This window comes from Rhizobium sp. BK196 (genome assembly GCF_014193255.1).
In the GTDB taxonomy this organism is placed as follows: Bacteria; Pseudomonadota; Alphaproteobacteria; order Rhizobiales; family Rhizobiaceae; genus Rhizobium.
On the sequence record NZ_JACHZB010000010.1, the window covers coordinates 1 to 112011 of the forward strand.

119 protein-coding genes, 1 tRNA gene and 1 riboswitch (1 of these 121 only partly in view) are annotated in these 112011 nt (G+C 59.7%); of the genes, 76 read left to right on the plus strand and 44 right to left on the minus strand.

All coding sequences use genetic code 11. The features are described 5' to 3' along the window. Positions 1-86: 86 nt before the first annotated feature. Positions 87-161 (minus strand) — tRNA-Gly (locus FHT78_RS25745). Positions 162-419: 258 nt separating this feature from the next. Here FHT78_RS25745 and FHT78_RS25750 point away from each other — a divergent pair. The 4 genes from FHT78_RS25750 (at position 420) to FHT78_RS25765 (ending at position 2928) form a co-directional block, all read left to right on the plus strand. Next, on the plus strand, positions 420-929 hold the full coding sequence (locus tag FHT78_RS25750; protein ID WP_183749399.1) for a prolyl-tRNA synthetase associated domain-containing protein: 510 nt from the start codon (positions 420-422) through the stop codon (positions 927-929). Positions 930-985: 56 nt separating this feature from the next. Beyond that, positions 986-1957 (plus strand): thioredoxin, encoded by a 972-nt coding sequence (trxA, locus tag FHT78_RS25755; protein WP_183749400.1) that lies wholly within the window; start codon positions 986-988, stop codon positions 1955-1957. 102 nt (positions 1958-2059) lie between these two features. After that, positions 2060-2731 carry an LON peptidase substrate-binding domain-containing protein gene (locus FHT78_RS25760; protein WP_183749401.1) on the plus strand — a complete coding sequence of 224 codons (672 nt, stop codon included), beginning with the start codon at positions 2060-2062 and terminating at the stop codon, positions 2729-2731. Between the two features lie 8 nt (positions 2732-2739). Further along, positions 2740-2928 (plus strand): Trm112 family protein, encoded by a 189-nt coding sequence (locus tag FHT78_RS25765; RefSeq protein ID WP_112545684.1) that lies wholly within the window; start codon positions 2740-2742, stop codon positions 2926-2928. Between the two features lie 8 nt (positions 2929-2936). Here the strand turns inward: FHT78_RS25765 and FHT78_RS25770 are convergent, their stop codons facing one another. Further along, positions 2937-4151, minus strand: coding sequence for a ubiquinone biosynthesis hydroxylase (locus FHT78_RS25770; protein WP_183749402.1), 1215 nt, complete (start codon positions 4149-4151; stop codon positions 2937-2939). An 84-nt stretch (positions 4152-4235) separates the two neighbouring features. Between FHT78_RS25770 and tesB the strand changes: the two genes are divergently transcribed. The 6 genes from tesB to FHT78_RS25800 all read left to right on the plus strand — a co-directional run bounded on the left by tesB (position 4236) and on the right by FHT78_RS25800 (position 11782). Beyond that, complete coding sequence (gene tesB, locus FHT78_RS25775; RefSeq protein ID WP_183749403.1) at positions 4236-5120, plus strand: acyl-CoA thioesterase II; 885 nt, start codon at positions 4236-4238, stop codon at positions 5118-5120. A gap of 213 nt (positions 5121-5333) precedes the next feature. Continuing rightward, on the plus strand, positions 5334-5684 hold the full coding sequence (locus tag FHT78_RS25780) for a P-II family nitrogen regulator (RefSeq protein WP_007814595.1): 351 nt from the start codon (positions 5334-5336) through the stop codon (positions 5682-5684). 28 nt (positions 5685-5712) lie between these two features. Then, positions 5713-7146, plus strand: a complete 1434-nt coding sequence (locus tag FHT78_RS25785; RefSeq protein WP_183749404.1) for an ammonium transporter — start codon at positions 5713-5715, stop codon at positions 7144-7146. A gap of 238 nt (positions 7147-7384) precedes the next feature. Beyond that, on the plus strand, positions 7385-10060 hold the full coding sequence (locus FHT78_RS25790) for a DNA translocase FtsK (RefSeq protein WP_183749405.1): 2676 nt from the start codon (positions 7385-7387) through the stop codon (positions 10058-10060). A gap of 135 nt (positions 10061-10195) precedes the next feature. Further along, entirely contained in the window at positions 10196-10879 is a 684-nt protein-coding gene (locus FHT78_RS25795; protein WP_183749406.1) for an outer membrane lipoprotein carrier protein LolA, read from the plus strand. A 99-nt stretch (positions 10880-10978) separates the two neighbouring features. Continuing rightward, a complete protein-coding gene (locus FHT78_RS25800; protein ID WP_183749407.1) occupies positions 10979-11782 on the plus strand; it encodes an exodeoxyribonuclease III in 804 nt (267 codons plus the stop codon). 4 nt (positions 11783-11786) lie between these two features. Here the strand turns inward: FHT78_RS25800 and FHT78_RS25805 are convergent, their stop codons facing one another. Next, a complete protein-coding gene (locus FHT78_RS25805; protein ID WP_183749408.1) occupies positions 11787-12242 on the minus strand; it encodes a cyclic nucleotide-binding domain-containing protein in 456 nt (151 codons plus the stop codon). 1 nt (position 12243) lies between these two features. Continuing rightward, positions 12244-12927, minus strand: coding sequence for a response regulator transcription factor (locus FHT78_RS25810; protein WP_183749409.1), 684 nt, complete (start codon positions 12925-12927; stop codon positions 12244-12246). Between the two features lie 138 nt (positions 12928-13065). On the opposite strand from FHT78_RS25810, the gene FHT78_RS25815 reads away from it, so the two are divergent. Both FHT78_RS25815 and FHT78_RS25820 read left to right on the plus strand, forming a co-directional pair. Next, entirely contained in the window at positions 13066-13614 is a 549-nt protein-coding gene (locus tag FHT78_RS25815; RefSeq protein WP_183749410.1) for a L,D-transpeptidase, read from the plus strand. Between the two features lie 145 nt (positions 13615-13759). Next, entirely contained in the window at positions 13760-14590 is an 831-nt protein-coding gene (locus tag FHT78_RS25820; RefSeq protein WP_183749411.1) for an aldo/keto reductase, read from the plus strand. Between the two features lie 83 nt (positions 14591-14673). On the opposite strand, the gene leuC is transcribed toward FHT78_RS25820, so the two are convergent. The 9 genes from leuC to ffh all read right to left on the minus strand — a co-directional run bounded on the left by leuC (position 14674) and on the right by ffh (position 22583). Beyond that, entirely contained in the window at positions 14674-16083 is a 1410-nt protein-coding gene (gene leuC, locus FHT78_RS25825; RefSeq protein ID WP_183749412.1) for a 3-isopropylmalate dehydratase large subunit, read from the minus strand. Between the two features lie 242 nt (positions 16084-16325). Next, the gene (locus tag FHT78_RS25830; RefSeq protein ID WP_183749413.1) at positions 16326-17144 is read right to left on the minus strand and encodes an amino acid ABC transporter permease; all 819 of its coding nucleotides are present in this window, start codon (positions 17142-17144) and stop codon (positions 16326-16328) included. Positions 17145-17162: 18 nt separating this feature from the next. Then, a complete protein-coding gene (locus FHT78_RS25835; protein ID WP_183749414.1) occupies positions 17163-17960 on the minus strand; it encodes a basic amino acid ABC transporter substrate-binding protein in 798 nt (265 codons plus the stop codon). A 146-nt stretch (positions 17961-18106) separates the two neighbouring features. Next, the gene (gene rplS / locus FHT78_RS25840) at positions 18107-18643 is read right to left on the minus strand and encodes a 50S ribosomal protein L19 (RefSeq protein WP_183749415.1); all 537 of its coding nucleotides are present in this window, start codon (positions 18641-18643) and stop codon (positions 18107-18109) included. A gap of 199 nt (positions 18644-18842) precedes the next feature. Beyond that, on the minus strand, positions 18843-19544 hold the full coding sequence (gene trmD / locus FHT78_RS25845; protein WP_183749416.1) for a tRNA (guanosine(37)-N1)-methyltransferase TrmD: 702 nt from the start codon (positions 19542-19544) through the stop codon (positions 18843-18845). Between the two features lie 5 nt (positions 19545-19549). Further along, a complete protein-coding gene (rimM, locus tag FHT78_RS25850; protein WP_183749417.1) occupies positions 19550-20119 on the minus strand; it encodes a ribosome maturation factor RimM in 570 nt (189 codons plus the stop codon). 126 nt (positions 20120-20245) lie between these two features. Beyond that, complete coding sequence (gene rpsP / locus FHT78_RS25855) at positions 20246-20614, minus strand: 30S ribosomal protein S16 (RefSeq protein ID WP_183749418.1); 369 nt, start codon at positions 20612-20614, stop codon at positions 20246-20248. A 48-nt stretch (positions 20615-20662) separates the two neighbouring features. Continuing rightward, positions 20663-20983 carry a chorismate mutase gene (locus tag FHT78_RS25860; RefSeq protein ID WP_037101839.1) on the minus strand — a complete coding sequence of 107 codons (321 nt, stop codon included), beginning with the start codon at positions 20981-20983 and terminating at the stop codon, positions 20663-20665. Between the two features lie 16 nt (positions 20984-20999). Continuing rightward, entirely contained in the window at positions 21000-22583 is a 1584-nt protein-coding gene (gene ffh / locus FHT78_RS25865; protein ID WP_183749419.1) for a signal recognition particle protein, read from the minus strand. Positions 22584-23066: 483 nt separating this feature from the next. On the opposite strand from ffh, the gene FHT78_RS25870 reads away from it, so the two are divergent. From FHT78_RS25870 to FHT78_RS25895, 6 genes are all read left to right on the plus strand, one after another. After that, a complete protein-coding gene (locus FHT78_RS25870; protein WP_183749420.1) occupies positions 23067-23291 on the plus strand; it encodes a hypothetical protein in 225 nt (74 codons plus the stop codon). Positions 23292-23459: 168 nt separating this feature from the next. Next, a complete protein-coding gene (dapF, locus tag FHT78_RS25875) occupies positions 23460-24362 on the plus strand; it encodes a diaminopimelate epimerase (RefSeq protein ID WP_183749421.1) in 903 nt (300 codons plus the stop codon). Then, positions 24359-25633: a tRNA (N(6)-L-threonylcarbamoyladenosine(37)-C(2))-methylthiotransferase MtaB gene (mtaB, locus tag FHT78_RS25880; RefSeq protein WP_183749422.1), complete on the plus strand. Its 1275-nt coding sequence runs from the start codon at positions 24359-24361 to the stop codon at positions 25631-25633. Before dapF ends, mtaB begins: the two co-directional genes overlap by 4 nt. A gap of 15 nt (positions 25634-25648) precedes the next feature. Then, a complete protein-coding gene (gene ftsY / locus FHT78_RS25885) occupies positions 25649-27208 on the plus strand; it encodes a signal recognition particle-docking protein FtsY (RefSeq protein ID WP_183749423.1) in 1560 nt (519 codons plus the stop codon). Positions 27209-27268: 60 nt separating this feature from the next. After that, on the plus strand, positions 27269-27913 hold the full coding sequence (locus FHT78_RS25890; protein WP_183749424.1) for a septation protein A: 645 nt from the start codon (positions 27269-27271) through the stop codon (positions 27911-27913). Further along, positions 27910-28497, plus strand: coding sequence for a DUF2585 domain-containing protein (locus FHT78_RS25895; protein ID WP_183749425.1), 588 nt, complete (start codon positions 27910-27912; stop codon positions 28495-28497). The genes FHT78_RS25890 and FHT78_RS25895 overlap by 4 nt, the downstream gene beginning before the upstream one ends. Here the strand turns inward: FHT78_RS25895 and FHT78_RS25900 are convergent. The 5 genes from FHT78_RS25900 to ccmA are packed head-to-tail and all read right to left on the minus strand — an operon-like array spanning position 28494 to position 31379. Beyond that, positions 28494-29102, minus strand: a complete 609-nt coding sequence (locus FHT78_RS25900) for a DsbE family thiol:disulfide interchange protein (RefSeq protein ID WP_183749426.1) — start codon at positions 29100-29102, stop codon at positions 28494-28496. The genes FHT78_RS25895 and FHT78_RS25900 overlap by 4 nt on opposite strands. Further along, entirely contained in the window at positions 29099-29269 is a 171-nt protein-coding gene (gene ccmD, locus FHT78_RS25905) for a heme exporter protein CcmD (protein ID WP_183749427.1), read from the minus strand. Before ccmD ends, FHT78_RS25900 begins: the two co-directional genes overlap by 4 nt. A 2-nt stretch (positions 29270-29271) precedes the next feature. Next, positions 29272-30033: a heme ABC transporter permease gene (locus FHT78_RS25910; RefSeq protein ID WP_183749428.1), complete on the minus strand. Its 762-nt coding sequence runs from the start codon at positions 30031-30033 to the stop codon at positions 29272-29274. Positions 30034-30081: 48 nt separating this feature from the next. Continuing rightward, positions 30082-30741, minus strand: coding sequence for a heme exporter protein CcmB (gene ccmB, locus FHT78_RS25915; RefSeq protein WP_183749429.1), 660 nt, complete (start codon positions 30739-30741; stop codon positions 30082-30084). Beyond that, the gene (ccmA, locus tag FHT78_RS25920) at positions 30738-31379 is read right to left on the minus strand and encodes a heme ABC exporter ATP-binding protein CcmA (RefSeq protein ID WP_183749430.1); all 642 of its coding nucleotides are present in this window, start codon (positions 31377-31379) and stop codon (positions 30738-30740) included. The genes ccmB and ccmA overlap by 4 nt, the downstream gene beginning before the upstream one ends. Positions 31380-31640: 261 nt before the next feature. On the opposite strand from ccmA, the gene acnA reads away from it, so the two are divergent. From acnA to FHT78_RS25935, 3 genes are all read left to right on the plus strand, one after another. Beyond that, entirely contained in the window at positions 31641-34331 is a 2691-nt protein-coding gene (gene acnA / locus FHT78_RS25925; protein ID WP_183749431.1) for an aconitate hydratase AcnA, read from the plus strand. Between the two features lie 239 nt (positions 34332-34570). Beyond that, positions 34571-35311 (plus strand): thioredoxin family protein, encoded by a 741-nt coding sequence (locus tag FHT78_RS25930; RefSeq protein WP_183749432.1) that lies wholly within the window; start codon positions 34571-34573, stop codon positions 35309-35311. 273 nt (positions 35312-35584) lie between these two features. Beyond that, a complete protein-coding gene (locus tag FHT78_RS25935; protein WP_183749433.1) occupies positions 35585-35986 on the plus strand; it encodes a DUF2794 domain-containing protein in 402 nt (133 codons plus the stop codon). A gap of 6 nt (positions 35987-35992) precedes the next feature. Here the strand turns inward: FHT78_RS25935 and FHT78_RS25940 are convergent, their stop codons facing one another. The 4 genes from FHT78_RS25940 to FHT78_RS25955 all read right to left on the minus strand — a co-directional run bounded on the left by FHT78_RS25940 (position 35993) and on the right by FHT78_RS25955 (position 40817). Continuing rightward, a complete protein-coding gene (locus FHT78_RS25940) occupies positions 35993-36550 on the minus strand; it encodes a GNAT family N-acetyltransferase (protein ID WP_183749434.1) in 558 nt (185 codons plus the stop codon). 111 nt (positions 36551-36661) lie between these two features. Next, positions 36662-37390 (minus strand): Bax inhibitor-1/YccA family protein, encoded by a 729-nt coding sequence (locus FHT78_RS25945; RefSeq protein ID WP_183749435.1) that lies wholly within the window; start codon positions 37388-37390, stop codon positions 36662-36664. A 179-nt stretch (positions 37391-37569) separates the two neighbouring features. After that, the gene (locus FHT78_RS25950; protein ID WP_183749436.1) at positions 37570-40113 is read right to left on the minus strand and encodes an ABC transporter permease; all 2544 of its coding nucleotides are present in this window, start codon (positions 40111-40113) and stop codon (positions 37570-37572) included. After that, the gene (locus tag FHT78_RS25955; protein WP_183749437.1) at positions 40110-40817 is read right to left on the minus strand and encodes an ABC transporter ATP-binding protein; all 708 of its coding nucleotides are present in this window, start codon (positions 40815-40817) and stop codon (positions 40110-40112) included. Before FHT78_RS25955 ends, FHT78_RS25950 begins: the two co-directional genes overlap by 4 nt. Before the next feature lie 71 nt (positions 40818-40888). Between FHT78_RS25955 and FHT78_RS25960 the strand changes: the two genes are divergently transcribed. Both FHT78_RS25960 and thpR read left to right on the plus strand, forming a co-directional pair. After that, positions 40889-41533, plus strand: a complete 645-nt coding sequence (locus tag FHT78_RS25960; protein ID WP_183749438.1) for an arylesterase — start codon at positions 40889-40891, stop codon at positions 41531-41533. A 68-nt stretch (positions 41534-41601) separates the two neighbouring features. Continuing rightward, positions 41602-42195 (plus strand): RNA 2',3'-cyclic phosphodiesterase, encoded by a 594-nt coding sequence (gene thpR / locus FHT78_RS25965; protein WP_183749439.1) that lies wholly within the window; start codon positions 41602-41604, stop codon positions 42193-42195. Here the strand turns inward: thpR and FHT78_RS25970 are convergent. Then, positions 42102-42602 carry a low molecular weight protein-tyrosine-phosphatase gene (locus tag FHT78_RS25970; RefSeq protein ID WP_183749440.1) on the minus strand — a complete coding sequence of 167 codons (501 nt, stop codon included), beginning with the start codon at positions 42600-42602 and terminating at the stop codon, positions 42102-42104. The genes thpR and FHT78_RS25970 overlap by 94 nt on opposite strands. A gap of 35 nt (positions 42603-42637) precedes the next feature. Between FHT78_RS25970 and FHT78_RS25975 the strand changes: the two genes are divergently transcribed. From FHT78_RS25975 to FHT78_RS26005, 7 genes are all read left to right on the plus strand, one after another. Further along, positions 42638-42943, plus strand: coding sequence for a 4a-hydroxytetrahydrobiopterin dehydratase (locus tag FHT78_RS25975; RefSeq protein ID WP_183749441.1), 306 nt, complete (start codon positions 42638-42640; stop codon positions 42941-42943). 51 nt (positions 42944-42994) lie between these two features. Further along, positions 42995-43387, plus strand: a complete 393-nt coding sequence (locus FHT78_RS25980) for a YkvA family protein (protein ID WP_183749442.1) — start codon at positions 42995-42997, stop codon at positions 43385-43387. 559 nt (positions 43388-43946) lie between these two features. After that, the gene (locus FHT78_RS25985) at positions 43947-44456 is read left to right on the plus strand and encodes an invasion associated locus B family protein (RefSeq protein ID WP_183749443.1); all 510 of its coding nucleotides are present in this window, start codon (positions 43947-43949) and stop codon (positions 44454-44456) included. 260 nt (positions 44457-44716) lie between these two features. Beyond that, positions 44717-45934 (plus strand): 23S rRNA (adenine(2503)-C(2))-methyltransferase RlmN, encoded by a 1218-nt coding sequence (rlmN, locus tag FHT78_RS25990; protein ID WP_246715433.1) that lies wholly within the window; start codon positions 44717-44719, stop codon positions 45932-45934. Between the two features lie 94 nt (positions 45935-46028). Then, the gene (locus FHT78_RS25995; RefSeq protein WP_183749445.1) at positions 46029-46982 is read left to right on the plus strand and encodes an ABC transporter substrate-binding protein; all 954 of its coding nucleotides are present in this window, start codon (positions 46029-46031) and stop codon (positions 46980-46982) included. Between the two features lie 123 nt (positions 46983-47105). Next, entirely contained in the window at positions 47106-47984 is an 879-nt protein-coding gene (locus FHT78_RS26000; RefSeq protein WP_183749446.1) for an ABC transporter permease, read from the plus strand. After that, positions 47981-48775: an ABC transporter ATP-binding protein gene (locus tag FHT78_RS26005; RefSeq protein WP_183749447.1), complete on the plus strand. Its 795-nt coding sequence runs from the start codon at positions 47981-47983 to the stop codon at positions 48773-48775. The genes FHT78_RS26000 and FHT78_RS26005 overlap by 4 nt, the downstream gene beginning before the upstream one ends. A gap of 8 nt (positions 48776-48783) precedes the next feature. On the opposite strand, the gene FHT78_RS26010 is transcribed toward FHT78_RS26005, so the two are convergent. Next, entirely contained in the window at positions 48784-49425 is a 642-nt protein-coding gene (locus tag FHT78_RS26010) for a LysE family translocator (protein ID WP_183749448.1), read from the minus strand. Between the two features lie 84 nt (positions 49426-49509). Further along, a complete protein-coding gene (locus tag FHT78_RS26015) occupies positions 49510-50361 on the minus strand; it encodes an SDR family NAD(P)-dependent oxidoreductase (protein WP_183749449.1) in 852 nt (283 codons plus the stop codon). 188 nt (positions 50362-50549) lie between these two features. Here FHT78_RS26015 and FHT78_RS26020 point away from each other — a divergent pair, with 188 nt between their 5' ends. Further along, on the plus strand, positions 50550-51773 hold the full coding sequence (locus FHT78_RS26020) for an argininosuccinate synthase (RefSeq protein ID WP_183749450.1): 1224 nt from the start codon (positions 50550-50552) through the stop codon (positions 51771-51773). A 136-nt stretch (positions 51774-51909) separates the two neighbouring features. Continuing rightward, positions 51910-52551, plus strand: coding sequence for a LysE family translocator (locus tag FHT78_RS26025; RefSeq protein ID WP_183749451.1), 642 nt, complete (start codon positions 51910-51912; stop codon positions 52549-52551). Here FHT78_RS26025 and FHT78_RS26030 read toward each other — a convergent pair whose 3' ends face one another. Continuing rightward, positions 52552-52998 carry a hypothetical protein gene (locus tag FHT78_RS26030; protein ID WP_183749452.1) on the minus strand — a complete coding sequence of 149 codons (447 nt, stop codon included), beginning with the start codon at positions 52996-52998 and terminating at the stop codon, positions 52552-52554. 204 nt (positions 52999-53202) lie between these two features. Between FHT78_RS26030 and FHT78_RS26035 the strand changes: the two genes are divergently transcribed. The 4 genes from FHT78_RS26035 (at position 53203) to ppa (ending at position 58658) form a co-directional block, all read left to right on the plus strand. Continuing rightward, positions 53203-55290, plus strand: coding sequence for a M3 family metallopeptidase (locus FHT78_RS26035; RefSeq protein WP_183749453.1), 2088 nt, complete (start codon positions 53203-53205; stop codon positions 55288-55290). A 158-nt stretch (positions 55291-55448) separates the two neighbouring features. Beyond that, positions 55449-57269, plus strand: a complete 1821-nt coding sequence (gene typA, locus FHT78_RS26040) for a translational GTPase TypA (protein WP_183749454.1) — start codon at positions 55449-55451, stop codon at positions 57267-57269. 197 nt (positions 57270-57466) lie between these two features. After that, a complete protein-coding gene (locus tag FHT78_RS26045; protein ID WP_183749653.1) occupies positions 57467-57973 on the plus strand; it encodes a GNAT family N-acetyltransferase in 507 nt (168 codons plus the stop codon). 148 nt (positions 57974-58121) lie between these two features. Then, complete coding sequence (ppa, locus tag FHT78_RS26050) at positions 58122-58658, plus strand: inorganic diphosphatase (RefSeq protein WP_112572889.1); 537 nt, start codon at positions 58122-58124, stop codon at positions 58656-58658. 1 nt (position 58659) lies between these two features. Here the strand turns inward: ppa and FHT78_RS26055 are convergent, their stop codons facing one another. Together FHT78_RS26055 and FHT78_RS26060 are read right to left on the minus strand one after the other, a co-directional pair. Beyond that, entirely contained in the window at positions 58660-58971 is a 312-nt protein-coding gene (locus tag FHT78_RS26055) for a DUF167 domain-containing protein (RefSeq protein WP_183749455.1), read from the minus strand. Next, entirely contained in the window at positions 58968-59258 is a 291-nt protein-coding gene (locus tag FHT78_RS26060; RefSeq protein WP_223216525.1) for a YggT family protein, read from the minus strand. Before FHT78_RS26060 ends, FHT78_RS26055 begins: the two co-directional genes overlap by 4 nt. Positions 59259-59397: 139 nt before the next feature. Here FHT78_RS26060 and FHT78_RS26065 point away from each other — a divergent pair, with 139 nt between their 5' ends. Then, positions 59398-60642 (plus strand): MFS transporter, encoded by a 1245-nt coding sequence (locus FHT78_RS26065; RefSeq protein WP_183749457.1) that lies wholly within the window; start codon positions 59398-59400, stop codon positions 60640-60642. On the opposite strand, the gene FHT78_RS26070 is transcribed toward FHT78_RS26065, so the two are convergent. From FHT78_RS26070 to hemC, 6 genes are read right to left on the minus strand one after another with little or no spacing between them, the layout of a single operon-like run. Beyond that, complete coding sequence (locus tag FHT78_RS26070) at positions 60623-61372, minus strand: glutamine amidotransferase (RefSeq protein ID WP_183749458.1); 750 nt, start codon at positions 61370-61372, stop codon at positions 60623-60625. The two genes, FHT78_RS26065 and FHT78_RS26070, sit on opposite strands and share 20 nt — an antisense overlap. After that, positions 61359-61844, minus strand: coding sequence for a TerB family tellurite resistance protein (locus FHT78_RS26075; protein WP_183749459.1), 486 nt, complete (start codon positions 61842-61844; stop codon positions 61359-61361). The genes FHT78_RS26070 and FHT78_RS26075 overlap by 14 nt, the downstream gene beginning before the upstream one ends. Before the next feature lie 18 nt (positions 61845-61862). After that, positions 61863-63470 (minus strand): heme biosynthesis protein HemY, encoded by a 1608-nt coding sequence (locus FHT78_RS26080; RefSeq protein ID WP_183749460.1) that lies wholly within the window; start codon positions 63468-63470, stop codon positions 61863-61865. 2 nt (positions 63471-63472) lie between these two features. Next, a complete protein-coding gene (locus FHT78_RS26085; RefSeq protein ID WP_183749461.1) occupies positions 63473-64747 on the minus strand; it encodes a COG4223 family protein in 1275 nt (424 codons plus the stop codon). A gap of 59 nt (positions 64748-64806) precedes the next feature. Then, positions 64807-65523 carry a uroporphyrinogen-III synthase gene (locus tag FHT78_RS26090; RefSeq protein ID WP_183749462.1) on the minus strand — a complete coding sequence of 239 codons (717 nt, stop codon included), beginning with the start codon at positions 65521-65523 and terminating at the stop codon, positions 64807-64809. Positions 65524-65528: 5 nt separating this feature from the next. After that, positions 65529-66458, minus strand: coding sequence for a hydroxymethylbilane synthase (gene hemC / locus FHT78_RS26095; RefSeq protein ID WP_183749463.1), 930 nt, complete (start codon positions 66456-66458; stop codon positions 65529-65531). Between the two features lie 72 nt (positions 66459-66530). Here hemC and tsaD point away from each other — a divergent pair, with 72 nt between their 5' ends. The 5 genes from tsaD to FHT78_RS26120 are packed head-to-tail and all read left to right on the plus strand — an operon-like array spanning position 66531 to position 70002. Then, positions 66531-67628 carry a tRNA (adenosine(37)-N6)-threonylcarbamoyltransferase complex transferase subunit TsaD gene (gene tsaD / locus FHT78_RS26100; RefSeq protein ID WP_183749464.1) on the plus strand — a complete coding sequence of 366 codons (1098 nt, stop codon included), beginning with the start codon at positions 66531-66533 and terminating at the stop codon, positions 67626-67628. Further along, the gene (locus FHT78_RS26105) at positions 67625-68608 is read left to right on the plus strand and encodes an NAD(P)H-dependent glycerol-3-phosphate dehydrogenase (protein WP_183749465.1); all 984 of its coding nucleotides are present in this window, start codon (positions 67625-67627) and stop codon (positions 68606-68608) included. Before tsaD ends, FHT78_RS26105 begins: the two co-directional genes overlap by 4 nt. Positions 68609-68617: 9 nt before the next feature. Continuing rightward, positions 68618-68911: a YciI-like protein gene (locus FHT78_RS26110; protein ID WP_183749466.1), complete on the plus strand. Its 294-nt coding sequence runs from the start codon at positions 68618-68620 to the stop codon at positions 68909-68911. 5 nt (positions 68912-68916) lie between these two features. Continuing rightward, positions 68917-69348: an EVE domain-containing protein gene (locus FHT78_RS26115; protein WP_183749467.1), complete on the plus strand. Its 432-nt coding sequence runs from the start codon at positions 68917-68919 to the stop codon at positions 69346-69348. A 6-nt stretch (positions 69349-69354) separates the two neighbouring features. Then, positions 69355-70002, plus strand: a complete 648-nt coding sequence (locus FHT78_RS26120; protein WP_183749468.1) for a methyltransferase — start codon at positions 69355-69357, stop codon at positions 70000-70002. 98 nt (positions 70003-70100) lie between these two features. Here FHT78_RS26120 and FHT78_RS26125 read toward each other — a convergent pair whose 3' ends face one another. Continuing rightward, positions 70101-70595, minus strand: coding sequence for a hypothetical protein (locus FHT78_RS26125; protein WP_183749469.1), 495 nt, complete (start codon positions 70593-70595; stop codon positions 70101-70103). A gap of 301 nt (positions 70596-70896) precedes the next feature. Here FHT78_RS26125 and sdhC point away from each other — a divergent pair, with 301 nt between their 5' ends. The 18 genes from sdhC (at position 70897) to FHT78_RS26215 (ending at position 88940) form a co-directional block, all read left to right on the plus strand. Next, on the plus strand, positions 70897-71289 hold the full coding sequence (sdhC, locus tag FHT78_RS26130) for a succinate dehydrogenase, cytochrome b556 subunit (protein ID WP_183749470.1): 393 nt from the start codon (positions 70897-70899) through the stop codon (positions 71287-71289). Between the two features lie 11 nt (positions 71290-71300). After that, positions 71301-71681, plus strand: a complete 381-nt coding sequence (sdhD, locus tag FHT78_RS26135; RefSeq protein ID WP_183749471.1) for a succinate dehydrogenase, hydrophobic membrane anchor protein — start codon at positions 71301-71303, stop codon at positions 71679-71681. Between the two features lie 7 nt (positions 71682-71688). Next, positions 71689-73530 carry a succinate dehydrogenase flavoprotein subunit gene (sdhA, locus tag FHT78_RS26140; RefSeq protein ID WP_183749472.1) on the plus strand — a complete coding sequence of 614 codons (1842 nt, stop codon included), beginning with the start codon at positions 71689-71691 and terminating at the stop codon, positions 73528-73530. A 15-nt stretch (positions 73531-73545) separates the two neighbouring features. Continuing rightward, positions 73546-74325, plus strand: coding sequence for a succinate dehydrogenase iron-sulfur subunit (locus FHT78_RS26145; RefSeq protein ID WP_007822372.1), 780 nt, complete (start codon positions 73546-73548; stop codon positions 74323-74325). 278 nt (positions 74326-74603) lie between these two features. Continuing rightward, positions 74604-75110 carry a protease inhibitor Inh/omp19 family protein gene (locus FHT78_RS26150; protein WP_183749654.1) on the plus strand — a complete coding sequence of 169 codons (507 nt, stop codon included), beginning with the start codon at positions 74604-74606 and terminating at the stop codon, positions 75108-75110. 48 nt (positions 75111-75158) lie between these two features. Then, positions 75159-76322 carry a cell division protein ZapE gene (zapE, locus tag FHT78_RS26155; protein ID WP_183749473.1) on the plus strand — a complete coding sequence of 388 codons (1164 nt, stop codon included), beginning with the start codon at positions 75159-75161 and terminating at the stop codon, positions 76320-76322. A gap of 174 nt (positions 76323-76496) precedes the next feature. Next, the gene (gene mdh / locus FHT78_RS26160) at positions 76497-77459 is read left to right on the plus strand and encodes a malate dehydrogenase (RefSeq protein ID WP_007822364.1); all 963 of its coding nucleotides are present in this window, start codon (positions 76497-76499) and stop codon (positions 77457-77459) included. 36 nt (positions 77460-77495) lie between these two features. Then, the gene (sucC, locus tag FHT78_RS26165; RefSeq protein WP_183749474.1) at positions 77496-78689 is read left to right on the plus strand and encodes an ADP-forming succinate--CoA ligase subunit beta; all 1194 of its coding nucleotides are present in this window, start codon (positions 77496-77498) and stop codon (positions 78687-78689) included. Positions 78690-78697: 8 nt separating this feature from the next. After that, positions 78698-79189, plus strand: coding sequence for a DUF1579 family protein (locus FHT78_RS26170; protein ID WP_183749475.1), 492 nt, complete (start codon positions 78698-78700; stop codon positions 79187-79189). 13 nt (positions 79190-79202) lie between these two features. Continuing rightward, positions 79203-80105 carry a succinate--CoA ligase subunit alpha gene (gene sucD / locus FHT78_RS26175; protein ID WP_183749476.1) on the plus strand — a complete coding sequence of 301 codons (903 nt, stop codon included), beginning with the start codon at positions 79203-79205 and terminating at the stop codon, positions 80103-80105. Positions 80106-80275: 170 nt separating this feature from the next. Further along, on the plus strand, positions 80276-83260 hold the full coding sequence (locus FHT78_RS26180; RefSeq protein WP_183749477.1) for a 2-oxoglutarate dehydrogenase E1 component: 2985 nt from the start codon (positions 80276-80278) through the stop codon (positions 83258-83260). Between the two features lie 18 nt (positions 83261-83278). Further along, complete coding sequence (locus FHT78_RS26185; protein ID WP_183749478.1) at positions 83279-83596, plus strand: YciI family protein; 318 nt, start codon at positions 83279-83281, stop codon at positions 83594-83596. A gap of 31 nt (positions 83597-83627) precedes the next feature. Then, entirely contained in the window at positions 83628-84878 is a 1251-nt protein-coding gene (odhB, locus tag FHT78_RS26190; protein WP_183749479.1) for a 2-oxoglutarate dehydrogenase complex dihydrolipoyllysine-residue succinyltransferase, read from the plus strand. A gap of 15 nt (positions 84879-84893) precedes the next feature. Next, positions 84894-85634 (plus strand): DUF4241 domain-containing protein, encoded by a 741-nt coding sequence (locus FHT78_RS26195; RefSeq protein ID WP_183749480.1) that lies wholly within the window; start codon positions 84894-84896, stop codon positions 85632-85634. Between the two features lie 14 nt (positions 85635-85648). Then, on the plus strand, positions 85649-86161 hold the full coding sequence (locus FHT78_RS26200) for a hypothetical protein (protein WP_246715426.1): 513 nt from the start codon (positions 85649-85651) through the stop codon (positions 86159-86161). After that, positions 86158-86910, plus strand: a complete 753-nt coding sequence (locus tag FHT78_RS26205; protein ID WP_183749482.1) for an SDR family oxidoreductase — start codon at positions 86158-86160, stop codon at positions 86908-86910. Before FHT78_RS26200 ends, FHT78_RS26205 begins: the two co-directional genes overlap by 4 nt. 23 nt (positions 86911-86933) lie before the next feature. Further along, complete coding sequence (lpdA, locus tag FHT78_RS26210; RefSeq protein WP_183749483.1) at positions 86934-88337, plus strand: dihydrolipoyl dehydrogenase; 1404 nt, start codon at positions 86934-86936, stop codon at positions 88335-88337. A 102-nt stretch (positions 88338-88439) separates the two neighbouring features. After that, a complete protein-coding gene (locus FHT78_RS26215; RefSeq protein WP_183749484.1) occupies positions 88440-88940 on the plus strand; it encodes a cytochrome b/b6 domain-containing protein in 501 nt (166 codons plus the stop codon). A 12-nt stretch (positions 88941-88952) separates the two neighbouring features. Here the strand turns inward: FHT78_RS26215 and FHT78_RS26220 are convergent, their stop codons facing one another. Both FHT78_RS26220 and FHT78_RS26225 read right to left on the minus strand, forming a co-directional pair. Beyond that, positions 88953-90029, minus strand: coding sequence for a TraB/GumN family protein (locus FHT78_RS26220; RefSeq protein ID WP_183749485.1), 1077 nt, complete (start codon positions 90027-90029; stop codon positions 88953-88955). A gap of 87 nt (positions 90030-90116) precedes the next feature. Continuing rightward, positions 90117-91052 (minus strand): tyrosine recombinase XerC, encoded by a 936-nt coding sequence (locus FHT78_RS26225; RefSeq protein WP_183749486.1) that lies wholly within the window; start codon positions 91050-91052, stop codon positions 90117-90119. Positions 91053-91195: 143 nt separating this feature from the next. On the opposite strand from FHT78_RS26225, the gene FHT78_RS26230 reads away from it, so the two are divergent. The 10 genes from FHT78_RS26230 (at position 91196) to FHT78_RS26275 (ending at position 101412) form a co-directional block, all read left to right on the plus strand. Beyond that, the gene (locus FHT78_RS26230) at positions 91196-92140 is read left to right on the plus strand and encodes a GNAT family N-acetyltransferase (RefSeq protein WP_183749487.1); all 945 of its coding nucleotides are present in this window, start codon (positions 91196-91198) and stop codon (positions 92138-92140) included. 25 nt (positions 92141-92165) lie between these two features. Beyond that, entirely contained in the window at positions 92166-93314 is a 1149-nt protein-coding gene (locus tag FHT78_RS26235) for an AAA family ATPase (protein WP_183749488.1), read from the plus strand. 54 nt (positions 93315-93368) lie between these two features. Further along, entirely contained in the window at positions 93369-95585 is a 2217-nt protein-coding gene (locus tag FHT78_RS26240) for a primosomal protein N' (protein WP_183749489.1), read from the plus strand. Positions 95586-95663: 78 nt separating this feature from the next. After that, positions 95664-96053 carry a DUF4345 domain-containing protein gene (locus FHT78_RS26245; RefSeq protein WP_183749490.1) on the plus strand — a complete coding sequence of 130 codons (390 nt, stop codon included), beginning with the start codon at positions 95664-95666 and terminating at the stop codon, positions 96051-96053. A 255-nt stretch (positions 96054-96308) separates the two neighbouring features. Beyond that, positions 96309-96875, plus strand: coding sequence for a F0F1 ATP synthase subunit delta (locus tag FHT78_RS26250; RefSeq protein ID WP_183749655.1), 567 nt, complete (start codon positions 96309-96311; stop codon positions 96873-96875). Further along, entirely contained in the window at positions 96875-98404 is a 1530-nt protein-coding gene (gene atpA / locus FHT78_RS26255; RefSeq protein ID WP_183749491.1) for a F0F1 ATP synthase subunit alpha, read from the plus strand. The genes FHT78_RS26250 and atpA overlap by 1 nt, the downstream gene beginning before the upstream one ends. 27 nt (positions 98405-98431) lie before the next feature. Beyond that, positions 98432-99316 carry a F0F1 ATP synthase subunit gamma gene (locus FHT78_RS26260; protein ID WP_183749492.1) on the plus strand — a complete coding sequence of 295 codons (885 nt, stop codon included), beginning with the start codon at positions 98432-98434 and terminating at the stop codon, positions 99314-99316. A 22-nt stretch (positions 99317-99338) separates the two neighbouring features. Continuing rightward, positions 99339-100766 carry a F0F1 ATP synthase subunit beta gene (gene atpD, locus FHT78_RS26265; RefSeq protein ID WP_183749493.1) on the plus strand — a complete coding sequence of 476 codons (1428 nt, stop codon included), beginning with the start codon at positions 99339-99341 and terminating at the stop codon, positions 100764-100766. Beyond that, entirely contained in the window at positions 100766-101005 is a 240-nt protein-coding gene (locus FHT78_RS26270; RefSeq protein ID WP_183749494.1) for a hypothetical protein, read from the plus strand. Before atpD ends, FHT78_RS26270 begins: the two co-directional genes overlap by 1 nt. Beyond that, on the plus strand, positions 101005-101412 hold the full coding sequence (locus FHT78_RS26275; protein ID WP_183749495.1) for a F0F1 ATP synthase subunit epsilon: 408 nt from the start codon (positions 101005-101007) through the stop codon (positions 101410-101412). The genes FHT78_RS26270 and FHT78_RS26275 overlap by 1 nt, the downstream gene beginning before the upstream one ends. A gap of 363 nt (positions 101413-101775) precedes the next feature. On the opposite strand, the gene FHT78_RS26280 is transcribed toward FHT78_RS26275, so the two are convergent. From FHT78_RS26280 to FHT78_RS26310, 7 genes are all read right to left on the minus strand, one after another. After that, a complete protein-coding gene (locus tag FHT78_RS26280) occupies positions 101776-102453 on the minus strand; it encodes a sugar transferase (RefSeq protein WP_246715427.1) in 678 nt (225 codons plus the stop codon). 222 nt (positions 102454-102675) lie between these two features. Continuing rightward, positions 102676-103887: an acyltransferase gene (locus tag FHT78_RS26285; protein WP_183749496.1), complete on the minus strand. Its 1212-nt coding sequence runs from the start codon at positions 103885-103887 to the stop codon at positions 102676-102678. A 65-nt stretch (positions 103888-103952) separates the two neighbouring features. Continuing rightward, a complete protein-coding gene (locus tag FHT78_RS26290; protein ID WP_183749497.1) occupies positions 103953-104960 on the minus strand; it encodes an ABC transporter substrate-binding protein in 1008 nt (335 codons plus the stop codon). Positions 104961-104967: 7 nt separating this feature from the next. Continuing rightward, positions 104968-105723, minus strand: a complete 756-nt coding sequence (locus tag FHT78_RS26295) for an ABC transporter ATP-binding protein (protein ID WP_183749498.1) — start codon at positions 105721-105723, stop codon at positions 104968-104970. After that, entirely contained in the window at positions 105720-106511 is a 792-nt protein-coding gene (locus tag FHT78_RS26300; protein WP_183749499.1) for an ABC transporter permease, read from the minus strand. Before FHT78_RS26300 ends, FHT78_RS26295 begins: the two co-directional genes overlap by 4 nt. A gap of 14 nt (positions 106512-106525) precedes the next feature. Then, a complete protein-coding gene (locus tag FHT78_RS26305) occupies positions 106526-107134 on the minus strand; it encodes a YkoF family thiamine/hydroxymethylpyrimidine-binding protein (RefSeq protein ID WP_183749500.1) in 609 nt (202 codons plus the stop codon). Further along, positions 107124-107238: riboswitch (TPP riboswitch) on the minus strand. It overlaps the preceding gene by 11 nt. A gap of 173 nt (positions 107239-107411) precedes the next feature. Further along, on the minus strand, positions 107412-107987 hold the full coding sequence (locus FHT78_RS26310; RefSeq protein ID WP_183749501.1) for an NAD(P)H-dependent oxidoreductase: 576 nt from the start codon (positions 107985-107987) through the stop codon (positions 107412-107414). 81 nt (positions 107988-108068) lie between these two features. Here FHT78_RS26310 and soxR point away from each other — a divergent pair, with 81 nt between their 5' ends. From soxR to FHT78_RS26340, 6 genes are all read left to right on the plus strand, one after another. Further along, positions 108069-108533 (plus strand): redox-sensitive transcriptional activator SoxR, encoded by a 465-nt coding sequence (gene soxR / locus FHT78_RS26315; RefSeq protein WP_183749502.1) that lies wholly within the window; start codon positions 108069-108071, stop codon positions 108531-108533. An 88-nt stretch (positions 108534-108621) separates the two neighbouring features. Next, a complete protein-coding gene (locus FHT78_RS26320; RefSeq protein WP_183749503.1) occupies positions 108622-109392 on the plus strand; it encodes an SDR family oxidoreductase in 771 nt (256 codons plus the stop codon). 101 nt (positions 109393-109493) lie between these two features. Next, the gene (locus tag FHT78_RS26325; RefSeq protein WP_183749504.1) at positions 109494-109835 is read left to right on the plus strand and encodes a metalloregulator ArsR/SmtB family transcription factor; all 342 of its coding nucleotides are present in this window, start codon (positions 109494-109496) and stop codon (positions 109833-109835) included. Between the two features lie 73 nt (positions 109836-109908). After that, on the plus strand, positions 109909-110802 hold the full coding sequence (locus FHT78_RS26330; protein ID WP_183749505.1) for a LysR family transcriptional regulator: 894 nt from the start codon (positions 109909-109911) through the stop codon (positions 110800-110802). A 134-nt stretch (positions 110803-110936) separates the two neighbouring features. Beyond that, positions 110937-111416 carry a formate dehydrogenase subunit gamma gene (locus tag FHT78_RS26335; RefSeq protein ID WP_183749506.1) on the plus strand — a complete coding sequence of 160 codons (480 nt, stop codon included), beginning with the start codon at positions 110937-110939 and terminating at the stop codon, positions 111414-111416. Then, on the plus strand, positions 111413-112011 hold the start of the coding sequence (locus FHT78_RS26340) for an NADH-quinone oxidoreductase subunit NuoF (protein WP_183749507.1). The gene runs 958 nt beyond the window's last position; 599 of the gene's 1557 nt are visible here — the first part of the coding sequence; its start codon is at positions 111413-111415; its stop codon lies off the right edge, out of view. Before FHT78_RS26335 ends, FHT78_RS26340 begins: the two co-directional genes overlap by 4 nt.

Below are 112011 nucleotides of genomic sequence, written 5' to 3' on the forward strand. Positions count from 1 at the left end.
CATCGACAACCCGTTCGGCACGAGGTTGTCACCCATGTCTTAGGTACGTTCTGTTACCTATGTCTTCGGTATGGACATCGAGAAACTGGAGCGGGCGAAGGGATTCGAACCCTCGACCCCAACCTTGGCAAGGTTGTGCTCTACCCCTGAGCTACACCCGCTCAAATCCGCAACGGTCCGGGGTAGTAAGTAGCGGACCGTGGGTGCCACCTTGCGGCGACGGGCGCTATATCGCCCAAACGATTTTCAAATGCAACAGGGAAATGACGGAAAAACGAAGAAAAGTTCCGACGGTGGAAAACCGGCTTCGGAAACGCCGCGAATGCAGGGCAAGGCGTCGGTCCTGACGATTGCCAAGCGCACGAGGCGGACGTAAGCAGACAGTCCAATCTGCCTTTCTCTTGTCTGATGGAATGACGATGACCGAAAACAAGCCCAAGACTCGCCAGGATCTTCTCGCCTTTCTCGATGGCATCGGCATCGCCCACAGTACCAAGGACCATGCGCCCGTCTTCACAGTAGCCGAATCGGTAGCGTTGCGGGACGAGATTCCAGGCGGGCATACCAAGAACCTGTTCGTGAAGGACAAGAAAGATCGTTACTTCCTGCTGACAGTCGAGGAAAATGCCCTCGTCGACCTCAAGCAGGTCCATACTCTCATCGGCGCTTCCGGCCGCGTCTCTTTCGGCAGGCCCGAGAAGCTGATGGAATATCTTGGGGTCATTCCGGGAGCCGTCACCGCGCTCGGCGCGATCAACGATACCGGCAATAATGTCACCTTCGTGCTCGATGCGGATCTGATGCGCGATGACGTCATCAACTGCCATCCGCTTTCTAACGATGCGACGACTTCGATCGCCAGCGCCGATCTGATACGATTCATGGAAGCGACCGGGCATAAGCCGCTTGTCTTGAAAGTGACGTCCTGACATACGATTTTAGCGCTATCAGAGACGCCGGCAGATCGGCGCGGCGGGAGATACCTATGAGCGGCAGCGACAATCCTTACAACGGTTCCTTCGGCAATCAGATGTCGGCAACGGCAAGCTATGGCGCAGTATCCCAGCCTGCGGCGGGCGGCAGTCATATCAAGGACACCACGACGGCAAATTTCGCGAAGGACGTTCTCGAGGAGTCGCGCAATCAGCCGGTTCTGGTCGATTTCTGGGCGCCGTGGTGCGGCCCGTGCAAGCAGCTGACGCCGGTTCTGGAAAAGGTCGTCAATGAAGGTCAGGGCCGCGTCAAGCTGGTCAAGATGAACATCGACGATCATCCCTCGATCGCCGGCCAGCTCGGCATCCAGTCCATTCCAGCCGTCATCGCCTTCGTCAACGGGCGTCCGGCTGACGGTTTCATGGGTGCTGTGCCGGAAAGCCAGGTTCGCCAGTTTGTCGATCGCCTCGCAGGTCCCGCCGGCGCCGACCAGGCTGCCGAGATCGAGGCCGTTCTGGCGGAAGCGGGCGAACTTCTTGCTGCCGGCAATACCAATGAAGCGGGCCAGCTTTACGGCGCAATCATGCAGGCCGATCCGGAAAATGCCAAGGCGCTTGCCGGCATGGCTGAATGCTTGATCGCAGCCGATCAGCACGGTGAGGCCCGCCAGATGCTGAGCGAGCTGCCGGAAGAGCTTGCCAAGGATGCCGGCATCCAGGCGATCCTGAAGAAGCTCGACCAGATCGAAGAAGCCCGCAAGCTCGGCGATCCCGTCGCCCTGGAACGTGAGCTGGCATCGAACCCCGATCATCACGAAGCCCGCCTGAAGCTCGCCAAGATCCTCAATGTCGAGGGCAAGCGTGAGGAGGCAGCCGAACACCTGCTCACCATCATGCGCAAGGATCGTGCCTTCGATGATGACGGTGCGCGCCGCCAGCTCCTGCAATTCTTCGAGGTCTGGGGCTTCAAGGATCCGGCGACTGTTTCGGCTCGCCGCAAGCTTTCCTCGATCCTCTTTTCCTGAGTTTGCCGCATCCGCCCTTGCGTTTTTACGCAAGGGCACCACATTCGTCGTGAGGACGGGCGCCATAGATGCGCCCGCCGAAAGAGTGCGGGACTAGTCTTCATGCAAGTCGGCAATGCGAGATATCTGAAGCCCGGGGATCTACCGGATGAGATCGCAGTTTTTCCCCTGACAGGTGCACTTCTCCTGCCTGCCGGACAGTTGCCGCTCAATATCTTCGAGCCGCGTTATCTAGCGATGTTCGATGCTGCACTGAGCGGAAACCGTCTGATCGGCATGGTGCAGCCGGCGCACGGCGAGCATGAAGACAAGACGCATGCTCCTGAGCTTGCGGCTGTCGGTTGCCTCGGCCGGATTACCTCCTATGCCGAAACCGGTGACGGACGTTATATCGTCTCGCTTACGGGTGTGTGCCGTTTCCGGCTGCTGGAAGAAAGATCGCATGGCCAGCCGTTCCGCAGCTTTCGCATCGCGCCATTCATTTCCGATCTTTCCGCCGAGAACGAGGAAGATGCCGTCGACCGCGGCGCGTTGCTAACAGCTTTCAAGGCCTATCTTGACGCCAACAAACTCGAGGCAGACTGGGAGAGCGTGGAGCGGGCGAGCAATCTCACCCTCGTCAATTCGCTCGCGATGATGTCGCCTTTCGGTCCAGCCGAAAAACAGGCGCTGCTCGAAGCGCCCGACCTCAAGACGAGGGCGGAAACCCTGATCGCCATCACCGAAATTGTGCTTGCCCGCGTTTTCGGCGATTCCGATACCGTATTGCAGTAGAGGGCGCGATGGATGAAAAACTGAGCCGCGTCGATCCCAAGCTTCTCGAACTTCTCGTCTGCCCGCTCACTAAAGGGCGGCTTTCATATGACCGCGAGCACAACGAGTTGGTCTCGGAAAAGGCGCGTCTTGCCTATCCGATCAGGGACGGCATTCCGATCATGCTCGTTTCGGAAGCGCGCAGCCTCGAAGACTGAAGAGCAATTCAGATTGTTTCGCCTGCGAGCAGCCGCGGATTGTCCTTGGCGGTCGTTCCGGCCGCCTGGCCGATAAAGAAGGATTTTAGGCCGGGCAGGCGATCGACGATGCCGAGGCCGAAATCGCGGGCGATGCGGATCGGTGCCATGTCGTTGGAAAACAGCCGGTTCAGCACATCTGTCGTGACGCCCATGCGGAAGGTATCGAAACGACGCCAGCTCTGGTAGCGCTCCAGAATATTGATGGCGCCGATATCGAGCCCAAGGCGATCGGCCTCGACGATGGTTTCGGCAAGTGCCGCCACATCCTTGAAGCCGAGATTGAGGCCCTGGCCGGAAATCGGATGGATGCCGTGTGCGGCATCGCCGGCCAGCGCAAAGCGCGGGGCGACGAAGGAACGCGCAAGTGTGAGGCCGAGCGGGAAGGCGCGCTTGTCGCCCACCAGCTTGAGAGCGCCGAGTTTGTGGCCGAAGCGGCGTTCAAGTTCCTCCTCGAAAACCAGATCGTCAGCCGCAACCAGACGGTTGGCGTCATTCGTCCGCTCGGTCCAGACGAGCGACGAGCGGTTGTTGCGCAGCGGCAGGATGGCGAAGGGGCCGGACGGCAGGAAATGTTCTTCGGCGCAGCCGTGGTGCGGGCGCTCGTGCTCGACGGTCGTCACGATGCCGGACTGACCGTAATCCCAGGTGACAGTCTTGATGCCGGCGAAATCGCGAAGTCTGGAGCGCACGCCATCGCAGGCAACCAGCAGGCGCGATTGCAGCGTGCTGCCGTCGGACAGGCTGACTTCGATATAGGTATCATCCGTCTTCAGGCCAGCGGCGCTCAGGCCATGGCGGATATCGATACCGAGCCGCTCGCAGGCGCCGCGCAGCGCGCCGACCATAGCAACATTCGGGATCATGTGGGCAAAGGGCCGGCCATCGGCAACTTCGCCGTCGAAGGTCAGGAAGATCGGGCGAACAGGATCGGACATCTTGGAATCGGTCACGATCATCTTGGTGATCGGCTGGGCCTCCGGCTCGATCTCATCCCAGATGCCGAAGACTTCGAGCATCTTCGTCGCAGCCGCGATAATGGCGGAAGCGCGCATATCCTTTTTCCAGGCCTGCTCGGGTGCTGCCTCGACGACGGCGATATTGAGATGCGGGGCAGCCTGTTTGACCGCCACGGCCACGGACAGGCCGACATAACCTCCTCCTGCAATCAGCATGTCCAGCATCGTCCGCTCCTGTTACTTTCTATGATCAGATGCGATCTATATAGAGCATCAGATTACCACTTCCTACCGCCGGGAGCTGAACAAATGACGGAACAAACGGATAAGCCGACCGCCATGGAAACATTGATTTCGACGCTCGATATCGAGCCGATCGAGGTCGATATCTTTCGCGGCCGCAGTCCGCGGGCCGGTTGGCAGCGCGTATTCGGCGGGCAGGTGATTGCTCAGGCGTTGATGGCGGCGCAGCGCACGGTGACGGACGATCGCTTCATTCACTCCCTGCACGCCTATTTCATGCGCCCCGGCGACCCCTCGGTGCCAATCATCTATCAGGTCGAGCGCATTCGAGACGGATCGAGCTTCAACACACGCCGGGCCGTCGCGATCCAGCACGGCAAGGCGATCTTAGCGCTCTCGGCCTCGTTCCAGGTCGAGGAGCCGGGCTTCGACCATCAGGTCCCCATGCCGCCCGTGCCGATGCCGGAAACGCTGCTCGGCGAACAGCAGATCAAGGAGCAGTATCTCGCCCATGCTCCGGAGGCGGTGCGCAAATATTGGGAACGCGAACGGCCGATCGAGATCCGCCCGGTCTCGCTCAAGCACTATTTTACGAGTGAGAAGCTCGAACCTCGGCAGGATGTCTGGGTTCGTGCTGCCGGTCCTGTGCCGGACAGCAGGCTTTATCAGGCCGCCGTGCTTGCCTATCTCTCGGACATGACGCTGCTCGATGCATCGCTGCATGCCCACGGAACATCCATTTTCGACCAGAACCTGCAGGTTGCAAGCCTCGACCACTCCATGTGGTTCCATCGTTCCGACAAGCTCGACGACTGGCTGCTCTATACGCAGGACAGTCCGTCGGCTTCAGGCGCCCGGGGATTGACCCGCGGTAGCCTGTTTAGTCGATCCGGTATCCTGATCGCGTCGGTGGCGCAGGAGGGGTTGATTCGGAAAAAGGCAAATGAATAAATAATGTGCATATTTATAAATTTGCGCGTTATTTGTGCGCTTATTGACCAATCATTTGCCTGTTTATTGGCGCCTTCAATTATAGTCATTATATTTCAATAACTTATAGAGTTGGCACGAATCTGGCACGTCCTTTGAATGTCTATCGCCGGTCGCTGGTCAGGAAACCGTCAGCGGCAAGGAGAGTCGGCTCCGCGCCGAGGATAACGAAGGATGGGAAACCAGATGAAAATTGTGATGGCCATTATCAAGCCGTTCAAGCTCGATGAGGTCCGCGAAGCCCTCACGGCGATCGGCATTCAGGGCCTGACTGTGACCGAAGTAAAGGGCTACGGTCGTCAGAAGGGGCACACTGAAATCTATCGCGGCACTGAATATGCGGTCAGCTTCCTGCCGAAGCTCAAGATCGAAATCGCGGTCGCATCCGAGATCGTCGACAAGGCGGTCGAAGCCATCGCAGCATCTGCCAAGACCGGCCAGATCGGTGACGGCAAAATCTTCGTCTACTCGATCGACCATGCCGTGCGCATCCGTACGGGCGAGACTGATTCAGAAGCGCTGTAAAGAACGGCAGATCAAGGAGCCATTTCCAATGTCAATTTCGAAGTTTTCCTCTAACATCGCACGGATAGGCGCCCTTTCGGCCGCCCTCCTGGCGCCGGTCGTCGCTTTCGCGCAGGAAGCCGCCCCGGCCGCCGCCGATGCTGCAGCCGCTGCTGCTCCGGCCATGACGATGGATAAGGGCGACAATACGTGGATGCTCGTCTCCACGGTGCTCGTTCTGCTGATGACCATCCCGGGCCTTGCGCTGTTCTACGGTGGTCTCGTCCGCGCCAAGAACATGCTGTCGGTTCTGATGCAGGTCTTCATGATCACGGCTGTCGTCATGATCATCTGGGTCACATACGGCTATTCGCTCGCCTTCACCGATGGCGGCTCGTTGAACAGCTTCGTCGGTGGCTTCTCCAAGGCTTTCCTCGCCGGCGTCACACCGTCTTCGCTGGCTGAAACCTTCACGAAGGGTGTAGCCATTCCGGAACTCACCTTCATCTGCTTCCAGATGACCTTCGCCTGCATCACGCCGGCCCTGATCGTCGGCGCGTTCGCCGAGCGTATCAAGTTCTCGGCCGTCATGCTCTTCGTCGTGCTGTGGGTCACCTTCGTCTACTTCCCGATGGCGCACATGGTCTGGTTCTGGGGCGGTCCGAGCTCCTACACGTCTCCGGCAGGCCTGATCTTCTCCTATGGCGCGATCGACTTCGCTGGCGGCACGGTCGTTCACATCAATGCCGGTATCGCCGGCCTGATCGGCGCCATCATGCTCGGCAAGCGCACGGGCTATAAGAAGGAAATCATGGCTCCGCACTCCATGACGCTGACCATGGTTGGTGCCTCGCTCCTGTGGGTCGGCTGGTTCGGCTTCAACGCCGGCTCCAACCTCGAAGCCAACGGCTATGCATCGCTCGCCATGATCAACACCTTCGTTGCAACGGCTGCTGCTGCTGTTTCCTGGTGCATCGTGGAAAGCTTCGCTCGCGGCAAGGCTTCCATGCTCGGTGCTGCTTCTGGTGCCGTTGCCGGTCTCGTCGCCGTCACTCCGGCAGCCGGTTTCGCCGGCCCGATGGGTTCGATCGTTCTCGGTCTCCTCGTCTCGCCAGTCTGCTACTTCTTCGTCGACGTCGTGAAGAACAAGTTCAATTATGACGACTCGCTCGATGTCTTCGGCGTCCATTGCGTTGGCGGTATCTTCGGCGCCATCGGCACCGGTATCCTCGTCAACCCGGCCCTCGGCGGCGCCGGTATCGTCGACTACTCGACGGCCGATTTCGCTGCCTCCTATGCCGGCACAGCAACGCAGGTCCTGGCCCAGGCCAAGGGCGTGCTCACGACACTCCTGTGGTCGGGTATCGGCTCCGCAATCCTCTACAAGATCGTCGATGTCATCATCGGCCTGCGCGTTTCGGTCGAAGCCGAGCGCGAAGGTCTCGACCTCGCAACGCACGGCGAAGCGGCCTACCACGCCTAATCACAGGGTTTGCGGCGCCTTGCACAAGGGCGCCGCTGAACGGCCCGTCGCGGCCTATCTAACCATAAGCCGCTCTTGGCCCGGACCTCACAAGGTTCGGGCCCTTTTCTTTTTAGCGATCCGGCATATGCATGGTTAACATCGCTTTAACCCTACTTTGATTAGGTAGAGCGGACGCATTTGGCGCGGCGAAGCATTGGCGATTCGCGTGCCCCCAGGCATTGGACGGGTTTGACATATGGCAAGAAGCACGTCGCCGGCGATGGACGGCCGTCCTGACCGGTTCTCCTTCTCGGCATTCATGCTGCGGCAGATCCAGGCTCTTACCGGCTTTGCGGTCTTCCTGCTCTTGGCGCTCGCGGTTGCGGCGCTTGCGACATGGAACGTCACCGATCCCAGCTATTCCTACGCCACTGGTAACCTGCCGACCAACATACTCGGTTATAGCGGTGCTGCCTTTGCTGACGTCGCCATGCAGTTCCTGGGGCTCGCAAGCGTCGTTTCGATGCTGCCGATCGTCGCCTGGGCGCTGGCCTTGATTTCCGGCCGTCGCATCAGCCGTATTCCGGCGCGCGCCGGCGCCTGGCTCGTGGGCACCATACTCTCCTCCGCCGTCATCGGCTGTTTCCCGCCACCGCTCACGTGGCCGATCCCGAACGGTATCGGCGGTGTTATCGGCGACATGATCCTGCGTTTTCCCGCACTCTTTGTCGGCGCCTATCCGACTGGTGTTTTCGCGACCGCCGTCGGCTGCATCTTCGCCGTCCCGACCGCATGGATGATGCTCTTTGCAGCCGGCATTGTCGGCCGTAGCGAGCTCGATGAGGAGGAAAACGAAGAAGAGGATTATGCCGATACGCGCAGCAAGGTGCGTGTCGTCGGCGATGAGGACGATGAGGACGATGGGTCCCGCTGGATGGCCTTTAGCGGCGCCATGACACACGCCTGGTATATGAACCAGGCGCGTTTCCGGCGGCTTTTCGGCATGGGGCCGCGCAAGCGCCGTCAGAGCGATTTCGAATCGCCCTATGACTTCAACGATGACGAATTCGGTACGCTGAACGAGCCGGTGCGCGCCAAGCCCGCAGCGCGTGGCGAGCGCATGGATCCTTCCATGGAGCCGCGTGGCCCATCGAGCCGTCGGGTCGTTTCGGCGCCTTCCATCTCGCTCAACGATGATGAGGACGAGGACGACGAGCCGCCGTTTGATACGGACATGCCGCCGCGTCCGGCCGATATCCTACCCGATGACGATGATGACGACTGGATGATCCGCGCTCCAGCAAAATTGGCCGGTAAACCCGAGCCGCGCGTCGTTCCTGCTTCAGCTCGTCCGAAGCCCGGCGCCCGCGTCGAACGCGAGGCGCAAGGTTCGTTCATCCGGCCGGAAGGTTTCCAGCTTCCCTCCATGCATCTGCTTGCGGAACCGAAGAACGTGGTGCGCGATTCCACGCTTTCGGCAGATGCGCTGGAGCAGAATGCCCGCATGCTGGAAGGCGTGCTGGAGGATTTCGGCGTCAAGGGCGAGATCATCCATGTCCGCCCTGGTCCTGTCGTCACACTCTATGAACTGGAGCCGGCACCCGGCATCAAGTCATCCCGCGTCATCGGTCTTGCCGACGACATCGCCCGCTCGATGAGCGCGATTGCCGCCCGCGTCGCCGTCGTGCCGGGCCGCAATGCGATCGGCATCGAGCTACCAAACCAGACGCGCGAAACCGTCTATCTGCGCGAACTCATCGCCTCACGTGATTTCGAAAGCTCCAAGGCGAAGCTTGCCATGGCACTCGGCAAGACGATCGGCGGTGAGGCTGTGATCGCCGATCTTGCGAAGATGCCGCATCTGCTCGTCGCGGGTACCACCGGTTCGGGTAAGTCCGTTGCCATCAACACCATGATCCTGTCGCTGCTCTACCGCATGACGCCGGAGCAGTGCCGTTTGATCATGATCGATCCGAAGATGCTCGAACTCTCCGTCTATGATGGCATTCCGCATCTTCTCTCCCCTGTCGTCACCGATCCGAAGAAGGCCGTCGTCGCGCTTAAATGGACCGTCCGCGAGATGGAAGAGCGCTACAAGAAGATGTCGAAGATCGGCGTTCGCAACATCGACGGCTTCAATACGCGCGTCGAGCAGGCACTTGCCAAGGGAGATACGATCTCGCGCACGGTGCAGACCGGCTTCGATCGGCAGACGGGCGAAGCGGTCTACGAAACCGAGGAATTCGATCTTCAGCCGATGCCTTACATCGTCGTCATCATCGACGAAATGGCCGACCTGATGATGGTCGCCGGCAAGGACATCGAAGGCGCCGTGCAGCGTCTCGCACAGATGGCGCGTGCGGCCGGCATCCATGTCATCATGGCAACGCAGCGTCCATCGGTCGACGTTATCACCGGCACGATCAAGGCGAATTTCCCGACGCGCATTTCCTTCCAGGTTACGTCCAAGATCGACAGCCGCACGATCCTCGGCGAGCAGGGTGCTGAACAACTGCTCGGCATGGGCGACATGCTTTATATGGCCGGTGGCGGCCGCATTCAGCGCGTCCACGGCCCCTTCGTTTCCGACGTTGAGGTCGAAGAGATCGTCTCCTATCTCAAGACGCAGGGCTCGCCGCAATATCTCGATGCCATCACTGCCGATGACGACGAGGATGGTGATTATGGTGGCGGTCCGGCTGGCACGGCAAATCTCGCCGATTCAGAGGATCCCTATGATCAGGCAGTCGCCATCGTTCTGCGAGACGGCAAGGCATCGACCTCTTATGTCCAGCGCAGGCTCGGAATCGGCTACAACCGTGCTGCTTCGCTGATCGAGCGCATGGAGCAGGAGGGCATCATCGGCCCGGCTAACCACGCCGGCAAACGGGAAATTCTCGTGCCGACGGACGGGGATATCCTCGACCGTTAAGCAAGGAAAATTTGATGGCGCGGCCCAACCAATGGAAACCTCGGGGCATGTAATCCGTTACCTTTCACCGGGCGATAGCGGCGCCTTGAAGACGCCGCCTTTCAGCGGCATGCAGATCGCATACAGGAGGTTCACATGACCAACTCCGCATCCATCTTTTCCGGCCTGCCGGTAAGCCGTCGCACCGTCCTCGGTGTCTTTGCCGCTGCGGCCGCTGCAAGCGCCGTTCCGTTTCCCGCTCTCGCTCAGGTCGCACAGGCGGCAGCGCCCGCTGGCAACAACGCTACGGCACAGGCGATTGCCGATCATTTCTCCGGCGTCGCCACCATGCAGGGCGAGTTCGTGCAGTTTGGCCCCCGTGGCGAACAGACCGGGGGCAAGTTTTTCATCGAACGTCCTGGCAAGCTGCGCTTCAACTATGACGATCCGTCGCCGATGCGCGTCATTGCCGACGGGAGAAACGTCGCGATCGGCAATGTGAAGCTGAAGACCTGGGATCTCTATCCGCTTTCCAAGACGCCGCTCAGCCTGCTGCTTGCGCCGCGTATCGACCTTTCCGCCGGCATGGTGAAGGGCGTGAAGCAAGAGTCCGATCTGACAACGATCTCGCTCGGCAACAATACGGTGTTCGGCAATTCGACCATCACAATGATGTTCGACCCGAAGACTTATGATCTGCGCCAGTGGACGATCACCGACAATCAGGGCAAGGACACGTCGGTCATGATCTTCAACGTGAAGACCGGCGTTGCCTTCGACGAGCGCGTCTTCCGTGTGCCCTACGAGGATATCAAGGGCACGTCGGCAAACCGCGACTGATGCTTTTCGGTTGATCGCCGGCCGCTTTTGCCCGCGGCCGGTTTTCTCGCTGACGCCTTTGCTCTAAAGCCTTTTCAGAGGGATCTGAAAGGGCATGGCATGAGCTTCTCCATCACCACCTGGAATATCAATTCGGTGCGGCTGCGCATGCCGATCGTCGAGCAGCTCGTGTTGAAACACAGGCCGGATATCCTCTGCCTGCAGGAAACCAAAGTTCCGAACGACCTCTTCCCGCTGGCACCGCTGCGCGCCATGGGCTACGAGCACATCATCATCCACGGCCAGAAGGGCTATCACGGGGTTGCCATCGCATCCCGCGTGCCGCTGACTGAGGATCACCGGCAGGACTACTGCAATGTCGGCGACGCACGCCACATTTCGGCGGTCTTCGAGCGCGGCAACCGGCGCATCCGCCTGCATAATTTCTACGTTCCTGCCGGCGGTGACGAGCCGGACCGCACGATCAATCCAAAATTCGGCCACAAGCTCGATTTCATCGAGGAGATGAAGAGCCTCAAGGCGAGCGCCGAGCGTGACACCTCAGCCATCCTCGTCGGCGATCTCAATATCGCGCCGCTGGAGCATGATGTCTGGTCGCATAAGCAGCTTTTAAAGATCGTCAGCCATACGCCGGTCGAAACCGACGGACTTATCGAGGTGATGAAGCGCGGCGGCTGGCACGATCTCATGCGTCAGCATGTACCCGCCAATGAGAAGCTCTATACGTGGTGGAGCTACCGGGCGAAGGATTGGGAAGCTGCCGACAAGGGCCGGCGCCTCGACCATATCTGGTCGTCGCCCGATCTTGGTCCGCATCTGCAGCGTATCGAGGTGCTGAAGGAGGCGCGTGGCTGGGACCGGCCGTCCGACCACGTGCCCGTAACCGCACATTTCAATTTCTGAAGGTTCAGTTGAAGCGGTGAAACTGACTCGCAGCCTGCGCCGCCAGTTCGGCGATGTTGTCGCGGATGCGATTTTCGATGATACGCGCTGCCGAGGGAAATTCCTCGATCAGCCGATGGAACAGGGTTCGCGTGATGCGGAGGATGCCGGTATCCTCGCGCGCAACCGCCGTGAATTTACGCTCCACCTGTGTCACCAATGCGAGTTCCGATATCAGCGATCCGGATTCGGCAATGGCTTGAGTCTGCCCGATGCCATCTGAGCCTGTCACGCTGAGTTCGAGGCTGCCGCTGGTGATTACATAGGCGCTCTCAGCAGGCGAGCCCTGACGGAACAAGATCTGCCCGGCCGCAATCACGCGACGGTCGGCGCCAAAGGCAATCAGGCGCAATTGGTCGTCGTTCATGTCCTTGAAGAGCGGAAGCTGCGACAGCAGATGAATATCGTCGGAAAGAGACATTCTACGGAATAATCTTGTAGCCGCCGTTCTCCGTCACGAGAATCTCGGCGTTGGACGGATCCCGCTCGATCTTCTGGCGCAGGCGGTAAACGTGTGTTTCCAGCGTGTGAGTGGTCACGCCGGAATTGTAACCCCAGACCTCTTCCAGCAGTACGTCGCGAGTCACGACCTTCTGTTCGGCGCGGTAAAGATAGCGGATGATCGCCGCTTCCTTTTCGGTAAGGCGGATCTTCTGGCCGTTGTCAGTGGTCAGCAGCTTCTGGCTCGGCTTGAAGAGATAGGGGCCGACGGTAAAAGTGGCATCTTCGCTCTGCTCGTGCTGGCGAAGCTGCACGCGGATGCGAGCCAAGAGCACGGCGAAGCGGAAAGGCTTTGTCACGTAGTCGTTAGCGCCGGCCTCAAGGCCGAGGATCGTGTCCGAATCCGTGTCATGACCGGTCAGCATGATGATCGGCGCCTTGAAGCCACCCTTGCGCAACAGCTTTACCGCCTCGCGGCCATCCATATCCGGCAGGCCGACGTCCATGATCAGCAGGTCGACCGGATTGGAGCGGGCGGACTGGACGCCCTTAGCCGCAGTCGCTTCCTGCAGAACCGTGAATTCCTCATACAACGACAACTGCTCCGTCAGCGTCTGGCGAAGGTCGTCGTCGTCATCCACCAGAAGAATGGTGCGTGCGGTCATGCGGGTGCGTCCTTGCGTTTGTCAGATACTCCTACGCCAAATTCCACATTTGGCAAGGATTGGCGGTCTGCTGTTGCCGCTCGGGGTTTCATATGGTTTCAATCGAAGCCCAAGGCAATTCAAGAACATGCGAGAAAAATGGAAAAAGCAAGGCGAGAGGGGAATGGCAGGCTTCCGACGCTCGTTGTGCGTGCCGCGCCGGGCAAAAAGAGCAGGGCTATCATCCGTTTTGGCCCCCTGACCTTGCCCGCCGCCATTGGCCGCAACGGCCGGACCGTGATCAAGCGTGAAGGCGACGGGGCTACGCCGATTGCGGCCATGCGGCTGCTTTATGGTTTCCGGCGCGGCGAGCGAAACGGCCGTCTCGCTTCGGAACTGCTTATCAAGCGCATCCGCACCGATATGATGTGGTGCGATCAACCGGATGATCCAAACTATAACAGGTTGGTGAAGGCGCCGTTCAAGCCAAGCCATGAGGAGATGAAGCGTAAGGACGGGCTCTACGATATCTGCCTGGTGCTCGACTGGAACGTGACGTCCCGGGCACGCAATCGCGGCTCAGCGATCTTCTTCCATCTTGCTCGACCGGGATACGAACCGACCGCCGGCTGTGTCGCGATCAGTGCCCGCGATATGCGCCGCATCCTGCCCTTCCTCAGAAAGGGAACGATCGTTCAAGTTACCTGATTGTATTGCTGACCACGTGTCCTATATGGTTTTTCGACCTGGATGCGGGGCAAGGCGTCCCGGGGAAAACCCGCCTGGCGGCTTCAATTCATCCCCCGTTCAATTCGCGTCTTTGGCAAATCCCCTGAACTTCCGGAGATATACTGTGACCACTCAGCCCATCATCACTTTCCATGACGGACATTCCATTCCCCAGGTGGGTCTCGGCGTCTGGCAGACGCCGCAGGATATCGCAGCTCCGACCGTGCGCACCGCACTTGCCGCCGGCTATCGCCATATCGACACGGCGTCGGGCTATGACAATGAAGAGGGCGTCGGTGACGGCATACGTTCCTCTGGCATCGACCGTAAGGATATCTTCGTCACCACGAAACTACGCAACACCGACCAGGGCTATGATAATGCATTGCGGGCCTTCGAGGTCAGCCTGAAGAAGCTCGGCAGTGACTATATCGATCTTTACCTCATCCACTGGCCGTCGCCGCATCGCGGTCTCTATCGTGAAACCTGGAAAGCTTTCGTGCGTCTGCGCGAAGAAGGGCGCGCGCGCTCCATCGGCGTGTCGAATTTCTATCCGGACCATCTCGACCATATCGTCGGCGACACGGGTGTGGTTCCTGTCATCAACCAGATCGAGTTGCATCCGGATTTTCAGCAGAAGGCGGCGCAGGAAGCGCATAAGAAGCTGAACATCGTCACGGAATCCTGGAGCCCGCTCGGTCAGGGCCGTTTCATTTCCAATCCGGTCATCGGTCAGATTGCTGCCAAGCACGGCAAGACGCCAGCGCAGGTGATCATTCGCTGGCACATCGATACCGGCCTCGTCGTCATTCCGAAGTCGGTGACGCCCTCGCGCATCGAGGAGAATTTCAACGTCTTCGATTTCAAGCTTGATGGTGAAGACATGGCCGAGATCGCCAAGCTTGACAGCGCCGGCGCTCGCATGGGTCCTGATCCGTACACGGCGACGTTCTAAGCGCCGTCTTCTCAGCATTTGCCCAACTAAAAAGCCCAACGCTCGCGCGCCGGGCTTTTATCATCTCGGATGTCCGAGAAAGATCAGTTCCACTCGCGGATATCGACGAAGTGACCGGCAATCGCGGCTGCGGCCGCCATGGCCGGCGAGACGAGATGGGTGCGGCCCTTGAAGCCCTGACGTCCCTCGAAGTTGCGGTTCGAGGTCGAGGCGCAACGCTCGCCCGGCTTCAGGCGGTCGTCGTTCATGGCAAGGCACATGGAGCAACCCGGCTCGCGCCAGTCGAAGCCGGCAGCCTTGAAGATCTTGTCGAGGCCTTCAGCTTCCGCCTGTTCCTTCACGAGGCCGGAGCCTGGAACGATCATGGCGTTGACAGAGGAGGCAACGGTCTTGCCCTCGACGACCTTGGCAGCGGCGCGCAGGTCTTCGATACGGCCGTTGGTGCAGGAGCCGATGAAAACGCGATCGACAGAAATGTCGGTCATCTTCGTGCCAGGCTTCAGGCCCATATAGTCGAGCGCACGCCACTTGGAGGCACGCTTCGTCTCGTCCTGGATCTCATCCGGGTTCGGTACGATACCCTGAACGGAGACGACGTCTTCCGGCGAGGAACCCCATGAGACGATCGGCGGCAGTTCGGCCGCGTTCAGCTTGACGATACGGTCGAAATGAGCGCCCTCGTCGGATTTCAGCGTCTTCCAGTAGGCGATCGCCTGTTCCAGCGCTTCGCCCTTCGGCGCGCGCGGCTTACCCTTGATATATTCAAACGTGATCTCGTCGGGCGCAATCAGACCGGCGCGAGCACCGCCTTCGATGGACATGTTACAGATCGTCATGCGGCCTTCCATCGACAGCGAGCGAATGGCTTCACCGGCATATTCGATGACGTAGCCGGTACCGCCGGCGGTGCCGATCTCGCCGATGATGGCGAGAACGATGTCCTTGGCAGTGACGCCTGACGGCAGCTGGCCGTCGACCTGCACCAGCATGTTCTTCGCCTTCTTCTGGATCAGCGTCTGGGTCGCGAGAACGTGCTCGACCTCAGAAGTGCCGATACCGTGGGCGAGCGAGCCGAAGGCGCCGTGTGTGGAGGTGTGGCTGTCGCCGCAAACGATCGTCATGCCGGGCAGGGTGAAGCCCTGTTCCGGCCCGATGATGTGGACGATGCCCTGACGCTTGTCGTTCTCGGAATAATATTCGACGTTGAACTCAGCGGCATTCTTGGCGAGCTGCTCGACCTGGATGCGGCTTTCTTCGTTCTTGATGCCAAGATGGCGGTCAGCGGAGGTCGGAACGTTGTGGTCGACGACGGCAAGCGTTTTTTCCGGCGCGCGAACTTTGCGGCCGGACATGCGCAGGCCTTCGAAAGCCTGCGGCGAGGTGACTTCATGGACCAGGTGACGGTCGATATAGAGAAGACAGGTGCCGTCTGCCTGTTCGTCGACCAGGTGGTCGTCCCAGATCTTGTCGTAGAGGGTACGCGGTGCGCTCATGGCGGTAAGTCCGTTTTTGGAAGCTTTGGAAAATGGGAAAATAGCGGATCAGGCTCCGCCGGCCGTCATTCGGTCAACGAAGTCGGCTGTTGAGCGCACCGGAGACGCATGCGAAGAACCGCGCTGGCAGGCGATAATGATCCTGCAGCACGAAAATATGCGCGCCAGTGCATCTGAACTTGGATTCCATGGCGCTGGATATAGCGATTTTTGATCGAAACGGCAATTCGAATCATGAAGCTCTAACGCCGCGGCATCTGCTTCATCTTCTTCTCGATCCGCCGCAGCGCCAGCGACAGGCCGATCGTCAGAATCAGGTAGATATAGGTGACGATCGAATAGGTCTCGAAGAAGCGGAAGGAGCCGGACGCGTAAACCTTGCCCATTTGCGTGATGTCGGCCACGCCGAGGACGGAGACGAGGGAAGAATCCTTCACCATGGAGACGAAGTCATTCGAGAGCGGCGGGAAGATGACCCGGATCGCCTGCGGGAAGACGACGAGCCGGAAACGGCGGTAGCGCGACAGGCCGAGCGACTTGGCCGCCTCGATCTGGCCGATATCGACTGACTGGAAACCGGCGCGGAAGATTTCGGCGATGAAGGAGGAATAGCCGATCATCAGGGCGATGATGGCGCGCCACATCAGCGACAGGTCCCGCACGAGGATCGGCTCGGCAATACCGGCCTTCACGAGGGGTGTGATCAGGAAATTATAGGCTGCAACAACGCCCGGCGCGCCGACGAAGGCGATATAGAAGAGCAGCACGAGGATCGGAATGCCCCGGATGATCTCGATGTAGAAACGGGCGACCTGTCGCAGCACGATGCTGTCGGAAAGGCCGAGCAGGGCGATGCCGAGACCCAGCACTGTCGCCAGCACAAAGGCGACGAGTGTCACGAACACGGTAATGCCGGCACCATTCACGACGGTCCGGAAGACCTGCGCGTAGATGTCGTTGGTGATGATGACGACGGCGAGAACGACGCCGATCAGAACAAGGACGACCAGCCACCAGGGACGGTCGTCCTTCTCGTGTCGCGGGGATGGTGGTAATGCCATCTGCGATCGCTCGAGGGGTTACTCGCCCATCTTGTAGTCGAGGAACCATTTCTTATTCAGCGCATCAAAGGTGCCGTCCGCCTTCAGCTCGGCTATGGCGGCATTGACCGGAGCGACGAGATCGGAACCCTTCGGGAAGATGAAGCCGAAATCCTCTGTGCCAAGCGGTTCGCCGACGACCTTCAACGCGCCATTGGAGGAATCGACATAACCCTTGGCAGCGACGCTGTCGGTGAGGACAAGATCGACATCGCCGGTCTTCAGGGCCTGCACGGTTGCGCCGAAGGTCTCGAAGAGTTTGATGCGCGGGTTCTGCTCGTTGCCATCGAGTATTTCATAGACAGCGGTATAGAAAGGAGAGGTGCCGGGCTGGGCGCCGATCAGGCCATCGTTGAAGGCATTGAAACTCTTGGCGTCAGCGAAACGCTTCTCATCGCCACGAACCAGCATGAACTGCTGCGAGCGCATGTAAGGGTCGGAAAAGTCGACCTTCTGCTTCCGATCATCCTTGATGGTGATGCCGGTCATGCCGATGTTGTACTGGCCATCGGATACGGCCTGGATCATCGCGTCCCAGCTGGTGTTCTGGTACTCGACCTTGAAGTTCAGCCGCTTGGCGATCTCGTTCATAGCATCATATTCCCAGCCGATCGCCTTGCCGGATTTGGGATCGACGAACTGCAGCGGCGGATAGGCGTTTTCCGTCACCACGACGACGGTCTTGCCGCCCAGGTCCGGCAGGCCGGCGGCGAGAGCTGCGAGAGGCGAAAGCATTGCGGCGGTCAGGCCGGCAAGTACGGTGCGGCGAAAGAACATGATATGGCTCCCCAATCTTTGAACGGCAGAATTGTCATGGAAGACGCCGATATGGCAAGGCTGCAGGCATCGCCGATCGGCGCAAAAAAGAAAAGGCGGCCCAAAGACCGCCTTTCCCCTGCAATGATTTCGCTTTCGCGAGGTGCTTATTCAGCCGAGCCTTCAGCAGCGGCTGCAGCTTCTGCGGCGGCCTTTGCTTCAGCGGCTTCCGCTGCTGCCTTTTCGGCGGCGAGAGCCTGCGCTGCTGCAACCTTTTCAGCCTCGATACGTGCCTTTTCCTCGGCAACGGCCTGACGCTCGGCATCGTTGAGCTTGCGGGCGCGGACGCCGGTATCTTCGACGATACGGGCCGACTTGCCGCGACGGTCGCGCAGGTAGTAGAGCTTGGCGCGACGGACCTTACCGCGGCGAACGACTTCAACGCTTTCGATCAGCGGGGAGTAAACCGGGAATACGCGCTCGACGCCTTCGCCGTAGGAGATCTTGCGGACCGTGAAGTTCTCCTGCAAGCCGCCGCCGGAGCGGGCGATGCAGACGCCTTCGTAGGCCTGAACGCGGGTACGGTTGCCTTCCGTAACCTTCACGTTGACGCGGACGGTGTCGCCCGGGGAGAACTCGGGAAGGGTGCGCTTGGCTTCGATCTTGGCGGCCTGTTCGGCCTCAAGCTGCTGAATGATGTTCATCGTCTTAACCTTTGGTTCTTCTGAAACAGCCAGAGCGCTCACACTGTCCTTCGGTCAATGCCTCCGGAGTTTGCCCTTGCGGGCGGGAGCGGGTTCGCCATTCTTTGTTTGCTGGCAGACGGGGTTAAACCCCATTTCCGCGTGGGCCATTACACGAAAGACTTCCACCTGTCATCCCTTGGACGACAAATTTGTTAAATCAGCCCGCTTTTTCGGGCTTCTGCGCCCCAATCAAGTCTGGCCGCCTTTCCTTCGTCAGGGAGACGGCCTGATCATGGCGCCATTTCTCGATGGCGCCATGATTGCCCGAAGTGAGGATCGCCGGAATCTCCCGGCCTTCCCACTCCTGAGGGCGGGTATAATGCGGATGTTCCAGAAGTCCGCCTTCGAAGCTTTCATGCAGACCGGAGAGGTCGTTGCCCATGACGCCCGGCAGGATGCGGACGATCGCGTCGAGCAGGATCAACGCTGCCGGCTCGCCGCCTGACAGTACGTAATCGCCGATCGAGACTTCCTCGAGTTCGCGTGCCTCGATCACACGCTGGTCGACGCCTTCGAAACGGCCGCAGACGATGATCACTCCGTCACCGGCCGCAAGCTGCCGCACACGCTCCTGCGTCAGCGGCTTGCCACGCGGGCTCATCAGCAGGCGCGGGCGGTTGTCATTTTCAGAAGCGCTGTCGATGGCCCGGGCGAGCACATCGGGTTTCAGCACCATACCGGCGCCGCCGCCGGCGGGCGTATCATCTACGGTTCGGTGTTTATCCGTCGCAAAATCACGGATCTGCACGGTATCGAGCGACCATTGTCCACGCTCCGCCGCCTTGCCAGCGAGCGAAAAATCCAGATGGCCCGGAAACATTTCCGGGTAGAGTGTCAGCACGGTCGCCCGGAAAGCCATGGCGCCTACTTCTTTTTCTTAGGCTTGCCGGGGGCGAGCCCCTTCAGGTCATCGGGACTGTCGACGAGACCGGCCGCAAGCGGATCAATGAGCAGTTTGCCGGCTTCAAGGTCGATTTCCAGCACGGAGGCTTCCGAAAAGGGGATCAACACCGGACGCTTGCCGGGGCCTTTGAGTTCCAGAAGATCGCCGGCGCCGAAATCGAAGACTCCGGTCACCGTGCCGTAACTGATGCCCTGATCGTCGAAGGCTTCGAGCCCTTCCAGATCGGCATAGAAGAACTCGTCGTCCTCCAGTTCCTCATCCGACAGGTTGTCGCGTTCGATGTAGAGTTCCAGGCCGTTCAACGCCTCGGCGGCATTTCGGTCGTTGACGCCGCGGAAGCGGACGACGACCATATTCTTCATTTCGCGCAGTTCGAGAACTTCGAAAACGCGTCCATCCATGCTGTGCAGATGGCCGTAATCACCGAGCGCGGTCGGATCGGCCGTATAGGCCTTTACACGCACCTCGCCGCGAATGCCCTGCGCGCCGCCGATGGTTGCCATCAGCACCGGGTTTTCAAGCTTGGTCATGGGTTCCTTCATTCGAACGCAGGCAAGAAGCTGAGATCACGCCTCTCATAAACGAAGTGCGCGATAATGGAAACGAAAACGGGCGGCATGTCGCCATGCCGCCCGTCCGGATTGCGTCGAAACCGATTATTCGGCGGAAGCAGCAGCTTCGGCGGCGTCGGCAGCCTTCTGGGCCTTCTCGGCAGCGCGTTCCTGAGCCTTCTTGCCCGGCTTTGCCTTTTCCGGATTGTTGCGGGTTTCGCGCTTGGAAATGCCGGCTTCGTCGAGGAAGCGCAGGACGCGGTCGGTCGGCAGGGCGCCCTGGTCGAGCCAGTGCTTGATGCGCTCGCCGTTCAGCTGAACGCGCTTCTCGTCGCCCTTGGCGAGCATCGGGTTCCAGGAACCGAGATTCTCGAGGAAGCGGCCGTCACGCGGGCTGCGGGCATCGGCGAGAACGACGTGGTAATACGGGCGCTTCTTGGAACCACCGCGTGCAAGACGAATTTTCAGTGCCATGTTCTTTACTCCTTAGGCTTTTCTTGACCGCTTCGTGGGGCGGTATGGTTATCGGGCTGCGGCGCTCTGTTCAGCGTGGTCCGCAGCGATCTGCTCATGATGCCGGATGACTTCCTTGATGACGAAGTTCAGGAACTTCTCGGCGAAATCCGGGTCCAGGTGCGCATCTTCGGCAAGCTGACGAAGACGAGCGATCTGGTATTCCTCGCGCGCCGGATCGGCCGGCGGCAACTTGTACTTGGCCTTCAGCACGCCGACCTCTTTGGTGCAGCGAAAGCGTTCGGCCAGAATGTGGACGAGCGCCGCATCGATATTGTCGATCGACTGGCGGTAGCTCGAAAGCTGGGCTTTGACGTCTGGATCAATCATGGGGCAGGCGATCCTTTCACTTCTTCTTGGGCAATCCGGGCAGGCCCGGGAAACCACCACCGAGGCCCGGCAGTTTTGCGCCGCCAAGACCAGGCAATCCGCCCGGCAAGCCCCCGCCTAGACCGGGCATACCCCCACCCGGCTTTCCGAGACCTGCCGCTTCCGCCTGCTTCTGCAGGGCTTCCAGCTGCTTCGGGTCGATATTCGAAAGGTCAGGCATGCCGCCCATGCCGCCGAGGCCCCCCAACCCCATCTTGCCGGCAAGGCCGCCCATCATCTGCTTCATCATGCCGCCTTTGCCCTTGCCGCCCATCATCTTCATCATGTCGGCCATCTGCCGATGCATCTTCAGAAGCTTGTTGATGGCAGCGGCATCGGTGCCGGAGCCGGCGGCGATGCGCTTCTTGCGCGAATGCTTGAGCATATCAGGGTTGGCGCGCTCGGCCTTGGTCATCGACTGGATGATGGCGATCTGGCGGCCGAACAGCTTGTCGTCCAGGCCGGCGGCGGCCATCTTGTCCTTCATGCCGGCCATGCCGGGCATCAGGCCCATAATGCCGCCCATGCCACCCATCTTCTGCATCTGACGCAACTGGTCGGCGAGGTCGTTCAGGTCGAACTTGCCCTTGGCCATTTTGGCGGCCATTGCGGCCGCTTTTTCGGCGTCGATGTTCTCGGCAGCCCTTTCGACGAGCGAGACGATGTCACCCATGCCGAGGATGCGGTCTGCAATGCGGCGGGGGTGGAATTCTTCCAGCTCGCCCATCCGTTCGCCGACGCCGATCAGCTTGATCGGCTTGCCGGTGACGGCGCGCATGGAAAGGGCAGCACCACCGCGGCCATCGCCGTCCATACGGGTCAGCACGAGGCCGGTGATGCCGACGCGTTCGTCGAAATTGCGGGCGAGGTTGACGGCGTCCTGACCGGTCAAGCTATCGGCGACCAACAGGATTTCGTGCGGGTTCGACTTCTTCTTGATGTCGGCCATTTCGACCATCAAGGGTTCATCGATATGGGTACGGCCGGCGGTATCGAGGATGACGACATCATGGCCGCCGAGCCTGGCGGCCTGGACGGCGCGGGCGGCGATATCGGTCGGAGACTGGCCGGCGATGATCGGTAGCGTGTCGATATTTGCCTGGGCGCCGAGCTGGCGAAGCTGCTCCTGCGCGGCCGGACGGCGCGTGTCGAGCGATGCCATCAGCACCTTTTTCTTCTCGCGCGTCGTCAGCCGGTTGGCGATCTTTGCCGTGGTCGTCGTCTTACCGGAGCCTTGCAGACCGACCATCATGATGACGACCGGGGCGGCTGCATGAAGGTCGACACCGACACCTTCGCCACCGAGCATTTCGATCAGCTCGTCATGGACGATCTTGACGACCATCTGGCCGGGCTTGATCGACTTCAGGATCTCGGCGCCGATGGCCTTTTCACGGACGCGGTCGGTAAAGGAGCGGACGACTTCCAGCGAAACGTCGGCTTCCAGAAGCGCACGGCGAACCTCCCGCAGCGCCGCGGAAACATCACTTTCCGAAAGCGCGCCACGGCCTGTCAGTCCATTCAGGATGGAACCAAGACGGTCCTGGAGGTTCTCAAACATCAGCTCTTCCTTGCTACGTTTCGGGGAGTTTTTGGATGCCCTGGAACGTCGTGCTTTTCCTTGACGAAAACAAGACGCAAAGCCAAAAAGCACCCGAGGGCGCAGCGCGCTGTCGGGTGTTGACCTCCGGAATCCAGTGTTCCGGTCGGCGGCTCGGAGTCTGTTACTCGTCGCAGATTTGGCGTGATAAACAGGAAAGCTGCGGGAAAGTCAAGGCGAATGCGTTCAACGGCGTCGTCGCAGGCTTTTTCGACGTCGTGCGGCAGGACTGGTGTGGGGATATTCCGCTATGCAGCCGGTCGCGCGACGGAAGTATATATACATACTAACATAATCGCTTTAAAATTCGTCGATGTTTAGTTGAATATTTTGATCGGTAAGCCGAATTCGCGCGAAATGCCAGTTGCAAAATATTCCGCTTCTGATTCTACTTTCCACTTAAGTAAATTCTGTAAAATGATTCGTGAATATCCTTGATGCCGAATGAATCGGCGGAGATATCAAATGATAAATCCAGACATAGAAAGCTGGGCGCTGGCGCGTGCCCATAATATAGTTCTGCGCGAAGGCCTGAATTTGGCGAAGGCGGCACAGGACCTGGATCGCAAACGGTCTCGGTTGCTGGTCTATGAGCTCAGAAAGGTCATTACCGCTGCTATCGTCGAAGCCCACGCGGCGTCTCTCAATTCTGAAGGCACGGTGCGGTAGATCCGTATTTCGCCTGGTTTGCAAAGGCTGACGGTGCCGTACCCGTTCTGATTTCGCGGGCCTAGCCTTTATGCGTAAGAAAGAGGACGAGGCTCGCTTGGTGCTCACCCACTGGTAATCCCCGAGCATTTCCGCCATATACAGCCAAAACGCAGCGGAAATAGTCAGATGAGTAACACGGTCGAATTCGCGAAGATGAACGGGCTTGGCAACAAGATCCTGGTTATCGACATGCGCGGGCGGACCGACAAGGTGACGCCGCAGGCGGCGGTCGCACTCAATACGGATGCAGAAACGCAGTTCGATCAGATCATGGCCATCCATGATCCGAAGGCGCAGGGAACCGACGCCTACATCGACATCCTCAATTCCGATGGTTCGAAGGCACAGGCCTGCGGCAATGGTACGCGCTGCGTCGTGCAGGCGCTTGCCGCCGAGACCGGCAAGAAGGCCTTCACCTTCCAGACGGTCGCCGGCATCCTGAACGCAGTCGAGCATGAGGACGGCACGATCTCCGTCGATATGGGACAACCGGTTTTCGAATGGAACCGTATTCCGCTTGCGGAAGAATTTCACGATACGAGCCGCATCGAGCTGCAGATCGGGCCGATCGACAATCCGGTGCTGCATTCGCCTTCGGCCATGTCGATGGGTAATCCGCATGCGATCTTCTGGGTCGACCGCGATCCGATGAGCTTCGATCTCGAACGTTTCGGGCCGTTGCTCGAAAACCATCCGATGTTCCCGGAAAAGGCGAATATCACGCTGGCGCAGGTCATCTCGGATTCGGCGCTGCGGACGCGCACCTGGGAGCGCGGAGCAGGCCTGACGCTTGCCTGCGGTTCGGCCGCCTGCGCCTCTGCCGTCAGTGCCGCGCGCACCGGCCGCACCGGCCGCAAGGTGACGATCGATGTCGCCTCCAGCCCGATCCGCCAGCCGCTGGTCATCGACTGGCGCGAAGACGACCATGTCGTCATGACCGGCCCTGCCGAATGGGAATGGTCCGGTGCGCTCGATCCTTCGACCGGCACATGGTCCCGCGATGCCGAACGTGGGGCGGAAGCGCGGTGAGCGGCGTCGAGGTCATTACCTTCGGCTGCCGTCTCAATACCTATGAATCCGAAGTCATGAGATCGCAGGCCGAAGCGGCCGGGCTCAACAATGCCATTCTGGTCAATACCTGTGCCGTGACCGGCGAGGCCGTGCGCCAGGCCCGACAGGCGATCCGCCGCGCGCGCCGCGACAATCCGCATGCCCGCATCATCGTCACCGGCTGTGCAGCCCAGACGGAAAAGCAGACCTTCGCAGAAATGGCCGAGGTCGATGCCGTGCTCGGCAATGAAGAGAAGCTGAAGGCCGCCTCCTATCGCGCGCTTCCCGATTTCGGCGTTTCGGCGGAAGAGAAGCTGCGTGTCAACGACATCATGAGCGTTCGCCACACCGCGCCGCAGATGGTCAAGCATATCGATGGCCACGTGCGCGCCTTCATCCAGGTGCAGAACGGCTGCGACCACCGCTGCACCTTCTGCATCATCCCCTATGGCCGCGGCAATTCGCGTTCCGTGCCGATGGGGGCGGTGGTCGAACAGGCGCACAGTCTCGTGGCAGGCGGCTATCGCGAAATCGTGCTGACCGGCGTCGATGCTACGAGCTATGGCGCAGATCTTCCCGGCGAGCCGACGCTTGGGCTGCTCGCAAAGACGCTGCTCAAGCAGGTTCCCGACATACGCAGGCTGCGGCTATCTTCGATCGACAGTATCGAGGCCGACCGCCATCTCATGGACCTCATTGCGGACGAACCGCGCTTCATGCCGCATCTGCATCTTTCCCTGCAACACGGCGACGATATGATTCTCAAGCGCATGAAACGCCGTCATTTGCGTGCCAATGCTCTGCGTTTCATCGAAGACGTGCGCCGGCTGCGGCCGGAGATCAGCTTTGGTGCAGACATGATCGCCGGCTTCCCGACGGAGACCGAAGAGATGTTCGGGAACGCAATGCGCCTTGCCGAGGAAGCCGACATCGCGCATCTGCACGTCTTCCCCTACAGTCCACGGCCCGGCACGCCTGCCGCGCGCATGCCGCAGCTCGATCGCTTGCTCATCAAGGAACGTGCCGCTCGCCTCCGCGCCACTGGACAGATGCTGTACCAGCGCCATCTGGACAAGATGGTCGGAACGCGGCAATGGCTGCTGGTAGAAAATAACGGTCTTGCCCACACGGAAAACTTCACGCTTGTTGCCGTGCCCGGCCTTCGCCCGCGCGATATCGTCGAAGCGACGATATCAGGCCACAACGGCAAGCATCTCGACATGCAATTGACGGCTGCCGCGGCGGCCTGACTTCACGGACAGCTCATGGCGCTCAGTTTCATCAAAAAGGTCTTCACCTTCGGCAAGCCGGCGGAAGAGCCTGTGCCAGAGGCTGCTGAACGGGAGCTGGAGCCGCGCTCGCGCGACGAAGATCTGCCAATTGCGGCCGATCCTGTTCTTGCCGAGGAAATGGATACGGCCGGCGGGCCGGCGGCGGATATCGATGAAGCTCTCGCCGAGCAAGAACCGGTTGAAGCTCAGTCGGAATTGCTCCCGACCGTCGATGATCTGGGCGACATGGGCGTGGTTCCCCTGTCGCTGTTGGAAGCCGAGGCGGAAGCGAATGCAGATGACGCTGCGGTAGCACCCCCCTCTGTCCCTTCGGGACATCTCCCCCACAAGGGGGGAGATCGTTTGGAGGATGACGCTGCCGTGAGAGAGGAAGGCAGAGTCGAGCCTACGGAAGTATTTCCAGAGGAGATTCCGGCGGAGGAGGCGCAGAATATTCCGGTGGAGGTGGAGCAAGGTTCTCAATCCTTCCCAATCTCCCCCCTTGTGGGGGAGATGTCCGGCAGGACAGAGGGGGATGTCACCCCCGCCGAATCGCCGCCGAATCCCATCCTTCCCAGAGGCTTTGCCACCGGACCGCAAGCCGAACCTGAACCTGCGGTGGCGCCCCAGCCGAGACTTTCCTGGTTCCAGCGCCTGCGCAATGGTCTGGCGCGCACATCCTCGCAGCTCACCGGCCAGATCGCTGCGCTCTTCACCAAGCGCAAGCTCGATGATGAGACGTTGCAGGATCTCGAAGATCTGCTCATTCAGGCCGATCTCGGCGTCGAGACGGCAATGCGCGTGACTGATACGCTCGCTTCCGAACGTTACGGCAAGGATGTGACCGGTGAGGATGTCAGCCGCATCATGGCGGCTGAAATCGCCAAGGTGCTGAAGCCGGTCGCCAAGCCGCTGCAGCTCGATCTCTCGCACAAGCCGCACGTCATCCTCGTCGTCGGCGTCAACGGTACCGGCAAGACAACGACTATCGGCAAGCTTGCGGCCAAGCTGTCCGGTTCCGGCCTCAAGGTCATGCTGGCGGCCGGCGATACATTCCGCGCAGCCGCCATCGAGCAGCTGAAGATCTGGGCCGATCGCACCAAATCCGAATTCATCGGCACTAAGCTGGGTGCGGATGCGGCGGGTCTTGCCTATGACGCCTTCGAACAGGCGAAGGCCAGGAAATGCGATGTGCTGATCATCGATACGGCCGGCCGACTGCAGAACAAGGCAGAGCTGATGGCCGAACTGGAAAAGATCGTGCGCGTGCTCGGCAAGCTCGATCCCGATGCGCCGCATACCGTGCTCCAGACACTCGATGCAACAACCGGACAGAATGCGCTCAATCAGGTTGAGATCTTCCGCAATGTTGCCGGCGTCAGCGGGCTGATCATGACCAAGCTTGACGGCACGGCGCGCGGCGGCATCCTGGTGGCGATCTCCGCCAAGCATAAGCTGCCGGTCTATTTCATTGGCGTTGGGGAAGGGGTCGACGATCTCGAACCGTTCGAGGCCGAGGATTTTGCGCAGGCCATTGCCGGTATCAGCCAATGATGCCACAGATTAGCCGTTGATGGCTTGCATGCATTGCAAAAAAAGCAGGTTTGAAGAAGCATGACGACTGAAAGCGATATTACTCCCAGCGCCGCAGACCGGCATCATCCGCTTCTGAAACTGGCGCTGGAACTCGGGCCGCTTCTGGTCTTTTTCTTTGCCAATCTGCGTGGTGAATGGCTCGTCGCCCGTTTTCCGGCGTTGGCTGAGCTCGGCGGTCCCCTCTTCGTGGCGACAGGGCTGTTCATGGGCGCAACCATTCTCTCGCTGGTGGTTTCCAAGATCATGCTTGGCCATCTGCCGATCATGCCGTTCGTTTCGGGGATCGTCGTGCTGATCTTCGGCTCGCTGTCGATCTGGCTGCAGAATGAAACCTTCATCAAAATGAAGCCGACAATCGTCAACGCGCTTTTCGGCTTTACCCTGCTTGGCGGTCTCGCCTTCGGCAAGTCTTTACTCGGCTATGTCTTCAACGCCGCCTTCCAGCTCGATGCCGAAGGCTGGCGCAAGCTGACGATCCGATGGGGCATCTTCTTCCTGTTCCTCGCAGTACTGAACGAGGTGGTCTGGCGCAATTTCTCGGATAATTTCTGGATCGCCTTCAAGGTCTGGGGCACGATGCCGATCACCATTATCTTCACCATGGCGCAGATGCCGCTGGTGCTGAAGCACAGCATTTCCACCGAGGCTGAAAGCGAGAAGTGACTGCTATCGAGAGCGCCGACCGAGCGCGGCATCAGATCTTCTGGTTTTCTGCCTGTCTTGCGGTGCTGGTCGTCCAGATCGTTGCCGAATATCTGATGGGCCGGGTGCCGATCTGCACTTGCGGCTACATCAAGCTGTGGGAAGGAACGGTCAATTCCAGCGGCAATTCCCAGCATCTGTCCGACTGGTATACGCCGTCGCATATCATCCACGGCTTCCTGTTCTACGGGCTGGCGCATCTCGTGCTTCGCGGCAAGCCGTTTGCGGCGCGCCTGCTGTTGGCTGTTCTCATCGAATCCGGCTGGGAGCTTCTGGAAAATTCTCCCCTGATCATCGATCGCTACCGCACGGCGACGATCTCGCTCGACTATTACGGCGACAGCATCATCAATTCGGCGATGGACGCGATCTTCATGGCGGTCGGCTTCTTCTTCGCCTCGAGAGCGCCCGTGGCGGTTACGGTTGCCATTGCCATCTTCTTCGAGATTTTCACCGGTTACGTGATCCGGGACAATCTGACGCTGAATGTGCTGATGCTGATCTGGCCGGTCGAGGCGATCAAGGTCTGGCAGGGCGGAGTTTAGGAAGCCGGCTTGCCGAGCGCTTTTTCCATTGCTGGAAAAAGACCCTCCTTCAGGCTAGTGTCGTCGAAGGGGCCAACACGCTTGTAGATGATCGTCCCATCGGACGAGACGAGATAGCTTTCCGGAATGCCGTAGACGCCCCAGTCGATCGCCGCCTTGCCGTTCGGATCGACGCCGATGGCGTGATAGGGATTGCCGAGCTCACCGAGGAAACGCAGGGCGTTCTCGTTCTTGTCCTTATAGTTGATCGCGACGATGTTCAGCCGCCCGTCCTCGGCAAGCTGCTTGAGAAGGGGATGTTCATCGCGGCAGGGAATGCACCAGGAGGCGAAGACATTGACGAGGGTGAGCTTGCCCTTGACCGCTTCATCCGTCAGTGCCGGCAGATTGGAGCCTTCGAGTGACGGCAGGTTCAGCGATGGCGCCTTGGTGCCGATCAAGGCGGAGGGGATTTCGGCGATATTCTTGCCATGGAAATCCTGGTCGTAGAGCATTTTCGCTGCCGTCGCGGCAATGCCACCGAAGACGACAAGCGGGATCAGGGCAAAAACATAGCGGCTGAAGCCGCGGCTTTTCGGCCTGTTGTCTTGCTGAGCTTCAGTCATTCGCTATCCTTCAGTCGGGCGGAACGGCGTCTGATGCCGGCGGCTTCGAGCGCGGCCAATTCCTTTTGACGCGCGCGTCCGTCAGACCAGGTCCAGAGTGTTACCGCAATCGTTACCAGAGCGGCGAAACCGTAGGAGCCGTAGACATAGAAAGCGTAGCTGCCCATCGCTATTCTTCCCGGCTCGCCATGCGGGCGGCCATACGGCGCTGGGAGGCGATACGGCGGCGCCAGATCTCGTTTCTCATCGCCATCAGATGCAGCGTGAAGAAGAGCAGGGTGAAGGCAATTGCCATGATCAGCAGCGGGCGCAGGAATTCCGGATCGATCGCCGGTCCATCGAGGCGCAGGACGCTTGCCGATTGATGCAGCGTGTTCCACCAGTCGACTGAGAACTTGATGATTGGGATATTGACGAAGCCGACAAGGATCAGGATGGCGGTAACGCGCGCAGCCCTGGATGGATCGTCCATGGCGCGGTTCAGCGCGATCAGGCCGAGATACATCAGGAAGAGAATGAAGACGGAAGTAAGCCGCGCGTCCCAGACCCACCATGTGCCCCACATAGGCTTGCCCCAGAGCGAGCCGGTGACGAGCGCAAGCAGGGTGAAGGCGGCGCCGAGCGGAGCTGCAGCCTTGGCCGAAACATCTGCCAGCGGATGGCGCCAGACGAGCGTACCGATCGCCGAAATGCTCATGATCGTATAGCACATCATGGAGAGCCAGGCGGCGGGCACATGCACATACATGATGCGCACCGTCTCGCCCTGCTGATAATCGCCCTCGGTCGAGAAGCTCAGATAGAGGCCGATGATAAAACAGAGGGCCGTGATGCCGGCCAGCCATGGAATGACGCGCGATGCCAGTGCCAGAAACCGCGTCGGGTTGGCGAGATCGCTGAATTTGCTGATGGCAAGGCTCGTTTCGCTCATATCCGCTTCCTTACCTTGATCTGCCCGGAGCCGCAATCGAAGCACCGATCAATCCGCCGTGTTTCTCAGCGCAAGGGCTGCTGCCGCCGGACCGATGACGGCGAAGAAGAGCGTCAGGGCAATGAGGATCAGAAATGGCGGCAGGAAGGGCGACGGTCCCACGACCGCTGCATAGGTGGCGCTGACGCCGAAGATCAGCACCGGGATCGTCAGCGGCAGGATGAGTACCGAGACCAGCAGGCCGCCACGCGGCAGTGCTACGGCAACGGCTGCACCGACAGCGCCAATGAAGGTGATCGCCGGCGAGCCGACAAGGAGCGTCAGCATGGTCGCGCCGATCGCCGTTTCGTTCATATTCATGAAGAGGCCGAGCAATGGGGAGGCGATGACGAGTGGCAGGCTGGTCGCCGTCCAGTGCGCGGCACATTTGATGAGCACAGTCAGCACCAGCGGCGTTTCCTGCATCAGCATCAAATCGAGCGAACCGTCGTCACGCTCCGCCTGGAACAGGCGGTCAAGCCCGAGCAGGGCAGCGAGCAGCGCGCCGATCCAGACGATAGCCGGCCCGATGCGTGAGAGAAGCGCAAGATCGGGTCCGACACCGAAGGGAATGACTGCGACGACCGTCAGGAAGAAGAGTATGCCGATCAGCGCGCCGCCGCCGGCGCGAATGGAGAGTCTCAGGTCGCGCAGGAAAAGGGCGATCATCCCCACACCCCCTGCTCCACCCCGGTGAAACCGGTCATTCTCAGTTCCCTGGTCTCTTTCAACCCAAGAGGCTGATGCGTCGCGGCGACGACAATCCCGCCTTCCCTGAGATGCATTTCGATCAATTCCGTAAACAACCTGTCCGCACTTGCATCCAGCGCGGCAGTCGGTTCGTCCAAGATCCAGACCGGGCGATGCGCGACCAGAAGCTTGGCGAAGGCGAAGCGCCGCTGTTGGCCGGCCGAGAGGTAGCCGAAGGGCAGGTGGGTGATGCCGGGCAGGCCGACGGCTTCGGCGGCTTCCTCAGTGCTCAGGCCGGCTTTTCCAGGTCCAAGGAAGGACCTCCAGAAATCCAAATTCTCCGCAACTGTAAGTTCAGTCTTCATGGCATTACGATGGCCAAGGTAGTGGCTGGCTACGGCTGCCGGATGCCTCTCGGCATCGACCGAATCGGAGACTGTGACAGAGCCTTTTTCCGGCCGCAAAAGACCGGCGATAACGCGCAATAAAGTGGACTTTCCCGATCCGTTTTTACCCGTCAGAATCAGGGCTTCGCCGGCCTGCAAGCTAAAGGAAACGTTAACGAAAATCAGATCCTCACCGCGCCGGGCTGCCAGATTTTCAGCGGTGAGATGCATGCATCGGTTCTTTCTTCATTGGCACCATCGGCAAGCTCAAAAAATGTCCGATTTTGACCTTTGTCGCTATGGCAAGTCTTTACGAAATTATCTATAAGACCTGCAACCACGCCAGCGGTCGGCGTGAATTTCATCCTTGCGCCGAACTTGGGGTTTTCTCCTCACGTGCGGACAGCGGAAATGGCCGTACCCGCATCCTGATGTGCATTAAGTGCATAGGCGTTCGCACGACTGTGTTGGCTATCAGAAACGGGGTCTCTCGTGTCTAAATCTCTTGACAGTTTCAATTGTCGGTCCACGCTTTCCGTCGGTGGAAAGGACTACGTCTACTACAGCCTGCCGAAGGCTGAGGCAAACGGCCTGCCCGGCGTGTCGAAGCTCCCCTATTCGATGAAGGTGCTGCTGGAAAACCTGCTGCGCTTCGAAGATGGTCAGTCGGTTACCAAGGAGCACATCCTTGCTGTCGCCGAATGGCTGAACAATAAGGGCGCCGTCGAGAACGAAATCGCCTATCGCCCGGCGCGCGTGCTGATGCAGGACTTCACCGGCGTTCCCGCCGTCGTTGACCTTGCCGCAATGCGCGACGCGATGGTTTCCCTCGGTGGCGATCCGGAAAAGATCAACCCGCTGGTTCCCGTCGACCTCGTCATCGACCACTCCGTCATCGTCGATGAATTCGGCACGCCGCAGGCTTTCGCCAAGAACGTTGAGCTGGAATACCAGCGCAATGGCGAGCGCTACCGCTTCCTGAAGTGGGGCCAGCAGGCCTTCAAGAACTTCCGCGTCGTTCCTCCGGGCACCGGCATCTGTCACCAGGTCAATCTCGAATATCTCGGCCAGACCGTCTGGACGAAGGAAGAGGATGGCGAAACGATCGCCTATCCGGACACCTGCGTCGGGACGGATTCGCACACGACGATGATCAACGGTCTCGGCGTTCTCGGCTGGGGTGTCGGCGGTATCGAAGCTGAAGCCGCCATGCTCGGCCAGCCGGTTTCGATGCTTCTGCCTGAGGTCATCGGCTTCAAGTTGACCGGCAAGCTGAAGGAAGGCGTCACCGCGACCGATCTCGTTCTGACCGTCGTGCAGATGCTGCGTAAGAAGGGCGTCGTCTCCAAGTTTGTCGAATTCTTCGGTCCGGGCATGGATAACATGCCGCTCGCGGACCGCGCGACGATCGGCAACATGGGTCCGGAATACGGCGCGACCTGCGGCTTCTTCCCGGTCGACGGCGAAACCATAAACTACCTGACCATGTCCGGCCGCACACATGACCGGATCGCGCTCGTCGAAGCCTATTCGAAGGCTCAGGGCATGTGGCGCGAAGGTGACGGTTCCGACCTCGTCTTCACCGACACGCTGGAACTCGACCTCGGCGACGTCGTCCCGTCGATGGCCGGCCCGAAGCGTCCGGAAGGCCGCATCGCGCTCGAAAACATCGCCTCCGGTTTCGCCGGCTCGATGGATGCCGACTACAAGAAGCCCGGCCAGCTTTCGAACCGCTATGCGGTCGAAGGCACGGATTTCGATCTCGGCCATGGTGACGTGGCGATTGCCGCCATCACCTCCTGCACCAACACCTCTAACCCATCGGTGCTGATCGCCGCCGGCCTTCTTGCCCGCAACGCTGTTGCCAAGGGTTTGAAGACCAAGCCTTGGGTCAAGACCTCCCTTGCTCCGGGATCGCAAGTCGTCGGCGAATATCTCGCCAAGTCCGGCCTGCAGGCCGACCTCGACAAGCTCGGCTTCAACCTCGTCGGCTTCGGCTGCACGACCTGCATCGGCAATTCCGGTCCGTTGCCGGCGCCGATCTCCAAGACGATCAACGATAAGGGTCTCATCGTTTCCGGCGTGCTCTCGGGCAACCGCAACTTCGAAGGCCGTATCTCGCCGGATGTCCAGGCGAACTATCTCGCTTCGCCGCCGCTCGTCGTCGCCTACGCTCTTGCCGGTACGGTTCAGAAGGATCTGACCAAGGAGCCGATTGGCGAAGACCAGAATGGCAAGCCGGTTTATCTCAAGGATATCTGGCCGACTTCAAAGGAAGTTCAGGAATTCATCCTGAAGTACGTCACCCGCGAACTCTACGAAACAAAGTACGCTGACGTCTTCAAGGGTGACGAAAACTGGCAGGCCGTTCAGGTTCCCCCCGGCCAGACCTATGCCTGGGACGACGAGTCAACCTATGTCCAGAACCCCCCGTACTTCGTCGGCATGGGCAAGAAGGGCACCGGCGTTTCCGATATCAAAGGCGCCCGTGTTCTCGGTCTCTTCGGCGACAAGATCACCACCGACCACATTTCTCCGGCCGGTTCGATCAAGGCTGCGTCGCCGGCAGGCGCCTACCTGCTTGGCCATGATGTTGCGGTTGCCGACTTCAACCAGTACGGAACGCGCCGCGGCAACCATGAAGTCATGATGCGCGGCACCTTCGCCAATATCCGCATCCGCAACTTCATGCTTGGCGCGAACGGCAAGGAAGGTGGCTACACCATCCACTACCCGTCCAAGGAAGAGACCTCGATCTACGATGCGGCCATGCAGTACAAGGCCGAGGGCGTTCCGCTCGTCATCTTCGCGGGCGTGGAGTATGGCAACGGCTCGTCGCGTGACTGGGCTGCGAAGGGTACGAACCTGCTCGGCGTCAAGGCCGTGATCGCCCAGAGCTTCGAGCGTATTCACCGTTCGAACCTCGTCGGCATGGGTGTCATCCCCTTCGTCTTCGAAGAGGGCACGACCTGGCAGAGCCTCGACCTGAAGGGCGACGAACTCGTCACCATCGAAGGTCTTGAGAATATCAAGCCGCGCGAAAGGAAGATTGCCAAGATCACCTATGCCGACGGCACGGTGAAGGACGTTCCACTGCTGTCGCGTGTGGATACGCTCGATGAGGTGGTCTACCTGAACAATGGCGGCATCCTGCAGACGGTTCTGCGCGATCTCGCAGCCTGATTGTTAAGATATTTGCCTGATGATAATGGCCGCCGGGAAGCAGTTTCCCGGCGGTTTTTCTTTGCGGAAAACGGGGGCTGTTTCACTGCTCACGATGATGTGTCTCGGTCGCCCCTGCTCCGGCTCCGTCTCACCCCTTCGTGACTTTCCGTTTGGACCCGGAACGATTATTCGTACGTTCATATCTCGGAGCCGGCGGTTCAGGACCGCTGCCGGTCCTGGAAAAGAGGTGCTGGTGAATGCCCCCGCGTTTTATGATCCCGCTGATCGCCGGACTTGCTTTCGCAGGTCCGCTCTTGGCTGCAGACGGTACGCCGAAAGGCGTCGTTGAGCTGTTCACATCGCAAGGCTGCTCCTCCTGTCCGCCGGCCGATGCCGCATTTCGCAAGCTCGTCAGCCAGGGCAACGTCATCGCGCTCGCCTATCATGTCGATTACTGGAATTATCTCGGCTGGGCCGACACGCTGAGCTCAAAGGAAAATACCGCGCGGCAGTACGGCTATGCCCGCATGATGGGCCGCAGCAACGTCTATACGCCGCAGGCAATCGTCAATGGCCGTGACCATCTCGCAGGCGCCGACCTCGCCGGCATCAACGGCAAAATAAACGGCTATGCCGATGAGGGCAAAGGCCTGGTCGTGCCTGTCAGCGCCCGCATGCGCGGCGATGAGTTGGAGATCAAGCTGGGCGCCGGCCAGGGCAAGGCCAATGTGGTCATCGTCTATTTCGACAAGGAAAAAACGATCAATGTCGAGAGGGGCGAAAACAGCGGCCAGAAGATTTCCTACCTGCACAGTGTGACGGATGTGGAGACCGTCGGGATGTGGGATGGAAAGGCTACGACCATCACTCTGCCGGCCAGCGTGATGGAAAAACCGGATCTCGAGGGATCTGCGATTCTCTTGCAATCTGTGACCGATAACGGCGATCCGGGAGCGATCCTCGGCGCAACGGTTGTCATGGCAGGGAAAAATATTTAATGATTTCATCCGCTTACGGAAGAACGCCAGGCGGCCCGGCCAAGCGTATTCGGGGCTGGGGTTAAGGTCGATACGCTCCGCCGGGCCCTTTGGCGCGCTGGCGCCAAACTGGAGCCTATAGTTCTCTTGGAAATGAGGCGCTGTTTTGACTGAAATGCGGCACGGCGGAGAAAGGCGGTTTCGTCCTCAGAATGACAGCCCTTTCCCTTGCAATTTGCCGCGGCTCGGGCAAACTGTCACTCTCCTGTCACATGTGGAGGCCTTGGGATTCTGATGACAGATACGCCGGATTTGCGACGCGGCGAAAGCCGCTCCGTCGACAATAGCTCTTCAACCGTCGTTGATCTCAAGGAATACAAACAGAATAAAGACCCGGTACCGGTGACATTTCACCGGCGGGAACTCGACCAGATTCTATGGATTTACGGTCGCATGGTGGGTGAGGGCGAGTGGAAAGACTATGCCATCGACCACACCAAGGAGAAGGCGGTGTTCTCCGTCTTCAAGCGCTCAGGCGAAATGCCGCTCTTCCGCATCGAGAAGAATCCAAAGCTTGCCGCCAAACAGGGCGCTTATTCGGTCGTAAACGTCAATGGCATGATCCTGAAGCGCGGCCACGAACTCGGTCCGGTGCTGAAAGTTTTCGATAAGACGCTGAAGCTCGTCGACAAGTAGGCTAAATCATCCCTTGAACAGCGTGCCTGGATAGCCATCAGGATCGGGATGGGTTTCCGTTCCTTGGCCGAGTGCGCGCTGCATCAGCATCGTATCCAACCAGCGGCCGTGCTTGTAGCCGGCACCTTTCATCAGACCGATCTCTTCGAAACCCAGCGAACGGTGGAGGGCAATCGAAGCAGAGCTTGCACCGCCGATGACAGCGGTCATCTGGCGGAAGCCCGAGACGGTGCAGCGCGAAATCAGTTCTCCAAGGAGCAGCTTGCCGATGCCCTTGCCGCGCGCGCCCGTACCCAGATAAATCGAATCCTCGACCAGCCAGCGATAGGCCGGACGGGTCCGGAATGCCGATGCGTAGGCATAGCCAAGCAGTGTTCCGTCTTCGGCTGTTGCGGCGATGTAGGTATAGCCCTGCTTGCAAATAGCGGAGTAGCGAGCCGACATTTCCGTCTCGGCCGGTGGCACGATCTCGTAGCTCGAAGTGCCGTTCAGCACGGATTCGCGATAGATTTCAGTGATGGCGGGAAGATCGGAAGGAAGGGCGTCGCGCAGGAGAGGGAGCATTTCAGATCGATCGGCACGGTTGGATGAAGGTCTATGTTGAAGCACTCCGGCGAACAGCCTGCAACAAAAAAGGCGGCCGAAGCCGCCTTTTCGTGTTTCAGTACAAACTGCTTATTTGCGGTTGCCCATGAACTGCAGCAGGAACATGAAGAGGTTGATGAAGTCGAGGTAGAGCGTCAACGCGCCCATAATGGCCTTGCGGCCTGCGACGTCATAACCGTCTGCTTCATAATACATTTCCTTGATCCGCTGGGTATCGTAGGCGGTCAGGCCTGCGAAGATCAGCACACCGATCACGGAGATCGCGAACTGAAGGGCGGACGAAGCCAGGAAGATGTTGACCAGCGAAGCGATGATCAGGCCGAAGAGACCCATGATCAGGAACGAACCCATCGCCGACAGATCACGCTTGGTCGTGTAGCCGAAGAGCGACAGCGCGCCGAAGGAGGCGGCCGTCACGAAGAAGGTCTGCGTGATGCTCGATTGCGTGTAGATCAGGAAGATCGACGACAGCGAGAGACCGACCAGTGCAGCATAGATCCAGAAGGTTGTCTGAGCCGCAGCCACGCTCATGCGGTTGATGCGGAAGCTCAGGAAGAAGACCGCCGCAAGAGGCGCAAGGATCACGACCCAGCGCAGGGGCGACTGGTACAGGACCTGGCCGAACTGGGTGAGCTGGCCGTCCTGGACGGCGAAGGTGAATGCGAAATAGGCGGCCAAACCAGTGATCGCCAGACCCAGCGCCATCAGGTTGTAGACCTTGAGCATATAAGCGCGGAGGCCTTGATCAATCACTTCGCCGGTTTGTGCGCGGCTTTGGTAGTTACGAAGGTCAGCCATAGTTTCCTCTTACAAGCTCCGATGGAAATACGGTGTCGGGTTCACGACCCGGGCGCCGCTGCGGAGCTCCAGCATGCCTGCTGACAATATGAGGCTTTCGCCCTTTTCAAACAAGGCCCTTGCAATCAGCCATTCGGTTAAATCGCCGTAAGGTGAAGGGATTTGAGCCTCTCGCCCTTTTATAGCTCGCGTAAAACGGGTGCTGCCTTCTGTCCCAAAATGCGCCAAGTGCCAATGAGGCCAATGCCAACGGTCAGTACGAGGGCTGTAGCGAGGGTGAGACCGGCGACATCGGGCATGAAGCTGGAGGGCAGGTGCATGATGCGGCTGACGATGAACCAGGCGGCCACGCCGCCGGCAAAGAGCGCGAAAATGGCGGTGGCGACACCGAGGATGAGATATTCATAGCTGAAGGCACGGATCAGCATGATCCTCGTCGCGCCAAGCGTTTTCAGTACCACCGCATCATGCGTGCGCGCCCGATTTCCGGCGGCGAGTGCGCCGGCCAGCACGAGAACGGATGCGATGAGGGCAACGGAGGCTGCAGCGCGGATCGCGGTCGCAAGCTCGCCGACCAGTTGATTGACGATATCGATCGCGTCCTTGACGCGCACGCTCGTGATCGTCGGATAGGCGTTGGTCACCGATTTCAGGATCGCGGCGTCTTCAGTCTCGGTCGATGCGGGATCCGTCAGTGTCGCCAACCATGCATGCGGAGCGCCACGGAAAGTGTTCGGTGAGAAGACCATGACGAAATTGATCGACAGCGATTCCCATTCGACTCGCCGCAGATTGGCAATTTTGGCGGTGATGTTGCGGCCGAGAACATTGACGGTCACGGTATCGCCGATCTTGAGGCCGAGCTCGCGTGCCTCCTCCGCCGAGAAGGAGACAAGCGGCTCGCCGCTATAGTCTTTGCCCCACCACTGGCCTTCGGTAAGGGCAGAATTCTCCGGCAGGCTTTCCTCGTAGGTAATGCCGCGGTCGCCATTCAGCACCCAGCGGCCCGTCGCCGGGACATTCATCTTGGTTACGTCCTGGCCATTGAAGGCAATGATACGGCCGCGCAACATCGGCACTTCCATTAGTTTGCCATTCGGTGACTGAGTGTGGATCAGGTTGCGGAAGGCATCGACCTCGGCGCTCTGGATATCGACGAAGAAGAAGTTCGGCGCACCCTCGTTCATGCGCCCGGTCAATTGCTGGCGCAGGTTGCCGTCGATCAGCGTGAGGGTCACCAGCAGGGCAAGGCCGAGACCGAGCGAGAGGACGACTGAGGGCGTCAGTGCTCCGGGGCGATGGATATTGCCGATCGCCAGCCGGAGCGCCGGCGAATTGACGCGCGGGCTTCTACGCGCCAGCCAGGCGATCAAAACCGCGACGAGGCGCAGGATGACGAAGGCGAAAATGATAGCGGCGACGAAGACCACGGCAATAAAGCGATCATAGGCGGTCAGAATGGCAAGCCCTGCAAGGGCTGCGATGAAGAGCATGGCGAGCAGCACATAGGGCCAGGAGGGCAGGCGGCGTGCCTCGAAACCCTGCTCACGGAAGAGAGCGGTGGCAGGCACTTCGCGCGCATGGCCGAGCGGCAGGATGGCAAAGGCAAGCATCGTCAGCATGCCGAAGAGGGCTGCAAGCAATAGAGCGCCGGGATAGAGCGTCGGATCGGTTGAGACCGGCAGGAACTGGGCAAGGAACTGTGCGGCCAGCATCGGTGACAAGGCACCGAGCACAAGACCGATCAGGATGCCGACTGCTGCGATAATGGCGATCTGGAAGAGATAGATCCAGACCACGACGGCTGCCGGGGCGCCCAGGCATTTGAAGGTCGCAATCGTCGTGCGTTTGGCATCAAGGAAGGCGCGAACCGCGTTGGCGACGCCGACGCCGCCGACGATCAGCGCGGTCAGGCCGACCAGCGTAAGGAATTGCGAAAAGCGGGTGATGTTTTCCGTCAGCGATGGGGCGGCGCGATCGCTCGTGCGGACCGACCAACCGGCCGAAGGGAATTCCCTGGTGGCGCGGGCCTGGATGCCGCTCATCATGCTGCGGTCTTCCAGCTTGATCTTGTAGACGTGTTCCACAAGGCTGCCGGTCTGTATCAGGCCGGACGCCTGTAGCGCGTTTCGGCTGACGAGCATACGGGGAGCGAAACCGAAACCTTCCGAAAGCGCATCCGGCTCGGTCTTGACCGTGCCCGTGATGCTGAGCTTGACGTTGCCGAGCAGCAATTCGTCGCCGATCTGCAATCCCAACCGCTCCAGCAACAGCGGGGCAACGACTGCACCATAAGTGCCGCCTTCGCCTGATAGGAGGGAGGGGAGCGGATAGTTCGGCGCAGCTTCAAAAGTGCCGTAGAGCGGATATGCATCGTCGACGGCCTTGACCTCGACCAATGCCTGATCCGATCCATCCGGCTTGCGGGCCATGGAGCGCAGACCAGTGGAGACGGAGACCTCGCCTAGACCGCGCAGGAAATTCATTTCCTCCGGCGTTGCCTCGCGATTGTTAAGTTCGAAGCGGATGTCGCCGGCCAGGAGTTCCTGCCCCTGCGAAGCGATTGTATCGGTGATCGACTGCGAGACCGAGTTGACGGCAGCGATTGCGGCAGTGCCGAGCGCGATACAGGCGAGGAAGATGTAGAAGCCCTTCAGGCCGCCGCGCAGCTCGCGCAGGGCCAGGCGGAAAGCGAGCGAAATACGCGGAGTGACGATCGTCATGCAATCGCGGCCTCCGATTGGCGGATGGCGCTATCGCCCTCGATGCGCCCCGAGCGGACGCGGATCTGGCGCGAGCAGCGATTGGCGAGGCTGATATCGTGGGTCACGAGCAGCAGGGTCATGCCGCGCTCGGCCTGTTTGGAAAACAGGAGGTCGGCGATCTGGCGGCCGGTATCGGTATCGAGATTGCCGGTTGGTTCGTCGGCGATCAGCAAGGCAGGTGACGGGGCAAGCGCACGGGCGATTGCAACACGCTGCTGCTCGCCGCCGGAGAGCTGGCCGGGATAATGGTTCAGGCGCTCGGCGAGCCCGACCGATGCCAGTTCGCGTCGAGCGATCTCGAACGGATCTGGAATATTGGCGAGTTCGAGGGGGACGGCGACATTCTCCAGCGCCGTCATATTGGCGATCAGATGGAAGGATTGGAAGACAATGCCGATATTGCGGCCGCGGAAATCGGCGACCTGATCCTCGCTCAGAGTATGCAGGGGCGTGTCATTGATGTTGATCTCGCCGCTGTCGAGTTTTTCCAGACCCGCAAGCACCATCAGCAGCGTGGACTTGCCGGAACCCGAAGGGCCGACGATGCCGACGGATTCGCCGGCACTGACCTCCAGATCGATGTCCTTCAGCACATGGACGGAGGCCGCAGCAGTGCCGAGCGTCAAATCGGCGTGTTTCAGATCGATGATGGTTTTGGCCAACAGAAATCGCCCTATATAGTTCCGTAACCGATGGCCGCATAACGGCTCCTAGCCAATCTAGGGAAAGCATTATGAGATTTAAAGTTGCCGCCCTTCACTTCGCTGTCATCGTCTTCTCGCTGACTTTCTCGACAGTTGCGCAGGCACGCACCATCCATCTGGTCGGTTTCGGCGACAGCCTGATGGCAGGCTATCAGCTGCCGCAGGGCGATGGCTTTCCCGAGAAGCTGCAGGCTGCCCTGAAGGCAAAGGGGGTCGATGTTTCGATCACCAATGCCGGCGTATCAGGCGACACGACAACCGGCGGATTGGCGCGAATCGACTGGTCGGTTCCCGATGACACCGATGGGGTGATTCTCGAACTCGGCGCCAATGATGCGCTTCGCGGCATCCCGCCGGAACAGAGTGAAAAGAATCTCGATCAGATGATAAGCCGGTTAAGGGGGCGGGGCATAGCAGTGCTGCTTGTCGGCATGATGGCGCCACCGAACATGGGTTCGGACTATGCCGAACGCTTTAACCCGATCTATCAGAAACTCGCGGAAAAACATGGCGTTGACCTCTACCCATTTTTCCTCGACGGCGTGGTGCTGGATGCCGGTCTGAAGCTCGATGACGGTATGCATCCAAACGCCAAGGGAGTCGATGTGATGGTGGAAAAGATGGAACCGGCAGTCACGAAATTCGTTGGGACGATTTCTTCTGTGAAGAAATAGGGGCTTGCACAGGTCTGTAATGCGTGATTCCGTGTGAGCACCTGCAAAAGATTCGGGGAGTGCTCGTTATGCCGAGACTTTTTACCGCCCTCGAAATTCCGCGCAATGCGGCGATGAGCCTGTCATTGTTGCGCGGTGGTCTTCCCGGAGCACGATGGATCGATGTGGAGAACTACCACATCACGCTTCGCTTCATCGGCGATGTCGATGGCCGGACCGCAGATGAAATTGTCGAGCGTCTCGACCGGATCGACCGGCCGGAATTCCAGCTCCGGCTTGAAGGCATCGGCTCCTTCGGCTCCAAGAAGCCGCACTCGATCTGGGCCGGCGTTTCTCCTTCACCTGAAATGAATGCCCTGCAGGGCGAGATCGAGCGGATCTGCCAGCGCATCGGCCTGCCGCCGGACCCGCGCAAGTTCACGCCTCATGTCACGCTTGCCCGGCTGAAATATTCGCGCGTCGATGACGTCGTTCACTATCTCGCCGGCCGCGGCAACTTCCAGACTTCGACCTTCACCGTGCCGCGCTTCGTGCTTCTGTCGTCGCGCGAATCGGTCGGCGGCGGACCTTACCTTACCGAGGAAGTCTTCCCGCTCCACGAGCCACTGACGGTGCCAAGCCTTTCGACCAACGTGCTGCAGCCGCTGAAGAGTCTGGCATAAACGAACTCGAAATCTTCCCGGTCGCCATGATAGGGATCGGGAATATCTTCCCCGGTGCCGAGTGCGAAATCGCCGAAGAGATGGATGTTGTCTGCGTGCGGTGAACGTCGGCGCAGTTCCGCGATATTCGAGCGGTCCATCGTAAGGATCAGATCGAAATCGTCAAAATCTTCAGGCAATATCCTCCGGGCACGCTGCCCGGTAATGTCGATGCCATGCGTGCTTGCGGTGGTGATCGAGCGCCGGTCGGGCAGTTCTCCCTGATGCCAGCCGCCGAGACCGGCGGAATCGATATGGAAAGCCTCACCAAGGCCTGCCTCGTCAGCAACATGGCGGAATATTCCCTCGGCAAGCGGAGAGCGGCAGATATTGCCCATGCAAACAAAGAGGATGCTGATACGTTTCATCTGAGGATCCGACTGAGGGATGAAAGGAACATGGCATGAAAATGGAAAAGCTGGAAAGGCCGGCGATCAACCAGTTGCTCGGCGAACTCACGGGCTGGGCGCTCGACGATGCGGCAGGTTCGATTTCGAAGACATTCAAATTCGCGAATTTCGTGGAAGCCTTCGGTTTCATGACGGAATCGGCGCTTGCGGCCGAAAAACTCAACCATCATCCGGAATGGTTCAACGTCTATTCCCGCGTCGAGGTGAAACTCAACACGCACGACGCCGGCGGTTTGACGGAGTTGGATTTCAAGCTCGCAAGGGCCATGGAGAAGGCTGCGGCGAGGCGAGGCGATTGAAACGGCTCACGCCGTCACCATATTTTCGGGGCGACCACAAAGGATATCGGGATGGACGAGGTCAAATACGGAGAAATCCTGCTGCCGGGCGACGAGGATACCCAGGATCGCCGTGAAAAGACGGTGAGGCAGAAATTCTGGCCGACCTTTCGTCGCGCCGTACGGCAGATTCCGTTTTCTCGTGATGTGGTCGCTGGCTTCTATTGCGCACTTGATCCGCAGACACCGACCAAGGTGCGTGGTGTGTTGTTGGCGGCACTTGCCTATTTCGTGATGCCGGTCGACATAGTTCCCGATATCTTTGCCGTAATCGGCTTTTCGGATGACATAGCCGTCTTATCGGCAGCCTTTGCGATGGTACGAGGCAATATCCGGGCAAGCCATTACGAGGCGGCCGATCGCGTTCTTGCTGAGCGTACCGAAGACGGCATGAAAACGATCTAGGGTTCTTCCCCCTCCAGCGGTTTCGGAGCTTGCTGAGGCCCCATACGCGACTTGATCGTGTCGAAAAGGGCAGCTTGCCTTTTTCTGCGCATTGCGGTCGCGTATCAGCCAGGAGTTCAGGCGCGGCGCGAAGTAGCCGAACGGAAGAGAGAATGCGGATTCCTCGCGCTGATCAGCAACCTTTTTGCGAGAGCAGTGAAATGCTGTCTTTCTTCGACGTCCACATCTCTTCGCGCAGTCCGTGCGGCAAAATTTCGTCCTGAATTTCCACATCTTAACGGGGTGCGAAGGATTTGAGAAAGGTCAAACTCTTGCCTGAATCTTTGTGTCTTAAATTCACCCGAACCGATGGCTCAGCCATCCCGACAGAGCGCGGCACAGGCGCCGCTGTCAGGTTCGAAAGGTTGACAGTCGGCGAAAATGAAACAGGCAGAAACAATTCGTAGCCATTGTTGACCATTTGGTAACCTGAATTAAGTCAAAATAAAGCAGATCGTGATTATGCGCCGCCCGCAATGATCGCTTCGGGCCTTGAACCGCAAGAACCGGCAGGAATTCCATGTTCGTAAAAAGTATCGTATCCGCTCTCGCCCTCACCATCGTCATGGCTGGAGTGGCGGAAGCACAGCAGGCGGCTCCGACCCGCATCCAGCAGTTCCAGGCATGGGGAGCCTATTCTTACAAGTCCGGCAATGCGACCGTATGCTATGTGCTTTCGGTGCCGACCACAAAGCAGCCGGCCAGCGTCGACCATGGTGACAACTTCTTTATCGTCTCTCAGCGTCCGGGTCAGAACATCTCCTATGAGCCTCAGGCGATGATGGGCTATACGGTGAAGGAGAATTCGAAGATCAATGTTACGATCGACAACAAAACCTTCGTAATGTTCACCAAGGACAAGGCTGGATGGGTCGAGAATGCGGCTCAGGAGCCGGCGCTTGTCGCAGCCATGAAGACCGGTCATTCGATGACCGTCAACGCCACCTCGCGCAAGGGCACTGGCACCTCGTACAGCTATTCGCTGTCGGGCATTTCTGCTGCGCTGAAGCAGATCGAAAGCTGCAAGTAAGCTTGCACTTCGAGCAATGTTTCAAAGGCCGGCCTTTCGCCGGCCTTTGTCGTTTCCATCTACAATGACGCTTCCATGTCTAGTGACGTGGGGGGAAAATGATGCTAAAGCGGCGCGCAACTGCGGAAGGATGGCGATTTATCGCCGCTCCGCCCATTCATTTCTGCAATCATGCGTCAGCGGCCCGTAAGTCTTCCGTCTTTCCGGGATGGTTGCCATGTTGAGTTCGGGATTAGAAGATTATGTCCGTTATGGATGCGATGACCGTTGCCAACCCCGCTGTGAGGGCGCCTCTCGGCACTGAGCTTTCGCCAAAACCCTCGCTGATCGGTCTGACGCGCGAGGAAATGGGTGCGGCGCTGCGCGAAAAGGGCGTGCCGGACAAGCAGATCAAGATGCGCGTCTCGCAGCTCTGGAATTGGATCTATGTGCGCGGCGTCTCCGATTTCGATCACATGACGAATGTCGCCAAGGACATGCGCGAGATGCTGAAGCAGCATTTCACCATTGCCCGGCCAGAAATCGTCGAAGAACAGATTTCCAATGACGGCACGCGCAAGTGGCTGCTGCGTTTTCCGCCGCGCGGTGCCGGCCGGCCGGTCGAGATCGAGGCCGTCTACATCCCCGAGGAAGGGCGCGGCACGCTCTGCATTTCCAGCCAGGTCGGCTGCACGCTCACCTGTTCCTTCTGTCATACCGGAACGCAGCGTCTGGTACGCAACCTGACAGCCGAAGAAATCCTCTCCCAGCTTCTGTTGGCCCGCGACCGGCTGGGTGACTTCCCGGATCGCGACGTGCCTGTCGGCGCCGTCGTCCCTTCCGAAGGCCGCAAGGTCAGCAATATCGTGATGATGGGCATGGGCGAGCCGCTCTATAACTTCGATGCCGTCAAGCAGGCCCTGCTGATCGCCACTGACGGTGACGGCCTGTCACTGTCCAAGCGTCGCGTGACGCTTTCTACCTCCGGCGTCGTGCCCGAGATCCTGCGCACAGGCGAGGAGATCGGCGTCATGCTGGCAATCTCGCTGCACGCGGTGCGCGACGACCTGCGCGATATCCTCGTGCCGATCAACAAAAAATATCCGTTGAAGGAGCTGATCGAGGCCTGCAGGAACTATCCAGGGCTTTCGAACGCGCGGCGCATCACTTTCGAATATGTGATGCTGAAGGACGTCAACGATAGCCTGGAAGACGCCAAGGGGCTGATCCAGCTGCTGAAGGGCGTGCCGGCGAAGATCAATCTCATTCCCTTCAACCCATGGCCGGGCACCAATTATCAATGTTCCGACTGGGCGCAGATAGAGAAGTTTGCCGATTTCATCAATTCGGCAGGTTACGCGTCGCCGATCCGCACGCCGCGCGGACGCGACATTCTGGCGGCCTGCGGTCAGCTCAAGTCGGAATCCGAGCGCATGCGCAAGACTGAGCGTCTTGCCTTCGAGGCGATGATGATCGCCAACCACGGCGCAGACGACTGATCAGCAAGTTTGATCGTCGCAACAATTCTCCGAGATTGATTAACGGGGGCGCTTTTTCTAAAAGTGCCCCCAAAATCATTCTGGAGGATACCCCATGCGTTCAATTCTTCTGGCTTTTGCCGCAGCTCTGGCCCTGACGCTGCCGGCGAAGGCCGACGATGTCACCGTTGCCGTAACCGCAATTGTCGAACATCCGGCGCTCGATGCAGCCCGCAACGGCGTGCGCGACGCGCTGGCCGCTGCCGGCTACAAGGAAGGCGAGAACCTCAAGTTCGTCTTCGAATCCGCGCAGGGCAATCCGGCAACGGCAGCCCAGATCGCTCGCCAGTTCGCTGGTGACGGACCCAATGTCATCGTGCCGATCTCCACGCCGTCGGCCCAGGCCGTCGTTTCCTCAACACGCGATATCCCTGTTGTCTTCACTGCCGTGTCCGATCCGCTCGGCGCACAGCTCGTCAAGAACATGGACAAGCCGGGTGGCAACGTGACCGGCCTTTCCGACATGTCGCCGGTCGGCGAGCATATCGCGCTCATCAAGGAAATCCTGCCTGATGTGAAGACGATCGGCTACCTCTACAATTCCGGCGAGGCGAATTCGGTCTCGCTGCTGGCGGCACTGAAGGCTGAAGCTGAGAAGGCCGGCATCACCATCGTTGAATCGGCTGCAACGAAGTCAGCCGAAGTGCAGGGCGCTGCTCGTGCGCTCGTCGGCCGCGCCGATGCGATCTATATTCCGACCGACAACACGATCATCTCGGCGCTGGAAGGTGCGGTTGCCGTTGCCGAAGAAAGCAAGCTGCCGCTCTTCACCGCCGATACGGATTCCGTTTCGCGTGGTTCGATCGCAGCGCTTGGCTTCAACTACTATGATGTTGGCAAGCAGACGGGAGAGATCGTCGTGCGCGTGCTGAAGGGTGAGAATCCCGGCGATATCGCGGTGAAGACTGCGGCCGGCAGCGATCTCGTCATCAACAAGGCTGCCGCAGCCAAGATGGGCGTGACTCTGCCGGAAAGCGTCGTTTCGCGCGCCAACAAGGTCATTGAATAATCGACTGTCGTTCCAAGGCCTTAGTCATGATCAGCCGCTCCCGTTTGCACGGGGGCGGCTGATCATATTAAAAGGCTCCCGTTTCGCGACGGACGGAACGGAAACAAAAAGGGGCTGAAAGCCTTGAGCCAAATTGCATTCTGGGGGGCCGTCGAGCTCGGCCTGGTTTATTCCTTCGTCGCGCTCGGCGTCTATCTCGCCTTCCGCGTTCTCGATTTTCCGGATCTGACGGTGGACGGCTCGTTTCCGCTTGGTGCAGCCGTGACCGCAGTGCTGATCATTGCCGGCGTCAATGCCTGGCTCGCAGCGCTGATCGCGATGGCAGCAGGGGCCGGAGCCGGAATGGTGACGGCGCTCCTCAATGTGCGCTTCAAGATCCTGAACCTGCTCGCCTCGATCCTGACGATGATCGCGCTCTTCTCCGTCAATCTGCGGGTGATGGGAAAGCCGAATGTCGCGCTTATCAATGCCGATACGATGATCAGTCCCTTCTTTGGCCAGGGGCTCAGGGATTTCTACGTCCGGCCGCTGTTCGTCGGCACTCTCGTTGTTATCGCCGTCATCGTCGTCTGGCGCTTCCTTGAAAGCGATGCCGGGCTGGCGATGCGTGCGACAGGCGCCAATGCCCGCATGGCCCGCGCCCAGGGTGTCGATACCAGCCGGCAGATCTATCTGGGCATGGCGATTTCCAATGCACTTGTGGCGCTTGGCGGCGCACTCTTTGCGCAAACAAATGGGTTTGCCGACGTGACCTCGGGTGTCGGCACGATCGTCGTCGGCCTTGCCGCCGTCATCATCGGCGAGACCCTGCTCGGGCGCCGCGGGCTGCTGATTGCGCTCGTCGGATGCGTATTCGGTTCGATCATCTACCGCATCGCCATCCAGCTCGCACTGTCGAGTGATGTCATCGGCCTACAGGCTTCCGACCTGAATTTCGTGACGGCGGTTCTCGTGACCGTCGCGCTCGTTCTTCCCCGCCTTCGCGGAGGTGCAGCATCATGATCAGCGTCAAGGATATCAAGGTTGTTTTCGGGCGTGGTACGCCGTTGCAGAAACAGGCGCTGAACGGCGTCAGCCTGACTATCGAGCAAGGCTCATTCGTCACCGTCATCGGCTCCAATGGCGCCGGTAAGTCGACGTTGCTCGGCGTTCTCGCCGGCGACGTCCTGCCGAGTGAAGGTTCGGTGCTGATCGGCAAAACCGACGTGACACGCAAGTCGACGGCGGGGCGGGCTGGCATGGTCGCCCGTGTCTTCCAGGATCCGCTGACGGGAAGCTGCGGGGCGCTGTCGATTGAGGAAAATCTCGCGCTGGCCGCCCGCCGCGGTGAGAAGCGCGGGCTTGGGTCAGCGCTCGGGGGCAACAGGCGCGATTACTTCCGGGAGCGGATCGCCGAACTGAATCTCGGGCTGGAAAACCGGCTGAAGGACCGCATGGACCTTTTGTCTGGTGGGCAGCGGCAGGCGGTTTCGCTCGTGATGGCGACGCTCGCCGGCTCCGAAGTGTTGCTGCTCGACGAGCACACGGCTGCGCTCGATCCTGGTATGGCCGAGTTCGTCATGAATCTCACACAGAAGATCGTTTCTGAACGCAGGCTCACGACGATGATGGTAACGCACTCCATGCGGCAGGCGCTGGATTATGGCCACCGCACGATCATGCTGCACGGTGGCGAGATCGTGCTCGATGTCGCCGGCGACAACAGGAAGAACCTGCAGGTCGAAGACCTGATCGCCATGTTCCGCAAGATGCGTGGCCAGACGCTCGACGACGATGCCCTGCTGATCGGCTGATCGAACGGTCAGCGTGCCTGAGTGAGCAGGATCTTAGCGGCGAAGACCGAGAAGACGCCGGCGAAAGTATAATCCATGCCGCGCAGTACTTTCCTGTTATTCTGCAGCCAGCTCGACAGCCAGTCGGCTGCCATGACGACGGTTGCATTGACTGGCATGCCGATCACGATGAAGCAAAAGCCAAGGAAAAGCAGCTTGTGCGTGACAGCCGGGTCGTTGGCGCTAACGAACTGCGGCAGAAAGGTCATGAAGAAGATGATGACCTTGGGGTTTAAGAGGTTGACCCAAAAACCCGTGGAAATGTTCGAAAAGATCGTCCCCTTAGGACCTTCGACCTTGGCGACCGTCAGTTTCGAGCCGAAGCGGATTGCCTGAATGGCCAGCCAGAACAGATAGGCGGCGCCGCCGGTCTTCAGGATTAGGAAGGCGGTCGGCGAGGCGGTAATCAGCGCCGAGATGCCGAAGGCGACCAGCATTGTGTGCGCGACGATGCCAAGGCTGGTGCCGACAACCACGAAAAGCGCTGCCTTCTTGCCCTGCGCAAGCGCGCGGCTGATCGACAGCGTCATGTCAGGGCCGGGGGTTGCCGCAAGCAACAGGGTCGCGGCAGCAAAGGCAAGAAGCGTCGGAAGGCTCGGCAGGAAATCCATGGTGTACTCTGAAAGCCGGAAAGGTCCGACGATCTCTTATCCGGCTTTCAGAAAATTACCAATCAAACCTTCTGATGGCGCCGATTACTTCTGTTCAAGGAAGGCCTTGAACTTGTCGGCGTAGTCCTTGTGCCAGCGCGACAGCGGCGGACGATTTTCGATGATGTCGCCGATTGCCCAGGCCATGCGGCGCTCGTCCACCGGGCGGGCGACGTCGTTGTCCGGGCAGAGGATGTAGAAATCGCCGCGCTCCAAGCTTTCAACCATAAAATCGACCGTCTGTTCCGGCGTCCAGGCGCCAGCAGGCTTTTCCTGGTGATCGCCCTTGGTTAGGCCGGTAAAGACGAAGCCGGGTATCAGCAGATGCGCGGAAATGCCTGCGCGTGCAGTGTTGCGCAGTTCATGCTCAAGCGCTTCGGTGAAAACCTTCACGCCGGCTTTCGAGATGTTGTAGGCGGGATTGCCGGGCGGCGTGGTGATGCCCTGCTTGGAGCCGGTATTGATGATGAGGCCGGGTTCGCTATGGGCGATCATGCCTGGGCCGAAGGTTCTGACGCCATTGATGACGCCGAGAAGATTGACGGCGAGGATATTGTCCCAATTGGCCTGAGCGCTGAAAATAGAGGTTTCCGGGCCGATGCCGGCATTGTTCATCAATACGTGCACGCGGCCGAAACGCTGGATGACAGCGCGCTCGAGAGCCTCGATCTGCTCCTTCTGCGAGACGTCGGTCTCGACAGCCATCACATGTTCCTGGCCGACGATCCTCTCCAGCTCGGCGCGCGCTTCCGCGAGCTTTTCGCCACCGAGATCGGCGATGACGACGCTCAAGCCAGCCTTGGCAAAACGCTTTGCAGCGGCGAGGCCGATGCCGGAAGCACCGCCGGTGATGACGGCAACATTGGATTGCTTGAAAATGTCTTGAATATTTGTCACGGGACTGGCCTCTCCTCGGAGCATTGTTCGGACGCTGCCGAATATGGGCTCACGGTTTGCGCTGTCAAACCCTCAGGCGCCGTTTGCTGCCCTCCTTGCCCTTGCGTCACGCGCCAATCTCGCTAAAAGTGCCGAGATACCGGGCTTTGCGGGTGTGCCGCGGCCTTCATGCAACGGACCTCATCATCATGGCATCATACAAAGACGTGAAGAAAGTCGTGCTCGCCTATTCGGGCGGTCTCGATACCTCGATCATCCTGAAGTGGCTGCAGACCGAACTCGGCGCTGAAGTCGTCACCTTCACAGCCGATCTCGGCCAGGGCGAAGAGCTGGAGCCGGCGCGCAAGAAGGCCGAGCTGCTCGGCATCAAGGAGATCTATATCGAGGACGTGCGCGAGGAATTCGTGCGCGATTTCGTCTTCCCGATGTTCCGTGCCAATGCCGTCTACGAAGGCGTCTACCTGCTCGGCACGTCGATTGCCCGTCCGTTGATTTCCAAGCACCTCATCGATATCGCCCGGAAGACGGGTGCCGACGCGATTGCCCACGGCGCCACCGGCAAGGGCAATGACCAGGTTCGTTTCGAGCTTTCGGCCTATGCGCTGAACCCCGATATCAAGATCATCGCGCCGTGGCGCGACTGGGCCTTCAAGAGCCGTACCGATCTGCTCGAATTCGCCGAGAAGCACCAGATCCCGGTCGCCAAGGACAAGAAGGGTGAGGCTCCCTTCTCCGTCGACGCTAACCTGCTGCACTCCTCTTCCGAGGGCAAGGTCCTGGAAGATCCGGCGCAGGAGGCTCCTGAATACGTGCATATGCGCACCATCTCGCCGGAAGCTGCCCCCGACAAGGCGACCATCATCAAGGTGGGATTCCGCAGGGGCGACGCCGTCTCGATCAACGGCGTCGAGATGTCGCCGGCCACGCTGCTCGCGACCCTCAACAATTACGGCCGCGACAACGGCATCGGCCGCCTCGACCTTGTCGAGAACCGCTACGTCGGCATGAAATCGCGCGGCGTTTACGAGACTCCCGGCGGCACGATCCTGCTCGCGGCGCATCGCGCCATCGAGTCGATCACGCTCGACCGCGGCGCTGCTCACCTCAAGGATGAACTGATGCCGCGTTATGCCGAGCTTATCTATTACGGCTTCTGGTTCTCGCCGGAGCGCGAAATGCTGCAGGCCCTCATCGACAAGAGCCAGGAGCATGTCGAAGGCGAAGTGACGCTTAAGCTCTACAAGGGCAATGTCATGGTCATCGGCCGCGAGAGCGAAAAGTCGCTCTATTCCGACAAGCTCGTCACCTTCGAAGACGACCAGGGCGCTTACGACCAGAAGGATGCCGCCGGCTTCATCAAGCTCAACGCGTTGCGTCTTCGCACGCTCGGCAAGCGTAACCTGAAGAAATAAATCACGCCCGGACCGATATTGAAAGGCTCGCCGGTTCTGCCGCGCGGGCCTTTTTTGTTGCGCTTATTGCAGGTTGTAACGTCTTGACGCGACAAGGCTATCGCCTAAGCTGAGCCGTCATCACCGGAGCATTTCCATGCCGCAATCCCTGCTTCTCGGCGCCTTCCTGGCGGCGCTTTTTTATGTGCTCATTCCCGGTCCGGCCTTCCTGCAGCTTCTCGGCATTGGCGCTGGGCAGGGGCGCAAGGCAGGCGCTTTCTTCATGATGGGCCATCTCGTTGGCGATATTATCTGGTCGGGGCTGGCGCTGATCGCGATCGTCGGTGCCAAGACGATCGGCACCTTCGTGTTCGACCTGCTGGGGCTTGCCTGCGGTTTCTATCTCGCCTGGATCGGCTGGAGTGCCGTCAATGCCAAGCCGAAGGCCGAGGGGCAGGCGCTGATGGTAGTGGAGCGACCATTCCGCCGCGGGTTGATTTTCGGCGTCACCAATCCGAAGGGCTATCCGGTGGCGCTTGCCACGTTCACGGCGCTGGTTGCGGGATCGGCAAATGCGCTCGATTTTCAGGCCCTGCCGATGCTGCTCAGCGTTTCCTTCGTCGGCTTCGTCACCGCTGACATCATCCTGATCGGCATCATTGGCGCCGGCGTGGTGCGCCGTTTCTACCGCGCACATGAGCGGCTAATCGTCCGCTGCTCCGGAGTGCTTTTCATAGGCTTTGCCGTCCAGGCGCTATGGCATGCCACGCCCGGCCTGCTGGGTTGGAGGAAGGCCTGATCAGTTTTCGCCGGCGAGAAAGCTGACGACCGACTTCAGCGTTTGAACCTCATTCGGGTCGCCGATCGACATGGCGATCTGAAGCTGATTTTTGTAATAGTCGAGGTAGTTAAAGCTCGTGCCGTCAGTCACATTGGACAGGTCGATAACGTTTCCGAGCGGATCGATCGCGTGCATAGGCAATGGTTCGGATATTGCGGCGAAAGTAATTTGATCGATCAAGCCGCTGTCGAAGCCCTGGCGGGCATAGCTGCGCAATTCACCCGCACTGACGGCTGTAAAATCAATCGCCTCCCGGCTGTCAAAATCCTGGATCTGGAATGATCCCTGGCCTATGGTCGGCTTGGGCTCAATTACAATATCAGCGGTCTTCGGACTTTTTGCGTTATTGTTTGTATTATTTTTGAATAGCAAACTCTGAGAAGACCGCAGGGAAAAAATTTCCATGCGCATGTCCTCTTACTTGAAGATCAAAGAAAACTAGCGCCTCGGGCTGATTCGCGTCAATCGTTAACGATTGGTTAATTTTTACGTATCAATTCTTGCCCACAAGATTTAGCCGGGCGGACAAAAGCCCCAGCCGCCCACATATCAATTCCGTTGGGGCCTCTCTATATTATCGATCGACCGGCCGGCATAAAGGACTTTCATATGTCTTCTCCCACTCAATTCAATCAGGCACTTGTCAACTGGAATGGCCTTCATGGCCTGCCGCGTTTTGACGCGATCGCTGACGGTGATTTCGCTGCTGCCTTCGAGTCCGCACTCGCCTCGCACGAAAGAGAGATCGACGCGATCGCCGGCAACAAGGAGGAACCGAGTTTCGATAATACTGTCGTAGCGCTTGAGCTCGCCGGCGATGAGCTGTCGCGGGTTTCCGCACTTTTCTGGAACCGGGCAGGTGCTCATACCAACGATGTCATCCAGGCGCTGGAACGGGAAATCTCGCCAAGAATGTCACGGCACTATTCGAAGATCGGCATGAATGCGGATCTCTTCAAGCGCATTGATACACTCTGGGAAAAGCGCGAAAGCCTCGGTCTGACGCTGGAGCAGACGCGCGTGCTGGAGCGGCATTGGAAAGGCTTTGTCAAATCGGGCGCAAAGCTGCCGAAGGCAGAGCAGGAGAAGCTTGCGGCGATCAATGAAAAACTTGCGGGCCTCAGCACCGGCTTCGGGCAGAACGTGCTCGCAGACGAGAAGAGCTGGTCGCTGATCCTCTCCGGTGAAGAAAACCTCATTGGCATTCCCGATTTCCTGCGCGACGCGATGGCGGCGGCTGCCCGCGAACGCGGTGAGGATGGCAAATATGCCGTAACACTGTCGCGCTCGATCATCGAGCCGTTCCTGACTTTTTCGGAGCGCCGCGATCTGCGCGAACAGGCCTTCAAGGCCTGGGTGGCGCGTGGCGAAAATGCCGGCGCGACCGACAATCGCGGCATTATCAGAGAGACTCTTGCCCTGCGTGACGAGGTGGCGAAGCTTCTCGGCTACGGCAACTTCGCCGAATTGAAGCTCGATAACACGATGGCGAAGACACCCCAGGCCGTGAACGATCTGTTGCGCGCCGTATGGACGAGAGCGGTGAAACGCGCCCGTGAGGAAGAAGCCGATATCGCCGAATTGATTGCGGCCGAGGGCAAGAACCATGAGGTTATGCCTTGGGACTGGCGCCATTATGCGGAGAAGATCCGCGCGCAGCGATTCAATTTCTCGGAAGCGGAGCTGAAGCCCTATCTGCAGCTCGAAAAAATCATCGATGCCTGCTTCGACGTTGCCGGCCGGCTGTTCGGCATTCGCGCCGTCGAGAAGAAGGGCATTGCTGTCTATCATCCCGACGTGCGGGTCTTCGAGATCCGCGACCGGGACGACAAGCTGGTCGCACTCTTTCTCGGTGATTATTTCGCTCGCAGTTCAAAGCGCTCGGGCGCCTGGATGAGCTCTTTCCAGTCTCAGCACAAGCTGACGCTGAAGAACGGCCATCACGGCGAGCTACCGATCATCTACAACGTCTGCAACTTCGCAAAGCCCGCAGAAGGCAAGCCGGCGCTGCTTTCGCTCGATGACGCGCGCACGCTGTTCCACGAGTTCGGCCACGCGCTGCACGGCATGCTCTCCAACGTCACCTATCCCTCGGTATCGGGTACCGGCGTCTCCCGCGATTTCGTGGAGCTTCCCTCGCAGCTCTATGAGCACTGGCTGACGGTTCCTGCCATCCTCAAGGAATATGCCGTGCATTTCGAAACCGGAGAGCCGATGCCCCAGGCTCTGCTCGACAAGGTGCTCGCCGCCCGCACCTTCAATTCCGGCTTCAACACCGTGGAGTTCACTTCTTCCGCCTTGGTCGACATGGCCTTCCATACGCGCGACAAGGTGGACGATCCGATGGCCGTTCAGGCTGAGGTGCTTGCGGAGATCGGCATGCCGAAATCGATCGTCATGCGCCACGCCACGCCGCACTTCCAGCATATCTTCTCCGGCGGTTATTCGGCCGGCTATTATTCCTACATGTGGTCGGAAGTGCTGGATGCAGATGCTTTTGCCGCCTTCGAAGAGACGGGCGATGCCTTCAACGGCCAGATGGCCGCAAAGCTTCGGGACAACATCTACTCCACTGGCGGCTCCGTCGATCCGGAAAACGCCTACAAGGCTTTCCGCGGCAAGCTGCCGAGCCCGGACGCAATGCTGGTCAAGAAGGGACTTGCGACCTTCGAGGAATTGACAGGCAGCGACGCTTAAGACAGTTTGATGACATCGAGCAAAGCGGCATGGTGAGAACCATGCCGCAGCTTTCGCGTGCCACCCCCTTTCGCAATCGCGAAAAAAACGGTATGAGCGCGCCAACATAAATGGCGCGTCCACTTGGCGTAGCGCCCCAGCCTCAGAGATTATGACATATGGCACTTCGCAACATCGCGATCATCGCGCACGTTGACCATGGCAAAACGACCCTCGTCGACGAGCTTCTGAAACAGTCCGGTTCGTTCCGCGAGAACCAGCGCGTCATGGAACGCGTGATGGACTCCAACGATATCGAAAAAGAACGCGGCATCACCATTCTCGCCAAGGCGACGTCGATCGAGTGGAAAGACACGCGCATCAACATCGTCGACACGCCCGGCCACGCCGACTTCGGCGGTGAAGTCGAGCGCATCCTGTCGATGGTGGATGGCGCTATCGTTCTCGTCGATGCTGCCGAAGGCCCGATGCCGCAGACCAAGTTCGTCGTCGGCAAGGCCCTGAAAGTTGGCCTGCGCCCCATCGTTGCCATCAACAAGATCGACCGCCCGGACGCTCGCGCCGAGGAAGTCGTCAACGAAGTCTTCGACCTTTTTGCCGCGCTCGACGCGACCGACGAACAGCTCGACTTCCCGATCCTTTACGGTTCCGGCCGTGCCGGCTGGATGAACTACGATCCGGCAGGTCCGACCGATGAAGGTCTCGCGCCGCTGCTCGACCTCGTCGTCAAGCACGTTCCGGCGCCGAAGGTGGAAGAAGGTCCGTTCCGCATGATCGGCACCATCCTCGAAGCCAACAACTTCCTCGGCCGCATCATCACCGGCCGTATCGCTTCTGGCTCGATCAAGCCGAACCAGGCAGTCAAGGTTCTGGGCCAAGATGGCAAGCTTATCGAACAGGGCCGTATCTCCAAGATTCTCGCTTTCCGCGGCATCGAGCGCCAGCCGATTGAAGAAGCCCATGCCGGCGACATCGTTGCCATCGCTGGCCTCTCGAAGGGCACCGTAGCCGATACCTTCTGCGATCCGTCCGTGACGGAAGCCATGAAGGCCCAGCCGATTGATCCGCCGACCGTTACCATGTCCTTCATTGTCAACGACTCGCCGCTTGCAGGTACCGAAGGTGACAAGGTCACGAGCCGCGTCATCCGTGACCGTCTGTTGAAGGAAGCGGAAGGTAACGTTGCGCTGAAGATCGAGGAAAGCGCCGACAAGGACTCGTTCTTCGTGTCCGGCCGTGGCGAACTTCAGCTCGCCGTTCTCATCGAGAACATGCGCCGCGAAGGCTTCGAGCTTGCCGTTTCGCGTCCGCGCGTCGTCATGCACAAGGATGACGCCGGTCAGCTTCTCGAGCCGATCGAAGAAGTCCTCATCGACGTTGACGAAGAGCATTCCGGCGTCGTCGTCCAGAAGATGTCCGAGCGCAAGGCCGAAATGGTCGAGCTTCGCCCGTCGGGTGGCAACCGCGTCCGTCTCGTTTTCTACGCGCCGACCCGCGGCCTCATCGGCTACCAGTCGGAACTGCTGACGGATACGCGCGGCACCGCGATCATGAACCGCCTGTTCCACAGCTACCAGCCATACAAGGGTGAGATCGGCGGCCGCGTCAACGGCGTACTGCTCGCCAACGAGGCCGGCGAGGCCGTTGCCTATGCCCTGTTCAACCTGGAAGACCGCGGTCCGATGATCATCGACGCCGGCGAGAAGGTCTATATGGGCATGATCATCGGCATCCACACGCGCGACAACGACCTCGAAGTCAACGTGCTGAAGGGCAAGAAGCTGACCAACATCCGCGCCGCCGGCAAGGATGAAGCCGTGAAGCTCACTCCGCCGATCCGCATGACGCTGGAACGTGCACTTTCCTGGATCCAGGAGGACGAACTGGTCGAAGTGACGCCGAAATCGATCCGTCTGCGCAAGATGTATCTCGACGCCAACGACCGTAAGCGTTTCGAAAAGTCGAAGGCCGCTCTCTAAGAGCCTAAGCTGCAGCTTCAAACCCCGGCCTTCGTGCCGGGGTTTTTTATTGTGCGCTGCGCCGATTCCGGCTTGTGACAATCGTTAAAAAAGCGTTAAATTTTCTCCGTCGTCCACATATCAAGTCTGTGGGCAATCGATCACGATGCGGTTGCCGCATATGGTTAATTGCCTCCGGCAGGACCAGAGTAAGCGTTATGAAGACGTTGTCGATCGATGTCCGGCGGGCCGAACCGCATGATGCCCGAGCCATTTCGGAAGCCCACCGGCTTTCGTGGCAGCATACCTATGCCGGCATCATTCCTCATCGCGCTCTGACCCAGATGATCGAACGTCGCGGAGAAAATTGGTGGCGCAAGGCGACCCGCGGTCCGGCAACTTTGCTTGTTTTGGATGTAGCAGGCACCGTTGCAGGCTATGCGACCCTCGGCCTTAATCGCGCCCGCGCATTGCCTCAGGAAGGCGAAATCTACGAGCTTTATCTGCGCCCGGAATATCAGGGAATCGGTCTCGGAAAACTGCTTTTCGGCGAAGCCCGGCGGCTGCTGAAATCTCTCGGCTGCAACGGCCTCGTCGTCTGGTGCCTGGAGGAAAACGAGACCGCCGCCAACTTTTATCGCGACCACGGTGGTATGGACTTCTGTGAGGGCATGGAAAATTTCGACCATAAGCAGATTAAAAAGATCGGCTTTGTTTGGAACTGATTGCAGGCGCCGAAGGTGCTGCATCTTTCATTAGAGAAATTCTATATTCTGGGGCCTCGCATATTACACATCGCTTGCGAGGCATGTTGCGTTGCGAGATGAAACCGATTAACTGGCTTCGAGCAATTCAACCTCCCGGGAGTTTCCTATGCGCATCGACGCCGTTTCAATCGGTAAGAATCCACCTGAAGACGTCAACGTTATCGTCGAGGTTCCGGTCGGCGGTCATCCGATCAAGTATGAAATGGACAAGGAAGCCGGCACGCTGGTCGTCGACCGTTTCCTTTATACGCCGATGACCTACCCGGGGAACTACGGCTTCGTGCCGCATACGCTCTCGGAAGACGGTGACCCGATCGACGTGCTGATCGCCAGCACCCGTCCGCTTGTTCCGGGCTGCGTTATCAACGTCCGTCCCATCGGCGTTCTGAAGATGGAAGACAATTCCGGCAAGGATGAGAAGATCATCGCCGTTCCGTCGCCGAAGCTGACGCTACGCTACGAGAAGGTCAAGGACTACACCGACCTTCCGGAAATCACGCTGAAGCAGATCGAGCACTTCTTCGAGCACTACAAGGATCTGGAACCCGGCAAGTGGGTGAAGATCTACGGCTGGGGCGATTCCAAGGAAGCCGGTGCGCTCATCCTCGAAGCGATCGAACGCGCCAAGAAAGAAAAGGCCTGATTCAGGCTGAAAGTGCTTCGAGCATTTTTACCAAATCCTCCGGGTCTCCGTCGATCCGGAGGATTTTTTTACGCGACGTGTCGCCGGACACGATGCTGACGGAGGATTTGGCGATACTGAGAGATTTGGCGACGAGCGCTATGAGTGCTTTGTTCGCTTTTCCCTTTTCAGGGGCGGTGGAGACGCGCGCTTTCAGCAACATCTCCCCTTCGCCATCGGGTTCGATGCCGCCGATGGCATCCCGCCCGCCATTCGGCGTCAACCGCACGGCGAGGCGGACGTGATCATCAAGTTTTTTCCATGGCGGGTTCAAACGACGAGCGGATAGATCGTCGTCCAGAGGAAGGAGCGTAGGAAGAAGATGATCAGCAGCAGGATGATCGGCGAAATATCGATGCCGCCGAGATTGGGCAGCAGGCGGCGGATCGGACGCAGGGCCGGCTCGGTGACGTTGTAGAGGAATGTTCCAACCTGATTAACGAAGTGATTGCTGGAATTGATGACATTGAATGCGTAGAGCCAAGAGAAGATAGCGCTGGCGATCAGGATCCAGGTATAAAGTTGCAAAGCCAAATCAATGGTTTGAAACAGTGCAATCATCGTCGTCTCCAATTCGTTGTTGACAGACATGTAGACATTGGCGACTAAACGAGCAAGTGCCGTGTGGAAACGTACGGTGAATCATATTTAGCGGCCGCTCCTGCATGGCTTTCGGCGCTCGTTTCCTCGGAAAAGCTTCATGTCGCTTTCACCCACCGGAGACCGTTTTGCCGCCTTCCGGCATCCGTCCTACACCCGTTTTTTCTTCGCGCGGTTTCTGCTTTCCTTCTCGCAGCAGATCGTCAGCGTTGCCGTCGGCTGGCAGATGTACGACCAGACCGGCAGCGCCATTTATCTCGGCCTGATCGGGCTCGTGCAGTTCCTGCCGTCTCTCGTCCTGATCCTCGTCACCGGCTCGGTGGCCGATCGGCACAATCGTCGCGCCATCGCCTCGATCTGCTCGCTCGTCAGCGCGCTCTGCACGCTTGCGCTCCTGGGAATGACGATTACTGGCAGCTTTTCTCCGATCCCGGTCTTCGTCGTGCTCTTAATCTTTGGTATCGAGCGTGCCTTCATGACGCCGGCGGTGCAGTCGCTTGCGCCAAACCTCGTCCCGGAAGAGGATCTCTCCAATGCGATCGCATGGAATTCGTCTTCCTGGCAGCTGGCGGCCATTACCGGCCCTGTGCTTGGCGGTCTGCTTTACGGCGTCAGTGCATCGACGGCCTACACGGTCGCCGTCATCTTTTCCGTGCTCGGCGCGATCCTGCTCTATATGATCCCTAAGCCGCCGCAGAAAACGGCTGGCGAGGCCAAGAGCTGGGATATGATCCTCGGCGGCTTCCGTTATATTCGGGGAGAGAGGGTGGTGCTTGGTGCCATCTCGCTCGATCTCTTCGCCGTTCTCCTCGGTGGCGCTACCGCGCTGATGCCGATCTTTGCGCGAGATATCTTAACGCTCGGGCCGTGGGGTCTCGGCCTGCTACGCTCGGCGCCAGGTGTCGGCGCCATCATCATGGCGATCTTCCTTGCCGCCTATCCGCTGAAGCATAAGGCCGGCCTGTACATGTTTATCGGCGTGGCGATTTTCGGCCTTGGTACGATCGTATTCGGCTTCTCGACCAATACTGAGATTTCAATCGCAGCGCTCGCCCTCATGGGCGCTGCGGATATGATTTCCGTCTATGTTCGCGAGAGCCTGATTGCGCTCTGGACGCCGGATCATCTGCGTGGCCGCGTCAACGCGGTCAATACGGTGTTTGTCGGCGCATCCAACGAGCTCGGGGAATTCCGCGCGGGCACTATGGCGTCGGTTTTCGGCGCTGTTCCGGCTGTCATTATCGGCGGCATCGGCACGCTTGCAGTCGCGGCAATCTGGGCAAGCGGCTTTCCGAAGCTCAGGAAGATCGATACGCTCGACGCGCCTATACGAGAAGCCGCGTAGCAGCTGCTGCCGTCTTGCCTTCGAAGACGATATCCAGGAAGTCGTCGAGCCAGGCTTTAAGCGGCGCGTCGAACAGCATGCGGCCTTCCAGATGCTCGCGTCCCTGCTGTGCATTCGGCAGGATGAAGCGATGGGCGCCGTGCACGACCCAGCGATGCATCATCACCCGCGTCAGCTCCGCATGGAATTGCAGGCCCCAGGCGTTGCCATTGTAGCGGAAGGCCTGGTTAGGATAGGCGTCGCCGGATGCCAGCAGCTCGGCGCCATGCGGCAGTTCAAAGCCTTCCCGGTGGAAGTGGTAGACCATCTTCGGCCAGCGCATCAGCCGCCGACCCCTTTCGGTCGTATGCAGCGGATACCAGCCGATCTCTGTCGACCCATCATTATTGGCGGCGACCTTGCTGCCGAGATTGCGAGCCAACATCTGCGCGCCAAGGCAGATGCCGAGATAGGGGCGGTTTTCCTTGAGCGGTATCTCCAGCCAGTCGATCTCCGCCTTGACGAATTCGTCGGGATCGTTGGCGCTCATCGGGCCGCCGAAGATTACGGCACCGCCATGGTTTTCAAGGGTGCAAGGCAAGGGGTCGCCAAGGATGGGGCGACGGATATCGAGATCATAGCCTTTCTGAACGAGAAGCTGGCCGACACGACCGGGGCTGGAGCGCTCCTGATGGAGTATGATGAGAATAGGTCGCCTGTCGCGTCTGATGCTTCTGTCAGTCAGCGTCATCCTGCACCACCTGTGCGTCCGTCACCCTTGCGGCCGCCTCCTGCCGCTTCTGAATACGTTCACGGGAAGACACACCCAGGAGGTCGGCGATCCGCCAGATCACATGGTCTTCCATTTCGCTTCGCTCGCCATCGGCATAGACGATATCCCAGAGAATACCGATCAACTCCAGACGCTGCTCGGTATTGAGATGTCTCTTGAGATCGGAGGTGAAGCGGAAATAATCAACTGCCGTGCTTTCGGCTTCCAGCCCCGCGGCCATCAGGGCGTCCAGCTGTTTGCCATCGAGCGCGTATTGCTCCTTCAGGAGCTTGCGCAGCCGCTTCTTCTCGCTGTCCTTGATCTGGCCGTCGGCCTCCATGACCTGCATACAGAGCGCGGCGACCGCGATGCGCGGGTCATCGGGGGCAAAGCCTGATTTCGGGCGGTCGGCGGTCAGATTCTGGAAGAATGCCTGAAAGCGTTCGAACATGTGGTTTTTCGTTCCATTTCAGAAAAGGCGGAGCCGTGTCTTGGTTTCCGGTTCCATCTTGGGATCGCGGACACCAGGGTCATCCGGGAGGCCGCCAAAGAAGGGTCTTGGTTCGGACGCAGCAGGAGCCGATCGGGAAGCGGACTGTTCGTTGACTTTTGCCGACGCGGGGGCCGGAGCTCCCGGCCGCACGGCTTCCGCAATTGTTGCGGCCCGTTCCAGTTCTATAATTCGGTGGTCGTTCACCACGCTTTCCGGCCGGGTATCGCGCAGCGGGGGCAAGGTCTTCAGCGCCGTTTCGATCGAGGTGGTCGACCCTTCCTCGATTGGTCCTTCGAGCTGGCCGAAAGGCGCCTTCCATTCGAAGGCGTCGAGACGGCCGGTCACCGGCGAGACCGGCAGCCATTTGTCGGAAACGAAACCATCGGCAACCCAGGCTGGATCGCGCGGCGCCTTCAGTGCCTGTGCCAGCCAATGGCGCACGCGACCCTGATCGCCGGTCTCTGCTTCCTCGATATCCGCAAGCAGCAGGAAGGCCGCCTCGCGGGGCTCGATACGGGCGGCAGCTTCCGCCTTGGCGCGCGCCTTGGCGAATTCCTGCGCATCGAGTGCAGCCTGAGCGACGACGAGGAGAGATTCGACATTGTTCGGCCGCATGCCCTCCAGTCGCTCGGCGCGCTTCAGGCGATCGAGCGTGGAATCGCCGCTGCGGGCGCGGACGTAGACACGGCCAATCTCGGGATGTGGTCCAGCCTTCCACGCCTGTTCGAGAATGGAGGCCGCTTTGCGTATACCGTTTTCACGGAACAGCGCCTTTGCAGCAATCAGTGCGGCGGGTACAAAATCAGCCGACAGTTTCAGCGCCTGGAGGGCATCGTCGCGTGCGCCGGCAGGATCGCTCTCCAGCTTGTCATCGGCGCGGGCAGTCAGCAGCACGGCATGGAGGCGGTTTGCCTCTGCCTTTTCGACGACCTTAGCTGCCTTCTGCTGTTCCAGGAGACGGATGGCGTCGTCCCAGCGGCCGGACTGGCTGCGATATTCGAGCGTCGCCTGCGCGGCCCAGGGTAGGTAAGGGGCATTGTCGGCCGCCTTTTCCGCATATTGACGGGCGGCCTCGTTAGCGCCGAGGCGCTTGGCCTCCAGGTAAAGACCGCGCAAGCCGAGTTCACGCGTCTCGGGGTCGTTGGCCATGGTCTCGAATTTGGAACGAGCCTCGTCGTAGCGGCCTTCAATGAGAGCGGCCTGTGCTTCCAGAAGGTTGATCAGCGGTTCCTGATCGGCGCGGATAAGGCCGCGCGAGCGGGCGGCCATCTTGCGGGCGAGCAGGGCATTGCCTGCGCCGGCGGCGATGAGGCCAGTCGACAGGGCCTGGTAGCCACGATCGCGCTTGCGGGCGCGGAAGTAGCGCGTCACCGAATGCGGCGATGTCCATATCAGGCGGACGAACCACCAGGCCACCATGACGGCGGCGATCAGCGCGATGATGGCGCTTGCCGCGACAATCAGTTTTGTCTGGTAAATCTGACCTTCCCAGAGCAGCGACAGGTCGCCGGGGCGATCGGCAAGCCAGGAGAAACCATAGGCGAGAACGAGGACGAGGAGCGCGAAGATAATCAGACGGACCATGCTCATCCTTCCTTGCCGGTGCCGGAAACGGCCTTGGAGAGAGTACCGCTGACGAGATCCTCGACGCGGATACGAGCTTCGAGCGATTGCTTGAAGGCGGCAGAAGCCTGTTTTGCGACAGCAGGCAGGCTGTTCCATTCGGTAGCTGCACCGGGCAGATCGCCGTTCTTGACCTTGTCCTCGATGCGCGCGGCGATCGCTTCAACGCTTTCGCCTTCGACATTGCCGACGGGACGGACCGAGACCAAAGATTTGGCGCTCGACATCAGTCGGTCTGACCAGCTCTGATTAGGATCCGGCTGATTGACGGATTCAATGATGGCGGTGGCGACATCGGGAACCTGACGAATCAGTTCGGCACGGGAGGGAATGCCCGTTTCGGCAAAGCCGCGCAGATCGGCTGCAGCCGGATCATCGGGTGCTACCCCCGCAAATGTATCGAGTTCGGCGATGAAGGGGCCGCCGCGGTCGATCGCGGCCTTGAGAGCTGCGGCTGCGATGGCGCGGGCAACGGCGACATCCTCGCGCGGTTCGTTCAGCTTCTTTTCGGCTTCGGCAAGGCGGCTCGTAATGTCGGCACCGTTTGAGGCCTGCTGTTCGGTGGTCTGCGCAAGGCTCGTTTTCAACTGAGCAATCTGAGCTGTCAGATCTGCAATCTTCTGGTTGAGTGCTTCGATACCTGCGGAGCCGGTCGATGTATCGGATGCCCCCGTCTGAGGGACCGCTTCGAGAGCCGCGATGCGCTTTTCGAGGGCACTATTATCGGCTGCCGGCGGCGGATTGGAGGCAAGGCTTGCAACCGATTGCTTGAGGCCTTCGATCTCGCCGGAGAGGTCGGCCATTTCGGCAGAGTTCGTCTGCCGGGTGGAGGAGCCCGGCAGATAACCGGCATATTGAATCGCGCCGGCGCCAATCAGCGCGACAAGACCGCCGAAGATGCCGGCGGCAATCAGGCCCGACGTGACCACGCCCTTTTGTGGTGGAGGCAGCTGTAGCGGTTCCGATGGCGGGAGCTCCTTGGAGAGGGGCTCTTCCTGCGAGCCGGCGGCGCGTTCGCTCTCGTGTTCCGACAGCGGTTCACCGCCGGCTTCCGCAGCGGCAGCGGCTTCGGCGACAGGCGTGTCATTGGCTGCTTGTGCGGCTTCTTCGGCAGGCTTTTCAGAATCGGCCGCCGGGGTGAAGTCCTGCGCGTCCAGGTCAATCGTGACCGGCTTATCGGAGCTCTTCGAGTGGCGTGGCGGATTTCCCGATACCATGAGGTCCTCATTATCCTGCATTGCAACGAAACTAGACAGGGATGGCAATTAAGGGAAGAGGTTAGATCAAATTTGGGCGGCTAAAGCCTTCTAAGCAGCGACAAAAGGCTTTTTTCATCCGGCATCGGTGAAATCTCCAGGACTGTCCTCAAAACGGATGGAACAGCTTCCGCAACACTGTTGCTGAGGCAAATGAGACGGATTTTCGGCAGCTGCAGCAAAAGGGACTCTACCCTCGGGATATGAAAGAAATTTCCGGCCGTCTGGCGGGAATAGAAAAGAACAGCATCGGGAGGGTTGTTCGTCAGGAGGGTTGCGACGGCCTCGGGGCTGGGCGCGACAGGCTCCATTCGGTAACACTCGGCCACCGAGAAATGCCGCCCGAGCTCCGTCAGGCGCCTCTCGAAAGTCTCGGCGCGCGGATTGCCTGCGAGATAGAGAAGCTTATCGACCTTGCTTGCCGCGATCAGCTCGGCCAGCTCGCGGCCGCTGCCCGACGATGCCGAGACAGAATGGAATCCCAGCCTGCGGGCCTCGTCGGCTGTGGTTTCACCAACGGCAAAGAGACGGCGCGAAAGGTGAGGCGTCAGCGCCTCCCCCAGTGACTGCAAGGTGCGCACAGCTTCGGCGCTCGTTACGGCTATCGCCCCGGTGGTCGTTTCCAGGGCCTGCCGAGCGGCGGCCTTGTCGTGGACGGGACGGGTGAGCGGCAGCAATAGTGGCTCGTGACCCAGTTCGCGCAAACGTTGAGCGGTGCGCTCGCCCGAATGCGCCGGACGGGTGACGAGCACGCGCATGCAGGCTAGCTCCAGTCCTCGAAGAAGCTGCTGCCGGCCCTTGCGCGCACGTCCTGTCCGGCGCGGGTGCCAAGGGCTGCGGCGTCGCGGCGGTTGCCGTCGATGGTGATTGCATGTTGGTGGCGGCCGTCAGGCGTGAGAATAAGGCCCGAGAATCGGATCTGATCCCCCTCGCAGACGGCGTAGCCGCCGATCGGCGTGCGACAGGAGCCATCAAGGGCGGCCAGGAAGGCGCGCTCGCAGGAGACCGTGTCGAATGTGGGCGCATCATTGATCGGCGCCAGCAGCTCGTCGATCCTTGTGTCGCCGATGCGGCTTTCGATGCAGATCGCGCCCTGGGCGGGTGCCGGCGGGAAGCTGTCAGGGTCGAGAATATCGGTGATCACCTCGACCTTACCGAGGCGCTTGAGACCGGCAAGTGCCAGAAGGGTCGCATCCACCTGGCCTTCCTGAAGCTTGCGCAGGCGGGTGTCGACGAGGCCGCGAAAGGTGATGACATTGATGTCCGGTCGCATGCGGCGGATGAGCGCCTGACGGCGCAGCGAGGATGAACCGACAGTTGCGCCGTGCGGCAGGTCGATCAGCTTCGGCGCGGTGCGGCCGACGACGGCGTCGCGGATATCTTCGCGCGGAAGGTACGCGGAGAGATAAAGACCTTCCGGTAGTACAGTCGGCATGTCTTTGCTCGAATGCACGGCGAGATCGAGATCGCCGGCCGCGAGCTGCTGCTCGAGCTCTTCCGTGAAAAGTCCTTTGCCGCCGATCTCGGCCAGCGAACGGTCGGTAATGCGGTCGCCCTTGGTCGTCAGAACGACGATTTCGAACATTTCCTCCGGCAGATTGTGAGCCGCCATAAGCCTGTCGCGGGCTTCGTGTGCCTGCGCGAGCGCCAACGGGCTGCCCCGCGTGCCGATCCGGAAAGGTTTTGTTTGCATCCGCTTTGATCCGTTGTTACCGGAGTTCTCGTAAACGGGTTTAAACCCTATCGCAATCAACGAACAGGTTTCATGGCTCCCTTTCTGCGCATCCTGGGCATCGAGACAAGCTGCGACGAGACCGCCGCTGCGGTCGTCGAGCGCGATGCCGAAGGCCGCTCCAACGTGTTGTCGGATGTCGTTCTTTCCCAGCTGGACGAGCATAGTGCCTATGGCGGCGTGGTGCCAGAAATTGCCGCTCGCGCCCATGTCGAAGCGCTCGACGAGTTGATCGACGAGGCCCTGAAGCGCGCCAATGTGTCGCTCTCGGATGTCGATGCGATTGCCGCGACATCTGGGCCTGGCCTGATCGGGGGGCTGCTTGTCGGTCTGATGACCGGCAAGGCGATCGCCAAGGCAGCGGGCAAACCCCTTTATGCTGTCAACCACTTGGAAGGCCATGCGCTGACGGCGCGGTTGACGGACGGACTTTCCTTTCCTTATCTGATGCTGCTCGTTTCCGGCGGCCATACGCAGCTCATCCTCGTGCGCGGCATCGGCGAGTACGAGCGCTGGGGTACGACGATCGACGATGCGCTGGGCGAAGCTTTCGACAAGACAGCGAAACTGCTTGGCCTTCCCTACCCCGGCGGGCCGGCGGTGGAGCAGATGGCGCAGGGTGGCAATGCCGATCGCTTCAATTTCCCGCGGCCGCTCGTCGGCGAAGCGAGGCTCGATTTTTCCTTCTCAGGCCTGAAGACGGCCGTGCGCCAGGCAGCGACCGAGATCGCGCCGCTGACGGATCAGGATGTCGCCGATGTCTGTGCCTCCTTCCAGAAGGCGATTTCCCGCACGATGAAAGATCGCATCGGCCGCGGCCTGCAGCGATTCAAGGCGGAATTTCCGGACCTTCCGGAAAAGCCGGCGCTGGTGGTGGCCGGCGGTGTCGCAGCGAACCAGGAGATCCGCAGCACGCTGCAGGCACTCTGCGCCAAGAATGGCTTCCGTTTCATCGCGCCGCCGCTCCACCTCTGCACCGACAACGCCGTGATGATTGCCTGGGCCGGACTTGAGCGCATGGCGAAGGGCGTCGCACCAGACGATCTCGATGTGCAGCCGCGTTCGCGGTGGCCGCTCGATTCCAGGGCCGGGACCGTGCTCGGATCCGGAAAGCGGGGAGCCAAGGCATGAGCGAACGGATCGCTGTGGTCGGATCGGGAGCTTTCGGTACGGCACTTGCGTCCGTCATCGCGCTCACAGGGCGCAATTCGGCTGTACTCGTCGGCCGCGATCCCGCGCTGATCGAAGATCTCAGGTCCGGACGGCTTCATGACGCCGTTCTGCCTGGCATCCCACTGCCTGAAGCACTGGAATTTTCCGCTGAGGCAGATGCAATCGGCGATGCGGGCATCGTGCTCTTTGCCATGCCGTCGCAGGCACAGGGGGATGCCGCGCGGCAGTATGGTCCTTATCTGGCTAAGGATGCCGTTGTGGTCACCTGCGCGAAGGGCATCGAACGGCAGACCGGTGCGCTTCTGACCGACATGCTGGAACGGGAATTGCCCGATCACCCGGTCGGCGTGCTCTCCGGTCCAGGCTTTGCCGCCGACATCGCCAAGGGGCTGCCGACGGCCATGGCGATTGCCGCGGCTGACGTGCAGATTGCCGAGCGGCTGGCGCAGGCGATTTCCGGGCGCACCTTCCGGCTCTATGCCTCAGCAGACCGCATCGGCGTGCAGCTTGGCGGAGCATTGAAGAATGTATTGGCGATTGCCTGCGGCATTGTCGAGGGCGGCGGTATCGGTGATTCGGCGCGTGCGGCACTGATTGCCCGCGGGCTTGCCGAGATGTCGCGCTTTATCGTCGCCAAGGGCGGCAATGCCGATACGGCGCGGGGACTTTCCGGCCTAGGTGACCTGGTGCTGACGGCAACCAGCCATCAGTCGCGCAACCTGCGTTTCGGCATCGCGCTCGGGCGCGGCGAAAAGGTCGACCCTTCGCGCGGCGAACTGGTGGAAGGCGCCTTTGCGGCGGCGGTTGCCTCTCGGCTTGCCGAGGAACTCGGTGTCGAGATGCCGATCACCGATGCGGTTTCTGCGATCATAGAAGGCAAGCTCGGTATACCCGAAGCCATCGAACAATTGATGACGCGTCCGATTACGACCGAATAGGAGACAGACATGCTTTTCGCCCTTCTCTGCAAGGACAAGCCCGGCCATCTCAACGTGCGCATGGAAACGCGCTCGACCCATCTCGATTATCTCAACAAGCTGAATGCTGAAGGCAAGCTTGCCATGGCTGGCCCATTCCTCGATGCTGAAGGCAAGTCGAATGGCAGTCTCGTCATTGTTCATGCGGAAACACTGGAAGAAGCCAACGCGCTCGGCGCTGCCGACCCTTACGCACTGGCCGGTCTCTTCGAAAACGTCGAAGTCAAGCCCTTCAACTGGGTCTTCAACAAGCCGGAGGCTTAAGCGGGATGGCGCACTGGCTTTATAAATCCGAGCCTGCGGCCTGGTCCTGGGAGCAGCAGAAGGCCGCCGGAGAGAAGGGTACCGAATGGACCGGTGTGCGCAACTACCTCGCGCGCAACAACATGCGGGCCATGCAGATCGGCGACAAGGGTTTCTTCTACCATTCCAATGACGGGCTGGAGATCGTCGGTATCGTCGAGGTCTGCGCGCTCTCGCATCCGGATTCGACGGCGAAGGGCGACGACCGCTGGGATTGTGTCGATATCCGCGCCGTCATGGATGTGCCGAAGCCGGTGACGCTGAAGGATGTCAAGGCAAACGAGAAGCTGTCCAAGATGTCGCTGGTCACTTCGATGCGGCTTTCCGTGCAGCCGGTGACGGATGACGAATGGGCCGAGGTCTGCCGCATGGGCGGTTTTGACAACCCGCCGCGCTGAACAGCCTTGAAAACCGACCCGGAAACCTTCATCCGCGCCAATACCAGCCTGCTTGCTCCGCCGCATGTGCCGGAGATCCGGCTCTATCTGGCGAGCGAAGCTCACGAACTCTGGCTGAAGACGGAAGAGGAGCTTGAGGCAATCGGCCTGCCGCCGCCTTTCTGGGCGTTTGCCTGGGCGGGCGGGCAGGGGTTGGCGCGCTATGTTCTCGATCATCCCGAAACGGTCAAAAGAAAGTGCGTCCTCGATTTCGCGAGCGGTTCCGGATTGGTGGGAATTGCCGCAAGCCAAGCTGGTGCGGCCAAGGTGAGGGCCGCCGATATCGATCCGTGGTCGCAGACGGCGGTGCGGCTGAATGCGGCCGTCAATTCCGTCTCACTGGATTTCACCGGAGCCGATCTCATCGGGCAGAATGTCGATGCGGATGTGGTTCTTGCAGGCGACGTTTTCTATGACAAATCCTTCGCCTGTTCGCTGGTGCCCTGGTTCGAAACTCTCTCTGCCGAGGGCAAGGATGTCCTGGTCGGCGATCCGGGGCGGGCCTATCTGCCAAAAGACAGGTTGGAGTTTTGCGCCGTTTATGAGGTGCCCGTGACCCGGGCGCTTGAAGACAGCGAGGTCAAGAAGACGACTGTCTGGCGGTTCAGGCCCTAAAGCGTATCGCGATCTTTCAGATTCGCCCGCTACGCTTTAAGCTCTTGTTTTAGCATGTCGTTGTCGCAAAACCGCTGCGCACTTTTGCGCGACATGCTTTAGGGCCTGATGACGCAGACATTGGCCTCATAGGAGCAGGGATCATCAGCGATGCCGACATCGATGACCTTGGCCTTCGGGGCAAGGTTACGTTCCGGCGCAGCCAGACGATAGTACCCATCGCCGCCGACATAGGTCCCGCCATCGGTCTCATAGGCATAGGACGATCCAGCGTAGATGCCGTTGCTCCCGTAATTCTGATCATAGCTCTTGGGCTGGGCCGCAATGATAACGATGTTGCTGCGGCCATAGCGGCTTGTCCCCGGATAGCTGAACTGCTTCAGAAACGGGGTACGAGGGCGATAGCGGATAACGTTGTCGCGTCTGAAGTGCAGGCCACTATCCCAATGAGTGCGCCTGCCGAGGAAGACGCCGTCATTGAAACCGTTATGGCGCGGAAAGCGATGATCGAAGTTGCGCTCTCCTGCTGCTGCGGGTAGCGCTGTCAGCACCGCAAGGAGAGCAAGGGTGGTCTTGGACAGACTGCGAAACATGGACCAAACTCCGAAACGCTAACAAATCGTTAACGCCAGATTGCGCCTAAAGGCTGATCTTGTCCACGCGGCATAAGGGCGGCTTAAAAAATGAGCGAAAGAGACGAGTTTCGCGGTGTTGAAAACTTCCCGGTAACGCGAATCGATTAAATTAAAAGCAGGCAGCAATTATGCTTGTCGTCAGGGGTTTCGGTGATTAAACGTCGAGAATGATGCAACGCACACAGAATTTTGTCATTCGTGTGGTTGACTGAGAATGCCCCTGACATCAAGGGCAAATGGAAGACGCCGCGAGGTTCTGATGGCGAATGTGACAAACCGGCCCCTGTCGCCGCATCTGCAAGTTTACAAGCTTATCCCCACTATGGCCATGTCGATCGTTCACCGCATTACCGGTGGCGCTCTTTATTTCGGCACGCTGCTGATTGCCTGGTGGCTCATCGCGGCGGCCACCGGCCAGGCATATTACGACTGGGCCAACTGGGTGCTTGGCAGCATTATCGGCAAGCTCGTCCTGCTCGGTTATACCTGGGCCTTGCTGCACCATATGCTCGGCGGCTTCCGTCACCTGATGTGGGATCTCGGACACGGATTCGAGAAGGAATTCTCCACCAAGCTCGCCATCGCCAACGTCATTGGATCGCTCTGTCTGACCGTGCTGGTCTGGGTGATCGGTTTCATCATTCGCTTCTGAAGGTCGCACTCATGGATATGCGCACTCCTCTGGGCAAGGTTCGCGGTCTCGGCTCCGCCAAGGAAGGCACCGATCATTTCTGGCGCCAGCGCCTGACGGCTGTCTCCAACATCCCGCTCATCATTTTCTTCGCCATCTTCATGATCGTCTATGCCGGCGCGCCCTATCCCGACGTGGTTCGCGCGCTGTCGAATCCGTTCGTCGCCGTCATCATGGGCCTGATGGTCATCTCCGGCACCATCCATATGAAGCTCGGGATGCAGGCCATCATCGAAGACTATGTTCACGGCGAGATCGGCAAGCTGCTGCTCCTGATGCTGAACACATTCTTCGCGGTTTTGGTCGCCGGCCTCTGTCTCTTCGCCATTCTGAAAATCGCATTCGTAGGATAACCGTATCATGGCAACGTCTTCACCCGCTCAGAATGGGAAGGCCTATACCTATGTCGATCACTCCTATGACGTGATCGTCGTCGGCGCCGGCGGCGCCGGCCTGCGCGCCACGCTCGGTATGGCCGAACAGGGTTTCCGCACGGCCTGCATCACCAAGGTATTCCCGACCCGCTCGCACACGGTTGCCGCCCAGGGCGGTATTGCCGCCTCGCTGCAGAACATGACGCCCGACAGCTGGCAGTGGCACCTCTACGACACCGTCAAGGGTTCCGACTGGCTCGGCGACGTCGATGCCATGCAGTATCTCACCATGGAAGCGCCGAAGGCGGTCTATGAGCTGGAGCACTACGGTGTGCCCTTCTCGCGCAACGAGGAAGGCAAAATCTACCAGCGCCCGTTCGGCGGCCATATGCAGAATTTCGGCGAAGGCCCGCCCGTGCAGCGCACCTGCGCTGTCGCCGACCGTACCGGCCACGCCATCCTGCACACGCTGTACGGCCAGTCGCTGCGCAATAATGCCGAATTCTTCGTCGAGTATTTTGCGCTCGACCTGATCATGTCCGATGACGGCAGCCGCTGCACCGGCGTCATCGCCTGGTGCCTCGACGACGGTACGATCCATCGCTTCGCTGCCAAGATGGTAGTGCTGGCAACCGGCGGTTACGGCCGCGCCTATTTCTCGGCGACCTCTGCTCATACCTGCACCGGCGACGGCGGCGGTATGATCGCGCGCGCGGGTCTGCCGCTGCAGGATATGGAATTCGTGCAGTTCCACCCGACCGGCATCTATGGTTCCGGCTGTCTCATCACCGAAGGCGCGCGCGGCGAAGGCGGCTATCTCGTCAATTCCGATGGCGAGCGCTTCATGGAGCGCTATGCGCCATCGGCCAAGGACCTCGCCTCGCGCGACGTCGTTTCGCGCTGCATGACGCTGGAAATTCGGGAAGGCCGCGGCGTCGGCAAGAACAAGGACCACATCTTCCTGCATCTCGACCATCTCGATCCGGCCGTGCTGCACGAGCGCCTGCCGGGCATTTCCGAGAGCGCCAAGATCTTCGCAGGCGTCGATGTGACCCGCGAACCGATCCCGGTCCTGCCGACCGTCCACTACAATATGGGCGGCATTCCGACCAACTATTGGGGCGAGGTGCTGAATGCCGACAGTTCCAACCCGGAACGCATCATTCCCGGCCTGATGGCCGTCGGTGAAGCCGGCTGTGCCTCGGTTCACGGGGCAAATCGCCTTGGCTCCAACTCGCTGATCGACCTCGTGGTCTTCGGTCGCGCCGCCGCCATCCGTGCGGGCGAGATCATTGACCGCAACGAGCCGGTACCGGCGCTGAACAAGGCTGCCTGCGACAAGATCATGGACCGTTTCGACGGCCTGCGTTACGCCAATGGCGGCACGCCGACGGCGGTGCTGCGCGAGAAGATGCAGCGCGCCATGCAGGAAGACGCAGCCGTGTTCCGCACCCAGGAATCGCTGGAATCCGGTTGCCGCCGCCTTTCGGAAATCTGGGGCGAGCTTAAGGATATCAAGGTCACCGACCGCTCGATGATCTGGAACTCCGACCTTGTCGAGACGCTGGAACTGCAGAACCTGATGGCAAACGCCATCACGACGATCTACGGCGCCGAGGCTCGCAAGGAAAGCCGCGGTTCGCATGCCCGCGAAGACTACACGTCAGGTCCCTTCGCAGGCCGCGACGACGTCAACTGGCGCAAGCACACGCTGGCCTGGGTGAACGAGGCGGGCGACGTGAAGCTCGATTACCGGCCTGTCCACACCGACCTCATCGCAGACGGAATCGATCCCCATAAGATCGAGCCGAAGGCCCGCGTATACTGATCAGAGGAACCTGACATGGTTGAACTCGCTCTTCCCAAGAACTCCCAGATGCGCGAAGGCAAGGTGTGGCCCAAGCCGGCGGGTGCCAAGAACACCCGCGAGTTCCGCGTCTATCGCTGGAGCCCCGATGATGGCCAGAACCCGTCGATCGACACGTTCTATGTCGATGTCGACGATTGTGGGCCAATGGTTCTCGACGCGCTTCTCTACATCAAGAACAAGATCGATCCGACGCTGACGCTGCGCCGTTCCTGCCGTGAAGGCATTTGCGGTTCCTGCGCGATGAATATCGACGGCACGAATACGCTCGCCTGCACCAAGGGCATGGACGACATCAAGGGCACTGTGAAGATCTACCCGCTGCCGCATATGCCCGTGGTCAAGGATCTGGTTCCGGATCTCAGCAATTTCTACGCCCAGCATCGCTCGATCGAGCCCTGGCTGAAGACGGTTTCGCCGACGCCCGCCAAGGAATGGAAGCAGAGCCATGAAGATCGTCAGAAGCTCGACGGTCTCTATGAGTGCATCCTATGTGCCTGCTGCTCGACTTCCTGTCCGAGCTACTGGTGGAACGGCGACCGCTATCTCGGACCGGCCGTGCTGCTGCAGGCCTATCGCTGGCTGATCGATAGCCGTGATGAAGCGACCGGCGAGCGCCTCGACAATCTCGAGGATCCGTTCCGCCTTTATCGTTGCCACACGATCATGAACTGTGCGCAGACCTGCCCGAAGGGTTTGAATCCGGCCAAGGCAATCGCCGAAATCAAGAAGATGATGGTCGAGCGTCGCGTGTGAGCGCCGACGCCTCCATCGAATTCAATTGAGCGTTATCTCGACTTCGCCGAACGGATCAAACTTAATCAAGAACGAGACGCCCGGGCACAACACCTTGCTGACATATTTTACCAGCAAGAAGTCCGGCGAGCGGTTGGTTGAATTGTGCCGGCTTCGCCATAGGTGTCTCGAAGGCTGATTTGTATTGTGCTGACTTGATTAACCAAAGTGAAATACGGTAATTCGAACCCAGAATTGAAATATCTCTGCGGTTGAGGCGGACATTCGGGAGCTTGATGATGCAGTTGCGATATGTGGTGACGGGTCTAACGGCCGCTCTGGCCTTGGCGGGATGCCAACGCACCTCATACGATTACAGCAGTAACAGCGCACCTCCGCCGCTGACCGCGCAGCCGGTACCTTCCGTACAGGGCGGCCAGCTGCCTCCTCCGACCGGACAGTTTCCCGCCGCTCCGACTTCGACGGCGCCGACGGCGGGTGTCCAGCCGGGCGGTGCTGCACCAGCGACTTCGCTTGATGTCACCAAGGAATCGATGGTCGGCAGCTGGCGTGTCAACGGCACCTGCGACATGTTCCTGACGCTCACCAATCTCGGCAGCGGATCGCGCGGCGGTACGCGCGGTTGCGTTGGCGAGCTGACGGCCATGGGCTCCTGGGAAGTGTCCGGCAAGCAGGTTCTGCTCAAGGATCGCAGCGGCAACCAGATCGGTTCCGTCTACAAGGTCGCCGACAACAGCTTCAATGGCCAGACCTCGACCGGGCAGCCGATCACCCTCAGCCGGTAAGACAGTCCGGCGGGGTTCCGCCGGTTACGCATAGGCGGACAAGCCCTCATGCAGCCAATGCCAGACTATTCGCTCAGCGTCACCGAGCAGCTCAAATCGCTGACCGCATCGGGGACGTTGCAGGTTGATTCTGCCCAGATGGATGTGGCCAAGTGCCTCGACCGGGTGCTTGCCGCTCTCAAGCGGAAGCAGCCTGCCGCCAAGAGTAGCGCGCTCGGCTGGTTGTTTGCTCCCAAGAAGAAGACCGAGGCCGGTATTAGAGGCCTCTACATCTATGGCAGCGTCGGGCGCGGCAAGACTATGCTCATGGATATGTTCTTCCAAATGGCGCCCTGCCGGAAAAAGCGGCGCGCGCATTTCCACGAATTCATGGCGGATGTGCACAATCGCATCGCCGTCCATCGGCAAAAGCTGAAGAACGGCGAGACGAAGCAGGCCGATCCGATGCCGCCGGTCGCCGCTGCCCTTTTCGCGGAAGCGGAACTGCTCTGCTTCGACGAATTCACCGTCACCGATATCGCCGATGCGATGATCCTGTCGCGGCTGTTTTCCGAGCTTTTCGAGCGCGGCTGCGTACTGGTGGCGACTTCGAATGTCGAGCCCGACAATCTCTACAAGGATGGCCTCAATCGCGGGCTTTTCCTGCCTTTCGTCAGTCTCCTCAAGAAGCATGTCGAGATCGTCTCGCTCGATTCACCGACCGACTACCGGATGGAGAAGCTGAACAGCCAGCCGGTCTATCTCGTCCCGATTGATGAGCGCACCGACATGGCGATGGATGCGTCGTGGACGCAGGCGCTGCACGGCCGCAAGGCGCAGCCAACGGAAATTGCCATGAAGGGCCGGACAATCCATGTGCCGCTTGCTGTCGACCGCATGGCGCGCTTCTCCTTCTCTGCCCTCTGCGAAAAACCGCTGGGTGCTGCCGATTTCCTGGCTATCGCCGAACGCTTCGATACGATCTTCCTCGATCACATTCCCTTGCTCGGCCCTGAAAAGCGGAACCAGATCAAGCGCTTTATCATTCTGATCGATACGCTCTACGATCATGGCACCCGCCTCTATGCTTCCGCCGCCGCCATGCCCGAAGATCTGCTCATTGAAAGGCGCGGCACTGAAGGCTTTGAATTCGATCGTACGGCATCCCGCCTTTTTGAGATGAGAAGCGCGGAATATCTCGCAGCGCACCATGAACGGCGGGCTGCTGAGTAACACTTTAGTGACAAACGATCTTACGTTTACGTAAGAATTTTAATATCTAAACGATTGAAATTGTTGCACCAAAAATAATGCATTGCCATTTTTTGGCTTTAGGTCTATGCGATTGCGGCATTGGGCGATGCCCGCGCGTCGCCCGACGGATTTTGATCGCAAAGGAAAAGCGAAATGGCGCGTAACAAGATCGCACTCATCGGTTCTGGCATGATTGGTGGCACGCTGGCGCATCTCGCCGGCCTGAAGGAACTGGGCGATATCGTCCTCTTCGACATTGCCGACGGCATTCCCCAGGGCAAGGGTCTCGATATCGCACAGTCCTCCCCGGTCGAGGGCTTCGATGCCAATCTGACTGGCGCCAGCGACTATTCCGCCATCGAAGGTGCTGACGTCTGCATCGTCACTGCCGGTGTTCCGCGCAAGCCGGGCATGAGCCGCGACGACCTTCTCGGTATCAACCTCAAGGTCATGGAGCAGGTCGGCGCCGGCATCAAGAAGTATGCCCCGAACGCTTTCGTGATCTGCATCACCAACCCGCTCGACGCCATGGTCTGGGCGCTGCAGAAGTTCTCCGGCCTTCCCGCCAACAAGGTCGTCGGCATGGCCGGCGTTCTCGACTCCTCGCGCTTCCGTCTTTTCCTCGCCAAGGAATTCAACGTTTCGGTCCAGGACGTCACGGCCTTCGTTCTCGGCGGTCACGGCGACACGATGGTGCCGCTTGCCCGTTATTCGACCGTCGGCGGCATTCCGCTGACCGACCTCGTCACGATGGGCTGGGTCACCAAGGAACGCCTCGAAGAAATCATCCAGCGCACCCGTGACGGCGGCGCCGAAATCGTTGGCCTCTTGAAGACCGGTTCGGCCTATTACGCTCCAGCCGCTTCTGCGATCGAAATGGCTGAATCCTATCTCAAGGACAAGAAGCGCGTCCTGCCCTGCGCTGCCCACCTCACCGGCCAGTACGGCGTCAAGGACATGTATGTCGGTGTTCCCACCGTCATCGGTGCCGGCGGCGTCGAACGCATCATCGAGATCGATCTCAACAAGACCGAGAAGGAAGCCTTCGACAAGTCCGTCGGCGCCGTCGCCGGTCTCTGCGAAGCCTGCATCAACATCGCGCCCGCCCTCAAGTAATCGGTGCGCTGACGTTATCGAAATAGGGATAAACCCATGAACATTCATGAATATCAGGCCAAGGCTCTGCTGAAGACCTATGGCGCGCCGGTCGCGCAGGGTGTGGCTATCCTCAAGGTTGAAGAAGCCGAGGCTGCCGCCAAGTCGCTTCCCGGTCCGCTTTATGTGGTCAAGAGCCAGATCCATGCGGGCGGCCGCGGCAAGGGCAAGTTCAAGGAACTTGGCGCGGATGCCAAGGGCGGCGTTCGTCTCGCCAAGTCGATCGACGAAGTCGTTGCTCATGCCAAGGAAATGCTCGGCAATACGCTGGTGACCGCACAGACCGGTGAAGCCGGCAAGCAGGTCAACCGCCTCTATATCGAAGATGGCGCCGACATTGCCCGCGAACTCTATTGCTCGCTCCTGGTCGACCGTTCGGTCGGCAAGGTAGCCTTCGTCGTGTCGACCGAGGGCGGCATGGATATCGAAGCTGTCGCCCACGACACGCCTGAGAAGATCCACACGATCGCGATCGATCCGGAAGCAGGCGTTACGGCTGCCGACGTTGCCGCAATCTCGAAGGCGCTGCAGCTCGACGGTGCAGCCGCAGAAGATGCCAAGACGCTCTTCCCGGCGCTCTACAAGGCATTCGGCGAGAAGGACATGGCCCTTCTTGAGGTCAACCCGCTGATCGTCATGAAGGACGGCCATCTGCGCGTTCTCGATGCCAAGATGTCCTTCGACGGCAACGCTCTGTTCCGTCATGATGACGTCAAGGCGCTGCGCGACGAGACGGAAGAAGACGCCAAGGAAATCGAGGCCTCCAAGTGGGACCTCGCCTATGTGGCGCTCGACGGCAACATCGGCTGCATGGTCAACGGCGCTGGCCTTGCCATGGCGACGATGGACATCATCAAGCTCTACGGCAAGGAGCCGGCAAACTTCTGCGACGTCGGTGGTGGCGCCGGTAAGGAGAAGGTTGCTGCAGCCTTCAAGATCATCACCGCCGACCCCAAGGTCGAAGGTATTCTCGTCAACATCTTCGGCGGCATCATGAAGTGCGATGTCATTGCCGAGGGCGTCATTGCCGCGGTCAAGGAAGTCGGTCTGAAGGTTCCGCTCGTGGTTCGCCTTGAAGGCACAAATGTCGAGCTCGGCAAGAAGATCCTGAACGAATCGGGTCTGGCCATTACGGCTGCTGACGATCTGGATGATGCGGCCAAGAAGATCGTCGCTGCGATCAACGGTTGAGAACGGTCATGGCTTCCCAGTCCACGCCCAGTGCTGCTCATTTCCGTCTGGAGGTCTTTGCCGGCCTCTGGGAAGGGGAAGAGCATGTCGCGGCTTCGGCCTGGACGAAGGAAGGCAAGGCCAGCGCTTCGCTCTCCGGCGAGGCGCTGTTCGGCGGGTTCTTCGTCGAGCAATCCTATCGACAGATGCGTGACGGAGAAGTTTCCTTCGAAGCCCGTAATGTTTTTGGCTTCGACGGTTCGGACCAGAGCTACAAGCTCTACCAGTTCGACAGCGTCGGTTTTGCTCCGCCCTCACCGGCTTCCGGTGCGTGGAATGGCAATGAATTGGTGCTGATGAAGGCTTCACCGCGCGGCAGACAGCGCACCGTATTCACATTTGAAAATGAAGACTGCTACCGGATGGGCGTCAGCTTTTCGCCTGCAGGCAGCGATACTTGGCAGGAGGTCGTCAGCGGCACCTATCGTCGCGCGTCCCTCACGTCTTCCAACCTCTCCTAAACAAAGGCCTCGCATGTCCATTCTCGTCAACAAAGACACCAAGGTTCTGGTTCAGGGCCTAACCGGCAAGACCGGCACGTTCCATACCGAACAGGCGCTCGCTTACTACGGCACGCAGATGGTAGGTGGTATTCACCCGAAGAAGGGTGGCGAAACCTGGACCGGCTCCAAGGGCGAAAGCCTGCCGATCTTCGCAACCGTTGCCGAGGGCAAGGAAAAGACTGGCGCCAACGCGTCCGTCATCTATGTTCCGCCGGCAGGTGCTGCCGATGCGATCATCGAAGCGATCGACGCCGAGATCCCGTTCATCACCTGCATCACCGAAGGCATCCCGGTCATGGACATGGTTCGTGTCAAGGCCCGCCTCGACCGTTCCAACTCGCGCCTGCTCGGACCGAACTGCCCGGGCATCCTGACGCCGGAAGAATGCAAGATCGGCATCATGCCGGGTTCGATCTTCCGCAAGGGTTCCGTTGGTATCGTCTCCCGCTCGGGCACGCTGACCTACGAAGCCGTCTTCCAGACCTCCAATGAAGGTCTTGGCCAGACGACGGCTGTCGGCATCGGCGGCGACCCGGTCAAGGGCACCGAATTCATCGACGTGCTCGAAATGTTCCTGGCCGACGAAGCCACGACCTCGATCATCATGATCGGCGAAATCGGCGGCTCGGCTGAAGAAGACGCAGCTCAGTTCCTCAAGGACGAAGCCAAGAAGGGCCGCAAGAAGCCGATGGCCGGCTTCATCGCAGGCCGTACCGCGCCGAAGGGCCGCACCATGGGCCATGCCGGTGCTGTCGTTTCCGGCGGCAAGGGCGACGCGGAATCGAAGATCGCAGCAATGGAATCGGCCGGCATCAAGGTGTCGCCATCTCCGGCTCGCCTCGGCAAGACGCTGGTTGAAGTCCTCAAGGGCTAATCCAACTTATATACCCCGGGCGGAGGAACGGCATCCCGGCCTCCGCCCGGCTCTCCACTTACTCAATGCGGATGCGCCGCGGACAGGCGGCAATCGGAATGCGGCAGCCGGCGATGAAGCCGGCAAATTCATCTAAGTCAGGAGGCGGACGGAAGCGTCCGCGTAACACCATGGCACGGCAAGAAGCCAACGAGCAATTTCAGATCACCTCGTTTCTGGATGGCGCCAACGCTGCCTATATCGAGCAGCTCTACGCCCGTTATGAAGACGATCCCAACTCGGTAGACGACCAGTGGCGGTCTTTCTTCAAGGCGCTGGAAGACGATCCTGCTGATGTGAAGAAGGCGGCCAAGGGCGCTTCCTGGCGCAAGAAGAACTGGCCGCTGCAGGCAAGCGGCGATCTCGTCTCGGCACTGGATGGCGACTGGGGCATCGTCGAAAAGGTCATCGAAACCAAGGTTAAGGCGAAGGCCGAAGCCGCTGGCCAGCCGGCAAATGCCGCCGATGTGCTGCAGGCGACGCGCGATTCCGTCCGCGCCATCATGATGATCCGCGCCTATCGCATGCGCGGCCATCTGCATGCCAAGCTCGATCCGCTCGGCATCGCCGCCCCGGTGGATGATTATCACGAGCTTGCGCCTGAAAATTACGGTTTCACGGCTGCAGACTACGATCGCAAGATCTTTATCGACAACGTGCTCGGTCTCGAATACGCGACCATTCGCGAGATGATCGAGATTCTCGAGCGCACCTATTGCTCGACGCTCGGCGTCGAATTCATGCATATTTCCAATCCGGAAGAAAAGGCATGGATTCAGGAACGTATCGAAGGTCCGGACAAGGGCGTTGCCTTCTCGGCCGAAGGCAAGAAGGCGATCCTCGCCAAGCTCGTCGAAGCCGAAGGCTACGAACAGTTCCTCGACGTCAAGTTCAAGGGCACCAAGCGCTTCGGCCTCGACGGCGGTGAATCGCTCATTCCGGCGCTCGAACAGATCCTGAAGCGCGGCGGTTCTCTCGGCCTCAAGGAAGCCGTATTCGGCATGGCCCATCGCGGCCGCCTGAATGTGCTGTCCCAGGTCATGGGCAAGCCGCACCGCGCCATTTTCCACGAATTCAAAGGCGGTTCCTACGCGCCTGACGAAGTCGAAGGTTCCGGCGACGTGAAGTACCATCTCGGCGCTTCCTCCGACCGCGAATTCGACGGCAATAAAGTGCACGTTTCGCTCACGGCAAACCCGTCGCATCTCGAAATCGTCGACCCTGTCGTCATGGGCAAGGCTCGCGCCAAGCAGGACATGAGCGCTACCGTCTGGGACGGCGACATCATTCCGCTGTCCGAACGCTCCAAGGTTCTGCCGCTTCTCATCCACGGTGACGCAGCTTTCGCCGGCCAGGGCGTCATTGCCGAAATCCTCGGCCTGTCCGGTCTTCGCGGCCATCGCGTCGCCGGCACGATGCACGTCATCATCAACAATCAGATCGGCTTCACGACGAACCCCGCCTTCTCGCGCTCGTCGCCTTATCCGTCCGATGTCGCCAAGATGATCGAAGCGCCGATCCTGCACGTCAACGGCGACGATCCGGAAGCTGTCGTCTATGCGGCCAAGGTTGCGACCGAATTCCGTATGAAGTTCCACAAGCCTGTCGTGCTCGACATGTTCTGCTACCGCCGCTACGGCCACAATGAAGGCGATGAGCCGTCCTTCACGCAGCCGAAGATGTACAAGGTCATCCGTGGCCACAAGACGGTCCTGCAGCTCTATGCAGATCGTCTCGTCCGCGAAGGCCTGCTCACCGACGGCGAAGTCGAAAAGATGAAGGCCGACTGGCGCGCCCATCTCGAGCAGGAGTTCGAAGCCGGTCAGCACTACAAGCCGAACAAGGCCGACTGGCTGGACGGTGAATGGTCCGGTCTGCGCACGGCAGACAATGCCGACGAACAGCGCCGCGGCAAGACCGCCGTGCCGATGAAGACGCTCAAGGATATCGGCCGCAAGCTGTCGGAAATTCCTGAAGGCTTCAATGCGCATCGCACTATCCAGCGCTTCATGGAAAATCGCGCCAACATGATCCAGAGCGGTGAAGGCCTCGACTGGGCGATGGCCGAAGCGCTGGCTTTCGGTGCGCTCGTCGTTGAGGGCCACAAGATCCGCCTATCCGGCCAGGATTGCGAACGCGGCACCTTCTCGCAGCGCCATTCGGTTCTCTACGATCAGGAAACCGAAGAGCGCTACATTCCGCTGGCGAACCTGTCGCCGACGCAGGCCCGTTACGAAGTCATCAACTCGATGCTTTCGGAAGAAGCCGTTCTCGGCTTCGAGTATGGCTACTCGCTGGCCCGCCCGAATGCGCTGACGCTCTGGGAAGCCCAGTTCGGCGACTTCGCAAACGGTGCACAGGTCGTGTTCGACCAGTTCATCTCGTCTGGCGAACGCAAGTGGTTGCGCATGTCAGGTCTCGTCTGCCTGCTGCCGCATGGCTATGAAGGCCAGGGGCCGGAACACTCGTCCGCCCGTCTGGAGCGCTTTCTCCAGCTGTGCGCGGAAGACAACATGCAGGTCGCCAACGTTACGACCCCGGCGAACTACTTCCACATCCTGCGCCGCCAGCTGAAGCGTGACTTCCGCAAGCCGCTGATCCTGATGACGCCGAAGTCGCTGCTGCGCCACAAGCGCGCGGTCTCGACGCTTGCCGAAATGGCCGGCGAATCCTCCTTTCACCGTCTCCTGTGGGACGATGCGGAAGTTATCAAGGATGGTCCCATCAAGCTGCAGAAGGACGCAAAGATCCGTCGGGTCGTCATCTGCACCGGCAAGGTCTATTACGACCTCCTGGAAGAGCGGGAAAAGCGCGGCATCGACGACATCTACCTGCTGCGCATCGAACAGCTCTATCCGTTCCCGGCCAAGGCGCTCATCAACGAGCTGTCCCGCTTCCGCAACGCCGAGATGGTTTGGTGCCAGGAAGAGCCGAAGAACATGGGCGCCTGGTCGTTCATCGACCCGTATCTCGAGTGGGTGCTCGCTCATATTGATGCGAAGTATCAGCGTGTTCGCTACACGGGCCGGCCGGCCGCCGCTTCGCCGGCAACTGGCCTGATGTCCAAGCATCTGTCGCAGCTCGCCGCGTTCCTCGAGGATGCGCTGGGCGGCTAACAAAAAGGGGGAAGCGCGATGGCATATTTCTTCATGAAACTTGTGCCGCCGCGCTCCACGTTCCCGCATGACGGGACCGGGGAGGAGATGGCTGCGATGAAGCGCCATGCCGAATATTGGCACCAGAACGCTCTTGCGGGATCGGCGATTGCCGTCGGCCCCGTCTTCGCGGGCGAAGGGGCATTCGGCATCGCGGTCGTCGAGGTTGCGGACCAGGCGGCAGCGCAGGCGCTTGCCGATGCGGACCCGATCGTCTCTTCCGGCCTCGGTTTCCGTTTCGATGTCTCGCCAATGCCCTCAATCATTCTCCGGCCGCAGGCCGAGACCGCTATCTAACACGATAACAAGCACAATCAGGATTTGAACAATGGCCACAGAAATCCGCGTTCCAACACTCGGTGAATCCGTCAGCGAGGCAACCGTCGGCACCTGGTTCAAGAAGGTCGGCGACGCCGTCAAGGCTGACGAGCCCATTCTCGAGCTTGAAACCGACAAGGTGACCATCGAAGTTCCGGCGCCGGCATCAGGCACGCTCTCAGAAATCGTCGCCCAGGCTGGCGAGACGGTTGGTCTCGGCGCGCTTCTCGGCCAGATCGCAGAAGGTGCGGCAGCCGCCGCTGCGCCCGCTGCCGCCGCCCCGGCGGCCGCACCTGCGGCTCCGGCCCCGACGCCGGCTGCTCCGGCAGCAACTGCCGCTGCTCCCGCCACGTCGGTATCGTCCATGCCGCCGGCTCCGGCCGCGGCAAAGATGCTCGCAGAAAACAATCTGTCTGCCGAGCAGGTCGATGGCAGCGGCAAGCGCGGCCAGGTTCTGAAGGGTGACGTCATCGCCGCCGTCGCCAAGGCTGCGGCGGCTCCGGCCGCCGCTGCTCCGGCAGCACCCGTTGCAGCGCGTGGCCCATCGACGGTCGAAGACGCCGCCCGCGAAGAGCGCGTGAAGATGACGCGCCTGCGCCAGACGATCGCAAAGCGCCTGAAGGATGCACAGAACACGGCTGCGATGCTGACCACCTACAACGAGGTGGACATGAAGGCGGTCATGGACCTGCGCAACAAATACAAGGATGTCTTCGAGAAGAAGCACGGCGTGAAACTCGGCTTCATGGGTTTCTTCACCAAGGCGGTCACGCATGCGCTGAAAGAACTGCCGGCCGTTAACGCCGAGATCGACGGCACCGACATCATCTACAAGAACTACTGCCACGTCGGCATGGCCGTTGGCACCGACAAAGGCCTCGTCGTCCCGGTCATCCGCGACGCCGACCAGATGTCGATTGCCGAAGTCGAGAAGGAACTTGGACGTCTCGCCAAGGCGGCTCGTGACGGTTCGCTTTCGATGGCCGAAATGCAGGGCGGCACCTTCACCATCACCAATGGTGGCGTTTACGGCTCGCTGATGTCCTCGCCGATCCTCAATGCACCGCAGTCGGGCATTCTCGGGATGCACAAGATCCAGGAGCGTCCGGTCGCCATCGGCGGTCAGGTCGTCATCCGCCCGATGATGTATCTGGCGCTCTCCTACGACCACCGCATCGTCGACGGCAAGGAAGCCGTGACCTTCCTCGTGCGCGTCAAGGAAAGCCTGGAAGATCCGGAACGTCTGGTTCTGGACCTCTAAGCGGAGCGATCTGCCATGCGAGACCGGATCATGCGAGCGGCAGGCGCAGTATTCTGCGCCATGGTTGCGTTCATGCCGGTCTCGGCTCTCGCTTTCGACGTGAACAAGGCGAGCAGCAATTTCGACCTCGTGTCGCTCAGCGATGCGGAGCTTTCCGCACGCTCCCTCAAGACGGTCGATATGGGCAATGTCGAGCTCACTTCCGGCCATATCGTCGCCGCTGATCCGCTGGCGCAGCCGGACCGGCCGGCCTTCGCAAGAACGGTTCCTGCAGGCGACTATCCGGTGCGACTCTATGAGGCTTTCGGGCGTGTTGCCGCCGCCAGCATGCGTTTCGGCGAAGGCAAGCCCGATCATTGGGAGCTTGCGACCGTTCCCGGTCAGGATATCGCGACGCTCAAGGATGACGAGATCTTCGGCTACCCCGTCGATGCAGGCCTCGGCAGCTACATGGATGCCGATACGCTCGACCTGATCGGGGAGCGCGAGCAACAGGTGCAGGGTCAGAAGCCCGATTCCGACGCGAATTACTATGACGACGTGCTCGCTCCGGAGCTCGATGCCAACAAGGGTGTCTATGCCCTGCACCGGCCAATGGCCGGCAAGAAGGGCAATGTCGCAATCTTCTGGAGCGGCTCGGGCGACGGCTTCTATCCCGTGTTTTGGGGCATGGACAAGGATGAGCATCCACTGGTGCTGCTGACGGATTTCCAGGTCATCAAAAACGCCGACGGGCGCAGAAAGCCGAGCCTCTAATGGGTGGAGAGCAAATGGCTACAAAACGGAAGGGTCTGGCAGCGATCGTTATCGCCGCACTGTCCTGGACGCCGGCTTCCGCCATCGCTGTCGAGTGCAAGCAGGCCAGCGCGATCTATGGAGATCGTGACGGTGCCTATGAACTGCGCTTCTCGCCGATTACCTCCGAGGCCATGACCTCGACCCATCAATTCAAGCTCAGCGCGTTGAAGAGCCCTGTCGTCATGAATGGCTATGTGATGCCATCCGACGATCCGGAGCGGACCATGGGCATGGTGATGTTCAACTGCCCGGATGGCGATGTCACCGGCGCCGATCTCGATGCCTGCATGGTCTGGCAGGGCTTCGTTTATCGCGCAAGCGCCAGTGGCGGGCTCGATAATTTGCAGTCCGGTGACAGTCCGGCGGCGGAGAGGATCGTCTTTCCCGGCCTCGGCCCGGCAATCCGCCAGTCTTCGGCTTGGGGTGACGGCAAGGCAAAGGTCGCGCCGTGGGATGTCCTCGATTTCAAAGGATGCGCACAATGACTGATGGTCCCGTTCTGCTCGTGACCGGCGGCAGCCGCGGCATTGGTGCTGCAGCTTGCCTGGTTGCCGCCCGCCATGGCTGGCGCGTTGCGGTGAACTACGCCTCGAACGAGGTTGCGGCAAATGCCGTCGTTTCCGAGATCAAGAAGGCCGGCGGCGATGCGATCGCCATCAAGGGTGATGTCGGCAATGCCGCCGATATCGTCTCAATGTTCGAGGCGGTCGATAGATATTTCGGGCGGCTGGACGGGCTGGTGAACAATGCCGGTATCGTCGATCACACCGCGCGTGTTGATGAAATGTCCGTCGATCGTCTCGAACGGATGATGCGGATCAATGTGACCGGTTCCATTCTCTGCGCCGGTGAGGCAGTGCGGCGCATGTCAACCGAGCGTGGCGGGCAGGGCGGTGCGATCGTCAACATCTCCTCCATGGCCGCAGTGCTCGGCGGATCTGCGCAATATGTCGACTATGCCGCCTCCAAGGGAGCAATCGATGCTTTTACGGTCGGGCTTTCCAAAGAAGTCGCGGCTGAAGGCGTCAGAGTGAATGCGATCCGCCCCGGCATCATCGAAACGGATATTCATGCCTCCGGCGGACAACCGGACAGGCCAAAAGAAATGGCTTCATCGATCCCGATGAAGCGAGCCGGACAAGCGGAAGAAGTAGCCGATGCGATCGTCTATCTGCTCTCGCCTTCGGCATCCTACATAACAGGCGCGATCCTCAATGTGAGCGGCGGGCGCTAGTCAATAACGTAAAGGGAAAAGCAATGTCCTATGATGTGATTGTTATCGGAACCGGCCCCGGCGGCTATGTCGCGGCAATCAAGGCCGCCCAACTCGGCCTCAAGGTCGCTGTCGTCGAGAAGCGCGCCACCTATGGCGGCACCTGCCTGAATGTCGGCTGCATCCCCTCCAAGGCGCTGCTGCACGCTTCCGAAATGTTCCATGCAACGCATCACATGGATGAACTCGGCATCGAGGTCGCTGCTCCGAAGCTCAATCTGGAAAAGATGCTGGCGCATAAGGATGCGACGGTAAAGTCCAATGTTGACGGCGTGGCCTTCCTGTTCAAGAAGAACAAGATTGAAGCCTTCCATGGCACTGGCAAGATCGTTTCTGCCGGCAAGGTTTCCGTGACTGCCGAAGACGGCACGGTGCAGGAAATCGAAGGCAAGAACATCGTCATCGCCACGGGTTCCGACGTTGCCGGCATTCCGGGCGTCAAGGTCGATATCGATGAGAAGATTATCCTGTCCTCTACAGGCGCCATTGCACTGGAAAAGGTGCCGGAAACGATGATCGTCGTCGGCGGCGGCGTCATCGGCCTCGAGCTTGGTTCGGTCTGGTCGCGCCTCGGTGCGAAGGTCACCGTCATCGAATTTCTCGACAAGATCCTCGGTGCGATGGATGCCGATGTTTCCAAGCAGTTCCAGCGCATGCTCGGCAAGCAGGGCATCGATATCAAGCTGAGCTCCAAGGTGACCGGCGTCGAGAAGGGTGACAAGGGCGCCAAGGTGGCGTTTGAGCCTGTCGCCGGCGGTGCAGCCCAGACGCTTGAAGCCGATGTCGTCCTGATCTCCACGGGCCGCATTCCCTACACGGCTGGTCTTGGTCTCGAAGAAGCGGGCGTCAAGCTCGACAATCGCGGCCGCGTCGAAATCGACGGTCACTTCAAGACCAATGTCGAGGGCATCTATGCGATCGGCGACGTCGTGCAGGGCCCGATGCTGGCGCACAAGGCCGAAGACGAGGGTGTCGCGCTCGCCGAAATCCTCGCGGGCCAGCACGGGCATGTGAACTACGACGTCATCCCGAGCGTCGTCTACACGCAGCCGGAAGTCGCCTCCGTTGGCAAGACCGAGGAAGAGTTGAAGGCTGCCGGTGTCGCTTACAAGGTCGGCAAGTTCCCATTCACGGCAAACGGCCGCGCCCGCGCGATGCTGGCGACCGAAGGTTTCGTGAAGATTCTGTCCGACAAGGAAACCGACCGCGTGCTCGGCGGCCATATCGTCGGCTTCGGCGCCGGCGAGATGATCCACGAGATTACCGTGCTGATGGAATTCGGCGGTTCGGCAGAGGATCTCGGCCGCACCTGCCATGCGCATCCGACCATGTCGGAAGCCGTGAAGGAAGCAGCGCTCGCCGCCTTCTTCAAGCCGATCCATATGTAAGATTAAATATCAGCAATTATTCATAATGCCGCTTGCCTTCGGGCAGGCGGCTTTTTTATTTAACAGGCAAGCTTCGCTAACTATTTGACGAAAGCCAAGAAAATGAATGTCCGCGTCGTTGTCGGCTACAGCCTTTCCCAACGGTTCCTTCACTGGGCGACCGTGCTCCTGGTCCTTTTCAATCTTCTTTTGCCTGATGGCATGAATGCCTGGCAGCGGCTTGTCCGCCATGGCGGCACGCCATCGCCGGAACAGATCGCTTCGGCCAATATCCACGCCTATGTCGGTATCGCAATCCTGCTTATGACGGTCCTGAGGCTCGGCCTGCGCTTCGTGCAGGGCGTTCCGCTCAAAGCCTCAGACGAACCGGCAATCTTTCGGTTCGCTGCACGGCTGGCGCATGCGAGCCTCTATCTGCTGCTGCTCGCCCTGCCGGCGTCAGGCATTGCGGTCTATTATTTTGGTGCGCAAGCATTGGGCTCGCTGCATGCCGACGTCCTGAAGCTCATCCTCTGGATCGTCATTGTCGCGCATGTCTTTGGTGCGTTGGTCCACCAGTTCTATTGGAAGACCGATGTGTTGCGGCGGATGACTGTCGGTTAAGCGATAAGGCGGTCAGTTAACGGCCGTGACCGTAAAGCCCTGCTGGCGCAGCAGTTCGATGACGCCTTCCTTGCCCGGCAGGTGCAGGGCTCCGACGGCCATGAAGACGTTGCCGCTGGCGAGGAGGGGGGCGGCGCGCTCAGCCATCACCTTGTTGCGGTCGAGGATGATGCGCTGTTCGAAGGCGGCGTAGTCGCTGTCCTCGTCGCTGCCTTCGGACGTGACGGTCTTCAGCATCGGCATGGTCATGCCGATATCGCCGGAGAGATAGATATCGGTCATGGTCTCGACCACGTCATTCATCTTGGCTCCGAGTTCCAAGGTCTCGATCAGCGACTTCAGATGAAATTCGATCGGCAGCTCGGCCATGGCCTGCAGCTGTTCAGCCAGGGTTTCCAGCCCCTTGACCTGCTTGCCTTCGGAGGCTGCATCGGTAGCGATCTTCTGGTCGAGGAACTGCGCGCCCCTGGCCTTGCGGGCGATCTCGCAGGCGGGAAGTGCCACGGCGCTCGCGATCATCCAGGGGCGCATGCGGGAAACGGCCGAGAGCGGGATGCCGCGCTGCTTCAGTCCGGTTTCGAGGCGGGTATAGTCCTCAGGCGAAAGAAGCTTTTCGATAGTCGTGCCGTCCGTGAACATCATCAGGTCCGGTCGCATCAGAAGCGACGCAGTGGCCTTCTTCTCATCGAGGATCTCGTCTGATTCTATGATGATCGTGTCGGCACCGTCACGGGCTTCCTGCGCGCGGGGCGGGAGGTTCAAGACGCGCGGATCGGTGACGTGCATGGTGCCGAGCAGCCAGGAGGTTTTGAAGCCCGGTTTTTCTATCTTCCAGAAGATGCCTTTGCCGTTCGGTGTGGCATCTGCCTCTTTCACCGCTTCGGCATATCGGTCCGGTTCGTTCTGCTGCAGCTCCGTGACCAGGTTCTTTCCGGTGCAACTGTCCTCGGCGGCATTGGCCGGCGTGACGGAAAAGACGACAGCGAGCAATGCGACGGCAAGCAGCATGTGAAAGCTGGCGATCAGCCAGAGCAGGACATTGCCCGGCTGCGCGATACGCAAAGTGCGGTGGCCGATAGAGATCGTCATGATGGTAATCCGGTCACATGTGCTTCAAGCCTCATGCTCTACGCCGGGCTTGCGCATATTCCTTTAAGAGACAGTGTTAACGAAGGCTTACGCGCGCGGATGCGCCTTATCATACACTTCCAGAAGCCTTGATGCATCGACGCCGGTGTAGACCTGCGTGGTGGAAAGGCTGGCATGGCCGAGCAACTCCTGAATGGTGCGCAGGTCGCCGCCGCCGGCCAGCAGATGCGTGGCGAAGGAATGGCGCAGTGCATGCGGCGTCGCCGTTTCCGGCAGGCCGAAGGCACTGCGCAATTTCTGCATGGCGCGCTGAATAATGGCAGGCTGCAACTTGCCGCCGCGGGCGCCGCGAAAGAGCGGCTCGCCTTCGTCAAGATGAAAGGGGCAGAGTGCTCGGTATTTCTCGACGGCTTCGAAAACAATGGGCAACAACGGCACGAGGCGCGTCTTGTTGCCTTTGCCGGTGATGCGCAGCGTGGTGGTATCGCCCCTGATGTCAGGAGGCGTCAGGTCGAGTGCTTCGGAAATGCGCAGGCCGCAACCATAAAGAAGCGTCATGACGGCGGCATCGCGCGCGGCAATCCACGGCTCGTCATGGAGCTGGGCTTCGTTGCTGACTACGGTGATGGCCTGTCTGTCCGACAAAGGCTTTGGAAGAGATTTCGGTTGTTTCGGAGATCGCACGGCGCCGGCACCTGCCGCATTCACGAGGCCCTTCTTTTCAAGGTAACGCAGAAGGGAGCGAATGCCGGCGAGATTGCGGGCTACCGAGCGAGCGCCGGAGCCCTCCTTGCGCCGAGCCGCCAGAAAGGCGCGGAAGTCCGCCGGCCGCAGCGTTTCGATATCGCGCAACGTCGTCGGGCCGCCGAGATGACCGGTCATGAAGGTCAGGAACTGACGCGTGTCGCGCTCATAGGCATCGAGCGTATGTCCGGAAAGGCGGCGTTCCCGGGCGAGGTTTTCGAGCCAGGCGCTGCGTTCCGCCATCAGGTGCGGATCGGCGATGATCAGGAGTTCATTCACGTTCATGGCTCTTGAATTTGATTTCCGTGACGCCAATTCTGAAACAGTGGCGTTATGGAATTGCTAATGCTTGCCAAGCCCTTGTCATGTATCGATCATAATTCACTGAGATAGCTTATAGCTTCCGTAAGACAGGAATTTTCATGGCACGGCGCGATTCCATGACGGCCTTTGGACAGCTCGCGGAAGCGATTGCCCTGGTTTCACACGGAAAGCCCGGCCATATCGTCGATACTCTGATTGCCGAGCGCGGACAGAAGATCGTCCGCCATCCTCTGTGGCCGCTCATGCGACCGTTTCTCTATACGCTGTTGCGCTACAATAAGGCGATCGAATTCGCCAATGATGTCACCAACATGCCGGGCTTCCAGTCGTTCGAATATATGAGCAACCTGCTGAAGCTGGACATCAACGTCACCAATGCCGAGCGCATTCCGGCATCCGGCGGTTTCATTCTCGTCAGCAATCATCCGACCGGCATTGCCGATGGCGTGGCAGTGTTCGATCTTCTGAAGACGCGCCGGCCGGACATGATGTTCTTCGCCAACCGCGATGCGGTACGCGTCAATCCGCGCTTTGCAGAAATGATCATCCCGGTCGAATGGCGCGAGGAATTCAAGAGCAAAATCAAGGCGCGCGAGACGCTGCAGCTCACCAACCATGCGGTGAAGGAGGGCAAGGCGACCGTGCTCTTCCCTTCGGGCCGCATCGCCTATTGGGCGAACGGGCGATTGAACGAGCGGCCATGGAAAACCTCCGCCGTCGGCCTTGCCCGCAAATACGGTCTGCCGATCCTCCCTGTTCACATGACGGCGCGCAACTCCGGGCTCTTCTACTGGTTTGCCAAATGGTCGACCGAACTGCGCGACATGACGGTTTTCCATGAACTCCTGAACAAGAAGGGTGATCGTTTCGATTTCGTCATCGGCAATCTCATTCCCGCAGAAGAGCTCGACGGCGATCTGAACGAGGTGACGAAGGCGCTGGAAAGGCACACGGTCCATGATATGGCTGTTGATGGCGACTCACGCTTCGTGCCTGTGTCTCGGCAACTGTTGCCGGAGCCCATTGCGGCCCATTCTTTTTAGCGTTGCTTTGCGCTAAAGCGGAAGCATGCGTCTTCGCTCCATGTTTGCCAAGAATTATCGGTCACTGCGCTCGATCCGCATGGATCTGGCTGACACGACGTTATTTCTCGGCGAGAACGGCGCCGGCAAGTCCAATCTCTATCGTGCGCTGCAGCTTGTGCAGGCGGCGGTTCGCGGCCGGCTGGCCTATGAGCTTGCCTCTGAGGGTGGAATGCTCTCGGCCCTCTGGGCGGGGACACGTCGTAAATCCGACGGTCCTGCCCGCATTCGTCTGGAGGTAGAGATTGTCGACGAAGAGCGGGCAATCACATTTCGATATTATGTCGAGGCTGGGCTGCGTCCGCCGATAGATGCGGCAGGTTTTGCGCTGGAGCCGCAGATCAAGGCCGAGGAACTTTCCGTCGAAGCCGGTCGGCGCGCCGTGACGATGATGAAGCGCGCCGGTCCCGGCATTTCCGTTCGCGATGCGGCAGGGCGGATGCAGGACTATCCTGACGAGGCACTGACATCGGAGACTGCAATCGCTCTGCTCGGCGATGCCGGTCATTTTCCCGAGATAGCCGCCTTCCGCCGTATCGTCAGCAACTGGCGCTTCTTCCACGGCTTTCGCACGGACAGGGCTTCGCCGCTTCGCCATCCCTGCCTTGCCGTCACCAGCCCTATGCTGGACGAGGATGGTGCCAATCTCGCGGCCGTCTTTGCGACGCTCGCCCATACGCGGCAGGATACAGTCGAGCTCGATCGGATCCTGGCATCGGCGCTGGGCGGCGCACGGCTGGTCGTGCCGGAACCGGGCGAGACAGCAGAATTTGGCTTAATGCTGCCGGACTTCCCGCACCGCGTCTTCCATCCGCGTGAACTGTCTGACGGGCAGATTCGCTTCCTCGGTCTTGCCGCCGCATTGCTCTCCTACAGGCTGCCGCCGCTCATCGCCCTGAATGAGCCGGAGGCGAGCCTGCATCCCGACATGCTGGTGCCGCTCGCCGACATGATCGCTGAAGCGTCTAAGGGCAGCCAGGTCTGGATCGTTACCCATTCGGTGCAACTGGCCGAAGCGGTGCGCGAACGTTGCGGCATTCGTCCGCGAAAGGTTATCCGAGAAAACGGCGCCACGTGGATCGAAGGCATGCGGCTGACGGGAACGATCGCGGGTGAAGACGATGACGACGATTAAGCGTCATTTTCGGCGGGTTTCATTTTTCAGCTGTTGCGGGCATGGTCTGCCGCGATGAGCACAGATTCGTCCGATCTTTTTGGTGCGCTTTTCGAAGTCCCGCCGGTGAACCGCACGGTTCCGGTCCTGGTACCGATGCCGGCGCCAAAACCCTATTCCTACTCGGTGCCTGAAGGCATGGCGGTGGAGCCCGGCTCGGTCGTACAGGTGCCGCTCGGCCCTCGCCAGGTAATCGGCGTCGTCTGGGATAGTGGCGAGGATGGCGTCGATCCCAAGAAGCTCCGGCCCATAACCCATGTCTTCGATTGCCCGCCGCTCAACAAGGAAATGCGGGATTTTATCGACTGGGTCGCCGCCTATACGCTTTCTCCGCCGGGATTGGTGGCGCGCATGGCGCTGAGGGCGCCGAATGCCTTCGAGCCGGAGCCGATGGTGGAAGGATTGCGCTTCATCGGCGGTGAGCCCGAGCGGATGACGCCGGCGCGCGCCCGCGTGCTCGATACCGCCGCGGACGGGCTGTCCTGGACACGGACCGGCCTTGCGCATGCAGCGGGTGTTTCCACCAGCGTCGTCGACGGTCTGATCGCACAGGGTATCTTCGAAACGATCTTCCTGCCGCCGCCACCTGTCGTCGCCAGGCCCGATCCGGACTTCATCGGTTCCCGCCTCGAGGGTCCGCAGAAGGAAGCTGCCGAAGAAATTCTGGATGAGGTGCGCAAAGGCGAATTCGCGGTCTCGCTGATCGACGGCGTGACCGGTTCCGGCAAGACCGAAGTCTATTTCGAAGCGATTGCTGAGACTTTGAGGCGCGGCAAACAGGTGCTGATCCTGCTGCCGGAGATCGCGCTCACTGCAAGTTTTCTCGAACGCTTCCAGGACCGGTTCGGCGCGAAGCCTGCCGAGTGGCATTCCGACCTTGCCCCGCGCATGCGCGAAAAGGTCTGGCGGCAGGCGGTGACGGGTGAGGTGCGGGTCGTGGCCGGCGCGCGTTCGGCGCTGTTCCTGCCTTTCGAAGATCTCGGCCTCATCATCGTCGATGAAGAGCACGATCCTGCCTATAAGCAGGAAGACCGGGTCTACTACAACGCGCGTGACATGGCGGTCGTACGGGCGCGGATCGGCGATTTTCCCATCGTTCTCGTTTCGGCGACGCCTTCGGTCGAAAGCCAGGTCAACGGCCAGAGCGGACGCTACAGCACGATCCATCTGCCGACACGGTTCGGCGATGCGGCATTGCCGGACCTGCATCTTGTCGACATGCGGCGCCATGCGCCGGAGCGCGGTGGTTTTCTGTCGCCGGTCCTGATCCGGGCGATCGGCAGGACGGTGGAAAAGGGCGAGCAGGCGCTGCTCTTCCTCAATCGCCGCGGCTACGCGCCGCTGACGCTATGCCGTGTGTGCGGCCATCGTTTCCAGTGCCCGCAATGTTCAAGCTGGCTGGTGGAGCATCGCTTTCGCCGGCAGCTGCAATGCCATCAGTGTGGTCATTCCGAGCCTACGCTGGAGGCCTGTCCGGAATGCGGGACGCTCGACCATCTCGTGGCCTGCGGGCCGGGCGTGGAACGTATTGCCGAAGAGGTGGAACGGCATTTTCCGGATGCGCGCACCATCGTACTCTCCTCCGACATCATGGGTGGGGTGAAGCGGCTACGGCTGGAGCTTGATGCCATCGCCAAGGGCGAGGCGGATATCGTCATCGGTACGCAGCTTGTCGCCAAGGGGCACAATTTTCCGCTGATGACACTGGTCGGCATCGTTGATTCCGATTTGGGGCTCGCAAATGGCGACCCTCGCGCCGCGGAGCGAACCTTCCAGCTTCTCTCGCAAGTGACTGGCCGCGCCGGCCGAACCGGCCTCAAAAGCCATGGTCTGCTGCAAACGTATCAGCCGCAGCATCCGGTCATGCAGGCCATCGTCTCCGGGGATGCGCGGGCCTTTTACGAGCGCGAAATCAGCGAGCGGGAGCGAGCGATCCTGCCGCCCTTCGGCAGGCTTGCCTCCATCATCGTTTCGGCCGACACGCGGCACGACGCGGAAAACCATGCTCGGGGCATGCGTAACGCCGCACCGCAGGTTTCGGGTATTTCCGTTCTCGGCCCGGCGGAAGCGCCGTTGGCATTGGTGCGCGGCCGCCATCGCTTCCGCCTGCTGGTGCATGGACGCCGGAATTCCGACATGCAGGCCTATCTGCGCGCGATGCTGTCGCAGGCGCCGAAGGAGCGAGGCTCGATCCAGGTTCAGCTCGACATCGATCCGCAGAGCTTCCTGTAGATCGTTACAGTCTCAGCGTTTCCGGATGCCGCCGATCATGGCATAAACGCCGAATCAACTGGCGATTTGGGGCGAGGCATGGAATTCTACTTCCCGACGGAATTTGGCGAGCAGCTTGCCTTTGGCGCAGCGGCCTTCACCGCGTTTGCCGGCTTCGTCATCATGTTTGCGCCCGGTCTTGCCATGCAGGCCTTCGGTCTGGCGCCACGGGGCGAACGGCGTGAAGGCTTCAGCGAAGTCCGGTCGATGGGCGGCTTCTATCTCGGTCTCGGCGTCGCCGCGATCATGCTGGCGCAGGATTGGACCTATCTGGCGCTCGGAGCGGCCTTCGCGATGGCAGCGTTCGCACGGATCATTTCAATCTTGTCAGATAGGGGGAGCACGCTCCTCAATTATTTACTTCTGGTTGTGCAGGTGGCGATAGCCGCATTGCCGTTGCTACACGTATTCGGCTTCCTGCAGGGCTGATCCAAAGCAGAAATTCAAGCGTTTCGCGGGCCGCTTTCCGGCGTTTGCGTAATTTTGCAGACAGAAAATCATGCGAAACACGTATTCGGACGTTACGCGTGTTGCGAGTCCGAACATCCTATGTTAGACGGACCCCGAATTTCGGAAGAAGCAAGAGGCTTCTCTTGCGATTTCTGGGGGAAATCAAAACGAATTCAAAGTCATAGGTTCGGCGCCCGCCGGAAGTCGGATTTTGAATTGAAATCAGGGAAATTTGTGCCCGTGGCAGACACGTCCCAGCTTACTTCTGGTGTTGCAGAGCGCTATGCCTCATCGCTTTTCGAGCTGGCGCTCGACGAAGGCGCAGTCGACAGCGTTACCGCCGATCTCGACCGTTTCCAGGCCATGCTGGACGAAAGCGACGACCTGAAGCGCTTTGTCCAGAGCCCGGTTTTCTCCGCAGAAGATCAGCTCAAGGGCATCGTTGCAATCAGCGAAAAGGCTGGTCTCTCGGGCTTCTTTGCCAATTTCCTCAAGGTCGTGGCGCGTAACCGCCGCCTCTTTGCCCTGCCGGGCATGATCAAGGCCTTCCGCATCATTGCTGCCAATCATCGCGGCGAAATTTCTGCCGAAGTCACTTCGGCCCATGCTCTCTCCGCAGAGCAGGAAAATGAATTGAAGGCGGCGCTGAAGGGCGTCACCGGCAAAGACGTGGCAATTGCTGTCACGGTTGATCCGTCAATTCTTGGTGGTCTGATCGTCAAGGTCGGGTCCCGTCAGATTGATACGTCTCTTCGTACCAAACTCTCTACCCTTAAGCTTGCATTGAAAGAGGTCGGCTGATGGATATCCGCGCTGCGGAAATTTCCGCAATTCTTAAAGACCAGATCAAGAACTTCGGCAAAGAGGCAGAAGTCTCGGAAGTCGGCCAGGTTCTCTCCGTTGGTGACGGTATCGCTCGCGTTTACGGCCTGGACAACGTCCAGGCTGGTGAAATGGTCGAGTTCCCCGGCGGCATCCGCGGCATGGCGCTCAACCTTGAATCCGACAATGTCGGTGTCGTTATTTTCGGCTCCGACCGCGACATCAAGGAAGGCGACACTGTCAAGCGTACCGGCGCGATCGTTGACGTCCCGGTTGGTCCGGAACTGCTCGGCCGCGTTGTCGACGCTCTCGGCAACCCGATCGACGGGAAGGGTCCGATCAACGCGACCCGCCGTGCGCGCGTCGACGTCAAGGCTCCGGGCATCATTCCGCGCAAGTCGGTTCATGAGCCGATGTCGACCGGCCTCAAGGCTATCGATGCGCTAATACCGGTTGGTCGCGGCCAGCGCGAGCTTGTCATCGGTGACCGCCAGACCGGCAAGACCGCCATCATTCTCGACACGTTCCTGAACCAGAAGCCGATCCATGACAACGGCCCGGATCAGGATAAGCTTTTCTGCGTCTACGTCGCCGTTGGCCAGAAGCGCTCCACCGTTGCCCAATTCGTCAAGGTTCTCGAAGAGCGGGGCGCACTGAAGTATTCGATCGTCGTTGCCGCGACCGCTTCCGATCCGGCCCCGATGCAGTTCCTCGCTCCATTTGCAGGCTGCGCCATGGGCGAATACTTCCGTGACAACGCCCAGCACGCGCTGATCGGCTATGACGACCTGTCCAAGCAGGCCGTTGCCTACCGCCAGATGTCGCTGCTGCTGCGCCGCCCGCCGGGCCGCGAAGCTTATCCGGGCGACGTTTTCTACCTGCACTCGCGCCTCCTCGAGCGCGCTGCGAAGATGAACGACGACAAGGGCGCTGGTTCGCTCACCGCTCTGCCGGTCATCGAAACTCAGGGCAACGACGTTTCGGCCTTCATTCCGACCAACGTGATCTCGATCACCGACGGCCAGATCTTCCTCGAAACCGACCTGTTCTACCAGGGTATCCGTCCGGCCGTTAACGTCGGTCTGTCGGTTTCCCGCGTCGGTTCTTCGGCCCAGATCAAGGCGATGAAGCAGGTTGCCGGCTCGATTAAGGGCGAGCTCGCCCAGTATCGCGAAATGGCCGCCTTCGCACAGTTCGGCTCGGACCTTGACGCCGCTACGCAGCGCCTGCTGAACCGCGGTGCGCGCCTGACCGAACTCCTGAAGCAGCCGCAGTTCTCGCCGCTGAAGACGGAAGAGCAGGTTGCGGTGATCTTCGCGGGCGTCAATGGCTACCTCGACAAGCTGCCGGTCGCTCAGGTCGGCAAGTTCGAACAGGGCCTGTTGTCCTACCTGCGTTCAGAAGGCTCTGCTATCCTGGATGCGATCCGCACGGAAAAGGCTATCAGCGACGATACGAAGGGCAAGCTCGTTGCTGCTCTCGACAGCTTCGCCAAGTCTTTCCAGTAATCGGACCCTAGGTTAGGACGATAACGGATGCCTTCACTTAAGGATCTGAAAAACCGGATCGCCTCCGTCAAGGCGACGCAGAAGATCACCAAGGCGATGAAGATGGTCGCCGCGGCGAAGCTTCGGCGTGCGCAGGAGGCGGCCGAGGCCGCCCGGCCTTACTCGCAGCGTATGGGTGCCGTCCTGGCGAACATCGCCAAGGCTGTTACCGATGCGGACGGCGCGCCGGTCCTGATGACCGGCACGGGCAAGGACCAGGTGCACCTGCTCGTCGTCTGCACGGCCGAACGCGGCCTTTGCGGCGGTTTCAACTCGCAGATTGCCCGCTTTGCTCGCGATCACGTTCGCAAGCTGGTTGCCGAAGGCAAGACGGTGAAGATCTTCACTGTCGGCAAAAAGGGCTATGACATCCTGCGTCGCGAATTCGCGTCGATGATCGTCGAGCGCAAGGAACTGCGCGAAGTCAAGAAGATCGGTTTCGAGAATGCCGATCAGATCGGCAAGCGCATCATCGAGATGTTCGAAGCCGGTGAATTCGACGTCTGCACGTTGTTCTACTCGGAATTCAAGTCGGTGATCAGTCAGATCCCGACGGCGCAGCAGCTCATCCCGGCCAAGGCTCCTGAAGCCGTTGCCGAAGATGCAGCCCATGCCAGCGCTGTCTATGAATACGAGCCGGATCCGGCGTCGATCCTCGACGATCTGATCCCGCGCAACATCTCCGTCCAGATCTTCCGCGCTCTCCTTGAGAACGTCGCGGGCGAGATGGGTGCCAAGATGAGCGCGATGGACAATGCGACGCGCAATGCTGGTGAGATGATCAATAAGCTGACGTTGAGCTACAACCGTCAGCGTCAGGCTCAGATCACCAAGGAACTGATTGAAATCATTTCGGGCGCGGAAGCGCTCTGAGTTAGGGAAAGAGGGTAAGAAAATGGCTGAGGCAGCTACCCGCTCTGTCGGCAAAGTCACCCAGGTTATCGGCGCCGTCGTCGACGTTGCTTTCGAAGGCGAACTGCCGGCGATTTTGAACGCGCTCGAAACCGACAACAACGGCAACCGTCTGGTTCTCGAAGTCGCTCAACATCTGGGCGAAAACGAAGTTCGCACAATTGCCATGGACTCGTCCGAAGGGCTCGTTCGCGGTCAGCAGGTTACCGATACCGGCGCTCCGATTTCGGTTCCGGTTGGTGACGAAACGCTCGGCCGTATCATGAACGTCATCGGCGAGCCGGTCGACGAAGCTGGTCCGCTGAACACCGCTCACAAGCGCGCCATCCACCAAGACGCTCCGGCTTACGTCGAGCAGTCCACGGAAGCGCAGATCCTCGTCACCGGCATCAAGGTCGTCGACCTTCTCGCTCCCTACGCAAAGGGCGGCAAGATCGGTCTGTTCGGCGGTGCAGGCGTCGGCAAGACCGTTCTCATCATGGAACTGATCAACAACGTCGCCAAGGCGCACGGTGGTTACTCGGTCTTCGCAGGCGTGGGTGAACGTACCCGCGAAGGCAACGACCTGTACCACGAAATGATCGAATCGGGCGTCAACAAGCATGGCGGCGGCGAAGGCTCCAAGGCTGCGCTCGTTTACGGCCAGATGAACGAACCGCCGGGCGCTCGCGCTCGCGTCGCTCTGACGGGCCTCACGGTTGCTGAACATTTCCGCGACCAGGGCCAGGACGTTCTGTTCTTCGTGGACAACATCTTCCGCTTCACGCAGGCTGGCTCGGAAGTGTCGGCTCTGCTCGGCCGTATTCCTTCGGCCGTTGGTTATCAGCCGACGCTCGCCACCGACATGGGCCAGATGCAGGAACGCATCACCACGACGACGACGGGCTCGATCACCTCGGTTCAGGCCATTTACGTTCCGGCCGACGACTTGACCGACCCGGCACCGGCAACCTCGTTCGCCCACTTGGATGCAACGACGGTTCTGTCGCGTTCGATCGCTGAAAAGGGCATCTACCCGGCCGTCGACCCGCTCGACTCCACCTCGCGCATGCTCGACCCGATGGTCGTCGGCGAAGAGCACTATGAAGTTGCTCGTAAGGTTCAGTCGACGCTGCAGCGCTACAAGGCCCTGCAGGACATCATCGCCATCCTGGGCATGGACGAACTGTCTGAAGAAGACAAGCTGTCGGTTGCCCGCGCCCGCAAGATCGAACGCTTCCTGTCGCAGCCGTTCTTCGTTGCCGAAGTCTTCACCGGTTCGCCGGGCAAGCTGGTTGCTCTCGAAGACACGATCAAGGGCTTCAAGGGGCTCGTCAACGGCGAGTACGATCACCTGCCGGAGGCTGCCTTCTACATGGTTGGCTCGATGGAAGAAGCTATCGAGAAGGCCAAGAAGCTCGCAGCCGCTTGATGAGCGACGCTCAGGACGAGATATTCTGTTGCGACACCCTTAAAAGTGTCGTGGCAGAGCTTCCTGAACCGGCCGCGCCGATCATCTACCGTGCCGACAACGGCGTGATGATGATGGTTGTTGGGCTGGCCCAGACCGAGGAAGGCCTTGGTTATCTCGACCATGCGATACTGCACTGCCCGTTCTGCGGGACCAAATTGCACGATGCAAAAGCCATAGCCGAGAAGGTAAGTCACTGATGGCTGACAATTTCAACTTTGAGCTCGTTTCGCCGGAGCGTTTGCTGCTGTCGCAGATGGTGACCGAGGTCGTCATTCCCGCGACCGAAGGCGAAATGACTGTTATGGCCAACCATGCCCCGACGATGACGACTGTCAAGCCGGGCATTGTAAGCGTTCGCTCCGCTTCCGGTTCGAAGCAGAACTATGTCGTGTTCGGCGGCTTTGCCGATATTCTGCCGACCGGCTGCACGCTGCTCGCAGAATCGGCTGTTCCGGTCGAAGAACTCAACAAGGATGAACTGACCCGTCGCATCGAAGCTGCGAAGAAGGAACTTGAAGATGCCGAGCATCACGAGCACAAGTCGAAGCTCGAGCATTTCATCATGGAATTGACCCACCTGCGTGGCGTCGTCCAGCAGGATTGATCGGCACGGCCAGCAACAGGCAGAATGAGAAAAGCGGCCTTTCAAGGCCGCTTTTCTTTTTGCCACAACAGAATTCGGCCGTTCGTCACGCATCACCGGCTGTATAGGAGCCACATCGAAGTGACGAAAGGCATCCCCGCGAGTTTATTGATACCGGAGCGGGCTTTCATCGCGGAGGCTGCGGCATCCGCGTGGAGATTACAGAAACGAAAGGGTGGCTTTTGACCGCCTGTACCCGGAGCGTTCCTTAAAGGAAATTCTCATGGCATTTCCGTTTTTCCTCCGAGTCACGGAAAGCTCCATCTCTTTATTTTTTATGCATTTCCGGGGGCAAAGCCCCTATGCACTTTTGCTGGAACTGCTTTAGAAGCCGGTTCCCCCGCGCAGTTCGGACAGCAATGTGCGGAACAGGATCTTCAGATCCAGCCAGAGGCTGAAATTTCTGATGTAATAGATATCGCTAGCGATGCGGGCGCGGGCCTCCGTCGGGCGCTCTGTCGGGCCGCGCCAGCCGCGCGTCTGGGCGAGGCCGGTAATGCCCGGCCGCATCAGATGGCGGTAATGATAGTCGGGAACCAGCTCCTCGTAGAGCATGCCGGCAGCGCGCATGTTTATAGCGTGGCAGCGGGGGCCGATAAGCGACATATCGCCCTTGATGACGTTGAGAAGCTGCGGCAGCTCATCGATGTTGGTCTTGCGCAGGAAGGCGCCGATCCGCGTTACGCGCCGATCACCCTTGACGGTCTGTTCGACGCCGGTGGGATCGCAGAGATCCACCCGCATGGAGCGGAACTTGTAGACTGTGATTTTGCTACCCTTCAGACCCCAGCGAATCTGCCGGAAAAACACCGGCCCGCCGTCGTCGATCACGATAAAAAGAGCGATCGTCAGAAGAACGGGAAATAGGATGACCAGCGCGCTTGTGGCACCGAAAATGTCGAAAGCCCTCTTCAAGCCAAACTGAAGCCTGCTCCGGCCACTTAACGAGGCAAAGCTTTGGGGCTGGCGAATATTGGAATTCGCTGCATCGAAAGCCTTCATCCTCACTGCTTTTGCAGAGAAAGCCGTGTCTTGAAACTTGTTCGGCGTAAACACATTCATTAAGCAACGTCCGTAGAAATACTCACATTATGCACCGCGCCGGCACAAATACATGGGCTAGATCAATTTGTCACGAGCTTCCTTATTGTTTTCGTAACCATAATCGAGCCAAATTTGGGAGTATTTCGAAATATGTCCCCGACATTTTTTCGTGAGTTTGTACTAACTATATTGAGTAACGACTGAATCTTTACGCGTTATGCGTGCGGCATGACGTATTACCTGTCGTTCGAGAGCGAAATAACTGAGGCTTGCGAGAAGAAAAATGATCGCGCTCGCAAATGCGCAACCAATAAACCAGTCTCGCAGCGGGTCGTCTTTGCCGATCCCGAATACGGCCGGAGCGATCGTTTGAATCGACGTCAGAACGATGTCCTGCCAGATATAGATGCCGAATGAGACGGTTGCCGTGAAGCGTATGAAAGTATTGTCGAGCAATACCGCGAGCAGCACGGAGCGCGAGAGGGCCACAAGCGCGACAGCGATCAGAACCGGAAACAGCGGAAAGGCGTAGGGGATTCCGAGCCGTCCATAGGCTTCCCAAGGTCCACCTGTCGAAAGCGGAAAGTGTAGGGCGGCAGCGGCCAGGCAGGCGAATGCGATGATGTCGAACCAGATGCGAGGCTTTCGCGGCAGCAGAATCTGAATGCCGGCTGCGAATGAACCGAGCGCAAAAATGGCGAAAAAGCCGATGGGATTGTAGTTGGGCATCCACTCCTTCGCGCCGCCTTGCATGCCATATTGCCAGCCGCGGTCTATCTCATTGGGGGGAACAAGCGTGCGGAAGGCCTCGTGGGCAAGCAGGGTCGCGGCAATGATGCCGAGCCAGGCAAGGCGCGTGAGGAGCGGAGAACGGTGTTTTTCCGGGATAGCGAAAAGCCAGAGGAAACCAAGCGGCAGCAGGATATAGCTCGTTACTTCGAAAGATATGGACCAGAGCGGGCCGTTGCCTTCGACAGGAAAGAAAGTGCGCCACTGCCACTGATTCATGAAGAAGAGCCCGCTGATATAGCGCATAACGAGTTCCGGCGTCAGTGCATGCCCAAGCAGTGTGACGCTGAGGATGAAGCCCGCCGTCAAAGCTACCCAATAACCGGGTATGATGCGGGCCGCGCGACGCAGCACATAGGTGCGCAGGTCAGGCATGGCGCAACCGGCATCGAGGGAGCGCCAGAACGGCAGGGCCAGCAGGAAGCCGCTCAGGATGAAGAAGATGGCGACGCCGAAATTGCCGAAACGCAGGGCGGTCAGCATCGGCTGCCATCCCTCGGTCTTGTTGAGATCGACGCGCAGAATGAGATGATGGATGAGAACCAGCAGGCAGGCGGCTGCACGCAAGAAATCCGCTCCGGCCATCCGGTCCTGCTGCTGCATGTCACTCCCTCGCTCCTTGCCGGACTTTGCAGCGGAAAGCTGCTGCCGGCAAGGGCAGGGTCGTCTCAGCCAAGCAGATCGTTGGTGTAATAGCTGGAAAAGTCGGGCTTTTCCTTCAGCGCTGCACCATTGGCATCGAGCAGGATGCCATGATCGAACAGAAAAGTGCCGATCGCTTCTGCCTTGGCCGGATCGACGACGCCGATCGTGCCGTTGTCGCCCTTGAGGAAATGGCCTTCGACCAGCGCCTTTTGTGATGCCTTGACGAGTTCGGTATTCAGCAATGCGCCGTTGCTGCCGGCAATCAGAAGGTCACAGGCCTCGTCCGGATTGTCGACCGAATAGGCGTAGCCCTTGAGCGTTGCCTGGATGAAGGCGCGGGCATTTTGCGGATTGGCCGAGAGATAGGCGTCGCTGGAAGCGATCGCGGTCGTCTGTTCGTCGGGAATGCCGTAGTCTCTGTAGCGCCAGCGGCCGACCTGCCGGTTCTCCAGCTGCGCCGCGATACCCTCCCAGGTGTAGATTTCCAGCGTGAAGTCTACGGCGCCGTTGTCGAGCGCCTCATAGGCCGAGGTGCCGAGCGTGACATTCTGGAAGGTGCCCTTGCCGCCGTCGTTGCGAATCATCGCGGAGACGAGCGCCTCCTCCCATGCGCCGCCGAAGCCGCCATAGGTTTTTCCGTCAAGATCCTTGGGACTTTTGATATCGTTGCGGCCGCCCTTGAAGATCAGCCTGCCGGTTTCCGTCTGCACGACGGCATAGACGAGTTTCACATCAGCGCCGGCGGCGCGCTGGGTAAAGGCCTCGATCTCTCCGCAAATGCCGAAATCGGCAACGCCGTTCGCGACCAGCGTGCCGGCGCTGGTATCGGCATAGGGCAGGATCTCGACGTCGAGGCCGGTGGCCTCATAGAAGCCTTTGGCCTTGGCGACATAGATGCCGATATGATTGGTGTTCGGTGTCCAGTCGAGCGCGATACGCACCTTTGCGGCGGATTGGGCGAAGGCAGTGCGGCCGGCGAGGCTTGCGGCCATGGCGGCAAAAAGGGTCTGTCGGCGGGTGAGAAGCATCATAACCTCCTCAGGTTCTTTGCGGATGCAGCAATGTTTGAAGAATTTCGGTTTCGATCGCCTGGGCGGCCGGGGAGCCGAGATCGGCAAGCGTACGCGGCCTTTTCAGCGGCACTTCGAATTCCCTGATCACGGCCGCCGGGCGGGCGGAAAGCACATAGATACGGTCAGACAGGAAAACGGCTTCCCGCACATCATGGGTGATCAGCAGGGCCGTCCAGCGATGATCGGTCCACATGCCCTGCAGCCATTCCTGCATCTGGGTGCGGGTCAGCGCGTCGAGTGCCCCGAAGGGCTCGTCGAGCAGCAGCATGTCCTGCCGCTGGATCACCGTGCGCAACAGGGCCGCCCGCTGGCGCATGCCGCCTGAGAGGGCCACGGGATAGTGATTTTCGAAACCGGCAAGGCCGAAGCGTTCAAAGAGAGGGGCTGCAACGGCGCGCGCCTGGCTGCGGCGCATGCCGTGCACTTCGAGACCAAGGATCGCATTGTCGATGACGCTTCGCCACGGCATCAGCGCATCGCGCTGGGGCATGAAGGCGAAGACGTGCTGCGCTTGCAAGAGCGGCATGCCGTCAAAAAGGATGTCGCCTCTATCGGCCTGCAGCGCCTGTGTCAGCAGCCGCAGGATCGTCGACTTGCCGGAGCCGGAGGGGCCGACGATCGAGACGAATTCACCTCTGGCGATATGAAGAGAAATGTCCTTCAGCACTTCCATGCCATCGAAGGACTTCGAGACGTTCTTCAGCTCAAGCATTCCTCTCATGGGCGTTTCTCCGCAGCAGATTGCCAGGGCATGACGAAACGCTGCACCGCCAGCGTGAGACCGAAGAGGCAAAGGGTCAGGAGGGCGCTAACAATGACGGCGGCAAGCACGAGATCCGGCCGGAAATTGTTCTTGGCATTGAGGATATAGATACCGAGGCCACGTGCGGCGCCTGCATATTCGGCGAAGATGGCCCCGACCACAGCATAGGTGATCGAAATGCGTAGGCCGGCAAAGAAGAAGGGCATGGCGGAGGGGAGCCTCGCCAGGCAGAAGATGCGCCAGCGGCTCGCTTTCATGGAGCTCATAAGCTCGGCGATATCCCGGTCCGTCGCTTCATAACCCTGCAGCAGGGCGACCAGCAACGGAAAGAAGGTGACGAGGGCGACGAGCAGAAGTTTTGGCAATATCCCGAAACCGAACCAGAGTACGACCAGGGGTGCGATTGCCACTAGCGGCAATGTCTGGCTGACGATGAAGAGCGGCAGCAGGGCGCGGCGCATGAAGGGCACGAAATCCATCAGGACCGACGAGGCGAAGGCGAAGACCAGCGACAAAGCGAAACCGCCGAGCGTCGCGCCAAGCGTCGGCCAGGTATTGTCGAGCAGCGCCTGCCTGTTCAGCCAGCCCTGTGTCAGGATCCGCGAAGGCGAGGGCAGGATGGAGGGCTTGATGCCGGAGAGATCGACATACAGCTCCCAGACAGCCAGGAAGGCAAACACGGCAAGAATTGCGGGCAGGGCCCGCCTCAATGGCGCAAATGTCGAATCCGGTTTCGATAAGGTCATTGCCGTCCGGCGTCTCAGGCTTTGCTCGGGCTGTTCGCGGAGACCGTGATATCCAGTGTCACATGACCTTCGGGATCGCCAAAGCGATAGAAAGCTTCATGGATAGTGGCGAAGATCGCACCGGCATCACCGCGCAGCTTGGTGCAGAAATTCTTAGAGCGGTCGAATGTGCCCGAGCGCTTCAGAAAATCGATGCAGCCGTAGATCTCGTCCATATGAGTGCCCGTTCCCATGACATAGAGAGAGAATTGGGCGGCCGTTGGCTGACCGGTTTCGGTCGTATCCCTGACTGCCGCGATCGCGGCTTCCATCCGCTCGGCGAGCGGCTCTGATCGGCTGGAGGACAGGCCGGCGCCGCAGATTGCATCATCCGGTTCGCCGGGGCAGCCCCGCGAGATCGCAGCGGACAATACGCAATGCTCGCCGCTTGCGGCAGCCGAGACGAAGAGGTCGCGCATGGCGGCAAACAGCACGTCGGGCGGACCGACCATCAGCGTGGAAATATCGTCGGTTTCGATGCGAAGACGATCGCGATAGGGATCGAGAGCTTTGATCGCTTCAAGGATGATGCCGACGAAATTGCCGGACATCGGATATAGAGACACTTGTGCGCCGGAAAACACTTGGACCTCGCTCCGCTGGCATTACCCAGATCAGCTTTGAAGGGTCCGGAGGCATGCGCCTCACATCTCAGCCCCGGCAATTCGGAGCTCCCCCGTGAATTGTGGCGGAAGCTATCACCGGGCCTGCGATATCGCAACCGTAAAATTCCTAGCCGGCTGCACGGTCGGTAAGGGTTCGGACGCACCAGGTGCTGGGAGGAAAACACCCGGACGGAGGTCCTGTCCGGGTGTCCAGCCGGTTCCGTACCTGCCAGAAACGGAATCGGATGTCGTTGTCTCAGGCGGCGATGCCGGCGTAGGGCGTGTCGCTGCGGGCTGCGATCAGCGCTTCAGTCCACCATTGCAACTGGGCCATCATTCGGGAAAGCCGGCGCAACGCATCCTCCGAATCCTGTAGCCAGCCTTCATTGTCGAAACGGCGCCAGGGGGAAGTGAAGCTGACGGCATCGCAGATCGTGACGGCGTGAAGCTCCGCGAAGACGAGGCGGAGCTGTTCGACGGCCCTCAATCCCCCGGAGATGCCGCCATAGCAGACGAAGGCGATGGGCTTTCCGTGCCAGGGTTCAGCGAACAGATCGATGAGGAATTTCAAGGAGGCGGTGAAGCTGTGGTTGTATTCCGGCGTGACGAGGATGAAACCATCGGCTTGATGAAGCCTGTCCGCAAGCCGTGTTGCCTCCGGATGATGCGGTACATGCTCTCGCGGCAGCGAAAATGTCAGCGGGTCGATGATGTCGATCTCGAATTGCGGAAAGCGGGCGAGTTCTCTTTCGAGCCATTTCACCACCCTGTCGCAGGTGCGCCCTTCGCGCGTGCTGCCATAGATGATGGCAAGCCTCATGGGTTTCTGCATGCATTGCTCCTTCTTATGTCGGCTTTACGGCCTCGGGAGCGCAGTCTATAAAACCTCAACTAATATTGAGGTCAATAGGCTATGCAGCAGAAACCGGCATTCTCCTTGAGCAGGCTCCTGACGGTGGGCGAGGTGGCGGAGCGCAGCGGACTTGCGGTTTCTGCGCTGCATTTCTACGAGGCGAAGGGGCTGATCTCCAGCATCCGCACCCGCGGCAACCAGCGCCGCTATGGCCGCGATGTGCTACGGCGCCTCGGCATCATCAAGGTGGCGCAACGCGTCGGCATCCCGCTTGCCGAAATCCAGACCGCTTTCGAAACCCTGCCGCAGAGCCGGACGCCGACAGTCGAGGACTGGCAGAAACTGTCGGCGCTCTGGAAGGATGATCTCGATGCACGCATCAAGCAGCTCAGCCTGCTGCGCGACCATCTGACGAGCTGCATCGGCTGTGGTTGCCTCTCGATCGACGCCTGTCCGCTGCGTAATCCCTTCGACGTGCTCGGCAGGCAAGGCGCCGGCGCGCGGCTTCTCGACCCTGGTGCCTAGACCTTCGGACTTTCTTTTGGCTGATGGCCGCATATGTTAGGCCTGATAGCGCACGCAGCGGGGTCGGCCCCGCAAGGAGGAGAGCTTCGTGTTTCATCCCAAATTGTTCGAAAACCGCAATGTCGTCGTGACGGGTGCTGGCCGCGGTATCGGCCTCGAAGTTGCCCGACAGTTTCTGGATTGCGGTGCGCGCGTGCTTGTCCATACCGGGCGCGATGGGGAGCGCGAACTGCCGGATTTTCTCCTGACCGCCGAATCGGAACGCCGGGCCCTGCTGTTGTCGGCAGATTTCCTGCAGGCGGGCGGAGCTGCAAAGTTTGCAGGAGAGGCACTCGATTTCTTCGACAGGGTGCATGTGTTGATCAACAATGCCGGCACCATGCATGGCCGTTTTCCCGCAGGCGAGCTGACTGATGCCGATTATGAGACCATCGTACGCCTCAACCAGACATCGGTGGTAGAGCTCACGAGGGCCTTGCTTCCCGCGCTCCGGGCAGCGCACGGTGCCGCCATCGTCAACACGGTTTCGATTTCAGCGCTAACGGGGGGAAGCCCGGGTTCGGCGATCTATTCCGCATCAAAGGCCTTCGTCGCAACCTATTCGAAGGCGCTCGCCCGTGAGCTCGCGCCCGACAATATCAGGGTCAACTGCGTCTCGCCCGGTACGATCGATACCGATTTCCATGCACGCTATTCATCCCGCGAAAAACTGGAACAGGCCCGCAAGTCGATCCCGCTGCAGCGGCTTGGAACGTCGGAAGATTGTGCTCCCGCCTATCTCTTCCTGGCGGCTCCGTCGCTCTCCGGTTACATCACAGGTCAAGTCCTGGAGATCAATGGCGGCCAGCTTATCTGCTGATTTAGTTGGACTTTTTTTGGTGTTTCACAACATTTGACCAATTCGTTTCTGCGAATATGATATTGTACTGATCTACCCTATTACCTCCTTCCGAGAAGCAAATGCCATTGCCTAAACCGAAGCTGGGCCTGACCAGCCAGGACTTGCAGAAGCTTGCTGATAAAGCCCACGAGGCGAGCGATCTCCTGAAGGCGCTAGCCCATCAGACCCGGTTGCTCATCCTCTGTATCCTGTCGGAAGGGGAAAAAACGGTTGGCGAGATCGAGGATATCCTTGGTATACAGCAAGCTATGGTGTCTCAGCAGCTTGCGCGGCTGAGGCTCGAAGGTCTCGTCAATACGCGGCGCGAAGGACGGCTCGTCTATTACAGCATGGGCAATGAAAGCATTATGGCTTTCCTCGAATCGCTTTTCAGTCTCTTTCCGGTTGCCGAGGCGAGCTGAGCCTGCTGGCTCTTGCGAAGCGGTCGTCAACCCGCAAAGATAGGCCTTATCCCGAATTCGGCGGGGAGGCCGGATGATCGACAAGCTGGAATTCTTCATCGCACTCGCCAACGAGAAACATTTCGGTCGTGCGGCAGAGGAATGCGGCGTTTCCCAACCTACGCTCTCGGCCGCCATTCGCCAGCTCGAAGATCAGCTGGGCGTGATGCTGGTGCAGCGCGGCTCCCGCTTTCAAGGATTGACGCCGGAAGGGCAGCGCGTGCTCGAATGGGCGCGGCGCATCGTCGGCGATACGCGCACAATGCGCGAGGAAATGCGCGCCGCCCGCAAGGGTCTCTCCGGCCATCTGCGCCTGGCCTCCATTCCGACCGCGCTCGCCATGCTGTCGCGAATCACGACGCCCTTCCAGGAACGGCATCCCGACGTCACCTTCTCCATCGTCTCGCGCAATTCACTGCAGGTGCTGAGCATGCTCGAAAATCTCGAGATCGATGCCGGCATCACCTATCTGGAAAACGAGCCGCTCGGGCGCGTCACTTCGGTGCCGCTCTATGCGGAACGCTATAATCTCATCACCGCCGCCGGCAGTCCGCTCTCGGATCGCGATAGTGTGACATGGCGTGAAGTGGGTGATCTTCGGCTTTGCCTATTGACGGCTGACATGCAGAACCGGCGTATCATCAACCGGCATTTGGCCGAAGCAGGCGCGACAGTCCATCCGACACTCGAATCGAACTCGATGATCGTGCTTTTTTCGCACGTGCGGACCGGCCGCTGGGCAAGCATCATGCCCCATAATGTCGCGAAATCGTTCGGTTTTCCTGTCGAGATCCGGATGATCCCGATCGTCGAGCCGGAGGCACACCACCTCGTCGGCCTTGTCGCTCCCTATCGGGAGCCTTTCACGCCGCTTGTTTCCGCCTTGTTGCATGAAGCAAGAACACTCGTCGAAGACGCGGAACTTTGATAGGAAAAAGCTATCAAGCAACAAGACTGCTTTATTGATTGCAGTCTGCTTCCCTGAGACAGTTCCATTGAATTCGCAATGGCATGGGGAGTTTGCGGTTTCACCGAATGCGCAAGCCGAAGGGAGGGCTGCTGATGAACATACATATCGGTCAGGGCGATATCGCCGAGCGTATCCGCTCGATCGTTGCTGATCTTCGATCCCTCGAAGGACCACTGCTCCCCATTCTGCATGAGGTTCAGGACCAGTTCGGTTACGTGCCGCAGGAGGCTCTGCCGGTCATTGCTGACGAGCTCAATCTTTCCCGCGCCGAGGTCCACGGTGTCGTCACCTTCTATCATGATTATCGTGATCATCCTGCCGGTCGACACGTGCTGAAGCTCTGTCGCGCCGAAGCCTGCCAGTCGATGGGTGGCGATGCACTGGCCGAGCGTATAAAGACCCTGCTCGGCATCGATTTTCATCAGACGACACTCGACGGCAGCGTCACGCTGGAGCCTATCTACTGTCTCGGTCTCTGTGCCTGCGCGCCCGCCGCCATGTTCGATGGCGAAGTGCATGGCCGCGTCGATGACGAATTGGCGGCCGAGCTCGTCGAGGAGGCGCGCCGATGACTGTGAAGATTTATGTTCCGCGCGATGCCGCAGCGCTCTCGCTCGGGGCCGAGAAGGTGGCAAAGGCGATTACCCAGGAGATCGCCGCCCGCGGCCTCGATGCGACCGTCGTGCGCAACGGCTCGCGCGGAATGTTCTGGCTGGAGCCGTTGGTCGAGGTTGAGATTTCCGGGAAACGAATCGGCTATGGGCCAGTCAAGGCGAAGGATGTCGCAGGGCTGTTCGATGCGGGACTGCTGGACGGCGGGGCGCATGCGCTCTGTCTTGAGGAGGTCGAGGACCTGCCTTTCCTAAAAGGCCAGACGCGTCTCACCTTTGCCCGCTGCGGCATTACCGATCCGCTTTCGCTTGAGGATTACGAAGCGCATGGGGGGCTTGCCGGTCTTCGCCGCGCAGCGTCGATGCAGCCTGCCGATATCGTCAAGGAAGTCACCGATTCCGGCCTTCGCGGCCGCGGCGGCGCAGGCTTTCCGACCGGCATCAAATGGAAGACGGTGCTCGATGCGGCGGGTACGCGCAAATATATCGTCTGCAATGCAGATGAGGGCGACAGCGGCACCTTCGCCGACAGGATGATCATGGAAGGTGACCCCTT

Coding starts and splice junctions, on each gene's coding strand:
- FHT78_RS26215 (WP_183749484.1), top strand. CDS start 88,440: ATGAATGTCCGCGTCGTTGTCGGCTACAGCCTTTCCCAACGGTTCCTT.
- FHT78_RS26205 (WP_183749482.1), top strand. CDS start 86,158: ATGACTGATGGTCCCGTTCTGCTCGTGACCGGCGGCAGCCGCGGCATT.
- FHT78_RS25900 (WP_183749426.1), bottom strand. CDS start 29,102: ATGACTGAAGCTCAGCAAGACAACAGGCCGAAAAGCCGCGGCTTCAGC.
- FHT78_RS26200 (WP_246715426.1), top strand. CDS start 85,649: ATGGCTACAAAACGGAAGGGTCTGGCAGCGATCGTTATCGCCGCACTG.
- typA (WP_183749454.1), top strand. CDS start 55,449: ATGGCACTTCGCAACATCGCGATCATCGCGCACGTTGACCATGGCAAA.
- FHT78_RS25985 (WP_183749443.1), top strand. CDS start 43,947: ATGTTCGTAAAAAGTATCGTATCCGCTCTCGCCCTCACCATCGTCATG.
- FHT78_RS25765 (WP_112545684.1), top strand. CDS start 2,740: ATGGATGAAAAACTGAGCCGCGTCGATCCCAAGCTTCTCGAACTTCTC.
- FHT78_RS25980 (WP_183749442.1), top strand. CDS start 42,995: ATGGACGAGGTCAAATACGGAGAAATCCTGCTGCCGGGCGACGAGGAT.
- FHT78_RS26235 (WP_183749488.1), top strand. CDS start 92,166: ATGCGTCTTCGCTCCATGTTTGCCAAGAATTATCGGTCACTGCGCTCG.
- rplS (WP_183749415.1), bottom strand. CDS start 18,643: ATGAACATCATTCAGCAGCTTGAGGCCGAACAGGCCGCCAAGATCGAA.
- FHT78_RS26330 (WP_183749505.1), top strand. CDS start 109,909: ATGATCGACAAGCTGGAATTCTTCATCGCACTCGCCAACGAGAAACAT.
- zapE (WP_183749473.1), top strand. CDS start 75,159: ATGCAGCCAATGCCAGACTATTCGCTCAGCGTCACCGAGCAGCTCAAA.
- FHT78_RS25960 (WP_183749438.1), top strand. CDS start 40,889: ATGAGATTTAAAGTTGCCGCCCTTCACTTCGCTGTCATCGTCTTCTCG.
- FHT78_RS25930 (WP_183749432.1), top strand. CDS start 34,571: ATGCCCCCGCGTTTTATGATCCCGCTGATCGCCGGACTTGCTTTCGCA.
- FHT78_RS25870 (WP_183749420.1), top strand. CDS start 23,067: ATGAATCGGCGGAGATATCAAATGATAAATCCAGACATAGAAAGCTGG.
- FHT78_RS26270 (WP_183749494.1), top strand. CDS start 100,766: ATGAGCGACGCTCAGGACGAGATATTCTGTTGCGACACCCTTAAAAGT.
- sdhA (WP_183749472.1), top strand. CDS start 71,689: ATGGCAACGTCTTCACCCGCTCAGAATGGGAAGGCCTATACCTATGTC.
- FHT78_RS25795 (WP_183749406.1), top strand. CDS start 10,196: ATGACCAACTCCGCATCCATCTTTTCCGGCCTGCCGGTAAGCCGTCGC.
- FHT78_RS26185 (WP_183749478.1), top strand. CDS start 83,279: ATGGCATATTTCTTCATGAAACTTGTGCCGCCGCGCTCCACGTTCCCG.
- atpD (WP_183749493.1), top strand. CDS start 99,339: ATGGCTGAGGCAGCTACCCGCTCTGTCGGCAAAGTCACCCAGGTTATC.
- FHT78_RS25805 (WP_183749408.1), bottom strand. CDS start 12,242: ATGTCTCTTTCCGACGATATTCATCTGCTGTCGCAGCTTCCGCTCTTC.
- ftsY (WP_183749423.1), top strand. CDS start 25,649: ATGGCGCTCAGTTTCATCAAAAAGGTCTTCACCTTCGGCAAGCCGGCG.
- FHT78_RS26115 (WP_183749467.1), top strand. CDS start 68,917: ATGGCGCACTGGCTTTATAAATCCGAGCCTGCGGCCTGGTCCTGGGAG.
- FHT78_RS26280 (WP_246715427.1), bottom strand. CDS start 102,453: ATGAAGGCTTTCGATGCAGCGAATTCCAATATTCGCCAGCCCCAAAGC.
- FHT78_RS26060 (WP_223216525.1), bottom strand. CDS start 59,258: ATGATTGCACTGTTTCAAACCATTGATTTGGCTTTGCAACTTTATACC.
- FHT78_RS26145 (WP_007822372.1), top strand. CDS start 73,546: ATGGTTGAACTCGCTCTTCCCAAGAACTCCCAGATGCGCGAAGGCAAG.
- FHT78_RS26180 (WP_183749477.1), top strand. CDS start 80,276: ATGGCACGGCAAGAAGCCAACGAGCAATTTCAGATCACCTCGTTTCTG.
- FHT78_RS26310 (WP_183749501.1), bottom strand. CDS start 107,987: ATGCAGAAACCCATGAGGCTTGCCATCATCTATGGCAGCACGCGCGAA.
- FHT78_RS26105 (WP_183749465.1), top strand. CDS start 67,625: ATGAGCGAACGGATCGCTGTGGTCGGATCGGGAGCTTTCGGTACGGCA.
- ffh (WP_183749419.1), bottom strand. CDS start 22,583: ATGTTTGAGAACCTCCAGGACCGTCTTGGTTCCATCCTGAATGGACTG.
- FHT78_RS25810 (WP_183749409.1), bottom strand. CDS start 12,927: ATGACCGCACGCACCATTCTTCTGGTGGATGACGACGACGACCTTCGC.
- FHT78_RS25935 (WP_183749433.1), top strand. CDS start 35,585: ATGACAGATACGCCGGATTTGCGACGCGGCGAAAGCCGCTCCGTCGAC.
- sucC (WP_183749474.1), top strand. CDS start 77,496: ATGAACATTCATGAATATCAGGCCAAGGCTCTGCTGAAGACCTATGGC.
- FHT78_RS26335 (WP_183749506.1), top strand. CDS start 110,937: ATGAACATACATATCGGTCAGGGCGATATCGCCGAGCGTATCCGCTCG.
- FHT78_RS26275 (WP_183749495.1), top strand. CDS start 101,005: ATGGCTGACAATTTCAACTTTGAGCTCGTTTCGCCGGAGCGTTTGCTG.
- FHT78_RS25890 (WP_183749424.1), top strand. CDS start 27,269: ATGACGACTGAAAGCGATATTACTCCCAGCGCCGCAGACCGGCATCAT.
- FHT78_RS26295 (WP_183749498.1), bottom strand. CDS start 105,723: ATGAGAGGAATGCTTGAGCTGAAGAACGTCTCGAAGTCCTTCGATGGC.
- FHT78_RS25815 (WP_183749410.1), top strand. CDS start 13,066: ATGGAAAAAGCAAGGCGAGAGGGGAATGGCAGGCTTCCGACGCTCGTT.
- FHT78_RS26035 (WP_183749453.1), top strand. CDS start 53,203: ATGTCTTCTCCCACTCAATTCAATCAGGCACTTGTCAACTGGAATGGC.
- FHT78_RS26290 (WP_183749497.1), bottom strand. CDS start 104,960: ATGATGCTTCTCACCCGCCGACAGACCCTTTTTGCCGCCATGGCCGCA.
- FHT78_RS25790 (WP_183749405.1), top strand. CDS start 7,385: ATGGCAAGAAGCACGTCGCCGGCGATGGACGGCCGTCCTGACCGGTTC.
- tsaD (WP_183749464.1), top strand. CDS start 66,531: ATGGCTCCCTTTCTGCGCATCCTGGGCATCGAGACAAGCTGCGACGAG.
- ppa (WP_112572889.1), top strand. CDS start 58,122: ATGCGCATCGACGCCGTTTCAATCGGTAAGAATCCACCTGAAGACGTC.
- FHT78_RS26300 (WP_183749499.1), bottom strand. CDS start 106,511: ATGACCTTATCGAAACCGGATTCGACATTTGCGCCATTGAGGCGGGCC.
- FHT78_RS26240 (WP_183749489.1), top strand. CDS start 93,369: ATGAGCACAGATTCGTCCGATCTTTTTGGTGCGCTTTTCGAAGTCCCG.
- ccmD (WP_183749427.1), bottom strand. CDS start 29,269: ATGGGCAGCTACGCTTTCTATGTCTACGGCTCCTACGGTTTCGCCGCT.
- FHT78_RS25785 (WP_183749404.1), top strand. CDS start 5,713: ATGTCAATTTCGAAGTTTTCCTCTAACATCGCACGGATAGGCGCCCTT.
- FHT78_RS26195 (WP_183749480.1), top strand. CDS start 84,894: ATGCGAGACCGGATCATGCGAGCGGCAGGCGCAGTATTCTGCGCCATG.
- lpdA (WP_183749483.1), top strand. CDS start 86,934: ATGTCCTATGATGTGATTGTTATCGGAACCGGCCCCGGCGGCTATGTC.
- FHT78_RS26020 (WP_183749450.1), top strand. CDS start 50,550: ATGGCATCATACAAAGACGTGAAGAAAGTCGTGCTCGCCTATTCGGGC.
- FHT78_RS26075 (WP_183749459.1), bottom strand. CDS start 61,844: ATGTTCGAACGCTTTCAGGCATTCTTCCAGAATCTGACCGCCGACCGC.
- FHT78_RS26125 (WP_183749469.1), bottom strand. CDS start 70,595: ATGTTTCGCAGTCTGTCCAAGACCACCCTTGCTCTCCTTGCGGTGCTG.
- FHT78_RS25835 (WP_183749414.1), bottom strand. CDS start 17,960: ATGTTCTTTCGCCGCACCGTACTTGCCGGCCTGACCGCCGCAATGCTT.
- mdh (WP_007822364.1), top strand. CDS start 76,497: ATGGCGCGTAACAAGATCGCACTCATCGGTTCTGGCATGATTGGTGGC.
- FHT78_RS25995 (WP_183749445.1), top strand. CDS start 46,029: ATGCGTTCAATTCTTCTGGCTTTTGCCGCAGCTCTGGCCCTGACGCTG.
- sdhC (WP_183749470.1), top strand. CDS start 70,897: ATGGCGAATGTGACAAACCGGCCCCTGTCGCCGCATCTGCAAGTTTAC.
- rimM (WP_183749417.1), bottom strand. CDS start 20,119: ATGACCAAGCTTGAAAACCCGGTGCTGATGGCAACCATCGGCGGCGCG.
- leuC (WP_183749412.1), bottom strand. CDS start 16,083: ATGAGCGCACCGCGTACCCTCTACGACAAGATCTGGGACGACCACCTG.
- FHT78_RS25970 (WP_183749440.1), bottom strand. CDS start 42,602: ATGAAACGTATCAGCATCCTCTTTGTTTGCATGGGCAATATCTGCCGC.
- FHT78_RS26260 (WP_183749492.1), top strand. CDS start 98,432: ATGCCTTCACTTAAGGATCTGAAAAACCGGATCGCCTCCGTCAAGGCG.
- FHT78_RS26025 (WP_183749451.1), top strand. CDS start 51,910: ATGCCGCAATCCCTGCTTCTCGGCGCCTTCCTGGCGGCGCTTTTTTAT.
- FHT78_RS26110 (WP_183749466.1), top strand. CDS start 68,618: ATGCTTTTCGCCCTTCTCTGCAAGGACAAGCCCGGCCATCTCAACGTG.
- sucD (WP_183749476.1), top strand. CDS start 79,203: ATGTCCATTCTCGTCAACAAAGACACCAAGGTTCTGGTTCAGGGCCTA.
- FHT78_RS26285 (WP_183749496.1), bottom strand. CDS start 103,887: ATGCAGCAGCAGGACCGGATGGCCGGAGCGGATTTCTTGCGTGCAGCC.
- FHT78_RS26080 (WP_183749460.1), bottom strand. CDS start 63,470: ATGGTCCGTCTGATTATCTTCGCGCTCCTCGTCCTCGTTCTCGCCTAT.
- FHT78_RS26170 (WP_183749475.1), top strand. CDS start 78,698: ATGGCTTCCCAGTCCACGCCCAGTGCTGCTCATTTCCGTCTGGAGGTC.
- FHT78_RS25950 (WP_183749436.1), bottom strand. CDS start 40,113: ATGACGATCGTCACTCCGCGTATTTCGCTCGCTTTCCGCCTGGCCCTG.
- dapF (WP_183749421.1), top strand. CDS start 23,460: ATGAGTAACACGGTCGAATTCGCGAAGATGAACGGGCTTGGCAACAAG.
- FHT78_RS25770 (WP_183749402.1), bottom strand. CDS start 4,151: ATGCTGGACATGCTGATTGCAGGAGGAGGTTATGTCGGCCTGTCCGTG.
- rlmN (WP_246715433.1), top strand. CDS start 44,717: ATGACCGTTGCCAACCCCGCTGTGAGGGCGCCTCTCGGCACTGAGCTT.
- trmD (WP_183749416.1), bottom strand. CDS start 19,544: ATGGCTTTCCGGGCGACCGTGCTGACACTCTACCCGGAAATGTTTCCG.
- FHT78_RS25860 (WP_037101839.1), bottom strand. CDS start 20,983: ATGATTGATCCAGACGTCAAAGCCCAGCTTTCGAGCTACCGCCAGTCG.
- FHT78_RS26005 (WP_183749447.1), top strand. CDS start 47,981: ATGATCAGCGTCAAGGATATCAAGGTTGTTTTCGGGCGTGGTACGCCG.
- FHT78_RS26245 (WP_183749490.1), top strand. CDS start 95,664: ATGGAATTCTACTTCCCGACGGAATTTGGCGAGCAGCTTGCCTTTGGC.
- FHT78_RS26065 (WP_183749457.1), top strand. CDS start 59,398: ATGTCGCTTTCACCCACCGGAGACCGTTTTGCCGCCTTCCGGCATCCG.
- FHT78_RS25975 (WP_183749441.1), top strand. CDS start 42,638: ATGAAAATGGAAAAGCTGGAAAGGCCGGCGATCAACCAGTTGCTCGGC.
- FHT78_RS26010 (WP_183749448.1), bottom strand. CDS start 49,425: ATGGATTTCCTGCCGAGCCTTCCGACGCTTCTTGCCTTTGCTGCCGCG.
- FHT78_RS26070 (WP_183749458.1), bottom strand. CDS start 61,372: ATGACGCTGACTGACAGAAGCATCAGACGCGACAGGCGACCTATTCTC.
- FHT78_RS25800 (WP_183749407.1), top strand. CDS start 10,979: ATGAGCTTCTCCATCACCACCTGGAATATCAATTCGGTGCGGCTGCGC.
- atpA (WP_183749491.1), top strand. CDS start 96,875: ATGGATATCCGCGCTGCGGAAATTTCCGCAATTCTTAAAGACCAGATC.
- soxR (WP_183749502.1), top strand. CDS start 108,069: ATGCAGCAGAAACCGGCATTCTCCTTGAGCAGGCTCCTGACGGTGGGC.
- FHT78_RS26325 (WP_183749504.1), top strand. CDS start 109,494: ATGCCATTGCCTAAACCGAAGCTGGGCCTGACCAGCCAGGACTTGCAG.
- FHT78_RS26230 (WP_183749487.1), top strand. CDS start 91,196: ATGGCACGGCGCGATTCCATGACGGCCTTTGGACAGCTCGCGGAAGCG.
- hemC (WP_183749463.1), bottom strand. CDS start 66,458: ATGCAAACAAAACCTTTCCGGATCGGCACGCGGGGCAGCCCGTTGGCG.
- odhB (WP_183749479.1), top strand. CDS start 83,628: ATGGCCACAGAAATCCGCGTTCCAACACTCGGTGAATCCGTCAGCGAG.
- FHT78_RS26150 (WP_183749654.1), top strand. CDS start 74,604: ATGCAGTTGCGATATGTGGTGACGGGTCTAACGGCCGCTCTGGCCTTG.
- FHT78_RS25910 (WP_183749428.1), bottom strand. CDS start 30,033: ATGAGCGAAACGAGCCTTGCCATCAGCAAATTCAGCGATCTCGCCAAC.
- FHT78_RS25760 (WP_183749401.1), top strand. CDS start 2,060: ATGCAAGTCGGCAATGCGAGATATCTGAAGCCCGGGGATCTACCGGAT.
- FHT78_RS25940 (WP_183749434.1), bottom strand. CDS start 36,550: ATGCTCCCTCTCCTGCGCGACGCCCTTCCTTCCGATCTTCCCGCCATC.
- rpsP (WP_183749418.1), bottom strand. CDS start 20,614: ATGGCACTGAAAATTCGTCTTGCACGCGGTGGTTCCAAGAAGCGCCCG.
- FHT78_RS26045 (WP_183749653.1), top strand. CDS start 57,467: ATGAAGACGTTGTCGATCGATGTCCGGCGGGCCGAACCGCATGATGCC.
- tesB (WP_183749403.1), top strand. CDS start 4,236: ATGACGGAACAAACGGATAAGCCGACCGCCATGGAAACATTGATTTCG.
- FHT78_RS26220 (WP_183749485.1), bottom strand. CDS start 90,029: ATGACGATCTCTATCGGCCACCGCACTTTGCGTATCGCGCAGCCGGGC.
- FHT78_RS25945 (WP_183749435.1), bottom strand. CDS start 37,390: ATGGCTGACCTTCGTAACTACCAAAGCCGCGCACAAACCGGCGAAGTG.
- FHT78_RS26090 (WP_183749462.1), bottom strand. CDS start 65,523: ATGCGCGTGCTCGTCACCCGTCCGGCGCATTCGGGCGAGCGCACCGCT.
- ccmB (WP_183749429.1), bottom strand. CDS start 30,741: ATGATCGCCCTTTTCCTGCGCGACCTGAGACTCTCCATTCGCGCCGGC.
- FHT78_RS25830 (WP_183749413.1), bottom strand. CDS start 17,144: ATGGCATTACCACCATCCCCGCGACACGAGAAGGACGACCGTCCCTGG.
- thpR (WP_183749439.1), top strand. CDS start 41,602: ATGCCGAGACTTTTTACCGCCCTCGAAATTCCGCGCAATGCGGCGATG.
- FHT78_RS25780 (WP_007814595.1), top strand. CDS start 5,334: ATGGGAAACCAGATGAAAATTGTGATGGCCATTATCAAGCCGTTCAAG.
- ccmA (WP_183749430.1), bottom strand. CDS start 31,379: ATGCATCTCACCGCTGAAAATCTGGCAGCCCGGCGCGGTGAGGATCTG.
- FHT78_RS26030 (WP_183749452.1), bottom strand. CDS start 52,998: ATGGAAATTTTTTCCCTGCGGTCTTCTCAGAGTTTGCTATTCAAAAAT.
- FHT78_RS25750 (WP_183749399.1), top strand. CDS start 420: ATGACCGAAAACAAGCCCAAGACTCGCCAGGATCTTCTCGCCTTTCTC.
- sdhD (WP_183749471.1), top strand. CDS start 71,301: ATGGATATGCGCACTCCTCTGGGCAAGGTTCGCGGTCTCGGCTCCGCC.
- trxA (WP_183749400.1), top strand. CDS start 986: ATGAGCGGCAGCGACAATCCTTACAACGGTTCCTTCGGCAATCAGATG.
- FHT78_RS26085 (WP_183749461.1), bottom strand. CDS start 64,747: ATGCAGGATAATGAGGACCTCATGGTATCGGGAAATCCGCCACGCCAC.